The sequence below is a fragment of the Lawsonibacter sp. JLR.KK007 genome (genome assembly GCF_036941135.1).
In the GTDB taxonomy this organism is placed as follows: Bacteria; Bacillota; Clostridia; order Oscillospirales; family Oscillospiraceae; genus Lawsonibacter.
Map to the genome: position 1 here is coordinate 388222 of NZ_JAYWSY010000002.1, position 113047 is coordinate 501268.

Sequence of the window (113047 nt, forward strand, 5' to 3'; positions counted from 1 at the left end):
CGGGTTTAACTGTGCTCTGCGTTGCCAAGAAGTCCAAAACCATGTCTACGTTTACAAAGCTCCGATTTCCCGCTTCAACAACTGGGATTTCACCCGATTTTATCAGGCCCCAGACAAAGTGAATGGTAATTGGTGTCTCTGGATCAATGGTCTGAATCTCAGCCAGAACGCCCTTGGCGTCCCTCATGCGCGGCAAACTTGCCATATTTACACCGCCTCCACCTTCCCACTGGCTGGGGCTTGTCCAACTCCGCTGGTGTCCCCTGGTGCCTTGATAGTGAACAAGTTGTCGAACGGCTTCCCCAGTGCTTCACTGATCTTTGTCGCTGTCTTAGGACTAACAACAAAGCCTTGTTCAACCCGAACAATACTGCTATGCGGAACACTCGCTTTATTTCCTAAGTCAACCTTGGTGAGTCCTTGCAGCACACGGGCACGTGCTATTTCTGCGCTGTTCGGGATGATTCTCGTTCGGTTCTGCATAAAAATTTCCTCCAAATTCAATCGTCGTTGAGCTCCATGGTTCGATTATAGCTCAATTATAATTGAGTGTCAAGGCCTTTTTGAAAATTTTTCAATGCCCGTTGACTTTTTATCACTTTCTGCTATAATGTGTGTATAGGAGGATTTCATTATGATTAAGAGCGAAAAGGAAAAACTGGCCGGAATCCTAAAAGAAGCCCGAAAAAATCATGGCTTTACGCAAGCTGAGGTTGCAAGAAAATTAGGAGTAACTTTCCAGGCTGTCAGCAACTACGAACGTGGCATAAACAATATTGACGATGAAACATTGGCACGACTCTGCAACCTTTACGAAATTCCTTTTCAGAGAACAGTCGATAGTATCAACTATAAAGAAATTGCAGAAAAGCTAAAGCAAGCCCGAACGAAAAAGAAGCTCACACAATCGCAAGTTGCTGAACGATTAGGGATTTCTGTAAAGACAATCAGAGGGTACGAAACCGGAAAAGTGGAGATTCCTGTACACCAAATACAACTTCTTTGTGGGATATATGACATAGAAGTTGGCTCTGTAATAGAGAAAAATGTCCTTTTATTTCGCTTTTCTAATGATGCTGTGTTCACAGATATAAAAGCCTACTTTATTCAGTTTGCAGATGATTTAAGAAAAATTGCAGACGAAGTTGAAGGGATTTTTGAGGGTGAGGATGACCAACTTCGAGAAATATCTGTAAAGTTTAAGTTGGATATAACCGAGCGCTTTTAAAATCCTCATAATAGTAAGGAGGCCCTATCATGGCAACGATCACAAAAAGAGGCGACACCTACCGCATTCGCTCATACTGCGGCTACGATGCCAACGGGAAACAGGTGATCCGCTCCACCACCTGGAAGCCCTCCCCTGGTATGACGCCTAAGCAAATTGAAAAGGAAGTCCAGCGGCAGGGGATTCTGTTTGATGAAAAGTGCTCTGGCCAGGGCTGGGGCGGCTCTGTAAAGTTTGAAACCTTCTGCAAACAATGGTTTGAGGAGTACGCTGTCCCCAGTCTGCGGCCCCGCAGCGTAGCCCGGCTCCATCAGCTGGAGGAACGTACCTATGCGGCCCTGGGCCACATTCGTCTGGACAAGCTGACTCCCAGGCAGATACAGACCTTTATCAACGATCTTGGAAAACCAGGTGTCAGCCAAAGGGAAGGGCGGTCCCGCTCCAAGGTGGACATTAAGACCATCCTGAAGGAGCGGGACATGGATCAGAAGCAGCTTGCTGAATTGATCGGTCTGGGCCGCTCTACCATCTCCACCGCTTGCCGTAATGAGGAGATCACCCAGGCGAACGCAAAAAAGATAGCAAAAGCCTTGGGCCGGGACTACGCTTCTATGTTTGAGACGATCACCCCCAAAACCGCCCTATCCCCTAAGACCATCCGCAATTATCACGGTTTTGTGTCCTCCGTTCTGAGCTATGCCGTTCGTATGGGTATGCTCCAGCACAACCCTGCTCAGAATGTCACTCTTCCTCATGCGGAGCGAAAAGAAAAAGAATGCTATTCTCTTGAGGAAGCACAAGCCTTTCTTGTAAGTCTGGAGAGCGCCCCCGTTAAATACCGGGCTTTTTTCGTCCTTGCAATCTACGGCGGCTTTCGCCGGGGAGAAATCCTGGGGCTGGAATGGCCTGACCTGGACTTTGATCACTGCGTAGTCAGTATCCGCCGCACGAGCCAGTACCTGAAGGAGCGAGGCGTATTTACCGACACAACAAAGACAGTCCAGAGCCAGCGGTCCCTAAAGCTGCCCGTCGAGGTATTCGATGTGCTGAAGCAGCTCCGGGCAGAGCAATCGCTTGCCCGGCTCCAGCTTGGGGATCAGTGGCATGACTCGCAGCGGCTCTTTGTCAATGCGTTCGGCGATCCCATGCACCCCAACACCCCCTATAGCTGGCTGAAAAATTTCTGCAAAGAGACCGGGCAGAGGTTTTTAGGTGTCCACCAGTTTCGCCACCTGAACGCATCGCTGCTAATCAACAGTGGAGCAGACGTTCGTACCGTTTCCGCTTCACTTGGACACTCTCAGGTGACAACTACCTTGAACATCTATGCCCACACTTTTGCAGAAGCACAGGCCAGAGCCGCAGAGTCCATAGCGGCCAAGCTTGATTTTGGACGTCGACCGAAAGTACAGGCCATGGCATAGCCACAGGAAGCATAAAAGGAGCGGGACACTACCGGATACCCCCGGAAAGTCTCCCGCTCCTATCCTGTTTTAACGACCAAATTTCCCATTTTTGAGGGTGTAACGACCAAACAACGACCAAATCAGATGACAGAAGAAAAAGTAAAATCCCGAAGCCCTTGCAAATACCAGGGTTTCGGGATTTTATCATTGGTGCGGCTGACGGGAGTCGAACCCGTACGCCCATCCGGACACAAGCACCTCAAGCTTGCCAGTCTACCAATTCCAGCACAGCCGCAAAGCGCGGTCATTTTTCAGACCGCTTGCTTATTATACTGTCAACGGGAGGATTTGTCAACGGTTTTTTCGAGATTTTATGCCTGCTCCGCTTTTTGAGCCGCGATCGCCTCCCGCTCCTGCAGCAGCTCTGCGTGGAGCTGCTTCGTATCCCAGGCCCGGTTGGTCTCAGTGAGCACAGCCTTCAGCGGAATGGGGGGCAGATTGGCCACCCGGATCACCTCCAGCACCTGATGGAGCAGGGCCTGAGGCATGTAACAGAACACCAGCATAGGCTCCGGCAGGGACTCGGCGGTCTCGCCGGGTTCCCCCTTTCCCTTGGCCAGCTCCTCCAGCGGGACATGGTAACGGTCAGGCCCCACCACCCGCATGCGCAGGCGGAGCATGGCGAAAATCTGCCGCAGCCGGGAAAACTCTTCCCCGGAGCAGTTGTACATCAAAATCGTTCCAGCATTTTTCATCCAAACACCTCATTAGACCTGAGCCAGCGCCTGCTCGATGTCGGCGATCAGATCGGCCGCGTCCTCAATGCCGCAGGAGAGCCGGACCAGATCGGGGGTGATGCCGGCAGCTGCCAGCTCCTGGTCGTTCATCTGGCGGTGGGTAGCGGAGGCCGGGTGCAGGATACAGGTGCGTGCGTCGGCCACATGGGTCTCGATGGCGGCCAGCTTCAGGTGCTTCATGAAGGTCTCCGCAGCGGCCCGCCCGCCCTGGAAGCCGAAGGACACCACGCCGCAGGTGCCGTTGGGCATATACTTTTGGGCCAGCTCGTAATACTTGTCCCCCTCCAGACCGGGGTAGGTGACGAAGCTGATCTTGGGATGGGCCTTCAGGTATTTGGCCACCGCCAGACCGTTCTCACAGTGGCGGGGCATCCGGACATGGAGGCTCTCCAGCCCGAGATTCAGCAAAAAGGCGTTCTGAGGGGACTGGATGGAGCCAAAATCCCGCATGAGCTGAGCGGTGGCCTTGGTGATGAAGGCCCCGCCCTGGCCGAATTTCTCGGCGTAGGTGATGCCGTGGTAGCTGTCGTCGGGGGTACACAGGCCGGGAATTTTTCCTTGTGGGCCATCCAGTCGAACCTGCCGCTGTCCACGATGCAGCCGCCCACACCGGCCCCATGGCCGTCCATATACTTGGTGGTGGAGTGGGTGACGATGTCACAGCCCCACTCGAAGGGCCGGCAGTTCACCGGGGTTGCGAAGGTGTTGTCGATGACCAGGGGCACGCCGTGGGCGTGGGCGGCCTTGGCGAACTTTTCGATGTCCAGCACAGTGAGGGCGGGGTTGGCGATGGTTTCGCCAAACACGGCCTTGGTGTTGGGCTGGAAGGCGGCGTTCAGCTCCTCCTCGGTGCAGTCGGGGGAGACGAAGGTAAAGTCGATGCCCATCTTCCGCATGGTGACGTGGAACAGGTTGTAGGTGCCGCCGTAGATGGTGGAGGAGGCCACCACATGATCGCCGCAGTTGGCGATGTTGAAGATGGCGTAGAAGTTGGCCGCCTGACCGGAGGAGGTGAGCATCGCGGCGGTTCCGCCCTCCATGTCGCAGATTTTTGCGGCTACCATGTCGTTGGTGGGGTTTTGCAGCCGGGTGTAGAAGTAGCCGCTGGCCTCCAGGTCAAAGAGCTTGCCCATGTCCTCGCTGGTGGCATATTTAAAGGTAGTGGATTGAACAATGGGAATCTGCCGGGGCTCGCCGTTGCCGGGGGTGTAGCCCCCCTGAACGCATTTGGTGTTGATGCGGTAATCGCTCATTGGGAACGCCTTCTCTCATTAGAATCAAAGATAAGAGTACCGGGAACCAGGGAAAATGTCAAGTGTTTTCCGCAGCTGTGAGCTTTTAAACAGGTGTTTCATGGCTCCTCCTTCTCCCCGGCCAGCTCGTCCCACAGCACCGCCTCCCCGGCGGACAGCGTCTGGTGGCTGCGGTAGCTGATGGAACGGCCCGAGGACAGGATCTCCACCGACTCCACCCCCTCCACCTGGGACAGGGTCAGCACGATGGAGTAGTCCGCCAGGCTGAGGGATACGTCAGCCAGCGCGCCATACTGCTCAGACAGGTCCACCACCAGGACGCCGGGCCGCTCCCCGTCCCAGCTGCAGCCGCGCACCGTGACGCCCCGCGGAAAGGGAGAGCTGAGCCCCTCCTGGACGGGACCGGCCAGCAGAGCGGACAGCAGCTGCTCGGGGACCAGCTCCCCCTCGTAGGGCTGAGCAGACAGGGCGGGGCCGTGTTCCCCCTCGCCGGTGCAGAACCAGAGGACAGGCCCCTCCGTTTGCTCCCGCTCCCCGACCGAGCAGGCGGTCAGGAGGAGCAGCAGCGCCAGCAGAAGCAGCCGCCGTTTTCGCCTCATTGCGCCTCCCCCCTTTCATTGCCCTCGGAGGCACACCAGGGGAAGCCTACGGTGAAGAGACTCCCCTCCGGGCTCCGGGGCCGGGCGGTGACCCAGCCGCCGTGGCGGCGCACCGTATCCCGGACAATGGACAGCCCCAGTCCGGTGCCCCCCGCCGCCCGGGACCGGGCCTTGTCCACCCGGTAGAAGCGGTTGAACACCTTGGGCAGGTCCTCCTCGGGGATACCCACGCCGGTGTCCCCCACCTCCAGCAGCACCTGGTCCCCATCCCGGTACACAGAGACGAAAACCTTCCCCCCCCGGTAGTTGTATTTGATGGCGTTTTCCACCAGATTGAAGCAGATCTGGGACAGGTCGTCCCCGGTGCACAGAATGGTGCAGCCCGTCTTCAGCGTCTTCTCCACGCTCACCCCGGCGGACTCGGCCACCGGCTGGAGCAGCGTGATGGTCCGCTCGGTCACCTGGGCCGCGTCCACCACGCGCTCCTCCCCCACCGGCAGACTGTCCAGCCGGGTGAGGGCCAGCAGATGCTCGGTGATGCGGGTGAGCCGCTCCGCCTCGGAGCCGATGTCCCCCACAAAGTCCCGCACCATCTCCGGGTCCATCTCGCCGGTCTGCAAAATGGAGTCGGCCAGCAGGCGGATGGAGGCCAGCGGCGTCTTCAGCTCGTGGCTGGCGTCGGAGACAAAGCGGCGGCGGACCTCCTCGGTGGTTTGGAGGCGGTCGGTCAGGTTGTTGAACTCCTCGGCCAGCTGGGCCATCTCATCCCGCCCCACGGGCTGGAGGCGGTGGCCATACTCCCCCTCCCCCACGACGCGGATGGCGCCCAGCAAAGCCGCAATGCGGGCGGTGAGCATTTTGGAAAAGAAGGTCGACATCACCAGGGTGACCAGAGCGATCACCAGGGAGATGGTGCGCAGGTTTTGCTGCAAGCTGTACAGCAGGGCGCCCTGCACCCGGTCCACCTCCAGGATATAGATGGACCCGATCACCATGCCGCGGTAGACGATGGGCATGGCCGCGGTGGAAACAAAGGCCCGGTCCGTGTACCGGGAATAGGTCACGTCGTTCCCCCGCAGGGCGGACACCACCTCCTGATACAGGGCGTAGCGGTACTCCGGTCCGGCCTCCTCCCCGGGGGACGGCTCCTCCTCCGGCTGGCGGGTGCTGTCATAGAGGATCAGCCCCGCCGGGTCGGTGACCAAAATGCGCTTCAGGCCCATGCTGTCCAGCATGTTCATCACCCTGGCCACCTGCTCGGAGGACAGAGACTCCAGCTCCATCAGCGCCGAGGCCATCACCGCCGCCTGACTTTTCAGGGAATCCCGCTTGGAGGCGAAGAGCAGGTCCTGAGAGGCCAGCACCGGGTAGGTGTTCAGCAGCACCAGTACCACGGCGAAGATGACCAGATAGCTCAGGGCGTACTTCACCTGGAGCGAGGAGAAAAAGGGGATCTTGTTCTTGTTGTTCGTGGGGTGGCACCTCCTCTCAAAGGCCCCTTGGGCAAAGGAGCCTTTTACACCTTCGCCAGATAGTAGCCCACGCCCCACTTGGTGCGGATATACTCCGGGTTGGCGGGGTCCAGCTCCAGCTTCTCCCGCAGGCGGCGGACGTGGACGTCCACCGTGCGGTAATCCCCGATATACTCATAGCCCCACACCACATTGAGCAGGTTCTCCCGGCTGTACACCCGGCCCGGATTGCGCAAAAGCAGCTCCATCAGGTCGAACTCCTTGGCGGTGAGCTCCACCGGGACGCCGTCCCGCCAAGCCGCCCGGCCGCTGGGGTCCAGCCGGATGTGTCCCGCCGCCAGCACGCCGTCGCTGCGCATGTGTTCCGCCGCCCCCGACCGGCGCAGCAGCGCCCGCACCCGGGCCTTCAGCTCCAGCAGGTTGAAGGGCTTGGTGATGTAGTCGTCCGCGCCGCACTCAAAGCCCATGATCTTATCGGTGTCCTCCCCCTTAGCGGTCAGCATGATGACCGGGACATTGGAGAACTCCCGGATGCGCATGCAGGCCTGGAGGCCGTCGATCTTGGGCATCATCAGGTCCAGCAGGATCAGGTCAAAGCCCCCCTCCCGGGCCAGCTCCACCGCCTGCTCGCCGTCATAACCCACCTCCACCTGATAGCCTTCGTGCTCCAGGTTGAACTTGATGCCCTTTACCAGCACCTGCTCGTCGTCTACTACTAATATCTTCGCCATGTTGGCACCTCACTCATTTCCCACGGCCGCGTAAGCCCGCAGATTCTCCAAAATCACCGGTCCAATGCCGGACACCTCGGTCAGCTCCTCCAGCGTCTGGAACGGACCGTGCTCCTCCCGCCAGGCGATGATGTCCTGAGCCCGCTTCTCCCCGATGCCGGGCAGGCGCTGAAGGTCATAGGCATCCGCCGTGTTCACGTTGATGGTCTCCCCGGGAAGCAGGCTGTCCGGACGGCTGTCCTCCTCCGCCTCCTCTGGAGCGGAGACGTCCTCCTCCGCCGGGCGCTGGACGGTGTTCACCTGATAGGGCTCCGGCGAGCTGGTCCGGGCCAGGAACCAGGTGCCACAGACCAAAACAAAGACGGTGAACAGGCCCAGCACCGCCGCCGCGAATCTGGATTTGCCTTCCATGCGTTTCTCCCCCTTGCAGATTAGACCGCTCTTTGCTATAATGGAACGTATGTGATCCAGGACGGATTTTTTAAGAAGATCTTAATTGCCTTTTTTCCGTCTTTGCGCTACACTGGTCACGGACCGAATTTCCGGTTGTATTATAGCATACATATGGAGAATTTCCTATGAAAAAATATCGAATTCTTTCCCTGCTCCTTTTGTTCACTCTGGCGCTGTCGCTGACCCCCGCCTCCGCCTCCTCTGTTCCTGATCAGGAGGACCTGGACCTGTTCTGTACCCACGCCGTCCTGCTGGACGCCAACCACGGCGAGGTCCTCTATGATATGAAAGCCTACGAAAAGTCCTACCCCGCCAGCATCACCAAGATCATGACCGCCCTGTTGGTGCTGGAGGCCGTCGAGTACGGTCAGCTGTCCCTGAGCACCCCCGTCACCGCCGGGGAAACCCGTATGCAGGATGTGACCTACTCCTACGTCAATGGCAGCATCAAGCTGGGCGAGGTGCTCACCGTGGAGGAGCTGCTGTACATGACCCTTCTGCCCTCCTATGCCGACGCCTGCAACATCCTGGCCGTGGCGGTGGACGGGTCTATTGAGAACTTTGTGGACCACATGAACCGGAAAGCCTCCGAGCTGGGCTGTCAGGGCACCCGCTTCACCAATCCGGTGGGCATCCACAACGAAAATCACTACTCCACCGCCTACGACCTGGCTCTCATCATGCGGGCCTGCCTGGACTACGACACCTTCCGCACCATCATCAAGACCGCCCAGCACACCGTGCCCGCCACCGACCTGTCCGGGGAGCGCTTCTTCTACAACACCAACGCGCTGATCTCCAACATGTACTATGCCGGTTACGTCTACGACAAGTGCATCGGCGGCAAGACGGGCAACACGGATGAGGCGGGCCGCTGTCTGGCGGCCGCCGCCGAGGACGGGGACGAGCTGCTCATCTCCGTGGTGCTGGGCTCCGGGCCCATGGAGGTCCCCGGCGACACCGAGCTGCGCCAGGGCCAGTTCCGGGAGAGCAAACGGCTGCTGGAGTACGGCTTCAACAACTTCCATCGGGTAACCATCACCAAGGACAGCGAGCCGGTGGCCAAGGTGGCCGTCACCATGTCCCGCCAGGCCGACGAGGTGAACGTGAAGGCCCAGGGCTCCATCACCCGCACCCTACCCAAGTCCATGGACGTGGACGACATTGAGACGGACATCAAGCTCTTCGCTGACGAGGTGGAGGCCCCGGTAGAGGCCGGACAGGTCATGGGCATCATGACGCTGTACTACGGAGACGAGGTGTACGGCACCCTGGACCTGGTGGCCATCACCTCGGTGGAGCGGTCGGAGCTGCTGTATAAGAAGCAGCAGTTCTTCCAGTTCTTCCAGAACGAGGGAGTGCGCATCATCCTGGCGGTGGTGCTGTTCCTGGCCGCCATCGTGGTGCTCAAGCTCACCGTCTTCCGCCGGAAGAAGCGTCCCAAAGCCGGAGCCGCCGCCCGGCGGGGCAACTACAAGGGCACCCGGATGTGAAAGGGGTGGTATGCGTGAAGCGATGCATTGTCCTCAGCGGGATCATGGACAACTAAAACAGTTCAGGAGGTTTTGAAATGATCCCGCAATGGAAGCTATACCCCCGTTCCCAGGGGCACAGCACCGTCTACCTGCAAAACGTAGTGACCGATCCCTCCATCACTGTGGGGGACTACACCATCTATGACGACTTCGTCAACGACCCCCGGGATTTTCAGCGGAACAACGTGCTCTACCACTACCCCATCAACCAGGAGCGGCTGGTCATCGGAAAATTCTGCTCCATCGCCTGCGGAGCGAAATTTCTCTTCAACAGCGCCAATCACACCCAGCGTTCCCTGTCCACCTACATCTTTCCTGTCCTTTTTGAGGAGTGGGGCCTGGACGTGGAGCGCATCCCCGAGGCCTGGGATAACCGGGGCGATATCATCATCGGCAATGACGTGTGGATCGGTTACGAGGCAGTGATCCTGTCCGGCGTCACCATTGGAGACGGGGCCATCGTCGCCGCCCGGGCGGTGGTCACCAGAGACGTTCCGCCCTATGCCATCGTGGGCGGCGTACCCGCCAAGCCCATCCGCCAGCGGTTCTCCAACCCGGACATCGCCCAGCTCCTGGAGCTGCGCTGGTGGGACTGGCCCAAGGAGAAGATCGCCAGGACCATCGACGCCATACAATCCGGCGATTTGGACGGACTGAAACGAGCGGCAGACACAGTATAACAAAACGCGGAGGGAACCTACAGTTCCCTCCGCGTTTTCCTTCCAATCACAGCCTTCATTGATGTTTCAAGAGAGGAACCGCCCATCAAACAGAGCGAGGTTGGAGAAAAGAACAGCCTGCAAACTGATTTCGAGTGTGTCTAAAACCGCTTTTGTCGGAAGTTATTACACATGAAAATACAGAAAAATCAAGGGCTTCAGGCCCTGGAACCCTTGATATGCAAGGCGTCTCTGGTTCCAGTTTTTGCGCTATTCCTAAAAACTCATTCCCACTCGACAAATCCTATTATATGGGACTGTATTTTCTATGTTTTCACGGATAAATTATTCGCAAATTTGTTAATGTTTCACCTGTTATTTTTGGCCGCTCAATTTCTTAGTATCAAAATAGTATCACAAAAGGCGGAGAAATGCAACCACATTCCCCGCCTTTTCCAAATCACTTCTCATTTTTCTTTAATACTATTCCTTGATATGTTCTAAGCGATTCCCCTCTTGGTCAAACAATTCATATACTTCATACTTGCCAGTTCCAGTCCCATAAAACAAGTGATAACCGTTTATATCTAATGGTGTCAACTCTTGATTTTGATAGGTAATAGCGGCTACATCTTCGTCATAAGCGACAGCCATCACAACATATTTATCACTTTTATCATACCAAGAAACCAATACTTGCGTTCTAAGGTCACCACTGTCGAGCTTTTGAGGTATTTCAATATTTAGAGAGCCATTCATTTCAACAACGCTATAAAAAATACTGTTTTTTTGTATGATAGCGTTCTGGAGTTCATTATTATTATTTTTGTTAGTATATATTACTACAATAAGATTTTCATCAATTTGTTGGGAGGTTAAGATTTCGCCTACTTCAAACGGATATTTTATTCTGTTGAGTGCAGTATCAATACTTTTAGGAAAGTATATAAAAGAACCAATTACCACACTTAAAAAGATAAATAGTCCAATAAAAATTAGTTTTCTGTTTTTCATGTGCGGCCTCCAATGGGAATTTATCGTTTACATTATAACAGTAAAATTCCCTGCTGACAAGTATAAATCAGGAGGGTACACCTTGGAGTGCCCTCCTGATGTCCGTTACCTCGCCCCCCGTCTAAACCTCCGCTTTGCTTTCTTCTGCTCCCGCTCTTGTGCCTCCCGGCGCTTTGCGTCCTCCACGGCCCGCTCTACTTCCTCCGGGCCGAAAGCCCGCTTTGCTCGCTCAAAAAAGAAGCCTTGCAACCATTGTAGTACAACAGTTGCAAGGCTTTTGATATGTCGTAGGGCAATGGCGGTTATTCCCACTCGTTGCTGGGCATCATGTTCTAACGGATTTTGCTTTAGAAATATGATGCCCTGTTCTTTTGTTTATTTGATATATCCATATTATCCAGCCTATACGATGGGCTGTTATCAAATTGTTATCAGTCATGATAACGGGAGGGAGTTGCTTACTATTTGCTCTGCTGGTTTACAACTTTGATGATAGCACAAAAGGCGGGGAAATGCAACTACATTCCCCACCTTTCACTGAGGTATCTGTACGAAAAATAATAACCTTTTTATTGCTTTTGTTTTGATGCAGTTCCTATACCCTTTTTTATCATACCAGCTATAATGAACCCAATTATAATTCCAAGGAAATTACAAATCAAGTCGTCAATATCTAAACTTCTGCCGACAAATAATTGGAGAGACTCTACAACAAGCGGAACTACTAAAGATATTATTAAAGCTTTTTTTCTATTTAGCTTTTCAACGACAAATGGGAGGAAAAATCCAAATGGAATAAACATTATAATATTGCCAACAATCATCTCTTTTACCCAACTTCCAAGCGAGTAATCGCCGCTTAGACACTTCACAATGGTAGGAATTAGGTTGATTTCACCAAACTTGAAAAATGTGCCCATGTACTCCCACCAGCCGAAGAAAATACCATCATAAACGTGTAGCCAAAAGTTTGCTGGCAGTATTACAAGACTGCATAATCCCGTCAAATAGCATACAAACAGCAGTCGCATAATCTCCGATAACCATACTATACGTCGGTTCTTTCGCTTCAAAAAAACTAATCTGAGAATCAAATATACAATTCCTACAACAATAGTAATCGGAACAGCTTGCAAAAAATAACCCAGAATTGAACTTGAGTTCATTTCCATTCTTAAAAAATTATAAATTTCAATAAACATATGTTTCCTCCATAAGGTTTGCCTTGTTATTTTTATTATAGCAGTGAAAACACCCGCTGACAAGTATAAATTAGGAGGGCACCCATTGGAGCGCCCTCCCGCTGTCCGTTACCTCGCCCCTCGGCTAAACTTCCGCTTTACATTCCTCTGTTCTCGCTCTTGCGCCTCCCGGCGCTTTGCGTCCTCCACGGCCCGCTCTACTTCCTCCGGGCCGAAAGCCCGCTTTGCTCGCTCAAAAAAGAAGCCTTGCAACCATTGTAGTACAACAGTTGCAAGGCTTTTGATATGTCGTAGGGCAATGGCGGTTATTCCCGCTCGCTCCTGTCAAGCTTATTCTAAACAGTTTTGCTTATGGGATTTGGCTCTGATTATCTACATTGTTTCCATTATCCAGATGGTTTGGGCTATCTGCTTTTTTGTTGCCATTGTGTTGCCATACAAGCTAGCAAAGCCTCACATTCTATAATAGCGAAAACACTTATGTTTTGATATACGAATCTCGTAATTCTTTAAATGTGGAGGGACGCATCAGGTACAAGTCGCCACGGCTGCGGGTCATAGCAACGTATAATTTGTTAAGAGTAGAAACAGGTATTCCTTTAGCTGAGAAACCATCATCGTCAAGCCGATCAAACCTATCTGTCAGAATCACACAAGCCGCATCCACAGTATCTCCTTTGGAATACGACCAGTTCATTGCTTGAAATGAATAACTGGCTGCGTCCTTGAATACTAGCTTTACAATCTGTTGATTTTCAAGGATCTCCGCAGCATTTGCATCTGTCCAGATTACAGATCCTGCATTCTCTCCGCAAGAAGAGATATTTATACCGAGCTTTCTACTCACAAATTCACACACCTCTGTAGAGCAACGTCTGGATTTGTCCAAAGTAGTTGTGTCAACCTCAAAACCAGCGCTTTGTAGTTCAGCAACAAATTCATCATACCCAACATCAGAAGCCCTTTTCTTGAATGGCTTACCAGAGTTGTTGATTGCTGAAACGGAATGTTGATGATAATCTCCGACAAGCACAACATCATTAAATTGTTTTGCTAATGCCATAATCAGTTCATAGTCGTATTCTCGGAAGTCTTGGAATTCATCTATCAATACAACATCATAGAACAAATTCAGCCGTGCTACCGCTCTTTTTACAAGAGATTCTCGATTTTTCTTTACTTGCAATACCAACTCTGACAAAGTTGCACAGTAATACTGGCGTATTCTCGTTACATAGTGTTCCAATCTGTCTTTTTTGAAATAGTATGGGTTTGGAATCATACTTCTACCCCTTCCTGGAATCCTCATCGGCGGCGGATCTTTTATACAGATTCCACTACCGACGAAACCAGGAATTCCAAAGTGTTCAACAATACTCGGCTCATAAGGAAGCACAAAATTATGGTATACAAATGAATCAAACGTCGATACCATAGTCAGTTTTGGTACACCTCCATGTGCGTCACATAGCTCTTTTTGAATATTGTAGATATTCTCATGGGTAAAAGCCAGTATAAGGTTTCGCTTGTTTGGGTCTATCTTATGGCAGATATAATAGGTTTTTCCTGCACCGGCTACAGCAAGGATTACTTTCTTAGCCATCCAATCGCATCCTTTATGTACTGTGGTGCTTCAAATGTAATACCGGAAGTCAGCATTTGATAGGCAACATCCACTTTATTATTCAGCATTTTTCCCGGTACTGCACCGTAGTCCTTTTCATGGAATAGATATTTCGCACCTGTCTGAACTTCTATCATCCCATCTAATACCGTCTTATTGACATTATATACGCAAATTTCCCATGTCCAATCATCGGTCGTTGCACCCATAAAAATATGTTGCAAATCATGGGAGCTATTAAAGCTATCTGCTTCTGTAATCCTTTCAGATTTAGCATCATTATCTGTAACAACAGCAATACGTTTGTCTGTTGCTTTCGCAATCTCAAGGTATCTCTTATAAGAAATACCGTTACAGGAAATCACAGAAATACCATCTTCCTCGATTGTGTGACCCGTAATTTGCTCGTAAAACTTAGGCAAAAGGAGGAACTCTGTTGCTCCCTCAACTAAAAATACCTTCTTGGATAATACCAGTTGCAAAAAAGCATTATCATCGGCACAAACGAAAAAATCCGCTACCTCCTTATCCACACTTGCCAAAGTTTTAACGCCTTCCTCTGTAATCCATAGAACATTGTTCAGATTCAATCTGCTGGCAATCATGTTGTTATGAGTAGCAACAATAATCTGTGAATTGTCCTGCTGAACTGATATTTCTTGAAGCATCTTTTGTAAAGTTGAAAAACTAAGATGGTTTTCTGGCTCTTCCATCAAAATGACGTCTAAGCCGTTTGCTCTATCTAACGCAATCTGTGTCTTAATAAGGCTCTCGATACCACTACCACGATTTTCGAGGGCAACAGAATCCTCATACACAGACAAGATTGCTTCCAAAACAACTTTCTTGCTGTCTACGCCGAACCTCCTGTTTTCGCTTATCGGTGGCAGGTTGGCGGCTTCGAGAGCATCCTCCAATTTGGCGCGAAATTCGTTTTTGGCCTTTGCTCTGGTTGCTTCGTCATATCTACTCGTAAACAGAGTCCTGTTGTAGTAATTAAACGATGGAGCCGAAGCACTATTGGTTGTGTCGATTGACAGAAAGTTTAGTGGTCGCTTAATCATCTGATAAGGACGGTTTGCAAAGGTCATCCAGGTTAGGGAATAGTATTCATAAGGGATTTTGCCCTCCAGAATAGATTGCTCCATACCGGCTCCTAATTCCTCATCATACTTACATTCAAAACGGATGCCAAACTTTTCAACCTGCTGTTTTCTTTGACCATATACTTCTCCGTAGAAGTAATCAGCACTTTTCTGTTGTGGATCAAGCACTAGTTCTATCTCGATGAAGATTTGAGGTAGAGTTTTGACGCTTGGAGCTGCCTGAAACATAGCGACCATCTGTGTGTTGAACAGATCTCGCAACACGGATTTGTCAGCGTTTCGATACTGCTGGTTCAACACAGTTTTGATCGCATCCAAAATCGTACTTTTTCCAACTTCGTTCTCACCGACAAGAATATTCATGTGTTCATTGAATTGCACATACAGGGATGTAAATTTCTTAAAACCTTCAATATATAGCGATTTGATATAATTCAAGCGATTACTTCCTTTGTGGATCATTTGTCAGTAAAAAACTTGTTTGTATTCCTTTTATTCATGTTTAATTTTCTTCATAGTCAGAACAAATCCAGAAGCCATTCTTTTTGCGTAATTCTTCAACCTTCTGTGTAAACAAGCATCCAGATTCTTCCCGCACCTTGTCCAATTGTTTTTTGTCGCGTGCAGGATTTTTAAGTCGTTTCACAATGACATCACAGTCTCCAAGCTCGCATCCAATCCATCGTCTATTTAGCATCTGAGCAACTGCAAAAGTTGTGCCACTTCCTCCAAATGGATCGAATACGATGTCTCCCTCATTCGTTGACATGGAAATTATTCTGTCAAGCAGCTTAACTGAGAGTTCGTTGTACTTCCGGTTTTTACTGTTTTTGTGCCTTACCGGATAAATATCGGACCATACATCTGAAACATTAACCCCCAAGGGATTCATTTTAGCCTTATAGCCGCCATAATCCTTAATCTCCCCACCACAATGTCTACATGTTTGCAAGGGCATACGTTGATTGTGATAAGTTTGAGCCTTTACACCTTTTATAAACGAAACAAGGGCATAATGAGCAGGGTAAAGCCTGTTTTGAATTGGTAAGTTAAACTTCATATCAACGGCAATCCAGTCCCAAAAAGTCAACTGTTCTCCAAGATAAGTAGCGATATAAGTACCCCATTTGGGAAGATTATAAATAAAAATTCTTCCACCTGGTTTCAGTATTCTGATACATTGATCTAACCATTCATATGTCCAATTAATATATTTCGACATTGTCATATTATCATTAATACCGAAATCATATGTTTTTCCCAAGTTAAACGGGGGGTCAGCAAATATTAAGTCCATACAACTGTTGGGTAGTCCTTTCATGATCTCAATGCAATCACCCTTATACAACTTCCCAAGATCAGTCTCAAATAAAGGTTCAAGATCTTTTAATACATTGTCGCCAGTGGATTTTTGCAGCAGTGCTGCTATATGTGAAATATTTTCGTAATATGACTCCCGATACTCTGCAGGGATATGTCCCATTGCTAACTCAATTTCAAGTTCGTTCATTCCCAGAAAGTCTATAACAGCATTTTTGAATGCAGGCTTATCAGGAAGAAAGGATGTTTGTTGCAAGCTGATAAGAGTTGCCTTAGAAATTTTGCGTGCGCTGAAGAAGGAAAGCATTTCATTGATTGTTATATTTTTATCATGAGTTTTGCTAATAATTAAATCATAAATTGAAAAAAAACGCATAGTACCTTGTCACCCCATGTAACTCATCGTCTGTAGACGCATAGTATGCTTTTATTGTATCATGTAAAAATAATTTAGTCAATAGGAGGAAACCGCATATGCCTAATCGACAGAAAAAAGTGTTGCGTCAGATTATGGCGGAGAACCTTCGAGTTTTGAGATTAGCAACACATATTTCACAAGAAGAATTAGCAGAGCTGTGTGGACTCCACCGTACCTATATATCGGATATAGAACGTTGCAACAGGAATGTCTCTATTGACAATATTGAAAGGATTGCAAATGCCCTACATATAACTGCCTCTGATTTATTAAGGGAAAGGAAGAAATTAGATGAAGATAGCTAAGCAATATGTTTCTGCGGTAGCAGAATACCTGATTAAAACTGATGTGTTTGCAGCCCAAGCATTTGAAGAAGTTCGCTCATCCATACTAAATAATATCACGTTCGGCTCTGATCATTTTATTCTTAATTGCACTCGTAAAAACTGTAACGGCGTAGTTCCTGTTAAAGAAAAATGTTATCAAATTCTGGAAGAAGAATTTGGGTGGTATAGAGAGAAACCTCTTACATATTTTCGCGAGGATGCTCAAAAGGGTGGCCCTATAGACGTTTACAAGGAGTTTGTTGCAGAACAATCTGTTTTCAGAGCGGGGTTGGAATTTGAGACAGGTAATATTTCGTCGGCGCATCGTTCTATGAATAAGTTATGTGTAGGCATAGAAAAGGGCGAGTTGGATCTAGCCATGCTAATGATGCCTATAAAAAAGATGTCCTTCTATTTGACTGATAGGGTTTCAAATTATGAGGAATTAGAGCCGTATTTCCTTCTGCTTGACAAAGTACCGTTTGCAGTATTTGGCTTTGATGCAGAGGAGTACAGTACGGATGCTCCGCTTTTGCCTAAGGGTAAAGATGGAATGTCCCCTCGTACGATTCGAAAGTGGCAATATAAATAATGTGGTTATCCCTTTTGCTTAGGTACCTTTACGGCCCCCTTGAAAAGGGGGGCGTAACCGCCGTAGGCGGTAACGGGGGTTTTAAAAGGGGCGTTTACCACTTATAACCCCCCCGGCGCTTCGCGCCCCCCCCTTTTTCGAGGGGGCTTTGGCCGGTATTCGATAACCTGAACTAAAGGGATAACCACGTATAAATAATACCTTTGCCTTCGTTGGCTTTGTTCAGCGAACATCGTGTAAAGTTGTACACAGGGAAGTTCAAATATCTAGCTTAGATCAAAAAGTGTTTCCGTCCACAGGGGAATCAATCCCCCACAGGCGACATATTGTTACTTTTTGACCTGTTGCAAGTTCTTAATGTTCTTCTTCGCCAGTTTACCGGATGCCTTTCGCCGCTCCTCGCTGTACGGAGCTGTCAGCCGGAAACTCAGCCGCCCCTTCGCAATCTCGAACGTCAGCCCGCCCTGCCCATCATCATCGGTCGGCTTACACTGGTCTGGGTACTGCTGAGCATATGCTCCCAACCGCTTTTTCAAGTCTGTGTTGTGGGTCTGCACCTCAATGATACTGCTCTGCTCATCAAAAAAGATGCCCGTTGTCTTTTGCTGCTTTGTAAGCCCTGTTCGCATGAAACCTCCTGATTTTTGAAATATTTCTCCGCTTCTTGAGCCGAAAAAGAAAGATGATTTTTTGATGGAGAGCACCCCAACGAGGCTCCATTCATTTGAAATGCTCCCATTCGATTTTTTCAAACTTTCCTGACTCTTGACTGATTACCGTTCAACGGTACTCTCCCGCTGCCGTTGGACCCCAGGTGCCTCTGCCTGCTCCGTATGGAGAACCTTGGAAATAAACGCTATCACTCGTTCTGGTGCTTTCTTGATGGCAACGAGAAAATCCTTCGCCTGTTCCTTCAATTCCTCATACCGCCGTTTCCATATCTGCGCATCACGCCGGGCGGATTTTAGGTCACGCTGCAAGTCCTTGATAGTGGTATCCGCAGCAATCCCCTTTTTAGCAAGCTGCTTCAAGTCCTCTGTTTCCTGCTGGGAAAACTCCACCTTGCCCATCAGCGTCCTACGGCCCATATTGTCGATCTCTGCAAAGGTTGCCGCTGTTCCTTTTTGGACTTCGATTTTCTGCTCGACCTTCTGGAGAGCCTTCTCTTTTTTCTCAACCTGACGCTCCAAAACCGCCAGGCGCTTCTGTTCACGTTCTGCCTTAAACTGTGTGACCGTTAGATGTTCCTCGGAGCTGCCGCGCTCGCCCCGTTCCACGTTAGTATAACCAGCGGCCCGCATAGCATTGAAGAAATCATCCTGGAGGACACTGTACGACTTCCGTAAAACCGGCTTACCATTCTTCTGGAGAATTGGCTTTCCTTGCTCATCCACTGCCGGGAGGGACTTCCACTTTTTGCTGCTGCTTACCTGCGTGATTGTTTCCTTAACTGTGCCAACCAGGGATTTGTTCTTGCACCGCTTGGACCATAGGATTTGCTTCTCTACCACAGGTATGTAGACAACATGAAGATGGTAGTGGTACACATCCCGCCCTAGGGCTTCCGACATAGCCCGGTTACGTTCATCAGCGTGCATGACCGCTGATAAAATAAACTGCTCCCCGCCCACAATTTCTATTGCACTTCTGTATGCGTCGGTGTAGAATTGTCTTGCGAAATCATAGCCGCCGTGGTTATCGAAGTAGGCCGAGTTCACATCAAAGATCAGTTCGCCATACAAGCAGGCATCAGCTTTCAGCCCTCTGGTGGAGATTACCTTGTCCGCCTCCATCTGAGCGAACATCTCAGCATAATCGCCTGACGGTTTCTTGAAGTGGATATTCAGTGCAGTCCTTTCCGGCACAATGTCTGGATTGGTGTAGGAATCCTTTTCCCGTTCATTGTGCCTCTGTGTATTGCTGATCTGTGTTCTCGTCAGATTTGCGTTTCTGACGCTGGTACGGTCGATCCCGTCGTTTCTTGCCATTGTACTCCTTTCCAGAATTTGCAGTTTGGGTACCCTTTGGGGGACGGGGGACACTTCCTGCGGGAAGTGTAATAACCCACTATGACACTTTCATCCCTCCGGGCTGCAAAGTGCCGTGGGCTCTCCGAGGGGGTGTGGGGGCTTTGCCCCCGCAATCTGCGGATTGCTCCCCCAGCAGGACTGCCCTTTGAAAAGGTCACCCTGCACCCCGCCCAAACTTTGCTGTGGGGCTATGATGATGCACTACCCCATCGCCATAGCCCCACAATCATAGTGGCACCTTACCGCTCAAGCTTAGCAATGTTCTTGACACTGTTGTACTGCATGACCTCTTTCTCCTGTCGGTCATCGGTGTACCAGATAATCTTCTCTGGCTTGATGACACCCTTGTAGATATGCCGTTGCGGCTGCAACCTGGCTACTGCTCGATCATGGAACCATTTCGCAACATCAAGGCTGGTGGTCCATGAGATTCGGTATGCCGCTTTGTCCAGAGGTTCCGCCCCAGCGCGGTATATTTCAATCTCTGGCAATCCGATCATTTCAGCGGGGATACGTTCTTCGATTGAGGCGTATTTCCTCGCCTGCCGGACATATTTTCTGACGATTGGCATACGATCTCCATTGTGCGTATAGCAGCTTGTAGGTATGCTATACTTGTATTGATCGGGCAGACGGCGGTAAACCAGTTCCAGTCCTTCTGCCATAATGTTGGGATTCAGTTTAATCAAGCTGGCAACTTTTTCCCAATCTTCGTATTCAACGGCCTCAAAGTATTCCTCTGCCACCAAGTTAAAACGTTCTTCCTCGGTCAGAAGGCTTTTATATTCTACCATTTTGCATCTCCTTTATTTAATTCTTCGACATGATTGTACCATCACCTTTTGTTGAGAACTGTCGATTATGCGGCTCCGTGACGGTCGTGACGATGGTGACGGTCTTTTGACCGCTGTTCCAATCATCGTCACGACCGTCACCATCGTCACGCCTGGGCTGGAGCCAGTGCCAAATTAATCTTTCGTCCGGAGTGGCTGCGGCCGTTCTCATACTGGATGCCATGCTCATTCAGCAACCGGCCAGCGTTCACATTCAGGCGCATTGCAAGCGTGTTGGGCTTCAAATCTACACCCAGGGCGGTCACCAATTCAGTTGCAGTGCCGCTCCATGACGTATCCCTCGCTACCAATGCTGCTACCGCTTCAAGTACCGGGTCTGAGGGCGGTTTCCACAACTCCGTTTCTGTTCGCTCCAACTGCCATATCAGCCGCTCCATATCCCTGGCCAGATAGAGCCGCTGATCTTGCTGGTCACGCCCGGAAACTTCCAAAATGGCCGTGCTGTCTGTCCGCTTCTCCTTCTGGAGCATGAATGCTCCGTCTGCCGCACCCAGCAGGCCATTTGTGCCGGAGATCATATCAAACTTATCATCGGCCTGCTGCTTTCTGGTGTGATGTACCAGCAGGAGACAAATTTTTTGATTATCCGCAAACCGCTTCAGCCGTCCTACGATCTCATAATCATTGGCGTAGCTGAACTTCTCCCCACCAGCCTCCCGGACTTTCTGAAGGGTGTCAATAATAATCAGCTTTGTATTGGGATGTTCCCGCACAAACTTTTGAAGCTGTTCATCCAGACCGGAGCCAAGCTGTTTGGCGCAGATGGCAAAGTGCAGATGTTCCGTACTGTCCGTCCCGAACATTCGATATAACCGCTCTTGCAACCGCCGGTAGTCATCTTCCAATGCCAGATAGAGAACAGTTCCTTTATGTACTGTGTAGCCCCACAGGGGGACGCCGGTGCTGACATGGTAGGCAAACTGTGCCATGAAGAACGACTTTCCCACCTTCGGTGCTCCTACAAAGAGGTAAGTGCCGGAGTAGAGTAGGCCGTCGATTACGGGCGGCCTGCTCTGGTAAACCGTTTCGTACAACTCGCTCATGGATACGGTATGCAAATACGCCGGGTCACTCATCCGTTGCATCTGACGCAATTTTTCCTCATAAGATTGTTCCAGGGGATTGTTTTCACTCGAATCTTCTGTTATAGTAAGGTCAGTGGTTTTATGAACTGGCTGTTCCCCGTCTGCGCCAACAGGCGGAATTGGAACAGCCGCTTTCGCTTTCAGATCATCCAATCTATCAATCCTCCTTCATGCCATCCATGATGGCTGCGATCATGTTGATGGTATCCAGCAGTTCGTAACTGATATTGGCCCCAGCCTCAATGCGACGCAGATCGTCCAAAACGGCGGCGAGCTGATCGCGCAGGGCCTTATACACTCTGGGATTGCCCTGCACCACCACATCCCGGTTCAGCAACCGCCGGGTGATGTAGTCCTGTTTGGTGAGGCCGGTGAGCCGGACGGCGGTTTCGATCTGCGCGTCCTCCTCCGGTGATACCCGGAATGCCACGGTTTTGTTTCGCCAGCGGTTGTGGCTGTCCAGATTCTTTGCTGACATAGTTAAACACTCCTTTCCATGTTTAATTTATCCGCCATTTCCGCCTGTTTGGACGGAAACAAGTGCGCATAGTTGTAAGTAATATCGATGCTCTCATGGCCTACCCGGTCTGCGATTGCTGTTGCGGAGAAACCCATATCAATCAGGAGCGAAACTGCGCTGTGACGAATATCGTGGATTCTGATACGCTTCACCCCAGCCTCTTTCGCCCCCCTATCCATTTCCCGGTGCAGGTAGCTTTTGGTGACGGTGAACATCCGGTCGTTTTCGCCAATGTCATAGAGCATTTTGAGGTAGTCCTGAATTTCATCCGCCAGGAATTGAGGCATAGTGATGACCCGGTTGCTTTTTTCGGTTTTCGGTGTCGTAATCAGGTCTTGACCGTTCAGCCGCTGGTAAGACTTGCTGATGGAAACGGTACATTTCTCAAAATCGAAGTCCGCTGGAGTGAGGGCCAGCAGTTCCCCCTCCCGGATACCACACCAATAGAGCATCTCGAAAGCATAGTAGGAGAGAGGCTTGTCCATCATGGCCTCGGCAAATTTCAGATACTCGGCTTTTGTCCAGAACAACATCTCCCGGTTTTTCTTCTTCCCCATGCTCCCAGCCTTTTTGCAGGGATTGTCTTGGAGATTGTAATAGCGGACAGCATGGTTAAAAATAGCACTCAGTTGATTGTGGACCGTTTTCAGATAGACCGGAGAGTACGGCTTGCCCTTATCGTCTTTGTAGTTCAACATCTCGTTCTGCCAGGTGATGATCTGCTGGGCGGTAATGTTGCACATCTTCAGCTTGCCGAAGTAGGGCAGCAGCTTGGAACGAATAATGTGTTCCTTGGTAGCCCAGGTGTTTTCTTTGAGACGGGTTTTCATATCCGCCGTGTACTGCTCCACGAAGCTGGCAAAGGTCATATCCAGATTAGAGGTGGCCTTGTTATGCTGCTCCCGCTCCCACGCCTGTGCGTCCCGCTTGGTCTTGAATCCCCGCTTCTGCGTCTGCTTCCGTTCGCCGGTCCAGTCAGTGTAGCGGTAGATCACCCGCCAGGTGCCGGTCTTTTCTTCTTTGTAGACCGCCATTACGACTCCTTCCTTTCCGCCCCACCATAGCAGAGCTTTTCCATAAAGTACCGCCGGTTGACCCGGCCTGAGATTGTCAGGTATCCCTTTTCCCTCAGTTCGGCGTTGAGTTTCTGGACGATCTTGTAGGCGTAGGACTTGGAAATCCCCAATTCCTTTGCCACATCTTCCACCCGCATGAAGCTGTTCTCGTTCAAATAGTGTACCTCCTGTTTTAGATTTTATTAAGCAGAATCGCTTAGTTCTCTCACATTATACTAAACAACTTTGTTAATGTCAAGCGGTTTCCAGAAAAATATTAAGCAAAATTATTTAGCTTCCTCTTGACTATCTTAAACATATCTGCTATATTGAATGCAATGATAGTCGAAATGGAGTTGGCAGCTATGGCAATTGGTGAGAGAATCCACTTTTTCCGCACAATGCGGGGTATGACACAGAAATATCTCGGTATGCTGCTAGGTTTCCCGGAGAAGTCCGCCGATGTTCGGCTGGCACAGTACGAAACCGGGGCGAGGACGCCAAAGGCTGATCTGACCGCTTCACTGGCTAATGCCCTGGGCGTATCGCCACTGGCACTGTCCGTGCCGGACATTGATTCATACTTGGGCCTGATGCACACCCTATTTACTTTGGAAGATAGGTATGGCCTTACCATTGACGAACTGGATGGGGAGGTCTGCCTACGGGTCAATGTGCGCCACAGCAAGGACGCCGCCCGACTGCATGAAATGCTCTGCGCTTGGCGTCAGGCCGCTGACATGCTGAAAGCTGGTGAGATTATCCAGGAGGATTACGACCGCTGGCGCTACCGCTACCCTGAGTTCTCCAACACACCTGGCCGGGTCAAGCCAATCTCCCAGGGCCTGAGCGATATGCTGGTGGATGCCCTCAAAGAGCAGTCCGAAGAATAAAAACAAAAAGAGCTAACTGGCCCAATCAAAACCAGTTAGCTCTTTTCCTATAAATAATGAAAAAATGTTGCCAAATCGTTGCCACAGAGGGGTCTAATCCTTGAAAAATCCAGTCATATCAAGGCTTTCCAGTTCCGTGAAATCATTCCCACTCAATCGTCCCGGTTGGCTTAGGGGTCAGGTCGAAGAGTACGCGGTTGACGCCCTTGACCTCGCTGGTGATTCTCTGGGTGATATGCTGGAGCAATTCGAAGGGGACATTCTCCACGGTAGCGGTCATGGCGTCCACTGTGTTCACCGCCCGGATGATGACGCACCACTCATCGGTACGCCGGTTATCCCGGACGCCCACCGACCGCAGGTCCGGAATAGCGGTAAAGTACTGCCACACTTGGCCCTCCAGACCGTTCCTGGCGAACTCCTCCCGGAGGATGGCGTCGCTTTCCCGGACGGCCTCCAGCCTATCCCGAGTGATGGCGCCCAGGCAGCGCACCCCCAGGCCGGGGCCGGGGAAGGGCTGACGGTAGACCATGGAGTCGGGCAGGCCCAGGGCCTTGCCGCAGGCCCGGACCTCGTCCTTGAAGAGCATCTTCAGCGGCTCCACCAGCTCAAAATCCAGGTCCTCGGGCAGACCGCCCACGTTGTGGTGGCTCTTCACCGCCTTCACCGTCTTGGTGCCGCTCTCGATGATGTCGGGGTAGATGGTGCCCTGGCCCAGGAACTGGATGCCGTCCAGCTTGCGGGCCTCCTCCTCAAACACCCGGATAAACTCCCCGCCGATGATCTTTCGCTTCCGCTCCGGGTCGGCCACCCCGGCCAGCTTGTCCAAAAAGCGGTCCACCGCATCCACATAGACCAGGTTAGCGTCCATCTCGTCCCGGAAGACCTGCACCACCTGCTCGGGCTCCCCCTTGCGCAGCAGGCCGTGGTTGACATGAACACAGGTGAGCTGCTTGCCGATGGCTTTAATCAGCAGGGCGGCCACTACGGAGGAATCCACCCCGCCGGACAGGGCCAGCAGCACCTTCTTATCCCCCACCTGACGGCGGATCAGCTCCACCTGGTCGGCAATGAAGTTGTCCATGTTCCAGTTGGCCTCCGCGCCGCAGATGGTGAAGATGAAGTTTTTCAGGGCGGTCTCCCGCTCCGCGTCACCGGCGGGCCAGGGGTCGTCCCCCCGGTGGTCCACCAGCAGGGCGGGGATGTCGCAGTCGTAAATCTCCTGGCTGACGTCAATCTCCACACCGTCCACCACCCGGTTGGGGCCGCCGTTGAGGATGATGCCCTTTACATTGGGCAGGGCCTTCAGCTCAGCCAGCGTGATATCGTGGGGATGGATCTCGGAATATACCCCCAGGGCGCGGATCTCACGGGCAATTTTGGGATTTTCCTCGCTGCCCAGGTCCAGTACAACGATCATATCCTGTTTCATTGGCGCTTCCTCCTGTACATACAAGTTTCGCCCTATTTTACCACAGGAGGGACTCCAGTGCAAGGATTATCACAGCCGCGGGCCTTCCTCTTCTGATCGAATCAGCTTCCGCAGATGGAAGAGATCCAACATAATCATCAGAGCCACAATACAGGTGATCAGGGCCCCGAATCCGATCATCCCCGCCCACCATTCCCAGGGAAGGACTGGCGTCAGATCGGCCATCAGCCCGAACACGGTAATGAGCAGGGTGAACGCCGTACGGTGTCCGCGGATGCGGCTGGCCAGGTTGTCGTCCTCCGGCTGGCAGCACTCGGACAGCGCCGCCATGTCGGTGAGGAACTGAAAGTGGAAGTACAGCGTCACCACCGTCACCAGCAAATCCAGAAAGAGAATGTGCCCCTCCACATCCCCTCCCAACCAGGACAGCAGCCAGTCCAGTCCGCTCCAGCCGGTCAGCAGGATGCACAGGGGGCGGAGCAGGTTCAGGTTCTGCCGCTCCCCGGACAGCTTTCCGATGGCGGAAAACAGCAGATAAAAGCCCACGAACCGGGGCAGGACGCTGACATTGTTCAGGTTGAAGTCGAAGGTCAGGAACACATACCCCCAGGCCGCATTGGACAGCCCGCTGTACAGCTTCTCCCGGTCAGTCAAGGTCCAGCCCTCCTTTCACAGGGTACAGGATCAGCTCCGCCGCTTTTTTGCCGCCGCAATACAGGTCCGCCGCATAGGCGGCGGGCGGGTCGATGATGCCCTCCCGCATGCTGCCGCCGCCGGTGATTATGGTCTCACCGCTCTCGGACAGATAGGCGCTTCCCCAATCCTCGCCAGTGGAGCTGCTGCCGACGCTGTTCACTGGCTCTGGGTCCTGCAGTGCGGGCCGATGCTCCTCGTCTCCCCACAGCGGCATGCAGGACAGGCCGACAGTACCATACATCCGCTCCTCCGGGCCGCCGGCGCGGCTAACGGACAACTCCTGGTCGAACCAGCTGGTAAACTCACCGTCGGGCTGAGGGGTGGTGCTGAAGGTGGTCGTGGACCGGAAGCCGCTGCTGACCTGCTCATAGCTGTCCACTCTGGAGGTGGTCCGCCACCGCTCCCGGACGAGGAGGTCCTCCCACTGGGCCTCGTAGGTCAGGCAGGGCAGAGTCCGGTTATAGCCGAGCTGCTGCATGTCCCCCTGAACCGCTTCCAGGTCCCCCTGGGGAATCACCACCCAGCGATTTCCCTCCTTCTCCGCCCGGAGGGGCTGGACCGCTATCCAGCGCGTCGCCGCAGTTCCATTCCATTCTACTCCTTCCGGCATATCATGCAACGCCACTGCCAGCAGCCCCTCGTAGGTGTTTTCCCCCACCTGGACCAGGTTACAAATCTGGTAGCCGCAGGAGCGGTCAATCCCGTTTGGCAGCTCATCCAGCTTCTCCTCCATCCAGCCGCCGGAGCCGGGACGGCCATATGTCTCCGCCAGATTATTCTGCTCTGCCAGAGGAGCGCACATGACCAGGTATTTGATGCGCCCGGTGATCACGGCCTTGGCATAGGTATCGAAGGCTCCGGCGCAGGTGGTGCAGTAGACCGTCCGGGCGTAGACAAAGTCGGCGGCGGCAAAGCCGCCCAGCCCCAGGTTACTCACCGGGGCCTTTGCCCCCACCGCCAGCGGCACGGCCAGCAGCAGGAGAACGCACACCGAAACCAGTCCCATCCCCGCCGGGTACTTCTTGAACCGGGCGATGGCCTCAATCCGCCGCCGGATGTTTTTTCCGCCATTGGCCATGGAGGAGGTCCCCGGCGCACGGGCATGCCTCTCGTCCGCCATGCTGAGGAGGATGCGGCCATAGTCCCGCCGGTCCTCCCCCTCCAGCCGCTCCAGCACCCGCTGGTCGCACAGGGACTCCAGGTCGTTTCCCGCCTGATCGGCGCAGTGCCACAGCAGGGGGTTGCACCAGTGGAGGCACCGGAAGAGACAGATCACCAGCCCCCAGGCGGCGTCGTGGTATTTCAGGTGGAGCAGCTCATGGAGCAGGACCTTCTCGTCCGTCTCCGCCCCCGCCGGCAGGGCCAGCACAGGCCGGAACACCCCGCAAATGAAGGCCGACGGCAGGCCGTCCACCTCCACAGCGGGACAGGCGGGCAGATTCCAGGTCTCCGCCACCGCCCGGACCCGCCCGTCCTCCACCGGACGGCCCCTCCGCAGCACCAGCCGCAGGCGGACATAGGAGTACACATACCGAAGCAGGAAAACCGCCGTCCCCAGCGCGTAGACGGCAAACAGCCAGTCCGCCGCGGTCCGGGGCGCGGTCAGCGGTGGAAGCGGGACCGGAACGGTCACATGGGCCAGCGCTCCATACTCCCCGGTGAGGGCGGAGCGGAGCAGCTCCACATAGAAGGGCCAGTTAAACAGAACATACCGCCCCCGCCAGCCCGCCGGGCGCAGCAGGACCATAGCCAGCACACCCCAGGCGGCGAACTGCCACTGGGGGGACAGCTTGTCCCGGAACATGGCCTTGAGCGCCAGCAGCAGCGCCGCCACGCCGGAGGCGGTCAGTGTTTGCAGCAGAACAGACCAGATATCGTTCACCGGCTACACCTCCATCTCATCCAGCAGGCGGCGGAGCTGGTCCCGTTCCTTGGACGAGATGGGCCGCTCCTTCAAAAACGCCGTCACCAGATCCCCTGCGGCGCCCCGGTACACATTCCGCAGAAAGCCATCCCGGGCCTGGGCCTGGCAGTCCTCCCGGCTCAGCGCCGCCCGGTACAGCCTGGGATAGCCCTCCTTCTCAATGAACACCAGTCCCTTGGCCTCCATCCGGGTCAGATAGGTCAGCACCGTGTTCCGGCTCCAGCCGGTGGAGCTTTTCAGGGCCTGCGTCACCTCGCCCAGCGCCGCCCCGTCCAGGTCCCACAGGACCCCCAGGACCGTCCACTCACGGTCGGACAATTTTGTCATGGGAACACCTCCTACAACTGTAGACTTCTATATTATACTACACCTGTAGGAACTGGATGTCAACCCGCAATTCTGCTGCCTCCGCGCCAGTCTGGCCAGTCCAGGGTTTGCCTCCAGCTGCACAGTGGAAAAGAATGACTCTCTGTGGAAGATCGCGCACACGCAGCGGAGCAACGGAACGCGCTGGACCGAGACCGACCAGGCCAACGGCGCCGGGCAGAAAGACGCCGGCAAGGTCATCCTTGCCGGCGTCCTATTTTATTGCAGTCCTGCAGGCGCTCAGCCGGTGAAGGCGGCGATCCGCTCGGGCGTCAGCTCATCCGCGAACGCTGCGCAGCAGGCCGCCTTGGAAATGCGAAACCGTGCAGACGCAGGAGAACCGGGAGGCCGCGCCGGTGATCAGCATGATACCGCTCTGTCAGGCGTGGTAGATGCCTCCGCCGACGAATTCCCGCATAAGGGAGGTCTTGGGCACATTGTCTGCAGGGATGGGCAGGAAGTAGTTCAGGAACTTCAGAAGGCGCTTGGCCTCGATATACTCCTCGCTGTCCCGGGGGACGCCGAAGAGCAGCGGCTGCACATAGGGCTTGAGCAGTGCGGTCTCATAGATCAGAGCCGAATTGAAGATCACGTCCGCACTGTCCTGGAAGGGGAAGATATTCTCCTCCTCCCCACGGCGGACCGAGGGCCACATCTTGATGGTAGCCTGGGCACTGTAGCCCCGGGTGCGGGCGTCCCGCTCGATGCGGCGCAGAAGACGCACGTCGGTGGTGGGGATGCGGTTGTGGCCGTCAATGTTCAGGGTGGTCAGGCAGCTGATGTAGATCCGGTACTTGCTCTCCTTGGGCAGGGAGTGGGTAAACTGGTCGTTGAGGCAGTGGATGCCCTCGATCACCAGCACGTCCCCCTCCTCCAGGGTGAGGTAATTGCCGTTGTACTCCCGGGCGCCCTTCTTGAAGTTGTAGCTGGGGATCTCCACCGTCTCCCCCTTCAGTAGACGGACCATGTCCTGGTTGAACTGCTCCACGTCCATGGCGCCCAGGCCCTCAAAGTCGTAGTTGCCCTTCTCGTCCCGAGGGGTGTCCTCCCGGTTTTTGAAGTAGTTGTCGGTGGCGATGGCGTGGGGCCGCAGGCCGCAGGCCCGCAGCTGGGTGGACAGCCGGTGGGAGAAGGTGGTCTTCCCCGAGGAGGACGGCCCCGCGATCATCACAAAGCGGACCTCCTTCCGCCCGGCGATTTCGGCGGCAATGTCCCCGATCTTCTTCTCCATCATAGCCTCGTGGGCCAGGATCAGCGGCGTGGCTCCCCCCTGGGAGATGGCCGTGTTCAGCTCCGCCACGTTGGAGGCGTTCAGCGCCTGGGAGCGCAGGGTGGACTGGTACAGCTCCCGGAACACCTTGATGGAGGGACGGAACTCGCCCAGCTGGCTGGGGTCCTTCTGGGTGGGCAGGCGCAGGACAAAGCCGTTTTCAAACAGCTCCAGGGCGAAGCAGCGGATGTAGCTGGTATCCGGCGCCATATAGCCGTAAAAATAGTCCACGAAGCCGTCCAGGGAGTAGACGTTGACCCGGGAGTTGATCCGGAAGCTGAGCAGCTGGGCCTTATGGACCAGGCCCGCATTCTGGAACAGCTCCATGGCATCCTCGGTGCTGATGGACCGTTTCTCGATGGGCAGGGCCGCGGCGGACAGCTCCCGCATCCGCGCCTCCACCCGGTCCAGCAGGGCCTGATCCAGGGTGAAGCCGCCCTGGACCAGCAGGAACAGCGCGCTGCTCAGGGAATACTCCACCGAAATCTGCCCTGCGTGCTCCCGGCCCACCACGTCGCAGAACGCCTTCAGCAGCAGGAACACCGCGCTGCGCTCATAAGTCTGGATGCCGGGCTTGTCCTGGGCGGTGACCATCTTCAGGGTACAGTCCCGGTCCACCGTCTTGTGGAGCTCGCAGAGCTTGCCGCCCCGGTTGACCAGCAGGATGTCGCAGGGATAGCGGTCCTGGACCTCTGCCGCAATGGCCCGGTAGGGCGTGCCGCAGGGATAGGTGCGCTCCACACCGTCTACCACAACCGTCGCCATTCTCTTCTCTTCCATTGGATGACCTCCTTTATATATCATGATCCCTCCGCTGGGACGCGGGAGCGCCGGGCCCCCGCACTGCTGCTTCTATCATACGATATTTTGGAGAAAATTACAAGGTCCTATGGCTGAACAGAAAGGGACCGGGCCAAAATGCCCGGTCCCTTACTGCGCGTATTTTGATGGTTCGAATTAGCCCAGCAGCTGCAGAACGCCCTGGGGGATCTGGTTGGCCTGAGCCAGCATGGCCTGAGCGGACTGCACCAGAATGTTGTTCTTGGTGTAGGACATCATCTCCTCCGCGATGTCGGTGTCGCGGATGGTGGACTCGGCGTCCTGGATGTTCTCGGTCATGACGGACAGGTTGTTGCTGGTGTGCTCCAGACGGTTCTGGGTCGCGCCCAGAGTGCCGCGGATGGAGGAAACCTGGTTGATCGCACTCCGGATGGTGTTGATCGCGTTACCGGCGCTCTCCTGGTCGGCAATGCTGAGGCCGGAAACGCCCAGAGCCTCTGCATGGACGTCGCCAATGTTGACCTTCAGCTGGTTGAACTCCTCGGAGGTGTCGCCAATCTGCAGGGTCAGAGCCTTACCGGCCTCCTTCAGCACCTCGGTCTTGGAGGTAGCACTGTCGAAGACCTGAATCTGGTTCTCAAGGCCCCAGTCCGTCTCGGTCAGGTTGGCGTCGCCCTCGTAGGTGGTGCGCTCGTTGATGACCAGCATGGTGCCGCGCTCCTCCACCTGGACGTCGAACATCTCGTTGTCCTTGGCGGCCACAGACAGGCGGTCCAGAGCCTTGCGCAGGTCGTCCTGGAACTCCTGAGTGCCCTTCTTAGCATCGGTCAGGTTGGTCAGGTCACGGATGTCAACCACCTTTACGTTGTCGGCGTACTCCGTGTTGTAGGTGGCATCGCTTCCGGCGAAGATATAATACTCATCGCCCAGCTTGAAGCCCTTGCCATCGGCAATATAGTCGGTGGTCTTGTTCACGCCGTTGGCGCTGGCGGCATTATCCGTATTGAAGCGGATATAAGCCTGAGCGTAGATGGTGTCCATGGGAGTGGTGCCCTCGTTGATTTCGCAGGTAGCGGCGTTGCCCACCAGCTTGTCATTGATGGCGGAACTAAATGCGGCCTGGAGCTTTGCATTATCGGCATCAGCAGCATCCAGATTGGCTCCGCCAGTGCCCTGCTTATAGGCCAGGGAGAAGTTGAAGTTGCCCTGGAAGTAGTTCTCGTTGGTGGCAGGGTTCGCAGCAGTAGCTGTTTGAGCAGCGTTACAGGCAGTGGCATAGCCGTCATCAGTCATCTCAAACTTCAGCTTGTCGCCGTCCTGGGTAACGGTGTACTCAACCCAGGCAGGAGTACCAGCAGTGCCGTCGCCCTTGAGCGTACCAGTCTGGATATAGACCTTGCCGCCATTATTCGCAATCTTCTCCATAATGGCGCTGGCAATGGCTTCAGAGGTAACCTTACCACTGCCATCTGCAACGATGTCATAGGTCAACTCCTTGCCAGCAGCGCCGGCCTTGTCCAAGGACAGATGGTTGCCGGTGCCCATCGCTTTTGCATCGCCACCCTGAAGGGCGAACTGCAGGCCCTTAACAGAGGTACCCGCGGCAGCATCATAGCCCAGACCGTCCAGGTCCACAGTGAAGGAGGTCTTACCGGCGGTAGCAGCGTCTTTGTGATAACGGACGCTGTCGTCGCTCTCGTGGGGCTTGCCAGTAGTGGCAGCGGAATACGCACCGGTAAGCAGAATGCCGCCCTTGTCGTTGTCGCCGCCAATTTTATTAGTGCTGTCATTCTTCGTAGCATCGCCAATTGCAGTACCGTTGACGTTGTTACCAATCTTCATGCCAGCAAACACAGTCTCAGTGACAGCGCGGCGGCCGTTAGCGTCCAGGGAGCCGTCCAGCAGCTTGATGCCGTTGAAGTTGGCGGAGTCCGCGATACGGTCGATTTCGGAGTTCAGCTGATCGACCTCCTGCTGGAGGGCGGCACGGTCGGTCTCGTTGTCGTAGGTGCCGTTGGCGGACTGGGTGGCCAGGGTGACCATGCGGTTGAGCATGTCCTGGACCTCCTGCATCGCGCCCTCAGCGGTCTTAACGAGGGAGATGCCGTCCTTGACGTTCTTGGAAGCGGCTTCCAGACCGGAGATCTGGGCGCGCATCTTCTCGGAGATGGCCAGACCGGCGGCGTCGTCGCCGGCGCGGTTGATCTTGTAGCCGGAGGACAGCTTCTCCAGGTTCTTGGTGACGGCGGAAGTGTTCAGGTTGTAGTTGCGGTAGGCGTTCATCGCCGCGATGTTGTGTTGAATACGCATTTTAAAGCTTCCTTTCAATAAAATGTTTGTCCAAACGGATCAAACTCATGCCGGTACATCCATGCTCCGGCACGTTGGGTGGAGCGCCTCCCTCCGGTATCTGGCCAGACTGCCGTCGGGTGGCGCGGGACTCTATTTCAACCGGTTCGCGAAACCGGGTGAAACCGGGGTGGGGATGGTTCAGCCTGCGCGGTCGCCGGTCTGCTCCCTGCGGACGGCGATGTTGTAGAAGGTCCCCCGCACCAGGCCGCAGGCCTCCGCCGCCTGGGAGAGGGTCATCTCGCCGCTGCGCCAGGCCCGGTGGAGCTGGTCAAAGTTTTCGGGCAGGGGCTTGGCGGTCCGGCCGAAGCGGACGCCCTTGGCTTTGGCGGCGGCGATGCCCTCCGCCTGTTTCTGGCGGCGCTCTTCCCTGCGCCGCTGCTCCGCCAGGGCAACGAACAGATCGGAGACGAAGTCGCCCAGCAGCTCCTTGCTGTGAGCGGCGTCCAGCGCGGACAGGTCGGAGACAATCTCCGCCGTCAGTTCCTTCAGCTTGGCCTGCAGCTCTTCTTCCTTCAGCGCCATATGCGGTCTCCTTTCCGCGCGGCGGACAGGTTGTATAGAACCTGTCCGCGGTTTTTTCTGCTTCATCCATCTTTATTATCGGCTGCGTTTTGCAATACTTTAGCTCCAAACCAGAAAAATTTATCAAAAATTTTCCGGGCGGGAGTTCTCCATCCTGTCTGACCAAATTGCATAGAACTTGTCCGCGGTTTTTCGGCAATTCTGACGAAAACAGCCAGAAAATGGCAAAAACTGATATTTTATCCGGCAAAAGAAAAAAACGGTCCACAGACCGTCTTTTATCTTTATAATAGTGTCATTCTAGAAAGAAAGAGGAATTTTGGAATGGCAACAAACATGTACGGCTACGCCCGAGTGTCCACGCGCAGTCAAAAGGAGGACCGCCAGCTGATCGCTCTGCAGGAGTTCGGCGTTGCGTCCGCGCACATCATCGTGGAAAAGCAATCCGGGAAAAATTTTGCGCGTCCGCTGTACCAGCAGCTGATCCAGGCCCTCCAGCCGGGGGACGTTCTGGTGGTCAAAAGCATCGACCGCCTGGGCCGGAACTACTCCGAGATTCTGGAGCAGTGGACCCGTATCACCAAGACCTGTCAGGCCGCCATCGTCGTGCTGGACATGCCCCTTCTGGACACCCGCGCCGGCCGGGACCTCACCGGCACGCTGGTGGCGGACATCGTCCTCCAGCTGCTGAGCTACGTGGCCCAGATGGAACGGGAGTTCACCCGCCAGCGTCAGGCGGAGGGGATCGCGGCGGCCAAGGCCAGAGGGGTCCGCTTCGGCCCCTCCCGCATCCCGATGCCGGACGAGTTCGACGGCCTGGCGGAGGATTGGCGCAACGGGATCATCACCGCCACAGAGGCGGGCAGCCGGCTGGGCATTTCCCGCAAAACCTTCACCCGCCGCGCCTCCGAATGGTGCCGGACGGCGGGGGCCACCTAGCCCGCCGCTGGCTCTGCCGTACGCAGCAGCCCTTCGTGCATGACCACCATCAGGACCAAAAGCGCCAGCAGATAAACCGGAAGCAGGGATATCGTGAGACGACCGGCAATCAGGCCGAACAGCGGCGGCATGAGACAGTTGCCGAGATAGGCGCTGGCCATCTGAACGCCGATCACCGATTGGGACCGCTCCGCGCCGAAGTGGCTGGGGGCCGCGTGGATCAGGCTGGGGTAGACAGGCGCGCAGCCCAGCCCAATCAAAACCAGCCCCGTCAGGGCGGCATATTCCCCCAGCGGCAGCAGCAGGGCGGCGATGCCGAGGCCAATGATCCCCTGCCCCATGCGCACCAGCTGCGTGTCACTCAGCTTTAAGGTCAAAAATCCGCACAGCGCCCGGCCAATCGCAATACCGGTAAAAAACAGGCTGGCAAAGCTGGCCGCAGTCTCCGGGCCGGCGCCCTTGTGGAGCACCAGGTAACTGCTGGCCCACAGGCCCGCCGTCTGTTCCAGGGCGCAGTAGCAGAAAAACGTGACCATCACCGCCTTTACGCCAGGGATTCTGACGGTCTGCCCCAAGGTAAGTCCCTCGGAAACGGGGGCTGCCTTGTCCCCGGCCTCCGCGCCGGTGTTCCAAAGCGGCTGACTCATGATGATGATGCCCGTCAAAGCCAGCTGCACCACGCTGATGATCCGATATCCAGCCGGCCAGCCCGCTCCATAGGACAGAGCGCCTCCCATGATGTACGGACCGATTGAGGCCCCGAGGCCCCACATGCAGTGGAGCCAGCTCATGTGGCGGCTGGCGAAGTGAAGCGCCACATAGTGATTCAGCGCCGCATCCACGCTTCCCGCCCCAAGGCCGTAGGGGACCGCCCACAGGCACAGGCTCCAAAAAGAGCCGCTGACCGAAAAGCCGAACAATGCCGCCGCCGTCATCCCGACGCTGATGGCCGTCACAGCTCCCGGGCCCAGCCTGCGGGTCACCCGGCCGCTCTGCAGGCTGGAGATCACCGTCCCGGCTGAGATGATGAAGAAAATAATCCCGGAACAGGATACCGGCACGCCAAACTCTTGGTACATTGAGGGCCACGCCGCCCCCAGCAGAGAATCGGGCAGGCCCAGACTGATAAACGACAGATAAATTACGGCCAGAAGTAAATGGATCACCTTGTGTCCCTCCTTGATGGCTGCGAAAACGCTGCGGGATGGGCGGCGGAAGGGCGTTTTGGGCAGAACTGACAAATCCGAACGCTGTCCCCCGCTTGGAGGACAGCGTCCGGATCATCAAAAATTGGTCCGAGTAGTGCGACTCGAACGCACGATCTCCACATCCCAAATGTGGCGCGGTACCAGCTCCGCTATACCCGGATCTATCATGGCGGTCATCTCAGCACGAAGGGAGCTGCAGCGCGCCGCCAGCCGTACCAGCAACGCCTCCCGCTGCGGCCCCTATGGAGCCGCCTTCATGCCGCTTGTGTTAGTATAATATATTTTAAAAACGATTGCAAGTATTCCTTTGAATATGCTAAAATATTTTTGTGACTATGCTGCAGAGGTGACACGACCATGAGAATGAGAAAAAAGCCCAATCTGCCCGCCCGGATGGAGCGGTGCGCAGCCATGCTGATCACGGACCCCGCGTCTATGCGGGGCCGCTGGCGGGAGCTCTTCCCCTCCGCCCGGGAGGTGCGGCTGGAGATCGGCTGCGGCAAGGGCCGTTTTTCCGCCGAGACGGCGGAGCAGAACCCCGACGTGCTGTACATTGCCCTGGAGCGGGTGCCGGACGCCATGATCATCGCGATGGAGCGCTGTCAGGCCAAGGGACTGACCAACACCTTCTTCATCGACGGGGACGCCGCCCTCCTGCGGGACTACTTTGCCCCCGGCGAGACCGACCTGATCTACCTGAATTTCTGCGACCCCTGGCCTGGAGTCAAGCACGCCCGGCGGCGGCTGACCCACGAACAGTTTCTGATCCTCTACCGCGGCATCCTGCGGGACGGCGGACAGATCCAGTTCAAGAGCGACAACCACGACCTGTTTGAGTGGTCCCTGTTCCAGTTCCCAAAGGCCGGCTTCGCCCTGTCGGAGGTGACCCGAGACCTCCACGCAAACGGGGTCCAGGGCGTCATGACCGACTATGAGGAAAAATTCCATCTGCTGGGCACCCCTATTAACCGCTGTGTGGGCACCAAGGAGGCCATGGACCCGGAGCCGGTGTTCAAGCCCATCGCAGGGCCTGCCAGCCGGCCCGAAGCGGGCAGAGACGCCCCATGATCCCCCTCCAAGGACCCTCCCCCATTCCGTGCAATGGGGGAGGGTCCTGCATCATTTTTTTGGAACTGTGAAAAAATTCACCTCCCCTATTGACAAAACACCGGGTCAGAGCTATAATCTCATAAACCTATAGTGTAGGTAGGTATATTGAGGAGGGACCGTTTATGAGCCGTATTTTCACATCCGCAGATGAACTGATCGGGGCGACCCCGCTTCTGGAGCTGACCCACATCCAACAGGAGGAGAAGCTGGAAGCCCGCATCCTGGCCAAGCTGGAGTACCTCAACCCCGCCGGCTCGGTGAAGGACCGGGTGGCCAAGGCCATGATCGACGACGCCGAGGCCAGCGGAACGCTGAAGCCCGGCTCCGTGATGATCGAACCCACCTCCGGCAACACGGGCATCGGTCTGGCCTCGGTCGCGGCGGCCCGGGGATACCGGATCATCATCGTTATGCCGGAGACCATGAGCGTGGAGCGGCGGCAGCTCATGAAGGCCTACGGCGCCGAGCTGGTGCTCAGCGAGGGGGCCAAGGGTATGACGGGCGCCATCGCCAAGGCAGAGGAGCTGGCCAGAGAGATCCCGAACAGCTTCATCCCCGGCCAGTTCGTCAATCCCGCCAACCCCGCCGCCCACCGGGCGTCCACCGGACCCGAGATCTGGGCGGACACCGACGGCAAGGTGGACATCTTTGTGGCCGGCGTGGGCACCGGCGGCACGGTCACCGGTGTAGGCCAGTACCTGAAGGAGCAAAATCCCGCTGTGAAGGTAGTGGCGGTGGAACCCAAGGACTCTCCCGTCCTCAGCGAGGGACACGGCGGCCCCCACAAGATCCAGGGCATCGGCGCGGGTTTCGTCCCCGAGGTGCTGGACCCCGGAATCTACGACGAGGTCTTCCCCGTATCCAACGAGGATGCCTTTGCCACCGGCAGGCGGATCGGCCGCAAGGAGGGCGTTCTGGTGGGCATCTCCTCGGGGGCCGCCGCCTATGCCGCGATCCAGCTGGCCAAACGGCCGGAAAACAAGGGAAAAACCATTGTGGTCCTCCTCCCCGACACCGGAGACCGCTACCTCTCCACCCCCCTCTTCACAGACTGACGCCATACAGGAGGCACGAACATGATTTACGCTGACAACGCGGCCACCACCAAAATGAGCCGCACCGCAATTGACGCCATGCTCCCCTATCTGGAAGAAAGCTTCGGCAATCCCTCCAGCCTGTACGCTCTGGGCCAGCGGGCGGCGGAGGCTCTCCAGACCGCCCGGGAGCGGGTGGCCGCCTGCATCGGGGCCTCCCCCAAGGAGATCACCTTTACCTCCGGAGGCAGCGAGGCGGACAACCAGGCCATCCGCTCCGCCGCCGCCATCGGAGCGCGGCAGGGCCGGCGGCACATCATTTCCACCGCCTTCGAGCACCACGCCGTCCTCCACACCCTGAGCAGGCTGGAGCAGGAAGGCTTCCAGGTGGAGCTTCTTCCAGTCGGCCCGCTAGGGACGGTCACGGCGGACCAGGTGGCCCAAGCCATCCGGGAGGACACCTGTCTGGTCACCATTATGTACGCCAACAACGAAATCGGCTCCATCCTCCCCGTCGGGGAGATCGGGGCGGTGTGCCGGGAGAAAGGCGTCCTCTTTCACACCGACGCCGTCCAGGCGGCCGGCCACCTGCCCATCGACGTGAAGGCCCAGAACATCGACCTGCTCTCCCTGTCCGCCCACAAATTCCACGGTCCCAAGGGTGTCGGGGCGCTCTACGCCCGCCAGGGGGTCCCGCTGGCCAACGTGATCGAAGGCGGCGCTCAGGAGCGGGGCAAACGGGCCGGGACGGAAAACGTCCCCGGCATCGCGGGCCTGGCCGCCGCGTTGGAGGAGTCCTGCGCCCATATGGAGGAAACCGCCGCCCGGGTGGCCGCCCTCCGGGACCGGCTGATCGCCGGACTGTCCCAGATTCCCCACAGTACGCTCAACGGCGACCCGGTCCACCGCCTGCCCGGCAATGTAAACTTCTGCTTTGAGGGGGTGGAAGGGGAGAGCCTCCTTCTGCTCCTGGACGACCGGGAGATCTGCGCCTCCTCCGGCTCGGCCTGCACCTCCGGCTCCCTGGACCCCAGCCATGTGCTGCTGGCCATTGGACGTCCCCACGAGGTAGCTCACGGCTCCCTGCGCCTGTCCCTGTGCGGCCAGAACACAGACGCCGATGTGGACGCCATTCTCCAAGCCGTCCCGGAGGTTGTGGACCGCCTGCGGAGCATGTCCCCCCTGTGGAAGGACAAGGTGAGCGGAAAAAAAGCGTTCGTACTCTGAGAAAGGAGCGTGTCAACGATGGCACTCTACAGCGAAACCGTGATGGACCACTTCCGCAATCCCCGGAACGTGGGGGTGATCGAGGACGCGGACGGCGTTGGTGAGGTGGGCAACGCCGTCTGCGGCGACATTATGAAGATTTATCTGAAAATCCAGGACGGCATGGTGGCCGACGTGAGGTTTGAGACCTTCGGCTGCGGCTCCGCCATCGCCTCCAGCTCCATGGCCACCGAGCTGATCAAGGGCAAGCCCCTGTCCCAGGCCCTGCAGCTGACCAACCAGGCGGTCACCGAGGCCCTGGACGGCCTGCCTGCCCACAAGCTGCACTGCTCGGTCCTGGCCGAGGAGGCCATCCGCGCAGCCGTGAAGGACTACTACGACCGGCACGGCATCGCCTACGACCCCAGCCAGTTCCCCGACTGCGGGGCGTGCGGGGACTGCTGCTCCCACTGAGGGCGGCTCTGTCCCCGCGTCCCTGCTCCAACAAGCGAACAACAGCCCAGGCAGCGCCCCTCCGCCGCCTGGGTTTTGTTTTGTTGAAATCCTCCAAGGGGTATGGTACAATACAGGCGATCAACCACCAGCGGCTGAAAAGGAGTGTATACCCATGGAACTAACCGAACAATTCATCCTTCTCCAGGCTCCCAGCCCCGCCGCCGCGGCGAATGGACGGAAGCTGTCCCAAACGGGGCGCTTCTCCGCCCTCCGCCGGACCGGGGACCGCACCCTGTACTGGGGGGAGTGCGCCGGCAGCGGCAAACAGCCCTACCGGGTGTCGGTGGACTGGACCGTCCCGGACGCGCCGGTGTGCCGGTGCTCCTGCCCCAGCCGGCAGTTTCCCTGCAAACACGCCCTGGGGCTCTTATTCGAGCAGCTGTCCGAAAAGACCTTTGAGGTGGCGGAGCTCCCCCAGGACATTGCGGACAAACGGGCCAGGCAGGCGGCCCGGACGGAGAAAAAGGCTGCGGAGGCCGCCAAACCCAAGCGGACCAATACCGCCGCCCAGAAGAAAAAGCTGGCCCGCCAGCTGGAGGGGCTGGACATGGCCGAGCGGATGGCCGCCGACCTGCTCACCGCCGGAGTGGGCACTCTGGCGGGCAGCTCCGCCCAGTCCTACGACAAGCTGGCCAAGGACCTGGGCAGCTGCTACCTCACCGGCCTGCAGACCGCCTTCACCCGCATCGCCCTGGCGGTGCGCCGCGTCCAAACGGACCCCGCCCAGGCGGACGCCGCTTACAGCGAGGCCCTGCGCCAGCTGATCTTTCTCCGCTCCGCCGTCAAGAAGTCCCGGGATTTTTTGCAGAACAAGCTGGCCGGGGAAAACTACTCCGCCGAGGACACCGTCCTCTTCGAGGCCCTGGGCGGGGTGTGGCGGCTGGAGGACCTGCAGGCCATCGGCTCCGTCCAGGCGAACGCCCGGCTGGTCCAGCTGTCCTTTGACGTCTCCTACGACGAGGCCAAGCGGGAGTATATCGAGCGGGGCTGGTGGATCGACCTGGACACGGGCCGCATCGGCCAGAGCCTGAACCTGCGCCCCGCCAAGGCGCTGAAATACGTCAAGGGGGAGGACAGCCGGTTCGGCCTGCTGGAGGCGCCCATGCTGTGCCTCTACCCTGGCGAGGGCAACCGCCGCATCCGGTGGGACGGGGCCTCCAGCCGCCCCCTGACTCCGGAGGAGCAGGCCGCCCTCCCCAGGCTGGCCCAGCCCGGTCTGGCAGCGGCGGTGAAGGCCGCCAAAAACCAGTTCAAAAACACCCTTCTGCCCAAATATCTGGCGGTCCTGGTCACCATCGGGAGGCTGGGCAGAATCGGGGATATCTTCCTGCTGGAGGACCCCGCCGGGGACCGGATCGTCCTCCGGGACCGGCCCGAGGACGGTCCCAGCCACGCCTCCACCGGACGGCTGGCCTTTCTGCCAGAAGAGGTCCCGGCGGGCAGCGCCCTGTTCGGGCTGATGTTTTACGACGAGGCGGACCACTCCATCTGCCTGCATCCCTACAGCATCGTGACCCAGCCGGAGATCATCCGGCTGCTCTATTAAGGAGGTGTCCGCCATGAAATTACAGCCTCTTTACGACGTGAAGGAGCGCCTGGAGCAGGCCGCCATCGCCGGGACCGGCCTGCTGGGGGAGGACTTCCGCCTCCAGCGGGCGGCAGAGAGCCTAAAGCCGCTGGCCGCCGCCAGCCCGGTGTTCGCCAAAATCGACGCCGGCCTCCAGGCCCTGCTGTCCGCCCCCGCCGCCCAGCAGGGCGGGCTCCTGCTGGATCTGCTGGCCCTGGCAGACGCCGTGGCCTACACCCAGGGCCGCTCCGGAATGGAGGGCGAGCTGGAGCCCCTCCCCGCCGGAGGCGGCGCCTACTGCCCGATCTCCTACGGACAGCTCCAGCCCCTCCTCTCGGCCCTCACCAGCACCGGCGGCGGACGGCAGGAGATCATCCGCTCCGTCTGGGAGGACCACCCGGACTGGTTCTCCGATTTCCGGGTCCTGCCCGCCCTGGCGGCCGGACTGGGGGACAGCTACGGCGAGATTGCGGAACTGAACGCAGAGATCGCCAAGAAGCTGGGGCCCCCTCTCCTGCCCCTGCTGAAGGAGGGCTTCGACCCCGCCGGTAAGAAGGAGATGGCTCGCCGGGTGGAGGTCATCGCCGCCATTGAGGGGGCGGGAGCCTCGCTCTGGCTGCGGGAGATACTGCCCAGCGCCAAAAAGGACGTGCGGGCGGCGGTCATCACCGCCTTGGGCAGGGATGCGGACAGCGTCCCGCTCCTGCTGGAGCTGGCCCAGACCGAGCGGGGGGCCAACCGGGACGCCGTCCTGAAAGCCCTGGCGAAACAGGATGGAGCAGAGATCGCTACCTTCTGGAGGGGGGAGCTGGCGGAGCACAGCCAGTCGATCAAGTTTCTGGAACCCACCAACATGGACTGGGCCATCGAGCTGGTGACCACTGGCCTGCGGGAGCGGCTGGAGAAACTTCTGGACGGTGAGAAGCGCCCCACCTATGAGGAGGGCACGGATATCACGTCCTGGTGCTGGACCCTGGGGAAAAAGGATTCCCCCGTGATGCTGGACTTCTGGCGCTGGGCAGACAGTCATATGGAGGAAATCGACCGGATCAAGGATGAGAAGAACCGCTCGTTTTTCTTTGGGGTAAAGCTCACCGACCACCTGCTGGACATCATGCGCCTCACCGGCCCCGGCCCGCTGCGGGACTTCTGCCTAAAACTGTTCGACCGCCGGCCCGAGATGACCCGGTATCTGTACATCAGCGTTCTGGCCGCGCTTCTCTCCCTGCCGGCGGCGGAGGTCTATGAGAAATTCGCCCCCTATCTTCTGACGGAAGCGCCCGCTGTGGACGCGGAGCGCAAAAAGACCCTCAATACCGTTTTGCTCCGGGCCTTGGGTGACGTGTGGTGGCACCACCATGAGAAGAAGTATGTCGTCTTCGGCGGCCAGCCTACTGCGGAGCCGCTGGACGTCCGGTGGATTGAGCGGCTCACCCAGGCGGTTTACACCGACGTGCCAAAAAGAGGAAGCGGCGCTTCTCCCTTTGCCTGCTACTGGGAAACGATCGCGGAATTTGACCTGACCCTGATGCGGCTGGTCAACCCGGAGGACGAGACGAGCCGGAGACTGCTGATCCCCTACCTCCGGAGGCGGCTGGAGGAGACCAGCCAGCCCTACACCTACAGCCGCTGGCTGTTTCAGCTGGGGGGCAGTCCCAGGGGGATGCTGGGGCGGGCTTTGGCAAAGAGGCCCAACAATAACCGCGGCTACGCGGTGTGGCAGTTGATGTATGATGCCTGGCAGGCCCTGAGCGTGGAGGAAACCATCGCCCTGTTGGAGGAGGTCCTGGCCGAGGGGGCGTTCCAGAAGCAGGCCACGCCCCATATCCAAAAAGCCATCCCCTGGACCATCGAGCAGCTCCGGGCGGGACAGGAGTTCCCGTCCAACATCAGCTGGTCGAAACTGTGAGCAACGGAGGAACTTGACATGTCTGACAAAAACGTACAGCGCCTCCCGGCGGAGGAGCTCTATCAGCGGGAGATCGACGCCCTGATCGCCACCGACCACGATCCCGTCCCACCCGGCTGGAGGATGTCCCCCAAGGCGGTGCTCCGCTACATCACCGGGGAGTGTACCGCCGAAGGGGTCCCCATCACCGCCAAGTACATCGGCGACCGGCGGCTGGTGGAAATTTCCATCGCCACCCTGCTCACCGACCGGGCCCTGCTGCTCATCGGTGAGCCGGGCACCGCCAAGAGCTGGCTGTCCGAGCACCTGGCCGCCGCCATCACCGGCGACTCCACCAAGGTGGTCCAGGGCACGGCGGGCACCACCGAGGAGCAGATCCGCTACTCCTGGAACTACGCCATGCTCATCGCCAAGGGTCCCTGCCCCGAGGCCATGGTGAAAAGCCCGGTGTACCGGGCTATGGAGACCGGTTCCATCGCCCGGGTGGAGGAGATCTCCCGCTGCGCCAGCGAGGTGCAGGACGCCCTGATCTCCATCCTGTCGGAGAAGCGGCTCTCCGTCCCCGAGCTGGGGCTGGAGGTCCCAGCCCAAAAGGGCTTTTCCCTCATCGCCACCGCCAACACCCGGGACAAGGGGGTCAACGACATGTCTGCCGCCCTGAAGCGACGGTTCAACATGATCGTCCTGCCCACCCCCGCCGACATCGCCACCGAGATGGAGATCGTCCAGACTCGGGTGGCCGAGCTGTCCGCCGGGCTGGACCTGAACGCCAGCCAGCCCGGCGGGGACACGGTGGAGCAGATCGTCACCATCTTCCGGGAGCTGCGCGCCGGAGCCACTCTGGATGGCAAGCAGAAGCTGAAGCCCACCTCCGGGGTGCTGTCCACGGCGGAGGCCATCTCCCTGCTGGCCAACTCCATGGCCCTGGCCGTCAGCTTCGGGGATGGTTCCATCTCGGCGTCCGACCTGGCCGCCGCCCTCCAGGGCGCGGTGGTAAAGGACGAGGACAAGGATAAGCTCTCCTGGAAGGAGTATCTGGAAAACGTCATGAAGAAGCGGGGCAGCGCCTGGCTCCCCCTGTACCGGGCCTGCCGGGAGCTGAACGGGTGATGGGCGGCCCGATCCTCTTCGGGGTACGCCATCTGTCCCCGGCGGCGGCCTTCCACCTGCGGCGGGCGCTGGACCAGGCCCAGCCCCAGCTGGTGCTGGTGGAGGGCCCCAGCGATCTGAACGATCAGATGCAGTGGTTCTGCCATCCCAAGACCCAATTCCCCGCCGCCATCCTGGCCTACACCAGAACTCCGCCGGTGCGGACCATCCTGTACCCCTTTGCCGTCTACTCCCCAGAAATCCAGGCCATCCAATGGGCCCGCGAACACGGGGTGGAGTGCCGCTTTATGGACCTGCCCTCCTCCGTCTTTCTTGCCCTCGGCCCGGATGCGCCCGATCCCAATGCCCCGGAGGAGGAGCTGGAGCACGCCACCGAGTCGGTTTACCGCCAGCTGGAGCTGCTCACCGGGGAGGACCACGACGCCTTCTGGGAGCGGCACTTTGAGCAGCTGGAACACGGAGAGGAATACCGGCTGGCCTGCAATACATTTGGTAGTCAGCTGCGGGAGGCGTCTCAGGAGGGCCGCCGCCGCGCCGCCGAGACCCTGGTCCGGGAGGCGTACATGAAGCGGGTCATTCAGCAGGCCATTGCCAGCGGCGTCCCGCAGGAGCGGATCTTTTGTGTCTGCGGCGCGTTCCACGTGGATGGCCTGATGGAGACCGCCCAGATGACCGATGAGGAAGCCGCCGCGCTCCCCTGCGCGGACAGCGCCGCCACCCTCATGCCCTATTCCTACTACCGGCTGTCCTCCCGGTCCGGCTATGGGGCGGGGAATAAGGCCCCCGCCTACTTTGAACTGCTGTGGAACGCCCTCAACGGCCCCGGTCTGGAACAGGTCCCTTACCGCTACCTCACCGCCCTGGCCGGCGCGCACCGGGGGGCAGGCAATCTGGTGTCCTCCGCCGAGGTCATCGAGGCGGTCCGGTTGGCTCAGGCCCTCTGCGGCATGCGGGGGAGCAAGGTCCCTACCTTGTCAGACCTGCGGGACGCCTCTGTCGCCGTCATGGGCCACGGGAATTTTTCGGAGCTGGCTCTGGCGGCGGCGGAGACGGAGATCGGCAAACAAATCGGCTTTCTTCCCGAGGGGGTGAGCCGCACCAGCGTGCAGGAGGACTTTTACCGTCAGCTCAAGGAGCTGCGCCTGGAGAAATACCGCACCGCCGGTTTGAGCCAGCTGGACCTGGACCTGCGGGAGCGGCTGAACGTGAAGTCCCAGCAGGCGGCCCTGACCGACCTGCACCGGTCCTTCTTTCTCCACCGGCTGAGGGTGCTGAACATCCACTTCTGCCAGGCGCTTCCCTCCCGGCAGGAGGGGGCCAGCTGGGGCGAATACTGGCAGCTGCGCTGGACCCCGGAGGTAGAGATCGAGGTGGCCGAGTCCGCCCTGCTGGGCGACACCATCGAGGGCGCCGCCGCCTACGCCCTGAAGGAGCGGGCGGAGGAGGCCGGCTCCATCGCCCAAGCCGCCGCCATCTTTGAGGACGCCTTCCTGTGCGGCATGCCCGCCGCTGCCCAGCACGCTTTGACCGTCCTGCAGGGGCTGAGTGTGGACGCTGCCGCCCTGGCCGATGTGGCGGAGACCGCCATGCGGCTCAGCCTGGTGGTGCGGTACGGCGGCCTGCGGCGGTTTGACCCCCAGCCGGTGATCCCCCTCGTAAAGCAGTTATACTTGCGGGCCTGTCTGACGCTGGAGCAGTCCTGCGTCTGTGACGCGAAGTCCGCATCCGATGTGACACTGGCTATGGACAGGTTAAACACTTTACAGCTCAGCCATGATTTTCTGGAGGAGGACCGCTGGCTCACCCTGCTGGCCGGGGTCTCCGACCGGGACGATCTGAACACCCGCTGCTCCGGCTTCGCCATGGCCATCCTGCTGGAGCGGGGCAAGGCGGACGAGGAGCTGCTGGCCCGGGAGGTGGCCCGGCGGCTGTCCCCCGGCATCCCTGCGGACCTGGGGGCGGGCTGGTTTGAGGGGCTGGCGGCTAAAAACCGCCGGGCGCTTATCGTCCGGCTCTCCCTGTGGCGGCACCTGGACTGCTACCTCGCCAGCCTGGAGGAGGACGCCTTCCGCCGGGCGCTGGTCTTCCTCCGCCGGGCCTTTGCGGACTTTTCCCCGTCGGAAAAGAACGACATTGCGGAAAATCTGGGGGAGATCTGGGGGGTCAGCCCTCAGCAGACGGCCGAGGCGCTGATGAACGAGACAACCGAAGCCGAGCAGGCGATGCTGGACAGCCTGTCCGACTTCGACTTCGACGACCTTTAGGGGGTGCAGTTATGGCACAGCAAGAACAGCTCGCCCGCTGGCGGCTGATCCTGGGCTCGGAGACCCAGGAGTCCTTCTCCGGTATGGGGGGAGGAGCCCTCTCACAGGAGGAGCTCCTCATGGACGCCGCTTTGGGAGCCATCTATGGCGGGCCGGAGGAAGCCTTTGGCGACTCTGGCAAGGGGGCCGGAAAGGGCCCCTCCTCCCCTCTGCTCTCCAAGTGGCTGGGGGACCTGCGCTCCCTTTTTGACCCGGAAACGGTGGCCGTGGTGCAGAACGACGCCATCGAGCGCAAGGGCCTTAAGCAGCTTCTCCTGGAGCCTGAGCTGCTGGACAGCCTGGAGCCTGACCTGAATCTGGCCTCCACCCTGCTGATGCTCAAGGACCAGATCCCCCAAAAGTCCAAGGAGTCCGCCCGCCGGTTCATCCAAAGGATCGTGGAGGAAATCAACAAAATGCTGGAGAACGACCTCCGCCGGGCGGTGACGGCGGCGCTGAACCGGCGGGCCCACTCCCCTCTGCCCTCCGCTGCGGCGCTGGACTTTCCCTATACCATCCGGCGCAATCTGCGCAACTATAACCCGGAGTTGAAGGCCGTCATCCCCGAGCGAGTGTGGTTTTTCGATCGCTCCAGCCGAATGAACCGGTGGCACGTGATCCTGGACATTGACCAGAGCGGCTCCATGGGCCAGTCTATCCTCTACTCCTCGGTAATGGCCTGCATCCTGGCCTCCATGTCCGCTGTGCGGACCAGCGTGGTGGCCTTCGACACCCAGATCATGGACCTGACTCCCCTGTGCGCCGATCCGGTGGACCTGCTCTTCGGCTTTCAGATGGGCGGCGGCACCGACATCGCCAAGTCCATCGCCTACTGCCAGGGGCTGGTGGAGGCTCCGGCCAGAACCCTGCTCTTCCTGATCTCCGATCTGGAGGAGGGGGGCAACCGGGCGGCCCTCCTCCGGCGGCTGGAGGAGCTGAAGGGCTCCGGGGTTACGGTGGTGGTCCTGCTGGCCATCGCGGACGGGGGCAAGCCCTACTACGACGCGCAGACCGCCCAGCGGGTCGCCGCCCTGGACATCCCCTGCTTCGCCTGCGCCCCGGAACGGCTGCCCGAGCTGCTGGAGCAGGCCCTGACCGGCCGCCTGCAGCCAAAAACACTCTCCTGACGCGGCTGCCCGCGTCAGGAGAGTGTTACTTCTTGTTATTCCTTCACATAATTCACATGGAACAGCGCATGGCGTTCCTCCTCGGTGAGGCGCTCCAAGAAGGCGCTCACCACCGGATTGCGCTCGGCCCGCTTGAACGGAGCGGAGCGGTCCAGATTGTACAGGCCCTCGGCCCGGGCGGCCTTGTCCTGCCGCACGCCGTGGGGCTGGCCCGCGCCGCCCACACAGCCGCCCTGGCAGGTCATGACCTCCACCAGGTCGAAGTAGGCATTGCCCGCCTCGATCTCCTTGAGGAGCTTCTGAGCGTTGGCCAGGCCGTGGACGATGGCCAGATGCACGTCCCGCTCCCCCACCTTGATGACGGCCACACGGATGGCCTTGTTGTCCCGGAGGGGGGAGAAGCGCAGCTCCCGCAGCACGTTCTTCGACTTGTCCGGCAGGCAGAACCGGACCACCGCCTCGGCCACGCCGCCGGTGGTACCGTAGATCACGCCCGCGCCGGAGCCCAGGCCGAAGGGCAGCTCGGGGGACTCCAGCTCGATCTGGGGCAGCTGGATGCCCGACTCCTTGATCATGTTGACCACCTCCTGGGTGGTCAGCACCAGGTCCACATCCCGCTTGCCGTCATGGGTGAACTCCTCCCGGGCGGCCTCCATCTTTTTTGCAGTGCAGGGCATGATGGCGATGTGGTAGGTGGTGCGGCCGTCCTCCGCGTCCTTTTTGGCGTAGCGGGTCTTCAGAATCGAGGCAAACATCTCCATGGGGGACTTGCAGGTGGAGATGTGCTTCAGGTACTTGGGGTTCTCCTTCTCCAGGTACTTCACCCAGGCGGGGCAGCAGCTGGTGAACATAGGGAAGGGCCCCCCCTTCTCCAGCCGCTGGAGGAACTCGGTGCCCTCCTCAATGGTGGTGAAGTCGGCGCCGAAGGTGGTGTCGTAGACCTCGTCCACCCCCATCAGCTTCAGGGCGGTGACCAGCTGGTCCAGGGCGTTCTGGCCCGGAGCCAGGCCGAAGGCCTCACCGATGGCCACCCGGACGGCGGGGGCGATCTGGACCACCACCCGCTTGTTGGGGTTGTGAATGGCCCGCCAGGCCCGGCCGATCTCGTTGTAGATGGTGATGGCGCCGGTGGGGCAGACGGCGGAGCACTGGCCGCAGCTGATGCAGTTGGTTTCGGACAGCTTCCGGTCGAAGGCGGGGGACACCCGCATGTTGTAGCCCCGGTTGACGAAGTCGATGATGCCCATACCGATGCCCTCGCCGCACACCCGGACGCAGTCGCCGCACAGGATGCACTTGCTGGGGTCCCGGACAATGGCGGGGCTGGAATCGTCCAGCTGCGACTCCTCCCGGCTGTCGCCAAAGCGGACCTTCCGCACGCCGAAGCGCATGGCCAGCTCCTGAAGGTGGCAGTCGCCGCTCTTTTCGCAGGTGGTGCAGGAGCAGTTGTGGGAGGCCAGCATCAGTTCCAGAATCATCCGCCGGTGCTTGAGCAGACGGGCGGTGTTGGTTTTGATGGACATGCCGTCCCGGGGCTGCATGGAGCAGGAGGTCTCAAGCTTCCCCCGGTCGTCCTCCACCACGCACATGCGGCAGGCGCCGTAGACCGACAGGTCGGAGTAGTAGCAGAAGGTGGGCATCTCGATGCCGGCCTTCCGGATGACGGACAGAACGTTGGGTTCCCCATCGAAGGGGACCCGCTGGCCGTCGATATACATAATTCCCTTTGCCATACCGCTCACTCCTCCCGAATGGCGCCGAAGGGACAGCAGCCCCAGCACGCGCCGCACTTGATACATTTTTCCGTGTCGATGACATGGGGCATCCGGATCTGGCCGGTGATGGCCTCCATGGGACACTGCTTCATGCACTTGCCGCAGCCCTTACACAGCTCCGGATCGATCTGGAGCACCTTCTTGCGGCCGTTGCAGTGGGGACAGTGCTTGTCCACCACGTGGGCCAGATACTCGTCCCTGAAGTATTTCAGGGTGCTCTGCACCGGCTTGCAGGCCGACTGGCCCAGGCCGCACAGGGCCGTCTCGCTGATGGTGGCGGACAGCTCCTCCAGCAGGTCCAGGTCCTCCAGAGAGCCCTCGTTGTTGACGATGCGGGTCAAAATCTCCAGCATCCGGCGGGTGCCCTCCCGGCAGGGGACGCACTTGCCGCAGGATTCGTTCTGGGTAAAGTTCATGAAGAACCGGGCCACCTCCACCATGCAGGTGTCCTCGTCCATGACCACCAGGCCGCCGGAGCCGATCATAGCTCCCAGCTTTTTCAGGGAGTCGAAGTCCAGGGGCATATCCAGGTGCTCCTCGGTGAGACAGCCGCCGGAGGGGCCGCCGATCTGAACGGCCTTGAACTTTTTGCCATCCTTGATGCCGCCGCCGATGTCGAAGATGATCTCCCGCAGAGTGGCCCCCATGGGCACCTCGATGAGGCCGGTGTTCACCACGTTGCCCGTCAGGGCAAAGGCCTTGGTGCCGGGGGACTTCTCGGTGCCGATGGACTTAAACCACGGGGCCCCCTTCCGGATGATCAGGGGGATGGCAGAGAAGGTCTCCACGTTGTTGAGCACCGTGGGACTGGCCCACAGGCCCTTTTCCACGGTACGGGGCGGCTTCACACGGGGCATGCCCCGGTTGCCCTCGATGGAGGCGGTGAGGGCGGAGCCCTCGCCGCAGACAAAGGCCCCCGCGCCCCGGTTCACGTTCAGGTGGAAGGAGAACTCGGTACCCAGGATGTGGTCGCCCAGCAGATTCATCTCCTCCGCCTTGGCGATGGCGGTCTTCAGCCGGTTCACCGCCAGGGGGTACTCGGCACGGACGTAGATGTAGCCCTCGTCGCTCCCCGCCCCCAGGGCGGCGATGAGCATCCCCTCAATAATGGAGTGGGGATTGCCCTCCATGATGGAGCGGTCCATAAAGGCGCCGGGGTCGCCCTCGTCGCCGTTGCAGACCACGTACTTCTTCCCCTTGGGCTGCCTGCGGACGCTGTCCCACTTCCGCCCGGCGGGGAAGCCGCCGCCCCCCCGGCCCCGCAGGCCGGAGTCCAGAATCTCCTTGCAGATGGCCTCGCCGGTCATCTCAAAAAGGGCCTTCTCAAAGGCCACATAGCCGTCCTTGGCCAGGTACTCGTCAATGTCCTCGGCGTCGGTAGTGCCGCAGTTCTCCAGCACGATGCGGTGCTGCTTGTGGTAGAAGGGGATCTCGTCGTGCCGGCTGTACTTCACCCCGTCCAGCTCGTAGAGCAGGCGCTCCACCACCTCCCCCTTCAGGATGGTCTTTTCGATGATCTCGTCGCAGTCCTCCAGCTGGACATGGGTATAGAGGATGCCCTCCGGCTCGATCTGGACCAGGGGACCCATCTCGCAGAAGCCGTGGCAGCCGCTCTTTTTCAGATAGACGCCGTCCCCCTTGGGCTCGGTGACGTCCTCGGTCTCGCCCTCCTGGGTCAGGCCCACGTAGACGTCCAGTCCCCGGCGGGCGCACTCCTCCTTGATGTAGTCATACAGCTTCAGCGAGCCGCCGGCGATACAGCCGGTGCCGGCGCACAGCAGGATCTGCCGCTTCTGATAGGACAGCGCCCGCTTGGCCTTCACCCGGCGGACCTCCAGCCGTTCTCGATTCATATCAGCCATGGGCGGCATCCTCCTTTCGCAGCTCCTCCAGCAGGCCGATGGCCAGCTCGGGACTCATCTTGGAGTGGACCTGGTCGTTCACCGTCACCACAGGGGCCAGTCCGCAGGCCCCCAGGCAGGCTACCGTCTCCAGGGTAAACAGTCCGTCGGCGGAGGTCTTCTGCTTGCCCTCCAGCTCCAGGTACTCCCGGATCGCGTTGTAGATGGGTTGGGACTTGCGCACATGGCAGGCGGTGCCGTCACACACCTTGATGATGTACTTGCCCTTGGCCTCCAGGGAGAAGTTCTCGTAGAAGGTGGCCACGCTGTATACCTTGGCCACTCCCACGTCCAGCTTCTCCGCAATGCGCTCCAGCACCGCGGGGCTGAGGTACTTGTACTCCGCCTGGATATCCTGCATGATCGCGATGAGGTGGTGCATCTCGCAGCCGTAACCGTCGATGATCCCATCCACCCGCTCCATGGAAATTCCATTGGACATGGCTTGTGTTCTCCTCTCTTTCTCGAAAATTTCCCTAAAGTCATGCTGGACACGATTCTATCATAAGGCCCGTCAATTTGCAAGGGAATTTTGCAGGAAATACGTCATTTTTTGACAAAACGACGGCGCAGATTCCTCCGCGCCGCCGCACTGTCACAGGTTCAGCTTTTTCGGGTCCGGCCAAGCCTCCGGGCCGTCGGTCTTTGCAACCTCCTTGAACTCTCCGCTCTCCTGCGCGAAGGCATACATGGCCTGGGCGATGGCGTACATCTGGGGGTACCCCTCCAGGCACCGGGCCTTGGACTCCTTCTCAAAGGCGTAGACCCAGTCGCTGCCCGCCTTCCGCCGGGCCTTCAGATAGTTGGTCACCGCGTAGCCAAAGCCGTCCGACTCCGCATGCTTCACCTCCCGGCCGGCGTACTCGATATAGGACAGCAGAGCGTACTCCGCCTTGGACAGGCACTCGTTCACCCGGTAGGCCAGATAGGCCACGATCTCCTCCCCCACGTAGGCCAGCATCCCGTCCGTCCGCAGGTACATGCGGACAAACTCGTCCCCGTGGCGCTTGGCAAAGGCGGCGGGGTCAAAGTTCAGAGCTTTGCATACCTCCGCCATCAGCTCCGGACTCAGCCGGGCCTCTGTGGTCTGTTGTTCCGCCATGATCTCACTCCCTTTTCAGCAATTCGACCCTTTTTCCCAGCAATCATTTTACCACAAGGAAAAACCGGTTGCAAGGCAAATCCTGATTTTCCAGCCTTGCCAAAGGGGCCCTTCTCCGCTATAATAGGGACAATTCTCCCAATCCGGAGGTGATCCCATGACACAGCAGGGAATCGAGGTTTTTCTGGCGGTGGCCCGGCTGGGCAGCATCTCTGCCGCGGCCCAGGCGCTGTACATCACCCAGCCAGCGGTGAGCCGCCACCTGAAGTCCCTGGAGGACGCGCTGGGCTGTTCTCTGGTGGTCCGGGGCCGGGGCCAGCGGCGGGTGGAGCTGACCGACCAGGGCCGGGACTTTGTCCAGGTGGCGGAGAAGTGGCGGCTGCTGTGGCAGGAGACCCGGGAGGTAGCCGGCCAGGACCGCGCCCAGACCCTGCGGGTGGCCTCGGTGGGCAGTCTGGTATCCTACCTGCTGGGCCCCCGGCGGAAGGAGGCGCTGACCCGCGCCTTCCTCGCCTGCCTGGACCGGGAGCTGAACAGACGGCCCGAGATCGAATCCCTGCTCTCCCTTCCGGACGAACCGATTGAAGGAGGATGGTTATGTACCTGACGTCCCAATATGCCTCCCCCGTGGGGGAACTGACCCTGTGCAGTCAGGAGGACAGGCTGGCCGGCCTGTGGCTGAAGGATCAGAAGTATTTCGGCGCCTCCATTGCCGGGGAAATGGTCCCCGGCGAGTCCCCCGTCCTGGCCCAGGCCCGGGAGTGGCTGGACCGCTATTTTGCCGGAAAGCAGCCCGATCCGGACGAACTCCCCCTGGCCCCTGCGGGCACCCCCTTCCGGCAGACGGTGTGGCGTCTCCTGCTGCAGATCCCCTCCGGCCAGGTCATGACCTATGGCCAGCTGGCCTGGCGGACGGCGGAGGCCCTGGGGCGGCCCTCCATGTCCGCCCAGGCGGTGGGCAGTGCGGCGGGACACAACCCCATCTCCATCATCATCCCCTGCCACCGGCTGCTGGGGGCGGACGGCTCCCTCACCGGCTACGCCGGAGGGCTGGAGCGGAAGCTCTGGCTGCTCCGCCACGAGGGCGCGGACCTGTGACCCAACGTCCCCACAGCGCAAAACACGGAGAGGAACCGGTTTCCTCTCCGTGTTTCTGGTTTCAAAGGCCGTTATGGGCAAATCTGGAAAAGACAAACTGTCCGGACGGGCTCAGGTCCTCCCCGCTCCAAGGGCCGCCGGCAGGCGCGCCGGGACGCAGAACCGCAGAGGTCTCGTCCTTGTCGCACAGCGACCAGGCGCACCAGCTGATCCCCCGGGCGTCCAGAAAGTCCAGCCACACGGCGGACTCCTCTAAAAACACACCGCCGCTGCCATCCGCCCGGCTGGTCCCCCACTCGGACACAAACACCGCCAGCCCCTGGGACAAGGCGCTGTCAATCCGGCTGCGCAGCTCCGCTCCGTGAGTCCCCGCATAAAAGTGGAGGGTGTACATCAGATTTTCCCCCTCCAGCGGATCGCCGGCGGCCAGATGGAGGTCCTGACTCCAGGTGCTGCTCCCCACCAGGATCACCGCCTTGGGGGAGCGGGCCCGGATCACCGGAATGATCCGCTGGGCATAGGGCTTCACGTCGCCGGACCAGCTGGCGGAGCCGTGGCAAAGCCTGCCCGGACCGGCAGAAGGGCCAGCAGCAGACAGACCGCTGCCGCCGCCCAGCCGCCGCCCAGCCGTCTCATGCCTCACCCATCGCCTTCGCAAAGACCTCCAGCAGGCGCTCCTTCTCAAAGGGCTTGTCGATGAACCCCTTGGCGCCGATCGCCTTGGCCTCCTCAAAGGTGTCGTCATAGGCCAGAGAGGACACCATCACGATCCTGGCCTCCGGGTGCTCCTCCAGAATGGCCTGAGCCGTCTCCAGCCCGTCCATCCCCGGCATAATGATGTCCATGGTGACCAAATCGGGCATGACCTCTCCGTACTGCTCGATGGCCTCCTCGCCGTCCCGGCAGCAGGCCGCCACCTCGTATTCGGTGCCCTCCAGCAGGTTCTTCATCTGCACCCAGATCATCCGTGAATCGTCTACCACCATAATCCGTTTTGCCATTTTTCACGCCTCTTTCTGTCAAATTTCATTTCGATCCGCCCCGTCCTCCCCAGACCGGGGCACGTGATGGGTCAGCTGAGCGCCCTCCTGATGCTCGTTGGCATAGGTGAGCATAAACTGCGCCTGATGGTTCTCCGGCGCGTAGCGCCCCCGGTAAAAGGCGGGCACGCTGAACCGGGCAGGCACCTTGGTATTCTGGAACAGGACGGCGGCGATTTTTCCGCACAGGATGTTGAAATATTCCTTACCAAAGTCCTCCAGATCCTGGTCGGTCAGGGCCTCCTCCCCCAGGGCGTTCCGGGCCATACGAGCCAGCAGGGCGGTGTCCGCGCACAGGGTCAGGCTGGTACGGAACCCCCGCCGAAAGGAGATGTGCACGGTACACAGGTCCTTGCCCAGCAGCTCCCCGCCGGGCTGGAGCCGGACCCCTGCGGTCTGCTCCGTCACCTCCCGGACGGCCCGGTCCAGCATCTCCTCCAGCTCCTCCTGCGTCATTGCAGTATCCATAACAGTCCTCCTAAATCAGCTGTATCTCCCCGTCCACCAGCGAGGCCGAGCAGGGGCGCAGCACGTCGTCGATGTGGCACACCGCCTCATCAATGGTCAGCACGGTCCCGGGGAACACTGTGTCGCACTTCATGCGCCGCACACCCGGATCCTGGGGCTCCAGGACCAGGGCCTCCTGCTCCTTCTGGATCGCGTCCAGCTTGCCCCGGCTGACCACAAGCTGCACCCGCAGCCTGCCCAGGCGGCTGGCCTTACTGGGGCTTTCCGGCTGACGGCTGGTGCGTTCCATGGTCTCCTCCAGCTCCCGGATCTCCTTGGTCAGCAGCTGGCAGTCAAACTCCTCACAGGGCTGCCCCCCCAGCACCACATCGGTCCGGTTGCCCACTCGGGAGCCCACGATGCCTGCGCTGACCTCGTGGGCGGCATGGACCTTTCCGCCGATGATCTTGCTGTGGCCCGACCGCACGGTCACATTGCCGCCGCAGTAGACGTCGCAGTTGATGATGCACTCGGTCTCCAGGTCCTGCTTGGCGTAGACGCAGCTGTTCTCCAGATATTTTGCAAAAATGCTCCGCTGGGCCCGGATCACCGCCTGGCTGTCCCCCTGGACTCCGCGGGCCACCACCAGGTCCCGGCCCGCCTCCAGCGTGCACGCCTCCACCACGCCCTCCACGGTGATGTTCCCCGTGGCCCGGACCGTAAAGCCGCCGCACACGTCTCCGTGGATGCAAACGTCCCCCAAAAAGTTGATGTCCCCGACGGAGAAGTCCACATTCCCCGGCACATCCAGTACAGGCTTCACCTGAAAGCTGCGGCCGCTGAACTCCACATGGCCGGTGATGGAGGCCACCAGCGCCTGCCCGTCCTCGGACAGCTCTGTGTTCCGCCCCTTGGGCGCGGACGCCGGCTTGCCGTTTGTCGCAGAAATCTCCTGATCTCGGACCGTCCGGCCCGGTCTCCCATCGGTGGGCGGGACGATGCGGCAGATCACGCCGCCCTTCTCCACGCTGTGGATAAAGCCCAGGTTGGTGTAATCCACCCGGTTGTATTCGTCCACCGTCAGCTTATGCTCCTGGGTCCGAGGGAACATGTCTACGATGCAGCCGTCCACACCGGCCACCGTATCGGCCCCTCTGGCCACAGGGACCAGCTTGAAATACCGCTCCCGGTCCTGCACCAGGGCGTCCAGCCGGGCCGTATCCACGCCGAAGGAGACCTGCTGCTCCTCCAAAGCCCGGTCCAGGTCCTTCCGCTCCAGTTCCCGGCCCCCGCTCACCGGCGGATAGACCAGCACCCAAGCGGTCAGGCAGTCCTTGGACAGGAAAACGGTCACCTGGGCGTCCAGATCGGGCAGGACGGGGAGCTCCTCCCCCTTCGCCTGCTTCGTTCCGGAGCGGACCCGCTCCATGCGCCCGTTGGCCGTGGAGTTGACCGCCATCTGCAGCCGCACCAGCTCCGCTTTCCCGGTGCTGTCCGGCAACAGCGGGTCCATCGGCCCCTCCAGAGCCAGCTCCGGCAGGGGCGGCGGCTCCTCCATCTGTCCGCTGTAGATGGTCCACAGCTTATAGATGGCGTGGCTCTCCGGCAGCTCCAGCCTGTGCCGGAGCTGCTCCGGAGGTAGGGCCGCCTCCGGCGGCGGAGCGAGGGCCTCCTCCATCTCCTCCGTCTCCTCCTGCCCGGCCCCAAACAGCCGGGATAAAAACGAACGCTTCCATTCCATACCATGTCCCTCCCTGCGCGCCGCCCTCTGGCGGCGTTATGCTGCTGCGTCCATTTTAGCAGAGTGCCCGGCGAATCGCAAGAAAAAAGAGATGCGCCCGAGGGCGGATCTCTTTTCTCATTGGTTCAGTCTCGGGCCAGGGTAAAGCGACCCACCAGCTGCTTCAGGCTGGAGGCCTCTGCGGAGAGCTCCTCGCTGGCGGCGGCACTCTCCTGGGCGGTGGCGCTGTTGGTCTGCACCACGGCGGAGATCTGGTCCACCCCCTCGGTCACCTGGGCGATGGCGGCGGTCTGGCTCTCCACCGCCTCCACCATCTCGGACATCTTCGAGGTCACATGGCCGGCGCTGATACTGGTCTGCTCCAGCGCCTCGGTGACCTGCGCGGCGGCCTGAGTGCCCTCGTTGACGGCGGCGATTGAGTTCTCGATCAGCCCCTTGGTGGCCTTGGCCGCCTCATCCGACTTGGAGGCCAGATTGCGCACCTCGTCGGCCACCACCGCAAAGCCCTTGCCCGCGGCTCCCACCCGGGCGGCCTCCACTGCGGCGTTCAGGGCCAGGATGTTGGTCTGGAACGCGATGTCCTCAATGGCGGCAATGATCTTCGAAATTTCCTGGGAGGATACGGAGATCTTCTCCATGGCAGTGTTCAGGTCCTTCACATACTCCATGCTGACCCCCAGCTGGCCCCCGGCCTGGTTGACATACTGCCCCGCCTCCTCCACGGCGGTCACCGTCTTCTGGGCACTGGCGGAGATGTCCGTAATGGTGGCCGCCAGCTCCTCCACGGCGCTGGCCTGCTCCATGGAACCCTGGCTCAGGGTCTGCGCCCCCACGGAGACCTGGCTGCTGGCGGAGGACACCTGTCCGGCGGAGGAGTCGATCTGCCGGATGGTATTGCTCAGCGACACCTTCAGGGTACGCATGGACTGCAGGATCTTCTGATACCGGCCCACATAGGCATCCCGGTGGGGGGACTGGATGTCAAAGTTCTGGTTGGCCATCTCGCTGAGGAGATAGCCGATATCGTTGATGATCAGGTTTAGGCCCTTCACCATCTCCGCGGTGGAACGGGTCAGCTCCGCCGTCTCGTCCTCACCGGTAGCCTGGGGCACGGGGGACTCCAGGTCTCCCTCCACCAGCAGCTTCATCCGCTCCGCGCAGGCCCGCATGGGGATGCTGATGTTGCCGGACAGCTTAACCGCCACCACGATGGAGGCCAGGATGGAGGCGACGATCACCGCGATGTTGATGGCGATGCCCACATATGTATCCGCCAAAAAGTTGATCTTCGGCGAGGCGACGGCCACGCTCCAGCCGTCGGTGCCGCCCACCGGGGCATAGGCCAAGAAACGGGGGCCGTCCTCCGCCTGGATCGTGCCGAAGCCGTTCTCCCCTCTGCGCATGGCCTCATGCAGGGCGGCCCGGCTCTTCAGGGACTTGTCGCTCTGGGCCTCCTGCTCAATGTTCTGGGTCGTGATGGTATCCAGGGTGATATCGGCAATGGTATCGCCGTTTTTGTTGATCATGTAGGCCCGGCTGTTCTCCCCCAGCTTGATGGAGGAGACGATATTGTTGAGGAAGGTCTCCGGCGGCACAAAGTAGACCACCCCTGCGATCTTGCCCTGGCCGGAATAGAGGGGGGCGGCCACCATGATGGACAGCTCGCCGGTAATCTTGCTGACCAGCGGCTCGGAGACATAGACATTCCCCTGCATCGCCTGCTGGACATACTCCCGGTCGGAGTAGTCATTGCCGTCGAAGATGCTGATGCCGTCCGCGCCGATGACGTTCCCCCGCTGGAAGCCGTGGAGCTGGATGCGCTCGTCGATAATGGCCCGCTTGTCCTCCAGCGGCGTAAAGGTGTTCGCCAGCTGGGTGATCCGGCCGGTGTCCATGGCCACATTCTTGTAGGCGGTCAGCTCCTGCTCGATGCGCTCCGCCGCCAAAACCGCAGTTTCGCTCATCAGCTGATCCACTGTAGCGATGGTGCTTCTGTAATTCAGGGTGATGCTGACGCTCCCTACCAGGACCAGCGCGATCAGCACTGTCGCCATTAAACAGACTGTGATCTTTTTCCGGATGCTCTTCATCTCTTCCACCTCAATCGATAACTCAACCACAGCGCTCGCCCTCTGCGGTTAAGTACCATTATATGAGGGAAGCACCCCAGTTGTCAACGGTTTCCGGCCATTTCGTTCCAGGAGAAAATGCAGGGCTTGCGCGGTGAGCTGCACCCCATTGGTTGACAGCAGGGTATGCTGAATCAAACGTGAGCTGATTTTTACGCCGAACGGGGGTTCAAACAAGAAATACACGCCAGAATTCAAGAAACTGGTGGCAGAAACAATGCAAAACGAAACGCTCGGCTATTGCGAACCAGCCCAGCGTTTTGGAGTCCGCCGCGCATCCTTGACCTTGTCGATTGCCGCTTACATAGATTGTCATCCCCCCTGCAGGTGTATTTCACACATGCAGGGGGATTTTTGTTGCCTCAGAGGCTTACTTTTCAATGCCCTTTTTCTTCATCCATGCAGGCAGTTCTTTGCCGTTGTACTTGCAGCCGGGGTAGCGGCAGTTGGCGCCCTTGATGATGACGGTGTCGGCGTGGTAGTCCTGGAGGGCCTCGTCGATCTTCTTGTCCACCGGCTGGCCCTTGTAGAACACATTGGGGAAGCTCTTGCGGCTGGAGGGCTCGGTGACGCACAGCAGGCCGTCGGTGCTGCTGCCCACGGTACACAGGCCGGGCTCCACCTCATAGCCCAGCTCCTGGGCGATGAAGGCGTTGGTAGTGCCGCCGGCCAGCAGCACGTAGGCGTCCTTCCAGGCCCTTTGGAACTCAGGGGTCTGAATGACCGCCTTGGCGATCAGGCGGCGGGCCTCAGCGGGGTCAAAACAAAGGTAGCTTTCATGATAATCGCTCCATTCTAAACTTTTTTGTCATTCCCGCCCCGCTGGGGCGGGAATCTGTGTTACTCCTTCTCAGGGTGCTTCTTCAAGTCAACCACGGGGTTGAGCAGAGGCCGCATCTCAAAGCCGTCGGGGCCGACAATGCGGCACTCGGCCATGTCGCAGTCCTGGATGTGGAAGGCCCGGGGGGTGCCGGTGGACAGGATATCCCCTGCGTACCAGCCCTGGATGCTGCTGTGGAGGGAGACCAGCCGGGCGGGACGGTGGGTCATGTTGGCCACCACGTTCCTGGCATAGATCTGGCCGTTGTGAACCGACTGGACCTCCAGCTTCAGCACGTCGGGCACCTCGTCGGGGGTGACCAGCTCAGGGCCGAAGGAGAAGAATGTTGGGAAGTTTTTCACGATACACAGATACCGGGGGTTGCCGCTTACGAAGTCGTTGCCCTTGAGGATGGACTCCTCGGTCATATCCAGAATGGTGGTGTAGCCCACAATGGCGTCCTGCCAGTTCTCCTCAGACACGTCCCGGCAGTCCTTGCCCATAATGACGCCCAGCTCCGCCTCGGCGGTGGTCTTCTGGGCCTCCTTCAGGGCGGGCAGCTTAATCTCATCGCCGGGACCGATGAGGGTATCGGCCATTTTAAAGAAGCTGCCGGGGAAACCGGTGGGAGCGGCAGAACCGATGTCCCCGGCGTGGTCCACGTAGTTCAGGCCGATTCCGAAGATGCGCTTGGGATTGCGATAGAGGGGGGCGTAGACCACCTCCTCCTGGGGAACCAGGCCAGGCAGATTGTCCAGCTCAGCCTTGCCGCCGTTGTTGTACCAGGCGGTGAGGCCGGGGACCTCACCGGCCTGGATGAGGGACAGCATATCGGTGCTCCAGGCGGCGCCCTTGGCGGCGTTGAGGGCGGCGATGGGGAACACTCCTTTGGGCGTGACGATTCCGGCGATTTCCCCGCCGTTCTTTTTTATGGTAGCCAGACGCATAATAAAACCTCCTAAAATTTATGAGTTCAGTGCTTCTACTGCTTTGCGGAGCTGTTCACAGCCCGCGGCCACATTTTCATAGCTGTTGGCAAAGGACATCCGCAGATAGCCCTCGCCGCCGGGGCCAAACACGTCGCCGGGCACCAGGGCGATTTTGGCCTTCTCCAACAGGAAAGCGGACAGATCAGAGGATTTCATATTCAAGGACTTGCAGTTGATGAAGATATAGAACGCGCCCTTGGGGCATTCACAGTGCAGGCCGGGGATCTCATTGATGGCCTTGACGGCGTAGTCCCGGCGGCGCTGGTACTCCTTCACCATCTCCTTCACCTCGTCCCCCTCCTCGTTGAGGGCGGCGATGGCCGCCGCCTGAACGAAGCTGGGGGCGCAGGTGGTGTTGTGCTGATGGAACTTGTTCATGGCCAAGATATATTCCTCAGGAGCGGCCACATAGCCCAGCCGCCAGCCGTCCATGGCGTAGGCCTTAGACATGCCGTTCATGGTGAAGGTGCGCTCCTTCATCCCAGGCAGAGAGGCGATGCTGATGTGCTTGGCCCCGTCGTAGACCAGCCGCTCGTAGACCTCGTCGGAGATGACCATCAGGTCGTTTTGCACCGCAATCTCAGACAGCTCCCTGAGTACGTCCTCAGACAGCACGCCCCCGGTAGGGTTATTGGGGGTGATGATGACAATGGCCCGGGTTTTCGGGGTGATCTTGGCCTTGACCTCCTCCAGGTCCATCTGGAAGCCGGTCTCCTCAGTCAGCCCGTACGCAACGGCCTTGGCTCCAAGCAGGTTGGGAACATTGATGTAGTTGAGCCACACCGGGTCCGGGACCAGGATCTCGTCCCCCTCCTCCAGAATGGTGGCCAGGACGGCGAACACCGCCTCGGACAGACCTACAGTGACCAGCACCTCGGACGCCTTATAGTCAACATGGTTCTCCCGCTTCAGCTTGTCCGCAATGGCCTGGCGCAGCTCCATCAGGCCGAAGTTGGAGGTGTAGTGGACCTTCCCCTCGGCCAGGGCCCGCTCCGCCGCCCGTTTGATGTACTCCGGGGTGTCGAAGTCGGGCCGTCCGATCTCAAAGTGGAGGACCTTCTCCCCTGCCCGCTCCATTTCCAACGCCTTCTCGTTGACCTTGCGGATGCCGGACGGCGCCATCCGGTTCATCCGCGCCGCAATTTTTGCCATCGTTCTGTCTCCTCTCATTTGGCACATTTTCTATAAACTCAATAGGCCCCGGTCATCGCGCCGTCCACCAGAATGGTCTGGCCGGAAATATAGGTGTTGGCCTCGGAGCACAGGAAGGCGGCCATACGGCCATATTCGTCCACAGTCCCATACCGGCCCATGGGGAAGGACTTCAAGTCCTCCTTTTCATATTCCGCCGCGGAAATTCCAGCCTTCTCGGCCCGCATGGCGTTCAGACTGGCAATACGGTTGGTACCGATTCGGCCGGGGCCAATCACATTGACCAGGATGTTGTCCTTGCCCACTTCCTTGGCCAGCGTCTTGCTCATGCCCACCACGCCCATCCGCATGGTGTTGGACAGGATCAGGTTGTCCAGGCAGTCCCGGACCGAGGAGCTGGTGGAGTTGACAATCCGGCCCCCGCCCAGGCGGCGCATGGAGGGCAGCACGGCCCGGATCGCGCGGATGTAGGACAGCAGACACATCTCGAAGGCGCTTGTCCAGTCCGCATCGTCAAAACTGTCAAAGGGACCGGGCTTGGGGCCGGGGCCCATGTTGACCAGGGCGTAGATATCCCCCAGTATCTGAACGGTGTGGTCCACCAACGCCTGGATATCCTCCGCCTTGTTCACGTCGCACACAAATGTCTCGGGACGATTGCCCGTCTCCCGCTCAATGTCCGCCTGGGCGGCGGCCAGCCGCTCCGCGTTGTGGCCGCTGAGCATAACTCTGGCGCCCTCCCGGGCCAGCTCCGCGGCGATCCCCTTGCCCAGACCGGCGGCGGACGCCATGCACAAAACTACCTTACCACTCAAGCCGAGATCCATAATAATACCTCCTCAATCGGTTGATGGAATTGCTTACATCGGAAGAATGTTCAATCGGTCAATCTTCCCGTCCTCTGTCACCGAGGAGAGATATGCCACCACCGGCACCACTCTTTCGTGGTACACGATAAAATACCAGGCCACATTCTCCTCCATAAATTTCACCCCGCTGATGGGGAAGGGACCGCCGTTGTACCCGAATTTGTGGTGGAACATCATCTCCACCGCCATCTTCCCCGACAGGTGCAGGGTGTCCTCTCCCACCTGCGTCCAGGAGGAATCGTGAAGGATACCATCCTTGGAAAACAGGTCAGCCAGAGCGCATTCGTCACCTTTGCGCATACAATCAATATACTGTTCCAATAACGTCATGCCGGCGCCTCCTTAAAACCGCTCGGAGTGCATCAGCGCGTCGATGCCTCCGTCTACGAGTGGTGCCTCCGGTAATCACATAGACTCCCATTTGGGTTGCACTCCTTTCAAAATGTCTTGCGTTTTGGTTTTCCCTCTGATATTATTTAGCCACAAAGCTGCGAAAAAGTAAAATACGAAAAACTTAAAGACGTTATATCTGTTTTCGTATAGGAGGACAGCAAAATGACGAATTATAGAGAATACATTTATGCAGTCTATCAGGAAAAAAGTTTCTCCAAGGCAGCGAAAAAACTATATGTCTCCCAGCCCTGGCTGAGCGCCACCATCAAAAAGGCGGAGCAGGAGCTGGGCCTGGCCCTGTTTGACCGCAGCACCAATCCGATTTCACCGACCGAAGCGGGACGGTATTACATCGAGAAATTGGAAGAAATTGCGGCAATTGAGGCGGAGATGAGCGAGCATTTCAAGCAAATGAGGGATGTGGGGCGCACAGAGCTTCACATCGGCAGCTCCATGTTTTTCTGCACCTACGTCCTGCCTGCTTTGATGGAGGATTTTCGTTTGCAATACCCTCAAGTGACATTGACTTTTACTGAGGGTGGAAACAAGACGCTTTTGGAAAAGCTTCTGAACGGACGTCTGGATTTTCTCCTGGAGGCAGAACGGCCTGCCAATAGCCGGATTCACTCCATCCCCTGGGCCTCGGAAGAAATTGTGCTGGCTGTCCCCGCCAGGAACCCCGTCAACAAAGAATTGGATCCATATCGCTATTCCTTTGAAGCGTTTCTGGATCGCATACAGACCGGCCGCCGCCGTCCGCCAGTCCCCCTGGAGGCATTTGCGCAGGAAGACTTTCTCCTTTTGAAAGAAGGAAACGATATTCATCAGCGCAGCCTTCAGCTGTGCAAAAATGCCGGGTTTACTCCTCATGTATCACTGTATCTGGCTCAAATGATGACAGCCTACTATCTGGTGCTGGAAGGGCAGGGGATCACATTTCTCCGCTCCACCATTCCGGCGCATGTAATCCCAACCGACAAGGTGGTTTTTTATCAGCTGAACGATTCTTTGGCCGTGCGAAGCATCTATCTTTCCTACACCCAACGCGATGCAAATCCAGTGAAACAGCACTTAATTGATTTTATGAAAGACAATATTGTTTGATTGGAACCCGTTGTGCCAAACAGATCAATCGGTTTGGCGCAGCGGGTTTTGTGGAGTTTCTATAAAGATTATACGAAAATAGATATAACCTTATTAAGTGATTCGTCTTTGATGTTTTGGCCAAAGCGTCTTAATATGATCAACAGCAGCCACAATAAGGAGGGACATCGTGTGAAGAACATTTTAATTGCTGGTCCTGCAGAGGACCCATTCCATATACCGCAAATTACAAAAGCTGCTGTTGAGAACAGCGGGGGACAGACATTTTTCAGCTTGGACCCATCCGATCTTACGGCTTGTGACGGATTGATTCTTCCCGGCGGATTGCCCGATATTGCCCCCGCCAACTACGGGGAACGAAATGTTTCCTGTCATACGATAGAACCGGAGCTTGACATTGCACAATTCAGAATGCTGGATACTGCAGTGGCCTTAAACAAGCCCATTCTTGGAATATGCCGGGGGCATCAGCTCATCAACGTCTATTTTGGAGGCACGTTGATTCAGGATATAGCGGAGCTGGAAGTACACCGCTTTGTTCCGGATGCAGAGACGCTGCACGATTCCGTCTGCGTTCCAGGCACACCGCTTTACCAGCTCTACGGAGCCGGAGGAGTCATTAATACCAAGCATCACCAGGCGGTTAAAAAAGTGGCAAAACCCTTCCAAATTGCCCAACTTTGGTTTGCTCTCGGTATTTCCAAACAGAAAGCGAAGCGCTTTTTATCTCACATCCAAAACAACAAACATGCAGATGGCACGGATCAGTGTATGGTGGAGGCCATTGTACATCGGAACAAACCGATCCTCGGCCTTCAGTGGCACCCGGAATATATGATAGCTTCCCCCAGTCCTGGTACAGTGGACGCTAAGAAGATATTCGATTACTTTATCTCACTATTATGATCGAAATCACGTATCACAAAAAGACGCTGATTTTAGGCGTGCTTCTGCTTCTGTATGCGCTCTTATGTCCGTTGTTTTTGACCGAACACACGCTCAGGATTTACAGCACCTTTCGACAGGCGCTGGATGAAGACAAAATCCATCTTCTGTTCCTCTGTGTGCTTAAAGTAGTTGTTCTGAATTGTCTGCGGTCGATCCCCAATTATTTGGGGAGCTTCCTCCTGACAGAGTCCCTTGATCTCTTTTATAACGGAAAAAAACGTTCCTTCCTCTCCAATTTGATCCCGTTATGCATCATACCCTCCATCTATTTTCTGGTTGAACCGCTGTACGGTATTCAATACAGCTGAACACGATCCAGGGCTTAACAGATTTGTCCCAAATGATGGAAGCTAATCCACAGATTTCGGAGTATCTCTCCCGCATTTCCCATGCGTCGGAGCACATATCCACCATGGTTTCCGACATTCTGAACGAGGACAACCGGAGTCATGTTTCTATGGAGGACCTGTTTCACTCCATTTTGATGAACAGCAGCAGCTTTTTGCCCGATGATATTCTGAACGTCCATTTAAACTGCCCTAATGCAGTGATTGCGGTCAATCAGATACGGATGGTCCGGGCGGTGGTCAATCTATTGGGAAACGCACAGAAAGCTGTAGACGCAAAGACCGGAGTCATCCGCCTCAGCGCGGAATCCTCCGAGGGACATGTCCAAATCTGCGTAGAAGACAACGGGATTGGTATGGAACCGGAACAGCTAACATGTGCGTTTGAGATCGGTTGGTCCGGTACTGGCTCTACAGGAATGGGGCTGGGCTATGTCAGGCAGGAAGTGGAACGGCAAAACGGGACAATCCGCCTGGAAAGCACGCCAGGCCAAGGAACCCGCGCAGTGATTCGTTTAAAGGAGGCAATGTGTGATGCCCCATAATATCTCAATTCTGGCAATTGACGATGATCCAGGCACCTTATACACACTGGGCCAGATATGCCAATATCAGAACTGGAAGCCTCTCTTAGCTCGTTCTTATCCAGAGGCGGATGCAGTCCTGAGCGACACTGTGCCTTTTTTAATCCTGGTGGACTACCACATGCCCAGTGTAGATGGACTTTCTGCCGTTGCCAGGATACGCAAGAAACTGCCGAAAACACCCATCCTTGTGTTGACTGGCGATGAAAAGGCATCCGTTATGGAACGTTTTATTGCCGCTGGCGCTAACGACTATGCGCTCAAACCCATTCGGGCGCTGGACCTGATTTCCAGAATCAATGTATATCTCCAGTTTCATCAGAAGTCCAGGTTCTATACCGACTATGAGAAAAACATAGCCCCCAATACCTTGAACATTATTGAGGACTACTTAAAGGCACAATCTGATTTTGTGTCCATTGACCAGATCGTAGACGGGACACAGTTGAAAAAGAAAACCGCATATCGTTATCTGCAGTACCTGATTGACAAAAATCTGGTGGAAACACGGGCGATTTACGGCGGAAAAGGAAGACCCAGCGTCCAACACAAGTGGCGGACATAGCAGCGGCGCTCAGACAGTCTCCGGTCTGAGCGTCGTTTATTCCTGTTCAAAGCGGCATCCGCTTTACGGTTCCCTTAACTGCCCATACGAGCACAAACGTCCCTGCCGCAAGTGTCATCCATACCAGCGGAAGGGATACGGTCTGGTCATAGTACACCATTCCCTCTCCAGGCTGCGGCATTGGAATCGGGTCTACCGGCAGACCATATTGTGGAAACAGCTTTTTCAAGTTCAACAAATGAATCACAGGAATACCCTGATCCAGATACCGGCCAATCAGTCCCTGTCCATCAGAGCCGCTCCTAAGCAGCCCGCTGCCGCCATCATAAGCGGTGCTGCCCCCTGTGGAGACCAAATTACCACCCACATTAACAAAGCAGGCAACCGTTCCATAACAATCCAAACGAGCTTGTATATTTTCCTCCAGATCGTCCATTTCCCAACATGAATAGCCCATCCTGGCCAAGCGGGTGCGAATCGCCGTCTTCACTTCCTCCGAAAATTCCAGCCCCTGGTCGTTAGCGCCTCCGAAGGAAATAAAATCGCTTCTGCGGTGGATATACCCCTCTGCAAAGAGGACAGATTCCATATCGGAATAGGTGAACTCCTCCAAATTTGCCCCATAGGCAGACGCACCTACGCTGCTGAACACCGTGCCCTCCAGCTCCATGGCGTCCATAGCACATAAAACCGCCAGGTTCAGAGCAGGAAAGGAAGCGGAACAGTTTACTGCGATCCGATCTCCCGGCCTGACCCCGGCATCATACAGCAGGCGCACAACCAAGGCCGCTGCATTCGGGTTGACTGAGGTGCGCTTTGCCTCCAAATCACCCAATGTAGTGGTGATGGAGGTAAGGTAATCGCCAATCAGTCCCGTTTCGTTAGGATCATCCGCATTGTGGATGGACAGACCCCGGCTTATTTTTTCCGCCTTGACTGCTGCAAAGGCAGCCTGTGCCCGATCAGCGGCGGCCAGCATGTTGTCATACTCAGTCCTAGGCCGCCAGCTCCGGGAACATAATATCAGGACGAGTCCTAAAACCATCACCACTGCCGCAGCAATCAGCCCCGTGCTTCGTCTGTACTCGTTCACAGCCATGCCACCCCCAAGGCCATGCCAGCCAGTACGATAAACACGGTAACAATAACAGCGGCGGCCAACGTTTTTAAAACGCCTTGCCGCTCCATATCCCGGCCAAGCAGACCCGGTACCAAGTATCCAATCGTTCCAATCATTCCAACGCCTGACATACCCAGCGCCATTTTTGCAAGCATACCTGTGGCTATAAATACAAAGTACCGCCGGCGTCCATACAGGATCATCCATCGGGAGCACAGACGTACAATACCCATACAGAAAAACGCCAGAAGGACGGTAGCCGCGATCCGTTCCGGATCGTAGATGTAAAGAGCCAGGTATGCTGGAACGATCAGACCTCCCGGAGACAGATCGGTCAGCTCTGTAAACAGGACTGCGGCAATAATTCCGCCAAAAACAATTTCGTTCATCGAACAGCCCTCCCCTTCTCCAGCGCCTGGATCATTTGATAGCCCTCTCCTTTGATGCTGCCCACTCCAACCAGCAATGAATTGGATGGTACCTTCTCAATACATTCCCGCCAGGACCGCAGGGAGATAATGGGCGCTGTTCTTCCTTTTAGAAACCTTCGAAGCAAATGCGCTCCCTTTCCAGTACAGTAAATGGCTGCGTTTGGGTATAGCGGGAAAAAGTGACGGCAAAACAGCAGAAGACGGTCCGGCCGGTCATAGCGGTGATGAAACAGGAAGGCCAAAGGACGGTCTGAGTTCCATTCTTCCAAAATCAAACGTGTGGAGTCTGGGTCATTCACACTGAACAGATTCAGAAAATGGCCGCCCCCTGGCAGGCAATAGCTCCACTGTGAGCCAAAGTCCTGCTTATAGTACGTTTGAATTCCCCGCTCAGCCTGTTCTTTGGATACACCCAATTGTTCTGCGACCAAAAGGGCGGTTTGAACATTTTCCCGGGCTGTTCCATTTGTCCCGCACAGAATCAGCCGGGCTCCATTCGCCTCACAATATGGCTGCATAAGTTGGGCGGTTCTTTCGTCCGCTGTATAGACGGTCCCATTTCGCGGAACTGTGACCGAGAAGGATTGCGCAACCTCCTCAAGTGTTTCTCCCAGTTCAAACATATGATCCCGGCGAACATTGGTGATCACGGTAATTTCGCTTTGAACAATTTGCTCCTGGCAGATCCGTTGAAGCTCCGGTTGAACCGCCATACACTCTAAAATCACGATTTGCGCCCGTTGTTGATGCGCTTTCCGCAGCATCTTCAGCTGCTCATGGACATTGGCAGGCCCCCACCGGCGGATTGGGTGTTCTGTACCGTCAATTCCAATCCAAACCGGGTCTGTCCCAGTTGTTTTGGTAAAAACCTGGTACTTTGTCCGCAGGGCAGCATCCAGCAAACGGCAGGTGGAGGTCTTGCCTCGAATCCCGTTGACATGAATCACAGCCAGAAAATCCTTTTGCTGTCGGTCATGAATTACTTTTTCTAACATCCATGCTGTCATCATCAAACTTGTCGTGATCAGCAGCGGCCAAAACATAGAAACACCTCCGATTCTTGTTCAGTATAGCACAGCTTTTTTCTTCCGCATATAAAAAGTCAGACAAAAATGCTGAGAAAAATGAGATTAACTATCTTTCCCGCTTTGTACCCATATATAATCAGACCGTCGTACAACAAAATGGTTTGATGAGGTGGACGTATGAAACTGAAGCGAATGCTATCCAGCGGTCTTTGCTGTTTGCTGTGCGGATGTGCAGCGGCTCCTTCTGCGGTTGATACCGCAGCGGCAGGAGCATACATCGAAGTCCCGGCACAATATCGGGCCTGGAATGAAGACGGGGCGAATCAGGATCACCTGCGCACTGCTCAGGGCGAAGGCGGCGCAGTTGTCGCCCTGAAATACGAAGGGGCGCGTATTGGACTTGACATTCTGACCCAAGGCGGCAACGCAGTCGATGCAGCTGTGGCGGTGTCCTTTGCGCTGGGTGTCTGTGAGCCTTATGATTCCGGTCTGGGCGGTGGAGGTATGGCGACCTACTATTGTGCAGAAACCGGACAGAGCAGCTTTCTGAACTTCCGTGAAACGACCCCAGCGGCCCAAACGTCTCTTGTGGACGGTGATGGTCTGGAACATCAATCACTCCAGATCGGAGTACCCGGTCAAGTGGCCGGCATCTATACGCTGTGGGAGCAGTATGGCTCCATGCCTTGGGAACAGCTGCTCCAGCCTGCAATTCAACTTGCGCGGCAGGGTTATGAAGTAACGCCTAATATGTTGGGTGCGATTGAACTGATCTATGGAGACATCGCGGACCAACCAGAGCTGTCAGAAATTTATCTGAGAGATGGACTTCCGCCCCAGGTCGGGGATGTAATTCAAAATGAACCATTGGCCCAAACTCTGGAGGCGATTGCACACAGCGGCCCTTCCGCTTTTTATCAGGACATTGCCCCGGATATGGAAACAGCGGTCCGGTTATCCGGCGGATATTTAACCGCTGATGATTTATTGAGCTACCAACCCTTTGCGGAGGAACCAGCCAAGGGAACGTATCGCGGCTATCAAATCATATCGTCTCCTTACGGAGGAAGCTGCCTGATTGAGGCGTTAAACTTACTGGAAATACTTCCGGTCCAGCCAGCAGGCAGTTTGGAGCAGCTGGACCAAATGGCCAACGTGCAGATGCAGGTATTTACCGACCGGGGCCAGTACATGGCGGACACCCGGTTTGTGGAGGTTCCCATCTCCGGCATTACCAACAAGGACTACGCCGCCAAGCTGGCAGGCAAGCTGGATATGAGCCAGGCGCAGACCTTCCTGTATGACGATCCCTGGCCCTATGTGGACGACCACTACAACACCACTGGCTACGAGGTGGCGGACAAGGAGGGCAATATGGTGGCCGTCACCAAGACTCTGAATTACTGGTGGGGCTCCGAGGTCTATGTGGAGGACTATGGCTTCTTTATGAATGATCAGATGGACGACTTTGTCACCGGCAAACAGTCCGCTAACTCTGTGGAACCTGGCAAAGCCCCCCTGTCCTCCATCTCCCCCACTGTAGTTCTGGACGCTGAAGGCAAGCCTTTCGCTGTGCTGGCCTCCCCTGGCGGCTCTGCCATCTACCCCTGCATCGCGCAGCTCATCCTGAACATGACCGATTACGATATGTCTCTGGAGGAGGCGTTCCTGGCTCCCCGTGTCATCTGCAATGGCTTTGAGTTTACTTACGACAAGCTGAGCAAGGAAACCGTGGAGGAGCTGAAGGCCCTGGGCCATGAGAACATTCTGGAAAACACCTTCCCGTCCCCCAGCGGCATCCGCTATGCAGACGGCAAGCTGGAGGGCATTGTAAACGAGGCCAATCCTGACGGCGCTGCTGTCGGTTTCTAATGACAATATGTTGAAAGGAGAACAAATCCCATGAAAAACCTGATTACTGCTCTGCTTTGCGCTGTGCTGACGCTTTCCCTGCTCGCCTCCTGTGGAGGCGGCGGCAACGCCGGCAGCAGCAAGGCCAACAATTCCGCGAATCCGTCCAGCGGCAGCACAGTTGACGCGGAGCTGCCCGAGCTGACCGGCGGCTTTGAGACTCCTATCCTGCTCACCTCCGCTGGCCAGAGTGCCGATTCCGATATTATCAAGACCCTTTGCACCAAGGCTAATATCACGGTAGATCTGGAAAACCAAGCCACCGCTGATCATCTGGACGGCGTGAAAACCCTGTTGATCTCGGTTGGCGGTTCCTCCAAAGGGCTGGGTGCAGCCGGAATCGACGCTGACCAGGAAATTGCCCGGGTCCAAGACCTGATTCAGGCTGCTCAGGACGCTGACATTAAAATCATTGCCATGCACGTAGGCGGTGCTCCCCGCCGGGGCGACCTGTCCGACAAGTTCCTGCCTGACCCCTTCAATGCGGCTGATGCTGCGGTGGTAGTTTCTGGCGGCGATACTGACTGTGTGATTCGCAGTCTGCTTGCCGCCAACCGCGTCCCCACCGCCTATGTGGACAGTCAAGCCGACTGTATCGGCTGCTTGACCACCCTGTTCAGCTGACCTTAGCCCGCTCTTCCGGCAAAAAGGCCCCGCAGCCATTTGAAATGCTAGAATGGCGATTCCGATGGCTGCGGGGCCCTTCTATGCCGGAGGACATAGAATGAGTGTTGTCCGCTCCAAAAGACGCCAACGAAAATAACACGAAAGCGAGGTCGTTCCATGAACCTTCAACTGATTACTTTTCTGGTTATGGTGGCCATATTCATGCTGGGATGTTTCTTGTTCAAGCTGCCGGTCAGCGTATCTCTGATGCTGTCCTCCATAGGTGGAGCTTTGGCAGCCAGCGAGGGGGGCCCCATCCGCCACTTTGTAGAGGGCACGTTCTCTTACATCGATACCATCCTTATCATTTGCAGCGCCATGATCTTTATGAAAGTCATTGAGGACTCCGGCGCACTGGATGCCCTTTGTTCTTTGATTATTCGGAAATTTCACAAATACCCAGCCTTGTTGCTGATCTTCATTATGTTTGTCATTATGTTTCCTGGCATGATTACCGGCTCATCGACCGCCGCAGTTCTCTCTGGCGGCTCCATCATGGCGCCTGTTCTGCTCACTATGGGAATTGATCCTGTCAGCACCGCCGCAATTATCGCCGTGGGTGGACTGATGGGCATGGTAGCCCCGCCGGTCAATCTGCCCGCCATGATCATCGGCGGCGGGATCGACACCCCCTTTGCCGGCTTTGGTCTTCCGCTGGTACTGCTGGCTTTCCCGGTCGCTATCTTTTCTGTTCTGTTCCTGGGCCTGAAATCAGTACGCCAGATGGACTATGAAAAAGTGGCCCCGACCTTGAACCAGGAGTTGTCCAGCCAGTACGGCTTCCGCATCTATCTTCCCATCTTGCTGCTGGTCATTTTGATGTGCCTGACCAAAATTGCAAAGGTCATCCCTGACGTAGGTATGCCTGTCATGTTCCTGGTCAGCGCCGCCTTAGGCTTGTTTACCGGAAAGAAGGTCAAGGTGCTGGATGCAGTGCAGGAGGCCGTCCATACCGCTCTGCCTGTCATGGGTATTTTGATGGGGGTAGGTATGTTTATCCAGATCATGACACTGACCGGCGTACGCGGATTCATTGTTTCGGTCTGCCTGGGGCTGCCAGCCCAGCTGCTGTATCTGGCGGCTGCCGTCTCCATCCCTCTCTTTGGCGCAGTTTCCTCCTTCGGTGCAGCAAGTGTGTTGGGGGTGCCGTTCACCCTCGCGTTCCTGAATGGCAATACCATTGTGACCATTGCCGGTCTGTCCCTGATTGCCTCGCTGGGCGACATGATGCCTCCCACCGCCCTGGCTGGTATCTTTGCGGCCAAGGTTACACCCGGAGTGGACAATTATACCTCCGTATTGAAACGCTGCATGGTTCCAATGGCCGCTGTTATGGTATGGGGCCTGGTTTTTGTAATATTCTCCAGCCGAATCGCTGGTCTGATTGGATAGGAGGACGACAACGATGATGACACTACTATACCGGCTGATTGCCCTGCTCCTATTGATTTTTGTGGGCCGCGACTTTATGAAAGAGGAGGCGCCGTCGCGGAAAATCAACGCATGTATGGTGATGGCTCCTTTGGTACTGCGTGTGCTGATGATCAAATGAAAGGAGACCCATTATGCTGGAAAAAATCAGAGCGCAAAAGACGCTGATTACCGCTTTATGTCTCATTGTGACGCTTGCGGTTACCATAGCAGCTGGCATGGACTTTTACCAGTTCCGCAACTATCAGGAACTCATTCTCCCGGGGGAGGGCGTGACCGGCAGCTTTATGCTCAGTGAATACCTCCCCGCCTTAGAGGGCACCTATGGCGACACCACGGTCTATGTGATGGAGGGCAAGACAGATGGCCCTAGTATGCTGGTGCTGGGTGGAACTCACCCAAACGAACCCGCTGGACACATGGCCGCGATTGCCTTGGTGGAGCACTGCACGGTGGATGCAGGGACTCTCTATGTAATTCCTCGCGCCAACAACAGCGCGTTTACTCACAATGACGCACAGGAAGCGTCCCCCCACTTCTACCATATCCAGACGGCCAGCGGCAACCGGGCCTTCGTGTTTGGGTCCCGCGCCACCAACCCTCTGGATCAGTGGCCTGACCCCGATGTCTATACTCATCAGCCCTCGGGACAGAGTCTTTCCGGCAGCGAGACCCGAAACTTGAACCGAGGCTATCCCGGCGTGGCGGACGGAAACATGACTGAGCGGGCCTGCTACGCCATTACCGAGTTGATTCAGGACAAGGGGATTGACATTACTGTGGACCTGCATGAATCCTCCCCGGAATACCCCACCATCAACGCCATGGTGGCCCATGAAAGCGCCATGGAGCTGGCCTCCAACGCGCTGCTGGATATGATGCTGGACGGCGTGCTGATCAGCCTGGAACCCTCGCCCCCTACCCTCCACGGCTTGACCCACCGGGAACTGGGTGATTTTACCGATACCCTCCCCGTCCTGATGGAGACCGCAAATCCTTCCCACGGACGTCTGCGCGGCGCAACCAATGAGGAACTGGTCCTGACCGGAAAGGACCCCTACTATCTGAAGGCGGCGGCAAATGGATACGTTTGGGTGCCATATGATGAGAGCGGTGTGTCCATTGAAGAACGTGTTGCACGCCATTTGACTGGCATTCATTACCTCTGCGAGGAATATGGTACGCTCTATGGCGAGACGTTGTCCATTGTTGGTATTCCCAGCTATGATGAGCTACTCAATGGCAGTTTGAGTGACTACCTGAACTAATTGGATCCATATACACTGTGCCCAACCAGAATCAATTTCCGGTTGGGCAAGGTATTTTGCACGCAGACGCGAGTTGATCCTTGATCTGCAAACCGCCTTTCAGGAGGGGGCCTTCTTCTTATATGAAAAACGATATAATGTTATTAAGTAATTCGTATTTGCTTTAGAACGGCGCCTGCTCATATAATAGTACCATAAAAACGCCGCAGCCTGCGGCAAAAATTGAGGAGGCAATCTATATGAGCAAGAACATCGTAGTCATTACAGGAAGTCCCCGGAAAAACGGCAACAGCTTTGCCATGACTGACGCATTTATCCAGGCAGCCCAGGCCAAGGGACATACCGTCACCCGGTTTGACGCCGCCATGATGAAGATCGGGGGCTGCCGCGCCTGCGAGACCTGCTACAAAACCGGCAAGGCCTGCTCCTTCGACGACGATTTCAACACCATCGCCCCCGCCATTCTGGAGGCCGACGCCGTAGTTTTCACTATGCCCGTCTACTGGTACTCCATTCCCGCTCAGATCAAAGGCGTCATCGACCGGCTGTTCGCCTTTGTAGTGGGCGGCAAGGACATTGCGGGCAAGGAGTGCGCCATGATCGTCTGTTGTGAGGAGGAGGCGATGGATGTGATGGACGGAGTCCGGATTCCCCTGGAACGCTCCGCCGCGCTGATGAAGTGGAAGATGGTGGGCGAAGTGCTGGTACCCGGGGTCCTCAACACCGGCGATATCGAAAAGACAGACGGCTGCGCCCAAGCAGCTGCTCTGGCAGAGAAATTTTAATTCCAGACCTGCTAAACCTGCTGGGGCCGCAAACACTACGCGGGTCCCGCTAGCTAATGCAAAAAAATCAATGCCGGGGCCGCTCTATGAGGGGGGAGAACTGGCCGAACGCAAAGAAAAACCGGGTCCCTCAAAGTTGAGGAATCCAGTCATTCCAAGTGGTGCCGGTGGGGGGACTCGAACCCCCACGATGTCGCCATCGGCGGATTTTGAATCCGCTACGTCTACCAATTCCATCACACCGGCAGGTACGTATGACATTATACACGATATCCTTCCGCTTGGCAAGGATAACTTTTTTCAATCTCAGTCAAATCCCAAGGAGAGGAAGCGCCATGCCAGCGGCATGGCGCTTCCTCACGCTCAGGGCTGTTTTCCGATATAAGCCAAAATACCGCCATCGACATAGAGGATATGTCCGTTGACAAAGTTGGAGGCATCCGAGGCCAGGAACACCGCCGGCCCCATCAGATCCTCAGGGTCGCCCCAGCGGCCGGCCGGGGTCTTGGACACGATAAATTGGTCAAAGGGATGGCGGCTGCCGTCCGGCTGGCGCTCCCGGAGGGGAGCGGTCTGCGAGGTGGCGATATAGCCCGGACCAATGCCGTTGCACTGGATATTAGCCCCGCCATACTCCGAGCAGATGTTCCGGGTCAGCATCTTCAGCCCGCCCTTTGCGGCGGCGTAGGCGGAAACGGTCTCCCGGCCCAGCTCGCTCATCATGGAGCAGATGTTGATGATCTTGCCATGGCCCTTTTCCAGCATGCCGGGAATCACCGCCTTAGCGCAGATAAAGGGTCCCACGAGGTCAATATCCACCACCTGGCGAAAATCCTCCGCGGACATCTCTGTCATGGGAATGCGCTTGATGATCCCGGCGTTATTGACTAAAATATCCACCCCACCCAGATCGGTCCCGATCTTGGCCACCAGCTCCGTGACCTGTTCCTCGTCCGTCACGTCCGCGATGTAGCCGCGGGCGTCGATGCCCTTGGCCTGATAGTCCGCCATAGCCCGATCCAGATTGGACTGGCTGCGGCAGTTGAAGGCCACCCTCGCACCGGCGCCGGCCAGCGCCTCAGCAATGGCAAAGCCGATGCCATAGGCCCCGCCGGTCACAAGAGCCGTCCTGCCCTCCAGGGAAAACTGCTTCCGCATATCCATACATTCTACCTCATTTCAGTTGTGTTGTGGGGATGGTATCCATATCATCAAATGCCTGATTCTCGCCGCCCATGGCCCAGATAAACGTGTAGCTGGCCGTGCCCGCTCCGGCATGGATGGACCAGGAGGGAGAGATCACCGCCTGCTCATTTTTCATGACCAGATGTCTGGTCTCCTGAGGCTGGCCCATCATGTGGAAGACCACCTCGTTCTCCGGGACCTCAAAGTACATATACACCTCCATCCGCCGCTCGTGGGTGTGGGCGGGCATGGTGTTCCACACGCTGCCCTGCTCCAGCACCGTCATGCCCATGGACAGCTGGCAGGTTTTCAGCACGTCGGGATGGATAAACTGATTGATGACGCGCTGATTGGCCGCCGCCGGATCGCCGCAGGGGCGCTTGGCCGCGTCCTCCAGCCGGAGCAGCTTCGTCTCATAGCTGCGGTGGGCGGGAGCGGATACCATATAGAACTTGGCGGGAGCGGCGGCGAGGCTGGAAAAGAGCACCTCCCGGGCTCCCCGGGTAATATAGAGGCAGTCCTTGTACCCCAGGGTATAGTCCGTTCCGTCCACCGTGATGTTCCCGACTCCGCCGATGTTAAAAATCCCGATCTCCCGGCGCTCCAGAAAATACTGTGTGCCAAAGCTGGCCCACACATCGATCCCCTTGTCGATGGACACGGTCTCCTTGACCGGCATGCAGCCCAGGGTGACCATCCGGTCCACGTGGCTGTATACAGCCGTTACCTCATCGGGCCGGTACAGGTTTTCGATGAGAAACTCCTCCCGGAGCTCCTGGGTCGTGAAGCGTTTAACGTCCTTGGGATTGGCAGAATAACGGATCTCCATACAAAACACCTTTCATTTAAAATATTGCGGATAGGTCTCCCGGATCTCAGCGGCGTCGATCTTATACCGGTTCAGGTGGACCTCCATCAGCTCCCGGGCGGCTTTGGCGTCCCTCTGGCGGATGAACTCCACCAGCTCCTGGTGGTCCTGAACCACCTTCAGGTCCTTCACCGAGGACAGCGCCATCCCCCGCACCCGGTCGAAGTGGATGGCAATATTCTGGATCAGCTCAAAGATCCTGGATTTTTTTGCGATCTCAAAGAGCATCCCGTGAAACTGATTGTCCAGGGCCATCAGCTCATTGGTGTAGGTCCCGTCCAGGTAAAAACTCTGGAGGCGGATGTTGGCGTTGAGCCGCTCCACATCCATGGGACCGGCCATCTCACACACCAGCTCCACCACGGCGCACTCCAGCAGATTGCGCATGAAGCGGGACTCCTCCACCAGGTCGTAGTCAATGAGGGAGACGGTGCTTTTGCGCTGGGGATGGCTCTCAATGATCTCCACCTTCGACAGCTCGATGAGGGCCTCCCGCACCGGCGTGCGGGACAGGCCCATTTCAACGGCCAGCTCATTTTCACTGATCTGACTGCCGGGGACCAGCTCCAGGTTGACGATATTCGCTTTGATATTGCGCAGGGCATAATCCCGGCCGCTCTCCCGGGGCATACGTTCCGACAGCCTCATCCGTTCTCCTGCCTTTCCAGACCGTTTGATGACATGCAGTGTTTTTTACTTTAACATAGCAGCGTCATTTTGTCCACTAGTATACCAGAGAAAATCTCCTTCATTTTTTGGTTATTTTAGCGAGGAGACAGGTTCCCGCCCCTTTCTTTGACGGTTTGCACAAAATTAATTTCCTTTTTTCTGCTATTCCACCGATTGTATTCTAGTATGCAAGTTGTATAATAGTACCCGTAATCACCCCAGAGCAAACCCAAACTATATTTGGAGGAAAAATGTCATGAACGAAGTTCTGCAGACCCTTTCCAATATCGGCATCGTTCCGGTCATCGCCATTGACGATGCTGCCAAGGCGGTTCCTCTGGCCAAGGCGCTGGCCGCCGGTGGTCTGCCTGCCGCCGAGGTCACCTTCCGCACCGCCGCCGCCGAGGACGCCATCCGCGCCATCGCCAAGGAGGTCCCGGATATGGTGCTGGGCGCCGGCACCGTCCTCACTGTGGAACAGGCCGACCGGGCGATGGCCGCCGGAGCCACCTTCATCGTGGCCCCTGGTTACGACCCCAACGTCACCCAGCACGTCATCAGCAAGGGGGGCATCATGGTGCCCGGTACCTCCACCGCCGGCGAGATGCAGCAGGCCATGAACCAGGGCTGCGAGGTGGTGAAGTTCTTCCCTGCCGAGGCCAACGGGGGGGTAGCCATGCTGAAGAACATCGGCGCAGCCCTGAAGGGCTGCAGGTGGATGTGCACCGGCGGCGTCAACTCCAAGAACGTGAACGACTACCTGGGCTACAGCCAGATTGTGGCCGTGGGCGGCACCTGGATGTGCAAAAAGGACCTGATCGAGGAGGAAAAGTGGGAGGAGATCACCGCCATCAGCAAGGAGGCTGTGAAGACCATGCTGGGCTTCTCCCTGGCCCACGTGGGCATCAACTGTGAGAACGAGGTTGAGGCCCAGCGGGCCGCCAAGACCTTGTGCGCCTTTTTCGGCTTTGAGTACAAGCCGGGCAACAGCTCCATCTTCGCCGGCAGCGCCGTGGAGTGCATGAAGACCCCCTACCTGGGTGCCAACGGCCACATCGCCATCGCCACCAACAGCATCGACCGGGCCGTCTATCATCTGAGCCGCCAGGGGGTGGAATTCGACGCGTCCACCCGCAAGCCCAAGGCCATCTACCTCAAGGGCGAGGTTGGGGGCTTTGCCCTGCATCTGGTGCAGAAATAATCTAATTTATCACGCAGGAGGAAGGAAATTATGGCTAAAATCGTAACCTTTGGCGAACTGATGATTCGCCTCCAGCCCTACAACTACGAGCGCTTCATCCAGGCCGACCACCTGGAATTCACCTTCGGCGGCGGCGAGGCCAACGTGGCCGTCTCCCTGGCCAATTACGGCATGGATGTGGCCTACGTCACCAAGCTGCCCGCCCACGCCATCGGCCAGGCCGCTGTCAACTCCCTGCGCCGCTACGGCGTGGATACCAGCAAAATCGTCCGGGGCGGCGACCGCGTTGGCATCTACTTCAATGAGAAGGGCGCCTCCCAGCGGGGTTCCGTCTGCATCTACGACCGGGCCCACTCCGCCATCCAGGAGGCTTCCACCGCCGACTTCGACTGGGACAAGATTTTCGAGGGCGTGGAGTGGTTCCACTTCACCGGCATCACCCCGGCCCTGGGGCCCAATGTGGTGGACATCTGCCGGGATGCCTGCAAGGCCGCCAAGGCCAAGGGCATCAAGATCAGCTGCGACCTGAACTACCGGGGCAAGCTGTGGACCCGGGACCAAGCCCGGGAGGCTATGACCGACCTGTGCCAGTATGTGGACGTGTGCATCTCCAACGAGGAGGACGCCAAGGACGTGTTCGGCATCGAGGCCGAGGCCACCGACATCTACGCCGGTTCCCTGAACCACGAGGGCTACAAGTCTGTGGCCAAGCAGCTGGCCGGCAAATTCGGCTTCGAGAAGGTGGCCATCACCCTGCGGGAGAGCCACTCCGCCTCGGACAACGGCTGGTCCGCCATGCTGTATGACGCGGCCTCCGGCGAGTATTGCTTCTCCAAGAAGTATGAGCTGCGCATCATCGACCGCGTGGGCGGCGGCGACAGCTTCGGCGGCGGCCTGATCTACTCCCTGATGAACGGCAAGTCCACCCAGGAGGCGGTGGAGTTCGCCGTGGCGGCCTCCGCCCTGAAGCACACCATCGAGGGCGACTACAATATGGTCACCCTGGCCGAGGTGGAGAAGCTGGCCGGCGGCGACGGCTCCGGCCGCATCCAGCGGTAAGGATGGCGGCGGGACCGGTAAAAACAACCAAAAGCTTTCCTGCGGCAGTTGACTATTTTGGTCAATCGTAGTATTATAGCACAGGAATCACCATGAACAGGGAACCCCCTCCCCTCGGGGGAGGCAGCACGGTTTGATCATCCGGCGGATGTTCAAATAGATCCCAAACTGAATTGAAAAGAGGTAATCGTATGAAGAAGATCACTGCACTTGCTCTGGCGCTGGCTATGGCCCTGTCTCTGACGGCCTGCGGCGGCGGCGGCAGCAGCACCCCCAGCACCAGCAATCCCACTCCCAGCAGCAGCGGCGGCGGCTCCACCGGCGGCGCGGACCTGTCCAACCTGAGCGTCACCTGCGTGGTGCCCTACGACGCGGGCGGCGGCACCGACGCCGTCATGCGCGGCCTGGCCGACGCGGCCAAGGGCAGCTTTAAGAATATCTCCGTCGAGAACCGCTCCGGCGCGGGCGGCGCCACCGGCATGCTGTACGGCGCTCAGGCCGCCAACGACGGCTCCATCGTCACCATGATCACCGTGGAGCTGGCCACCCTGGAGGCCATGGGCAACAACGCCGGCCTGACCTACACCATGTTCAAACCCATCCTCATGGTCAACTCCGCCGCCTCCGCCATCACCGTGAAGGCGGACGACGACCGGTTCAACTCCCTGGAGGACTTCATCGAGTACTCCAAGTCCAACAAGGTCCAGGTGGGCAACTCCGGCATCGGCGCCATCTGGCATCTGGCCGCCGCCGGTCTGGCCAAGACCGCCGGCACCGAGTTCAACCACGTGGGCTATGACGGCGCCAACGGCGCCATCACCGACCTGCTGGGCGGCCACATCGACGCCGTGGCCGTGTCCTACGCCGAGGTCAACAGCTTCGTTCAGTCCGGCGACCTGAAGGTCCTGGCCGTGATGTCCAACGACCGTCTGGAAGCCATCCCCGACGTCCCCACCTGCAAGGAGTGCGGCTATGACTGCGTGCTGGGCACCTGGCGCGGCCTGGGCGTCCCCGCTAGCACCCCCGACGAGGTGGTGGACGAGCTGTACCGCATCTTCTCTGAGGCCGCCGACTCCGACGCCTTCAAGGAGTTCATGGCCAACACCAACAACGTGATCGAGATCATGGACGGCGACTCCTTTAACACCATGATCGGTGAGCAGCTGGAACTGTACACCGGCCTGGTGGAGGATCTGGGCCTGAAGATCGGCTAAAATCTGAGTCCATAGCGCCATTGGCACGGAACGGCCGGGGAGCGGGCTAAGGCTTCCGCTCCCCGGCCTGCTATTTTGATGATTTAGAGGGAGAAAACGTATGAAAAAAGGCAACCTGGTCTTAGCCGCCATCTGCGCGGTTCTGGGCGTAGGCGTGATCGTCATGGCCTCCGGGTATCCCAAAGCGGCCGACTACGGCACCGGCGTTCCCGGTCCGGGTCTGTGGCCCATCGTCATTTCCATCGTTCTGCTGGCCTGTACGGCCATCCTGCTCTTCCGCACCCTGAAAATGGACCCGGAAAAGAACACCAAAATCGAGCTGTGGACCACCGGCACCCGCCGGGTGTACCTCACCATGGCGATCCTGGCGGTCTATCTGTTCCTGCTGCCCATTCTGGGCTTTATCATCGCTACCTTTGTTCTGGAAGTCATCTTCATTCAGTGGTTCGCCAAAAAGAACCCCATCATCACTGTGGTCATCTCCGCCGCCATCACCATGGTGATATACTGCGCCTTCCGTTTCCTGCTGAATGTGCCGGTGCATACCTTCGGCATCTTCACCATTTAAAAAGGAGGGACAGAAATGAGTTTATTCGTTGAGATTTTTACGACCAGTCTGACCCCTATGGTCTTTCTGTATATGGCTGTCGGCGTGCTGGCCGGTATCTGCATCGGCGCGCTGCCCGGTCTGACCGCCACCATGGGCGTGGCTCTGCTGCTGCCCATGACCTTCGGCATGGACGCCGCTCAGGGCATCCTGATGCTGCTGGGCATCTACTGCGGCGCCATCTACGGCGGCTCCATCTCCGCCGTGCTGCTGCACACCCCCGGCACTCCCGCCTCCGCCGCCACCGCCATTGACGGCTACACCCTGGCCCAGAAGGGCGAGGCCGGACGGGCTCTTGGCGCCGCCACCCTGTCCAGCTATCTGGGCGGCCTGGTGTCTGTGGCCTGCCTGTGGCTCATCAGCCCCCTGCTGGCCAAGCTGGCCCTGAAATTCAGCTCCGCCGAGTTCTTCCTGCTGGCTGTCTTCGGCCTGTGCATCATCGGCAACATCTCCGGCGACGACATCGAAAAGGGCCTGATCTGCGGCTGTCTGGGCATTCTGGTGGCCTGCATCGGTATCGACAGCGTGACCAGCTACATCCGCTTCGCCCCCGAGGGCAACTTCAACTTCATGGGCGGCATCAACTATATTCCCATCATGATCGGTCTGTTTGCCATGAGCCAGGCCTTCGAAAATGTGGAGGACATTTTCAGCGAGGAGGAGGTCCAGGCAAAGCTGACCAACATCCTCCCCAAGAAGGAGGACCTGAAAAAGATCGTCCGCATCGCCCCCCTCACCGGCCTGATCGGCACCTTTATCGGCATCATCCCCGGCGCGGGGGCGGACATCGGCTCCTTTGTGGGCTACAACGTGGCCCGCTCCATCGCCAAGGAGCCTGAGCTCTTCGGCAAGGGTTCGGTGGAGGCCATCTCCGGCCCCGAGGGCGGCAACAACGGCGTCACCGGCGGCGCCATGATCCCCATGCTCACTCTGGGCGTCCCCGGCGACGCGGTCACCGCCATCATGATCGGCGCGCTGACCATCCAGGGCCTCACCCCCGGCCCTATGCTGTTCAGCACCAACAAGGTGCTGGTGTACACCATCTTCCTGGGCATGTTCATCGCCAACACCCTAATGTGCCTGTTCGGCTTCGCCGGCATCCGCCTGTTCACCAAGGTGCTCAGCGTGCCCAAGGTGATCCTCACCCCCGCCATTTTTGTGCTGTGCGTCATCGGCTCCTACGCCATGAAAAACAGCCTCTTCGACGTGTGGGTCATGCTCATCGCCGGTATCGTGGGCTACTTCCTGGCCAAGGTCAAGGTGCCCACCAGCCCCGCCATCCTGGGCCTGATCCTGGGTCCCATGGCCGAGAAGAATTTCCGCACCGCCCTGCTGAAGTCCGGCGGCGACCCCTCCGTGTTCTTCAACTCCGTAATCTGCTGGTTCTTCATCTTCCTGATCATCGTCAGTCTCTTCGGCGGCAAGATCAAGGCTCTGCTCTTCAAGAAGAAGGCGGCTTGATCCCCCGATCCCCCATACTGCGGCGGAGCGCCTCCAAACGCGCTCCGCCCATCGTTTAATAAGGAGGAATCTACCATGGCGCAGTCCGTTCTGGAACGCATCTATGAGGAAAAAATCATCGCCATTGTCCGGGGCATCCCCAGCGGCAAAATCGCCGCCCTGGCCCAGGCTCTGGCGGAGGGCGGCGTAAGCTGCATTGAGGTCACCTTCGACCAGACCAACCCGGAGGAGACACTGACCTCCCTCCGGACCATCAAGTCGGAGCTGGGTGACCGGATCTGTCTGGGGGCCGGTACCGTTATGACGGTGGAGCAGGTGGAACAGGCCGCCCAGGCGGGAGCGGAGTATATGATCTCCCCCAACGTGGACGAGGCGGTCATCCGGGCCACCAAGGCCCTGGGCAAGGTGTCCATCCCTGGGGCCATGACCCCCACCGAGACCGCCTTCGCCTATCAGTGCGGGGCGGATATCGTCAAGCTCTTCCCCGCTGGATTGCTGGGACCCGCCTACATCAAGGCGGTCAAAGCCCCCCTGAAGCACATCCCGGTCAGCGCGGTGGGCAACATCACCATTGAGAACTGCGCCGACTTCATCCAAGCCGGAGCCGTCGGCGTGGGAGTGGGCGGCAATCTGGTCAGCGCCCTGCTGGTAAATGAGGGCTGCTTCAGCCAGATCACCGCCACCGCCCGGGCCTACAGGGAGAAGCTGAAATGAGCGGCTATATTCTGTATTATGACTCTGGCACCTCCAATACCCGGGCCTACCTGCTGGACCGGGACTTTCAGGTCCAATACACCGCGAAAACGGCGGTGGGTTCCAAGGACTCCGCCATCAGCGGGAGCAATGCTGTCCTGATTCAGGGCATGCGGGCGCTGTACGACCGCGTTCTGTCCGCCAACGGTCTGAAGGAGGAGGACATCACCGCCCTCTACGCCTCGGGGATGATCACCTCTCCCTACGGCCTGAAGGAGGTCCCCCATCTGGTCCTGCCCCTCACGGTGAAGGAGCTGGCGGACAGCCTGGTCCCCTTTTTCGAGGACACCCTCTTCCATCGGGAGATCGCGCTGGTTCCAGGGCTGAAGACCGTCAGCGGCGACTTCACCTATGTCAACAATATGCGGGGGGAGGAGATCGAAATCGTCGGCGCGCTGGACGAGCTGCAGGCGGCCAACGCCCCCCACGATCTGGCCATGATCCTGCCCGGCTCCCACACTCACGTCACCTACCTGCAGGGGGAGCAGATCACCGGCATCATCTCCAACTTCACCGGCGAGCTGTTCCACGCCATTCAGAAGGACACCATCCTCTCCCCTGTCCTCCAGTGGGACGGCGCCCCGCCCGACCGGGACATGGTGCTGAAGGGGTACGAGAATCTGGAACGCTTTGGCTTCAACCGGGCACTGTATATCTGCCACGCCATGCGCACCTTCGGTGAGGGCACCCCGGCCCAGCGCTTCTCCTACGGCGAAGGGGTGATCTTGGGCGGTGTGCGCCAGTCGCTGGAATACTACTGCAAGCATTTCTGGCCCACCTGCCGCACGGCGGCGCTGGTGTCCGACGAATTTATGTACCAGCTCTTCTCCATCCTCTTGGAGGACAGCCCCTTCATTGACAAGGTGCTGTGGCTGCCCATCTCGGAGCACAAGAGCTTCGGCGTCAGCGGACTGAAAAAGATCCTGTCCCACCGGGGATAAACAGATCCCGGAACCATACGGTTCCGGGATCTCGGTTTACTTTCCTGGTTTAAAGCTGTCCTTCAGACTGACGGCCCGGTTAAAGACCAAGGCTCCAGGCTTGGAATCTTTGCTGTCGGCGCAGAAGTAGCCCAGGCGGAGGAACTGGAACCGGTCCGCCGGCTGGGCGGAGGCCAAGGACGCCTCCAGCTTGCAGCCCTCCAGCACCTCCAGGGAGGCGGGGTTCAGGCAGTCCAAAAAGTCCTTGTCGCCGCCGTCGGGGTTCTCGTCGGCAAAGAGGTTATCGTACAGCCGCACCTGGGCGTCCACGGCGGTGGCCGCATCCACCCAGTGGATGGTGGCCCCCTTCACCTTCCGGCCGTCGGCGGGATTACCCCCCTTGGAGTCGGGGTCGTAGGTGGCCAAGATTTCCACCACATTGCCCGCCTCGTCCTTGACGCAGCCGGTACATTGAATGAGATAGGCCCCCTTCAGGCGGCACTCGGGGCCGTTGGGATACAGCCGCTTGTACTTTGGAATGGGGGTCTCCAGAAAATCCTCCCCCTCCACGTACAGGCTCCGGGAGAAGGTGACCGGGCGGGTGCCGGCAGCGGGGTCGTTGGGGTTGTTCTCCACCTGGAAGGTCTCGGACTGCCCCTCGGGGTAGTTGGTGATGGTCAGCTTGATGGGCCGCAGAACAGCCATCACCCGCTGTGCGTGGTCGTTCAGGTCCTCCCGGAGGCAGTGCTCCAAAAAGCCGTACTCCACGGTGGAGGTGTTTTTTGCCACCCCGATGCGGTCGCAGAAGTTCCGGATGGAGGCGGGGGTGTAGCCCCGGCGGCGCAGGCCGCACAGAGTGGGCATGCGGGGGTCGTCCCAGCCAGAGACATAGCTCTCCTCCACCAGCTTGCGCAGCTTCCGCTTGGACATGACGGTATAGTTGATGCCCAGCCGGGCAAACTCGATCTGCCGGGGTTTGGAGGGCACGTCGGTGTGATGGATGACCCAGTCGTAAAGGGGACGGTGGTCCTCATACTCCAGGGAGCAGAGGGAGTGGGTGATGCCCTCCAGGGCGTCCTGAATGGGGTGGGCAAAGTCGTACATGGGGAAGATGCACCACTTGGTGCCCTGGCGGTGGTGCTCGATATAGCGGATGCGGTAGAGAACCGGGTCCCGCATATTGAAGTTGCCGCTGGCCAGGTCGATCTTGGCCCGGAGGGTATATTTTCCCTCGGGGAACTCCCCGTTTCTCATGCGCTGGAACAGGTCCAGGCTCTCCTCCACAGGCCGGTCCCGCCAGGGGGAGCGGGCGGGGGTGTTCACGTCCCCCCGGTACTCCCGGAACTGGTCCGGGGTCAACTCACAGACGTAGGCCAGCCCCTTTTTGATCAGGCCCACGGCCAGCTCGTAGGTTTTTTCAAAGTAGTCGCTGCCGTAGAAGAACCGGTCCCCCCAGTCGAAGCCCAGCCAGTGGATGTCCTCCTTGATGGCGTCCACAAACTCGGTGTCCTCCTTGGCGGGGTTGGTGTCGTCCATGCGCAGGTTGCAGATGCCGCCGAACTTCTCTGCGGAGCCGAAGTCGATGATCAGGGCCTTGCAGTGGCCGATATGCAGATAGCCGTTGGGCTCGGGCGGGAACCGGGTATGGACCTGCATCCCGGCGCAGCGGCCTCCTTCGGCGATATCCTCGGTGATAAACTGATGAATAAAGTTCTGGCTCTCCGGGGTCTCCTCCCCGGCGGCGGTTTTGATCTCGTCAGACATGGGCTTCTCTCCTCCTTTGTCAATGGGGCTATTTTACACCAGAATACCCGTCCTTGCAAGTATTTCCTGAAAACCCTTGTTCCAACATGAAAAACAGAGTATAATACTATGATGCAGGGGGGAACGATATGGTCTATGATATCATCGTGTTAGGCTCCGGTCCTGCGGGACTGGCGGCGGCGGTGGCCGCCCGGAGCCGGGACAAGAGCGTGCTGGTCATCGGCAGGCGCTGGCAGGACAGTCCGCTGGCCAAGGCGGAGCGGGTGGACAACTACCCTGGCCTCCCCGGCCGGACCGGTCTGGAGCTGCTGGAGGAGCTTTTCCGCCACGCCTCCAGCTTGGGGGCAGAATTTGTAACCGGCAAGGCACTGTCTCTGCTGGCCTGGAACGGCTTTTCCGTCACCGTGGGCAGTCAGGTTTTTTCCGGGAAGGCGCTGATCCTGGCCCCCGGAGTGGTCCGGGCGGCCAAATACCCCGGCGAAGCGGAGTATTTAGGCCGGGGAGTCAGCTACTGCGCCACCTGCGACGGGATGCTCTACCGGAACAAGGCCGTCGTGGTGGCGGGCCTGGCCCCCGATGCGCCCGCAGAGGCCAAATACCTGAAAAGCCTGGGCTGTCAGGTGGTTTACGTCTCCCCCCGCCAGCCGGAGGGCTTGGACCAGGACATCCCCTATGTGAAGGCCAGCAGGCTGGCCGTCAAGGGGGAGCAGACCGTCACCGGACTGGAGGCGGACGGAGCCCTCCTCCCCTGTGCCGGGATCTTTATCCTCCGCCGGACGGTGGCACCCACCGATCTGCTTCCCGAGCTGGAAACCGAGGAGGGTGTCATCCGGGTCGACCGGAGCATGGCCACCAACCTGCCCGGCGTATTCGCCGCCGGAGACTGCACCGGCGGGCCGCTTCAGGTTTCCAAGGCGGTGGGAGAGGGCCATGTGGCCGCGCTGTCCGCCTGCGAATACGCAGACGCGCAAAATAACAAAAGAAAGGAACCGCAATTATGATCCATTTTGACCAAAAGACCTTTGACGAGGCCCTGAACGAGGGCGGGCTGATGCTGGTGGACTTCTGGGCCGAGTGGTGCGGCCCCTGTCAGATGCTGGGTCCCGTCATTGAGAGCCTGGCGGAAGAGTACGAGGGCAGAGCCGTCATCGGCAAGGTGAACACCGACCAGGAGGGCGAGCTGGCCATGCGGTACTCTGTGACCAGCATCCCCACCGTTATTTTCTTCAAGGACGGCCAGGAAATCGACCGCAAGGTGGGCGTCATGCCGCCCAACGCCTTTGTCCAGACTTTGGAGCAGAATCTGTAAAAAAATCACCCCCATCCGGGGGTGATTTTTTCTTATCGCAGGATAAACCCGCCCTTTCCGCTGTGCTTCACCTGGTACATCGCTTCATCAGCAGCCAAACTGAGCGCCTCGTAGCTCCGGCCCAGGGCGGGAGCGCTGGCCGCGCCGACGCTGACCGTGACTCTCCGGTCCACGCCGTCCACCCGCAGCGCCCGCACCCGCTCCAGCAGCTCCTGGCCCTTCTGCTCCGCCGTGACCCGGCTGTCCGAGCCGGACATGAAGGCCACAAACTCGTCGCCGCCCACCCGGGCCACGATGTCGTCGGTGCGGAAGGTCTCCCGCAACACCCCGCCAATGGCGGTCAGCAGCCGGTCGCCGGCCATGTGGCCGTAGGTATCGTTGACCGATTTAAAATCATCCAGATCCAGCATGAACAGGATTCCTCGGGAAATCTGCTCCAGCCGGGCGTTGATCAGCTTGACTCCCGCCCGGTTATACACCCCGGTAAGGGGGTCTTGCTGGGCCTGATTGCGCAGCTCGATCTCCCGGTCGATCTGGGCGCTGATGTCGGTCAGGGTGCCGATCAGACGGATCACCTTGCCATCAGAGCCGAAGACCGCCTTATACTGGCTGCGGTACCAGCTGTACCCTCCGTCCCGCCGCTTCAGGCGGAGGCGGTCGTGCTCCACCTGCTCCTGGGCCATGGTCTCCGCATTCCACAGGACCCGCCGCACCGTCTCCAGGTCGTCCGGGTGAAAGACCGGGAAGGTGTTCTTCATATCGGTGACGTCCTCCAGGCGGACGTTTTCCAGGTCCAGAGTCTCCAGCGCGTTGGATGTAAATTCCATACTGTCCTTCTGGCAGTCATACTCAAAGATCAGCGTATCCTTGAACTCAGACAGAGCGCTGTAGCGCAGCTTATCCGCCGCCATTCTGGCCCGCTGCCACCAGATCAGGGCGGCCATCGCCGCGCACACCAGCAGGCTAATCGCCATAACCACCGTCTGCACCATAGTGGACCGCTCCACGCGCAGGTCGGGGGACTGGGAGAACTGCACAATACGCCACCCGTTGTAGGAGATCGGGGCCCAGGCGGCATAGCCCTCCCCCAGCTCCGTCTCATAGCGGTAGGAGCCGCTCTCGCTGGACAGATAGGCCGCGGTAAAGCCCTCCACGTCCTTCTCCTCCAGTCCGTCCTGCCGGCCCATCTCCGCCATGCTGAGTCCGCTGGTCTCCGCCTGGCTGCCGCAGACCACGCGGCCATCGTCTCCGGCGATCACCCTCTGCACATTGTGGAACAGCACCGAGTCGTGTCCCTGCTGAGACAGCAGATCCGCACTCACCTTGGCCTGCACCGCTCCCACCATCTCACGGTTCCGCTCCACCGGCTGCACCACCAGGAAGTAGAACTCATCCTGCGCGGAAATCAGGCTGCCCACAACGCTGGTCCCCGCATGGAGCTGCTGAAACACCCGCTGCTCCTCGCTCCCCAGCTCGGCGGAAACCAGGTCCTCCCAATCCAGATAGCTGACCTCCAGCCGGCGCCCGCCCAGGTTTACCGACCGCAGCAGCGGGTCCACCCACTGCTTCTCCAGCGGACGGCCATCTGTCTCCAGAAGCTGGACCGTGTCCTCCAGCAGGATCTGGGTGTCGTCAATGAGCTGCTGAGCGTCCTTTCCGCTCTCCTCGGTGTGGGACATCATGCTCTCCATAAAGATCTCGTCCAACCGGTGTTCCAGGGTGCGGCAGCGGACGATCAGTCCCCCCACCGCCAGGATCAAAAGAAGCACGCCGCACAGAGTAAACAAAACGGCCAACCGGGTCATATTTTTCTTTTCAGGGGCGGCCATGCGCACTCCTCCTCTCGGCCTATACAGGCTGTTTATTTATTGTATCTCCAGATGAGCCCTGTTGTAAGGGCAAGCGGCAGAACAAGGAAATGTCCCAGGTCACCCGGCTCCCACCAGGGCTTCCCCCGCCAGATAGATATCCCCTGCGCCTACGGTGAGGATCAGGTCGCCAGGCCGGGCCAGTTCTGCCAGACGGTCTGTCGTCTCCTGCAGGCTGGCACAATACACCGCGCCTGGGATCTGATCCGCCAGCTTCTGGGAGGACACCCCCAGATCGTCAGTCTCACGGGCGGCATAGATGGGGGCCAGAACAACCAGACCGGCCAGCTTCAGCTCCGCCGCAAACCGGTCGAAGAAGGCGGCGGTGCGGGAATAGGTGTGGGGTTGAAAGGCACAGATCACCCGCTGATAGCCCAGGGAAGCGGCCATGGTCAGCAGAGCGTGCAGCTCGTCCGGGTGGTGGGCGTAGTCGTCGTAGACGTCCGCCCCGTGGTATACGCCCTTCCTCTCAAAGCGCCGCCCCGCGCCGGTGAACTGCGCCAGACCGCGGGCCATATCCGCCGGGTCCACCCCCAGGCAATAGGCGGCGGCGCAGGCGGCCAGCGCGTTGGACACATTATGCATCCCCGGAACGGCCAGGGTGATGCGGACAGGGCTCTCCGCCTTGATGCACAGATGGAAGGAGGCGCACCCCGCGTTCCAGGTGAGACCAGCCGCATGGACATCCCCCTGCTCCACACCGAAGGTGAGGAGGGGGCGTTCCAGCCCAGCCAGAGCGTCCACAGCCCCCGGATCATCCTGGTTGACCACCACCCAGCCGTCCTCCGGGACCAGTCCGGCAAAGCGTCGGAAGGAGCGTTTGATATCGTCCAGGTCCTTGAAAAAGTCCAGGTGATCGGCCTCCACGTTGAGGATCACCGCCACCGTGGGGGCAAAGGACAGGAAGGAGTTGCAGTATTCGCAGGACTCCGCAATAATGGTATCCCCATGGCCCACCCGATGGCCGCAGCCCAGCACCGGCAGGGCGCCCCCCAGCATCACGGAGGGGTCCCGGCCAGCGGCCAGGAAGATGTGGGTACACATGGAGGTCGTCGTCGTCTTTCCGTGGGTGCCCGCCACGCACAGGGCGTTTTGATAGCGCCTCATGAGGGCGCCCCAAGCCTGCGCCCGCTCGAAGACGGGGATGCCCGCTTTCAGCGCGGCGGCAATCTCCGGGTTATCGTCATGGACCGCGGCGGTGCGGATCACGCATTCCGCCCCCCTTACGCTCTCAGGCAGATGGCCGATGGTCACCGGGATGCCAAGGGAGCGCAGATGATCCACAACGGCGCTCTCCTTCATGTCGGAGCCGGTAATCTCCATTCCCTTTCCCTTCAGCACCTCGGCCAGGGGGGCCATCGACACCCCGCCCACCCCAACCAGATGGGCGCGGCCGCCCGGCCGGATATAGTCCTCGATCTTCCAGTTCACTGGACAGCACCTCTTTTCATGATCTATCTCTCTATTCTATCCATTTTTCAGAAAATGGGTGCAGATGCTATCATTTTTCCACCGCCAGGCTGTAAAGCTGGTTTCGGGACAGCCCCAGCTCCCTGGCCGCGCGCTTCACCGCGTCCCGCAGGGAGATGCCCTCCCCCTGCAGCCTGGCCACCAGGAGCAGGCCGTCCTCCAAGGTGGCCTCCTGCTCCTCCTGATGTTCCGCGCCCCGGACCACCAGCACAAACTCCCCCTTGGGGACGTTCTCCCGATAGTATCCGGCGGCCTCCCCCAGGGTGGTGCGGCGGACCTCCTCGTGGAGCTTGGTCAGCTCCCGGCACAGGGTCACCGGCCGGTCCGGTCCGAAGGCGTCCGACAGGTCCTGGAGGGTGGCGGCCAGCTTGTGGGGGGCCTCGTAGAAGAGCATGGTCCGCTCCTCCCCCCGGAGGGACTCCAGATGGGCCCGGCGGTTCTTCTTGTTCATGGCCAAAAAGCCCTCAAAGGTGAAGCGGCCGGTGGGCTGGCCGGAGACGGCCAGCGCGGTCACCAGGGCGCAGGGTCCGGGGATGGCGCAGACGGGGATGCCTAGGGCGGCGCACTGGGCCACCAGCTCCTCCCCCGGATCAGAGATGGCGGGCGTGCCCGCGTCGGTGACCAGGGCGCAGCTCTCGCCATCCTGCAGGCGGTTCAGAATGGCCCGGCCCCCGGTCTCGGTGTTGTGCCGGTGGTAGATAGCCATGGGCTTTTTGATCCCCAGGTGGTTGAGCAGTTTCACCGTCACCCGGGTGTCCTCGGCGGCAATAAAGTCCGCCTGCTCCAGGGTGTCCGCCATGCGCCGGGAGATATCCCCCAGGTTCCCGATGGGGGTGGGGACCAGATACAGGGTGCCGGACATATCGCATCTCTCCAATCGTTCTGTATTTTATTATACCACAGATGGAGAAAATGTGGTATCCTTTTCTTAACGATTTCTTTCACCAAGCTAACACATAGGAGAGGTGGCGCAATATGGTCAAACGGGAGCGGCTCGGCCCTTACACCCTGTCCTGGCCCGAGGGGGTCTTCCCTCTGGGGGGCGACGCCCTGGCGCTGGGGGCGTTTTCCAGTGTCAAGCCGGGCTGGCGGGTGTGTGATCTGGGGACGGGCAGCGGGGCGCTGCTCCTGCTGCTCGCCCGGCGGGCGGAGGGGCTGGACCTGACCGGCATTGACCTCCACCCGCCGTCCGCCGCCATTGCCCGGGAAAACCTGGACGCAAACGGGCTGGCCGGAACCGTGATCTGCGGCGATCTGCGCACCGCCCCTCTGCCCGCCGGAGGCTTTGATCTGGCCGTCTCCAACCCGCCCTACTTTCCGGTGGGCAGCGGCAGGAGCGGCGGCCCCGCCCGCAGTGAGGAGCACTGCACTCTGGACGAGCTGTGCTCCGCCGCCGGACGGCTGGTGAAAAACGGGGGCCGCTTCGCCCTATGCCACCGTCCGGAACGGCTGGCCGATGTGATCTGCTCCCTCCGGGCCCACGGACTGGAGCCCAAACGCCTCAAGCTGGCCGCCCACGGGCCGGGGCGTCCTCCCTCCCTCCTGCTGGTGGAGGCGGTAAAGCAGGGAGGGCCGGGCCTGACCATCGAACCATAAAAAAAAGAGGGCCGCCGGCCCTCTTTTACCTCTGATATTCAAACTCCAAATCGTACAGGGAGACGATATCCCCGTCCTTGATGCCCATAGCCTCCAGCTTGTCGAACAGCCCCGACTGGCGCAGCTTCTGGTCAAACCAGTTCCGGGACTCGTAGTCGCCAAAATTGACGTTGGCGATGAGCCGCTGGAGCCAGGGAGCGTCGATGACCCAGGTGCCGTCGAACTCCTCAATCTGGACCTCCCCGCTGGTGTCCACCTCGGGGGGACGCTCCACATAGGTGGGCTCGTAGACCGCCACCGGAGGCAGCTGGGCCAGCTCAGCCGCGGCCCTCTGCACCAGCTCCCGGGTGCCCTGGTGGGCGGCGGCGGACAGCTCAAACAGCTCCAGCCCCAGGCCCTCCACATGGGCCCGCAGCTTGTCCAGCAGAGCGGGGTCCTCCATGATGTCCACCTTGTTGGCCGCCACGATCATCCTCCGGGAGGCCAGCTCCGGGGAGTACTGGGCCAGCTCGGCGTTGATGGCCTCAAAATCGGCCACCGGGTCCCGCCCCTCCGAGCCGGACACGTCCACCACATGGATGAGCAGGCGGCAGCGGTCGATGTGCCGCAGAAAGTCGTGGCCCAGACCGGCCCCTTCCGCCGCCCCTTCGATGATGCCGGGGATGTCCGCCATGACGAAGGAGACGCCCTCGTCTACATAGACGACCCCCAGGTTGGGGAAAAGGGTGGTAAAGTGGTAGTTGGCAATCTTGGGCTGGGCCCGGCTGACCACGGAGAGCAGGGTGGACTTGCCCACGTTGGGGAAGCCCACCAGCCCCACATCGGCCAGCAGCTTCAGCTCCAGGACCACGTCCCGGCTCTCGCCCGGCAGGCCCGCCTTGGCGAACCGGGGCACCTGACGGGTAGGGGTGGCGAAGTGCTGGTTGCCCCAGCCTCCCCGGCCCCCCCGGCACAGCACAAACCGGTCGGTCTGGGACATGTCCTGGATGATCTCTCCGGTTTCCGCGTCCCGGATGACGGTGCCCCGGGGCACCCGGATGACCAGGTCCTCCCCGTCCCGGCCGGTGCACTTCTTGCCCGCGCCGTCGGCTCCGCTGCCCGCCGTGTACTTGCGCTTGTAGCGAAAATCCATCAGGGTGGACAGGTGGTCGTTGATCTCCACCACGATGTCCCCGCCCCGGCCTCCGTCGCCTCCGTCGGGGCCGCCGTTGGCCACATACTTCTCCCGGTGGAAGGACACCACGCCGTTTCCCCCGTTCCCGGAGCGGACGGTGATTTTCGCGGTATCTACAAAGGGCGCTGCCATCCCGGGCACCTCCTTTCCTCTTTGTTCCTTTTCTTTGAAAAGAAAAGGAACCGAAAAGAAACTTTTCCTGTTAGAGCAGATAGTTATTTTCCTTATTTGCAGGCTGGAGGGCTTTCAGTTTGTAGGTGGCAAAGCCCTCTGTAACCAGAGGTTCCTGTTTGCACAACTCCTCCGCCGCCTCGTAACTCTCCGCCTTGAGGATATACATTCCGGCCACACCGGGGTAGCCCTTGAACACGCCGGCCAGCTCGATATGCCCCTGCTCGTCCAGACGCTTCAGGTTGGCCACATGCCGCTCCACAGCGGCCTTGGTCAGCTTGTTGTAGGATTTGGTTTTCTCAATGAACATGACATACAGCCAGTTTTCCATTTGCTCCTCCCTTTTATTGCAGTCCATCAAAAAAGTCACAGGCATTTTTCAGGTCGGCCTCGTCCGGGCGGCCCTTGGCGATGCCGCCCACCAGCTTGAAGGGGCCGAAGGTGTCGTAGCCCTTACAGCCGAACCGGCCCACAATCTGGGCCGATTTGGCCTTGACTGCCTCCTCAATGGCCCTGGTATTGCTGCTCCCGCCGTAGGTGGACAGGAAAAACACCTTTTTGTCCTCCGGCAGGTTGTTTTTGGCGAACTCCAGCACGCTCTGGTGGAACTTGCCGAAATAGATGCCCGAAGCGAAGCCGATCAGCTCATAGCCGCTCAGGTCAGCCGTTTTGACGGCTAGGGCGTCGATGAGGGTGACATCCCGTCCCTGGGCGACGGCCTCCACCAGCTTTTTGGTGTTGCCATGGTGGGCGGAGTAGTAAACAATGGCCGTTTTCATAGCTCGCAGTCCTCGATTCTCTGGTTCTTGAAGTAGTATGCCCGGTCGTGGTCGTTTACCTCCCGCAAGATCCGGCAGGGGTTGCCCACAGCCACCACATTGTCGGGCAAGTCGCGGGTGACCACGCTCCCCGCGCCCACCACCACGTTATCCCCGATGGTCACGCCAGGGACCACCACTACGTTGGCCCCCAGCCAGCAGTTGCGTCCGATGCGGATGGGGGCGTTGTACTGGTACATCTGCTCCCGCAGCTCCGGGTCGATGGGGTGGCCCGCTGTGGCCAGCACCACGTTGGGACCAAACTGGGTGTAATCCCCCACATAGATGTGGGTGTCGTCCACCAGGGTGAGGTTGAAGTTGGCGTAGATATTCTTCCCGAAATGGACGTGCTTTCCGCCCCAATTGGCGTGGAAGGGAAGCTCGATGCAGCAGTTCTCCCCCACCTCGGCGAACATCTCCTTGAGCAGGGCGGCTTTCCGCTCCAGCTCCGACGGCTTGACCTGATTGTATTCAAACAACCTGTCCAGACACTGGAGCTGCTCCCGCTGGAGTTCCGGGTCCCCGGGAAGATAGAGCATCCCGCTGTGCTGCTTTTCACGGATATCCACAGAAACACCTTCCTCCTCAGTCCTCTGTAAATGCAAACAGCTCCTCCACCGTCACATGAAACACCTTGGCAATATCCATGGCCAGCTTCAGCGACGGGTTATACCTTCCGTTTTCCAAATGAACTATGGTTTCACGCCTTGCGTGCACCAATTCTGCCAATTCGCTTTGTTTTAAGCCCGCTTTCTCCCGATATTCCTTGACCTTCGTTTTCAGGGCCATGTCAGACTCCCTTACTGTCCGGCACGCAGAACAGGATGCATCGGATCACGGCCCGGGGATCACATCAAACTCCCCTGCTGTCCATCACACAAAATATGATAAACCGTACCACAGCCAATACCAATATCATCCCAACCAGCGCATAGCCCGCCGCCGGCCCATCTATGGCTCTGACGGCGCAGGCAAAGGCAATGACAACGGCGGCGGCTATCATGATCTTCAGTCCGACCGCGTCCGTTCTGCGCAAATTTTGAATTGCCAGCTCGTCCTTTTCTTCCTTGCTGTACTTATAAATACGGTTAGCCCGCAGCGCAAAAAATACAATGGTAAATATGACAACTGTATTTTGAATGGTCTCATAGTAATGATGCCAGTCCCGCCTGGCCCACATCCAGTAGTAGCAGACCAGAAGCGTTGCGTAAATGATTTTTGTTCCTACCATTTCCTTTAAGGTAACTTTGGACTTCATGTCTCATTCCTCCATGTGACATATTTTTAACTTCGCGGGCGTTATAAATATATCACTTCATATATGGCTTGTCAATTACAGAGTGTTAAATATTTATAACCTTCCATGCCGCTGTTTTTATGCCATTTACAGAGAGAACAATGACGCCAAAGTAAACCGGAACTTTAAGAAAAAGCCGCAAACGGCACCCGTTTGCGGCTTTTAGCTGTTACTCCGCGGCGGCCTCTTCCACAATGGAGACCTGCTTGCGGTCCTTGCCCAGGCGCTCGAACTTCACGCGGCCGGACTTCATAGCGAACAGAGTATCGTCGCTGCCCTTGCCCACGTTGACGCCGGGGTGGATATGGGTGCCCCGCTGGCGGACCAGGATGTTGCCGGCCAGCACGAACTGACCGTCGCCCCGCTTCACGCCCAGCCGCTTGGCCTTGGAATCGCGGCCGTTGCGGGTGGAGCCCACGCCCTTTTTATGGGCGAAAAACTGTAAACCGATATTCAGCATCTCTTACACCTCCAAGACGGTAATATTTTCAGGGTACTCCTCGGCCAGCTGAACGCAGTGGACCAGCAGGGCGGCCAGAAGGGTCTGGCAGACGCTCTCGCTGTCCGGGTCCAGGGCCTTGGGGAGCTTTAGGGAGATGGACGTGTCCTTGTCCCGCACCTTCACCGAAGCCTCCAGCCCCAGCACGTCGTTGACGGCGCACTCGGTGAGCCGAACGGCGCTGGTGAGGGCGGCGCAGACGATGTCCTCCCCCTGGGGGGCGTAGCCGCTGTGGCCCTGTATGTCAAAGCCGGTAAGGCGGCTGCCCTCGGAATGAAAGGTCACGGTAGTCATCAGGCTTTGATGGCGCCGATCTCCACCTTGGTGTAGGGCTGACGGTGGCCCTGGCGCTTGCGATAGCCCTTCTTGGGGGTGTACTTGAAGATGCGGATCTTCTTGCCCTTGCCGTTCTTGACCACGGTGGCGGCCACAGAAGCGCCCTCCACGGTGGGAGCGCCGAAGGTGGCCTTGTCGCCGTCCAGCACAGCCAGAACCTGGTCGAAGGTGATAGCCTGACCAGCCTCGGCCTCCAGCTTCTCGATGAACAGAGTGTCGCCCTCCGCCACCTTGTACTGCTTACCGCCGGTCACGATGATTGCCTGCATAGTATTCAACTCCTTTATGACGGACTCGCTCTTGTGGGCGGGGCTGCCCCGCTTGTGTACCCACTCAATGCGGCCCTAGTAGTATATCAGCCCTTCCCGGCTTTGTCAAGGGGGCTGTCCGCTTTTTTCCGGCCCTTTTCTTAACAGGAATTGCTTGCATCAGCGCTCCCTTCGTGCTACAATGGGGAACACAGAGGAGGCGGTCCCCATGAAATTCAAGCCGGAAGTTTTTGACGCTTTGCTGTCCGACGAGGAGCTGGAGCAGGACTGCGCCCAGGCGCAAGCCCTCGGCCAGGTGCGGCTGGGGGAGCAGTGCGTCTTCTATCGCAAATTCTCCGGGACTGCCTATCTTCCCTACCGCCAGATTGTCCGGGCCTGGCTGCGGCAGGAGGAGGTCAAGGCCCGAATGTGCTGCGGCGCCGCCAACTTTGACCAGTTTTACCTGGTGATGGACTGCACCGACGGCCGGGAGCGCCGGTGGCATATCCCTGACAAGGCCGAAGGCCAGACCTGTCTGGACCACATTGCCGCCCGAAATCCGGAGGTCAAACTCGGCTATGTGAAGCCGCAGGAATAAGGAAACGCGGCCGTCCCATCCGGGACGGCCGCGTTGTTTGATTCAGGCAGCCTTCCGGCCCTTTGCCACAAACAGGAACACAAGCATCAGCACAATACCGATGGGCAGAGAGACGATGCCGGGCAGGCCCGCCGTCACCAGCAGACCGGCGGTCAGGTAGGTGATCCCCGAGATTACCGCACAGGAGATGGCGTAGGGCAGCTGGGTGGACACGTGGTTCACGTGGTCGCACTGGGCTCCGGCGGAGGCCATGATGGTGGTGTCGGAAATGGGGGAGCAGTGGTCGCCGCAGACGGCGCCGGCCATACAGGCAGAGATGCAGATGATGGCCATGGGGTTGCTCATGTCGAACACGCTCTGGACAATGGGAATCAGGATGCCGAAGGTGCCCCAGCTGGTGCCGGTGGCGAAGGCCAGCAGGCAGCCCACCACAAACACGATGACCGGCAGCAGCACCTGAATGCCGGAGGCGGAGCGGACGAAGTCCCGGACAAAGAACTTGGCGCCCAGGGAATCGGTCATGCCCTTCAGGGACCAGGCAAAGGTGAGGATCAGGATGGCAGGGACCATAGCCTTAAAGCCCTCGGGGATACAGCCCATCATCTCCTTGAAGGTCATGGCCCGGCGGATGAAGTAGTAGACAAAGGCGAACAGCAGGCCGAAGGCGGAGCCCAGCATCAGGCCCACCGAGGCGTCGGAGTCGGAGAAAGCGGTGACGAAGTCGGCCCCGTCGAAGAAGCCGCCGGAGTAAATCATGCCGATGACGCAGGCCACCACCAGCACAAGGATGGGCAGCACCAGATCCAGCACGGTGCCCTTAGACTCGTCCACCTCGTCGTCCAGCATAGCGTAGGGGTTGGAGCCGGAGAAGAGATCGCCGTTCTCGATGGCGTTCTTCTCGTAGCGGGCCATGGGGCCGAACTCCACGTTCAGCACCACCATGCCCACCATCATAACAACGGTGAGAAGGGCGTAGAAGTTGTAGGGGATGGCCCGAATGAACAGGTTCAGGCCCTGGCCGTCCTCAGCGAAGGAGGCCACGGCGGCAGCCCAGGAGGAGATGGGAGCGATGATGCAGATGGGAGCGGCAGTGGCGTCGATGAGGTAGGCCAGCTTAGCCCGGGACACATTCTGCTTGTCCGTAACGGGGCGCATAACGCTGCCCACGGTGAGACAGTTGAAATAGTCATCAATAAAGATCAGGCAGCCCAGCAGAACGGTGGCCAGCTGGACCCCGGCCCGAGACTTGATGTTCTGCTTGGCCCAACGGCCGAAGGCGGCGGAGCCTCCCGCCTTGTTCATCAGGCAGACCATGGTGCCCAGGATGACCAGGAAGATCAGGATGCCCACGTTGTATGCGTCGGACAGGGAAGCCACGATGCCGTCGTTAAAGGCGTGGAGCACAGTGCCCTCAAAGGAGAAGTTGGAGTAGAGCAGGCCGCCCATCAGGATGCCGATGAACAGGGAGGAGTAGACCTCCTTGGTGATCAGGGCCAGGGCGATGGCGATGATGGGGGGCAGCAGGGAGACGGGGGTGTTATAAAACTTGCTGGGGGACTGGATATAGCCCACATACCCGCTGTCGGCGCAGGCGCCGCAGGGGACGGCCTCGCCGTCCTCGGACAGGACGATGCCCAGGGTCCCGCAGTCGGGGCACTCAATGTATTTGGTGCCGGCCAGCTCGGTGGGGTCCTCCGACGCCGCGAAGGCGGTGCAGACCATGGTCAGGAGCAGCATCACAAGCACGACGCTCCGCATAGCCCAGTTTCTTCTGGTTCTCATAAAAAATTCCCTCCTGATTTGATTTGGGGGCACACATTCCCCCGTCCGCGCAAAACAAAACCGCGGGTGCGCAGAACGCGCCCCACGGCAAAACCGGACGTCCCCGGCATGAGCCAAGGGACCTCTGGATAGCGCTCCACTCTCGTGACAGTCCGCAAGATATTCTCCCGCGGCCCAGGAAAAACAGCTCAGGCAGGCCGTTTGACCTTCGGCGGCGCACCCTCTCCCCTGGGACGGCTGCCTGGCCTTGTCCCCCGGTACGCATGAGCGCCGCGCCTCTATCCGCTATGAAATTGCAATTATCCTACCATGGACTTGCAGGGATGTCAAGCCCAAATCGCCGGAAAAACGACGGAAAATCAATTCTTTCCCTCTCCCGCTCCCGGACATTGCGCCATATTTTTCCGCCCCGTCAAGGCCAAACCGGCTCCGGCGGCATAGGATGGGACGGTTCCCCATTTTCTCAAGCAAAGGAGTTTTGACCATGGAACTGAAAGTTGACCAGCCCGCCCTGGCCGGACAGAACATCGACCCTGCCGCCTTTCAGCGGGTGTGGGACCGGGTGATGCCGGAGCAGGCCGCCGCCCGGGAAAATACATCCATCCCTGATACCGCCGTCCCCGCCGAGCCCACCCAGCCGCCGGAGGAAATCCCCCCGGTCACCGAACAGCCTCCCGCGGAGGAACAGCCTCCCGCTCCCGATCTGTCCCCGGTGCCCGACTGCCCCCAGGAGAGCCAATGTCCCGAGTGCCCGGAGTGCCCCTCCTGTCCCGAGTGTCCCAGCGTCCCCGGCACGCCGTCCACCCCTGAAGCCCCCGCCTTCTGTCTGGGGGAGGCCTCCCAGGGGGACAGCCAGCGGCTGCAGGAGCTGATGGTCCTGGCCCGGTCCGGGGCCGCCGCCGGACGGGCCATGGCCCGCCGGGCCAGCGGGACCTGCGCCAAGACCCTGTCCGCCCTGGCCTGCGACCACCGCTCCGCCTTCAAGCGCCTGTCCGCCGCCTACTTCCTCATCACCGGCCAGCGGTATACCCCCAAATGCGAGGCGGTCAAGCAGCCCGCCTCCCTGCCCCTGGCCCTGCGCCAGCAGTTCCTCTGGGAGCAGCGGTGGGAGCAGGCCAACCGCCAGGCCGCCCAGTCCACCGCCGACCCCTGCCTGAAGGAGCTCTACCAGGAGCTGGCCCAGGAGGGGGCGTTCCACGCCGGGACCATCCGCTCCCTGCTGGAGCAGATGGCTTGACTTTCCCCTACCACACGGGGTAAACTGTACTTGTACAGGGCACGCATCATGCAGGGACGCATCACGATGCGTCCCTACCCAAACTCACACAAGAAAACGAGGTGCGCTATGATCCAGACCTTCGACCTTTCCTATCCTTCCTCCGACGGAATCCATTCCGTCCACGCCCGGGAGTGGGTGCCCGAGGGCGCCCCCCGCGGGGTGGTGCAGCTTGTCCACGGCGTAGCGGAACACATCGGCCGCTACGACCAGGCGGCCCGCTTCCTGGCCGCCCACGGCTACGTGGTGTGCGGCGAGGACCACCTCGGCCACGGTCTCACCGCCGGGGGCAAGTTCGGCTATTTCGGCCCCAAAAACGGCTGGGACCTGGTGGCCCGGGATGTCCGCCGCCTGCGGGAGCTGGAGGGGGAAAAACACCCCTCCCTGCCCTATGTGATCCTGGGCCACTCCATGGGCTCCTTCCTCACCCGCACCTATCTGATCCGCTGGCCGGGCACGGTGGACGCCGCCGTCCTGTCGGGCACGGGCCAGGAGTTCGCCGCCGCCGTGGCCTCCGGCAAGGCCCTGGCCGAAGTCCTCTGCAAGCTCCGGGGCCCCGACCATGTGAGCAAGCGGTTAAACGACCTGCCCTTTGGCAGCTACAACCGGGCCTTCAAGCCCAACCGCACCACCTCCGACTGGCTCAGCCGGGACGAGGCGGCGGTGGACGCCTACCTGGCTGACCCGCTGTGCGGCTTTCTGATCACAGCGGCCATGTTCCGGGACATGATGGGCGGCCTGCAATTCATCGCCGACCGGAACAACCTGTCCAAAATGGCAAAGGGGACCCCGGTCTATTTCCTCTCCGGCGACCACGACCCGGTGGGCTCCATGGGCAGGGGAGTGCGGAAGGTGGCGGGGATGTTCCGTGCCGCGGGGTGCAGGGACGTCACCGTAAAGCTCTACCCCGGCGGCCGCCACGAAATGTTCAACGAGACCAACCGCCAGGAGGTCTTCCAGGACCTGCTGGCCTGGCTGGAAAGCAAACTGACATGATACAAGGAGAGGGTCGCCCCCTCTCCTTGTTCTTCCCTGAATAGCTCTCCCGCCCTCCCCCACAGGGTAAGCCCTCCCCCGCAGGGTAAGCCCTCCCCCGCAAGGTAAGCCCTCCCCCGCAAGGTAAGCCCTCCCCCGCAGGGCAAGCCCTCCCCCACAGGGTAAGCCCTCCCCCGCAGGGTAAGCCCTCCCCCGCAGGGCAAGCCTTCCCCTTCAGGGGAAGGTGGCAGCGGCGAAGCCGCTGACGGATGAGGCCGTGCCAGATCAACCCACAGCGGTTGAATGCTGCCACAGCCGCCTGTAGGGCAAGGGTTCTACCCTTGCCTATCCCCTTCGGGGATAAAACAGAACCGGGATAAAACGGGACCGGCAAAACCGGAACCCCTTCCATCACACATACCCATACATCCCCCGCACCGACACCTCCCCGGCGGAGACGGTCTCCCGCTTCCCGTTGTACAGCTCCACCACCAGGTTGAAGTCGCTGTCGATCTCCAGGGCAAAGGCCTGACGGCGGGCGGTGGGGGTGATGAGCTGGACCTGATGGCCGGTGGTGACGCAGTCCGCCCGGTATTTTTCCAAATACTCCGCCCGGTCCTCCGGGTAGGCGGCATACATCCGGTCCAGAGCCAGAATGATCTGAGCGGCCAGCTCCGCCCGGCGCACCGGCCGGCCCAGGATCTGTGACAGGGAGACGGCCATATCCTGAATCTCAGGCAGAAAGTCCTCCCGCTCCTGGTTGACGTTGACGCCAATGCCGGTCACCAGATAGTCCAGGGCGTTTGTCTCGCTCTCGATGCCCAGCTCGGTCAGGATACCCACCAGCTTTTTGCCGCCCATCACGATATCGTTGGTCCACTTGATCTGGGGGCGGACGCCGCAGCAAGCCTCAATGCCGTCGCACACCGCCACCGCCACCCAGGCGGTGAAATCGGTGACCCGGGCGGGCTCCAGGTCCGGGCGGAACAGGGCGGACAGATACAGCCCCTTCCCCCGGGGGGACTGGAACCTCCGGCCCCGGCGGCCCCGGCCCCCGGTCTGCTCCTCTGCGGTGACCACAAGGCCCTCGGGGGCCCCGTCCATGGCCCGGCGCTTGCACTCGGTGTTGGTGGAATCGATCTCGTCCAGGCAGGCCAGCTGGGAGCCGATCTTCGCATCAGACAGCAGGCCGAACAGCTCCCCTACCCGCAGGCGGTCGGGGGCGTCCTCCAGACAGTAGCCCCGGTTGGGGGCGGAGGCGATGGTGTAACCCTCCTGCCGCAGGCCCTCGATGGCCTTCCACACCCCGGCCCGGCTGATGCCCAGGGTCCTGCTCATGGCCTCCCCGGACAGATACTCCCCCTGCCGCTCCCGCAGCAGGGATAACACGCGTTCCCGACTCATCGCGTCCGCCTCCTTGTTTTCCTGAAAAATGGCCCGCCCAGGGGGCGGGCCAATCATGTCATTTACTGCTCATCCTCGATCAGACCGTAGTCCCCGTCGTTGCGGCGGTAGACCACAGCGAAGGCTCCGCCGGCCTCCTCATCCCGGAAGGCGAAGAAGCCGTGGCCCACCAGGTTCATCTGCAAAATGGCCTCGTCCCTGGTCATGGGCTTGAGGGGGAAGGTCTTGCTGCGGACGATGCGGTACTCGCCCTCCTCCGGCTCCTCGGGGGCGAAGGTGGACACCTCGGCCTCCACCGCCCGCTCGAAGGCGCCCTGGCGCAGCCGCTTCTCCAGGCGGGTCTTGTTTTTCCGGATCTGCCGCTCCAGGGTGGTGACGGCGGCGTCGATGGAGGCGTGCATATCAGAGGTGCTCTCCGACACCCGGAAGATGGTGCCGCTGGAGCGGATGGTGATCTCCACCTTGTTGTTCCGCTCCTTCTCCACACTGAATGTGATGGCGGCGGTGGCGTCCTCCTTAAAGAAACGGTCCAGCTTGCCCACCTTTTTCTCCGCGTACTTATGCACGGAGTCGGGCAGGGTCACCTTTTTGTCCGTAAATACAAATTTCATTGCAGTCGCTCCTTTCGCCCAGAGGGCTGGTATACGCCGGCTGGAGGCTCCCTCCCTCCGGTTGGCCTTATTATACCACAGAACGGCAGAAAGTCCAATGGTTTTTGTTAAATTTTTCTAAACTCTTCCCCCGCCGATGAAGACCGCCTTCACCCGGCCCAGCAGCTCCAGGGGATGGCGGCTGGTGACCACCAGGTCGGCCTCTTTGCCGGGGGTGAGGGAGCCCAGCGCCCCGTCCAGCCCGGCGATCCGGGCGGCGTTGATGGTGATGGCGGCCAGGGCGGTCTCCCCGTCCAGTCCGCCCTTCACGGCCAGGGCGGCGCACAGGGGCAAATACTGGACGGGCACCTCCGGGTGGTCGGTGCAGATGGCGAAGGGCACCCCCGTCCGGCAGAGGACGGCGGGGGTTTCCAGGCTCATGTTGGCCAGCTCCGGCTTGCAGCGATCCCCCAGGGCGGGACCAGTGATGACCGGGATGTCTTCCTGCGCCAGCAGCTCCGGGATGAGATGGCTCTCGGTGCCGTGGACGATGACGCACTTCAAGTCAAATTCCTTCGCGATGCGCACCCCAGTGGCAATATCGTCCGCCCGGTGGGCGTGGATGTGGACAGGCAGCTCCCCGCGGACCACGGGAAGGAGCGCCTCCAGCTTGGCGTCGTAATCGGGCGGATCGGTCTCCTCGTCCCGGGCAGCCTTGTCCAGCTTTTCGCCGTACTCCACCGCCTTGCGCAGGTTCTCCCGGATGATGGCGGCGGTGGCCATGCGGGTGACCGGGGTCTCGTCCCGGTGATGGTAGACCTGCTTGGGGTTCTCCCCCAGGGCCAGCTTCATGGACACGGGAGCGCAGACGATCATGCCGTCCACCCAGCGGCCGTCGGTTTTGACGGCGGCGAACTGCCCGGCAATGGGGTTGGCCGAGCCGGGGCCGGTGAGGACGGTGGTCACCCCTGCCGCACGGGCCTCGGAAAAGCAGCGGTCCAGGGGATTGATGGCGTCGATGGCCCTCAGCTGAGGCGTACAGGGGTCGGTTTCCTCGTTGCCGTCGTCGCTCTCAAAGCCGACCGCGTCGCCAAACATCCCCAGGTGGCAGTGGGCGTCGATGAAGCCGGGACAAATATGCCCCCCTTCCGCATCGATGACCTCCCCTTCCCAATTTGCGGGGCGCTCCGACATGGGGCCAACCCCCGCAATTTTGCTTCCCGCAACCGCTACGTAGCCGTGTTCCATAACCGGGCCGTCCATGGTGTGGACGGTGCCGTTGATAATCAGCATACCTCTTTCTCCTTCTGCAAGTTCAGCCCCTCCGCCTCTATGCGCAGGAGGTAGAAGGGGCGCACCCAGTCCAGCTCGTTCTCCATGGTCTCTTCCAGGGCGGCCAGACGCCGTTTGCCCAGCCGGCGGTCCAGCAGGGCAAAGATTCGGACGATGGGGTTTTCACTGGATAGGCTGGTCTCCATGCTCTGGTTGTCGAACTCCTGAAAGGCGGCGTAGAAGTCCCGCTGGTCGAACAGACCATCCTCCAAGATGGTCTGGCCGGCCTTGAAAGCGGCCTCCCGCCAGTCGGTCTCTTCCAACTTTCTCAGCTCGCTCTGGAGCTTCCAATAGGCGGGGGCAAATTCGTAGTAGCTGCTCTTCAGCACCTCCACCCCGTCCACCAGGATAGCCGCCCGGCCCTCATGGTCGGGGCACTTGCTGTAGGTGGTAGCGAAGTACCGCACCCTCCCCCGCAGGGCGGGACAGAGATAGTCCGTTTCCAGCTTTTTTCTTGTACCGCTCCAAGTTGGCATGCTTTGCTCCTTCCCAAAAAACGACAAAACTTCCCATTGACTTGTCTGGTAAATTATGGTAGACTCGTCCCAGCTCGACCAATATGCTTTGTGCGAGTCTCTCCCCGCACATGGGCGCCCCGAACGGGGCGTCTTTTTTATTCCCGCACCAGGGCGTACATGGTCATGTCCAGCACCGTCCCATGTTTCACCGCATTGCTGCGCAGGGTCCCCTCCAGCTGAAAGCCCGCCTTCTCCAGCACCCGGCGGGAAGCTGCGTTATAAGCGAAGGGCTCGGCAAAGATCCGGAGGATGTCGGTATTCGCAAACACATACTGACAGACCTGCTTCACCGCGCTGGCAGCGTATCCCTTCCCCCAGTAGGGCTCGCCGATGTAGTAGCCCAGCTCGGCAGTACGGGAGTGGATATTTTCCCCTCGGAACACGCCGATGCTGCCGATCACCGCGTCGTCCACGGTGATGGCGAAGGCGAAGGTCTTTGTTTCGTCCGCCGCCAGCATGGAGCGGATGTACTCCTCCCCGTCCGCTGGGGTGTAGGGATAGGGCAGGCCGTCCCGCAGGTTGTCCAGCACCTTGGGGTTGTTGAGCATCTCGGCCAGACGCTCCCGGTCCGAAATCCTCCACTTGCGAATCATGCAATCCATGTCGGTCACCTCACACAAAAAATCAAACAGGGGCCGTCCGCAGACGGCCCCCCTTATCAATGCTTACCGGCGCCCGCCGCCCCGGCGGTTGCCGCCCTTCTTCTCGATATAGCGCAATTCGGACAGCTTGCTGTCGGAGGACTGCATAAACTGCTTCAGCCGGTCCTCAAAGTCGGTGGGCTCCTTGGGGGCCTGGTGAACAAAGCCCATGGGACGGGAACCCCCTCCGCCTTGACGGGGGGGACGGCCTCCGCCGCCCTGCCGGGACCCGCCGCCCTGCCGGGGAGCGCGCTGGGGCGGGGGCTCCACCTGCTTGATGGACAGATTGATCCGTTTGACCTGGTCGATGCCAATGATCTTCACCTTGACCTCCTGCCCCTCGTGCAGGTGGTCGCTCACCTCATTCACATAGGAATAGGCAATCTCCGAAATATGGACCAGACCGGATTTCCCCTCCGGCAGAGCCACAAAGGCTCCGAACTTTGTGATGCCTGTCACCTTGCCATCCACGATGGCCCCTACCGCTAACTCCATTGAAGGCCAGATCCTCCCTTGTAAAATTTACAACACACGCGCTGGGTATGGCGCGGCCAGTCAGTTGGCCACGTCGATAAACAGAGTTTCGTTCTCCTCCACATAGCCCCGGTCCCGGGCCACCTGCTCCAGCATCTCAGGGTCGTCGCTGTTTGCGATGGCGTCTTCCAGCTTTTTGTTTTCCAAACGCTGGTCGGTCACCTGCCGGGACAGATCGTCCCGCAGAAGCTGAACGTCCTGGATCTTTTTCCTCAGATCCAGCAGAGAGATGGCCATGTAGATCAGCAGTGCCAGCACGACGATCTTGGTCAGAAAACCGGCTCGTTTGAAGGTCATGGACGTTCTCTCCTCTCTCCCGAAGGGTGCGGCGGCGGGCCGCAGCATCCAACCGCTCTGTTGTGGCCCTTATTCTATACCATTTCGTCCAGGAAAGGAAGACATTTTTTACAATTTTTCTGATTTTTTTCAGAAGCGCCTCTGCCGCCCCCAGCGGAAAGGTCAAAATGCCCAAAAGAGCGGCCGCCAAATCGGCTCCCAGGTACCCCAGCCGCAGGAAAAACGGGCTCAGCGCCCAGAAATAGAGGGCTCCGCCCGCCAGGCAGAAGGCCGCGCCGTACAGCCGGACCTGCCCGCCCCAGGCGCTCTGGGACCAGACGAACAGAGCGGCGGTGGCCGCCAGCCAGAACAGCAGGTCCAGCAGCGGCCCCAGAAGCCTGACCTTCACCCGCACCCGCAGGATGCGGAACAGGTCGTACACCACCCCCATGGCGCCCCCCAGCAACAGAGCCTGGCACAGCGCCCGGCCCTGCTGGGCCACATCAACGGTCATCCGCCCAGCAGCCGGGCGAGCAGCCCGCCGCCCCGGCGGCCGCCGTCCATCTCATAGAGCAGAGCGTTCACCCGGCCCTCCACCCGCAGGTCGCCCCCGTCCAGCGAAAGCTTTTCGATGTGCAGCCCCTCCCCCTGGATCTCCAGCGCCCCCTGGGCGGTGATGAGAAGGATGGTGTTCTCGTCAAAGCTCTCCACCTCCTCCACGCCGGAGATAGACAGCTGCTCCCGCTCCTCCAGGATGATGTGGTGGGCCATCTCGGGACGGGCCCGGTCGTCCACAAATGCCATAGCGCTTCCCCCTTTCCCTCTATCCTATGGGACGGGGGATGGGCTTTATGACTATTTTGTAAAAAATCACAATTTCCTATAGCATTTCCCGGGATGATGGTGTACAATAGAGACAAGAAAAACAAGGTGTCCACATACATAAGGAGGCTGTTTCATGAAACTGACATTTTTCGGCGCCGCCCACGCGGTCACCGGCAGCTGCCACTGCCTGGAGGTCAACGGCAAAAAGATCCTCGTCGACTGCGGCCTGCAGCAGGGCAAGGACGAGCACGACGGCAACATTCTGGACTTCTCCCCCAATTACATCGACTATGTCCTGGTCACCCACGCCCATATCGACCACTCGGGCCGTCTGCCCCTTCTGGTCAAGGAGGGCTTCAACGGCCGCATCCTCACCACTGGCCTGACGGCTCAGCTGCTGTCCGTCATGCTGCGGGACTCCGCCCACATTCAGGAGGGGGACGCCAACTGGCAGAACCAGAAGGGCAAGCGCGCCGGCCTGCCCCCGGTGGAGCCGCTGTACACCCTGATGGACGCCGAGGAGGCCATCCACATGCTGGAGACGGTGGAGTACGGCTGGCTGTTCGACCTGTGCGAAGGGGTTAAGGTCCGCTTCAGCGACGCGGGCCACCTGCTGGGTTCCTCCATTCTGGAGGTCTGGGCCACCGAGAACGGCGTCACCAAAAAGATCGTCTTCTCCGGCGACCTGGGCAACGAGGCCCAGCCCATCATTCGAGACCCCTCCTTCGTGGACAGCGCCGACTACGTGATTATGGAGTCCACCTACGGCGACCGGAACCACGAGCCGCCGGAGAGCTACACCGGCGCGCTGGCCGCGCTGATCGACGAGGTCTTCTCCAAGGGGGGCAACATCGTCATCCCCTCCTTCGCCGTGGGCCGCACCCAGGAGCTCCTGTACTACCTCCGAGAAATCAAGCGGGACGGCCTGGTCCAGTCTCTGCCCTCCTTCAAGGTCTATGTGGACTCCCCTCTGGCCACTGAGGCCACCAAAATCTACTCCGGCAATCTGAACGGCTACCTGGACGACGACGCCATCGCCGTGGTCCAGGGGGGCGAGAACCTGTTCACCTTCCCCGGCCTGACCCTCACCCATTCCACCGAGGAGTCCCGGGCGCTGAACGACGACAAGACTCCAAAAATCATCATCTCCGCCTCCGGCATGTGCGACGCGGGCCGCATCCGCCACCACCTGAAGCACAACCTGTGGCGGCCTGAGTGCGCCGTGGTCTTCGTGGGCTATCAGGGGGAGGGCACCCTGGGCCGCCATCTGCTGGAGGGCGCCCGCTCGGTAAAGCTCTTCGGTGAGGACATCTCCGTCCGGGCCAAGATCGTCAACTTCAAGGGCCTGTCCTCCCACGCCGACCGGGACCACCTTTTGGAATGGGTGGAGCACTTCTCCCCCCGGCCCCAGCAGGTCTTCGTGGTCCACGGGGACCGGGAGGTCACCGAGCTGTTCGCCAACGACCTGAACCAGCGGGGCATCCCCGCCCACGCCCCCCTCTACGAGGAGGTCTACGACCTGACCACAAACTGCATGCTGGCCAAGGGCGTGGTTCTGGAGGTCAAGAAGACGGTGGGCTCCGCCGCCGCCCCCTCCTCCGCCTATCTGCGGCTGCAGAACGTGTCCCACGACCTGGCCGAGCTGGTCAGCCGCAGCCGGGGCCGGTCCAACAAGGACCTGGCCAAGCTGGCCGACCAGATCCGGCAGCTTATGGAGAAATGGGAGTAATTTCGTATTTTCCGCGGCGGGGGCTTGCCCCCGCCGTTTTTTTAGCATATAATGGTTCCATCCCCTGACATCACCAAGATTGGAGACACTTCTATGGGAATAGACCGCGTTGAACTCAAGCGCCAGTCCCGGGAGCGCATCGCCCTCACCGACCCCAAATTCTGGATCGTGGCCCTGGCCTATCTGGCCATGACGACCGGCGTGTCCTGGCTGGTCAGCCTCATCCCTGTCCCCAGCGGAGGAGCGGGGCTGGTCTTTGACCTCAGCCTCTTCTTCCAGCTGCTGCTCACCTTTTACACCACCGTGGTGCGCTTTGGCCTGTGCTTGTGGGCGCTGTGGACCTACCGCCAGCTGGACCCTGACGTCAACTCCCTGATGCAGGGCTTTTCCGTCGCCGGACGGGTCATCCTGATGGAGCTGGGCATCTACGTCCGGGTGCTGGGCTGGTACTTTGTGGTGGCCTTTGTCCTATCTATCCCGGTATTTTTTCTGCTCCTGATGGACGCCGGGTCCGGGATCGGAATGCTGAGCCTCCTGATCCTGGCCGTGGGGCTGATCGCCACCATCATCTTCTTCAACCTGCGCTTTGCCCTGGCCCCTTACCTGCTGGCCGACCGCCCGGACGACGGCCCCACCGCCCCCATCTTTCGCAGCTCCTCTCTGATGCGGGGCTGGAAGTGGGAGCTGTTCAAGCTGGAGTTCTCCTTCCTGGGCTGGGAAGCCATCAACTTCGTGCTGTCCAAGGGCGTCATCCTCCTCTTCCTCAGCCAGGCCGGACTGCTCACCACCAACCTGTTCCTGGACGACGCCCTGCTGAACCAGGCCATCGACCTCATCTACTCCGCGCCCGTGGTCATTTTAAGCACCCTGGTGACGGTCCCGGTGTCTCTGTGGCTGATTCCCTACCGGGAGACCGCCCGGGCCGGCTTTTACGACGCCCGGCTCCTGGCCGCCTCCGACGCGATGGACCAGCCCGATATGCCGCCGCTGTAAGGAGGAACGCCTATGGAATCGAGACCGCAGTGGCTGGACTGGGCGGTGGAGCTTCAGGCCCTGGCCCAGGCCGGACTGGAATACGGCCATGACAAATTCGACCTGGAGCGTTACGCACGCATCCGGGAGATTTCTGCGGAAATTATGGCACAGCACACCGGCCTCCCCCTGGAGGAGGTGAAGGACCTGTTCTGCGGCGAGTCCGGCTACCAGACTCCCAAGCTGGATACCAGGGCCGCCGTCTTCCAGGGGGAGAAGATCCTCCTGGTCCAGGAGAGCGACGGCCTCTGGGCCCTCCCCGGAGGGTGGTCGGATGTGGATATCACCGTGGGGGAGAACGCCGTGAAGGAGGTCAAGGAGGAGGCCGGACTGGACGTCACGGTCAGGCGGGTGATCGCCCTCCAGGACCAGCACAGGCGCAACCGGCCTATGAGTCCCTATGGAGTCTGCAAGGTACTGGTGCTGTGCGACCGGACCGGCGGCTCCTTCCAGCCCAACCTGGAAACGCTGGACAGCCGCTACTTTTCCCTGGACGAGCTGCCTCCTCTGGCCACCGGAAAAACCACCGAGGAACAGATCCGGCTGTGCTTCGAGGCCCACCACGCCGAACACTGGACCACGCTGCTGGACTGACGGCCGGAATGCTCCGCGATGGAGTGTTGTTTGTCCAAAATTCTATGAAACATTTGTTTGACAGGCCGGAAAATTTGTGCTATAATCACATTATCCTCTTTATGGTCTTCAATGGGGGACGCCCCAACCGAAAGGAGCCGTTATTATGGCCAAATTGACCCGGAAGCAGCAGGAGATCTACGATTTTATCCTCTCCTTCACCAACGAACACGGCTACCCCCCCTCCGTGCGGGAGATCGGAGCCGCTGTGAGCTTAAAATCCCCCTCCACCGTCCACTTTCACATGAAGGGGCTGGAGGAGGCCGGCGTCATCATCAAGGCGGAGGGCAAGACCAGGGCCATCTCTCTGCCCGGCGTCTCCGTGGGCCTGGTCCCGGAGGAGACCGATCCCCGCGCCAACCAGGTGCCCATCGTGGGCAATGTGGCCGCCGGCTCCCCCATCCTGGCCCAGGAGTGCGTGGAGGACTACCTCACCTTTGACACCCAGGGCCTGTCCGGCGAGCACTTCGCCTTGAAGGTCCGGGGGGAGTCCATGCTCAACGCCGGCATCCTGCCCGGCGATCTGGTGGTAGTCCACCGCCAGCAGGAGGCCCGCAACGGCGAGATCGTGGTGGCCCTTTTTGAGGACGAGGCCACCGTTAAGACCTACCAGCGCAGGGACGGCCAGGTCTGGCTGCTCCCGGAAAACCCGGACTACGAACCCATCGACGGCACCTACGCCGAGATCATCGGCAGGGTGGTGGCCGTGGTACGGCGGTACTGAACCAAAACGCGCGCCCCATATGGGGCGCGCGTTTCATGTTCAGGGAGACAGGTCCGCCTTTCTTCTCAGCAGGGACAGAGGCGGAACCTGACAGGGCAGCTTCATGCAAAAGACCATCTGGGGGCGGCGGACCTCCTCCAGGGGGAGGCCGTCCCCGTCCCACAGGGCCTCCACGGTCAGGGCCTGGGGCCGGACGTCAGGCCCTACCAGCTCCAGCTCATCGCCCACTGAAAATTTGTTGTTCAAGGTGAGAATGGCATTGCCCTCCCCGTCGCAGGACGTCACCTTGGCCACAATCTGCCAGTCCCGGACGTACCGGGCGTTTTCGGTAAACTGCCCCGGCGGGCCGTAGAAGAAGCCGGTGGAGTAGTGCCGGTGGCTGATGTGCTCCACCTCGTCCCGCCAGACCGGGTCCAGGGGCGCCCCAGCCGCCGCCGCGTCGATGGCGTGGCGGTAGGCCCCGGTGACAATGGCGGCGTAGTAGGCCGATTTGGCCCGCCCCTC

Annotated in this window: 115 protein-coding genes, 3 tRNA genes, 2 pseudogenes and 1 riboswitch (1 of these 121 cut by a window edge); of the genes and pseudogenes, 46 read left to right on the plus strand and 74 right to left on the minus strand. The window is 59.0% G+C overall.

Going from position 1 to position 113047, the window contains the following annotated elements:
* Positions 1–207: 207 nt before the first annotated feature.
* Positions 208–483 (minus strand): helix-turn-helix transcriptional regulator, encoded by a 276-nt coding sequence (locus VV088_RS11690; RefSeq protein ID WP_334600884.1) that lies wholly within the window; start codon positions 481–483, stop codon positions 208–210.
* 151 nt (positions 484–634) lie between these two features.
* Here VV088_RS11690 and VV088_RS11695 point away from each other — a divergent pair, with 151 nt between their 5' ends.
* Together VV088_RS11695 and VV088_RS11700 are read left to right on the plus strand one after the other, a co-directional pair.
* On the plus strand, positions 635–1228 hold the full coding sequence (locus tag VV088_RS11695; protein WP_334600885.1) for a helix-turn-helix domain-containing protein: 594 nt from the start codon (positions 635–637) through the stop codon (positions 1226–1228).
* Positions 1229–1257: 29 nt separating this feature from the next.
* The gene (locus tag VV088_RS11700; protein ID WP_334600886.1) at positions 1258–2652 is read left to right on the plus strand and encodes a tyrosine-type recombinase/integrase; all 1395 of its coding nucleotides are present in this window, start codon (positions 1258–1260) and stop codon (positions 2650–2652) included.
* Between the two features lie 190 nt (positions 2653–2842).
* Here VV088_RS11700 and VV088_RS11705 read toward each other — a convergent pair.
* From VV088_RS11705 to VV088_RS11735, 7 genes and pseudogenes are all read right to left on the minus strand, one after another.
* Positions 2843–2929, minus strand: a tRNA-Leu gene (locus VV088_RS11705).
* Positions 2930–3005: 76 nt separating this feature from the next.
* Positions 3006–3389 carry a DUF3783 domain-containing protein gene (locus tag VV088_RS11710; protein ID WP_334600887.1) on the minus strand — a complete coding sequence of 128 codons (384 nt, stop codon included), beginning with the start codon at positions 3387–3389 and terminating at the stop codon, positions 3006–3008.
* 12 nt (positions 3390–3401) lie between these two features.
* Positions 3402–4684, minus strand: a pseudogene (locus tag VV088_RS11715) (O-acetylhomoserine aminocarboxypropyltransferase/cysteine synthase family protein).
* A gap of 98 nt (positions 4685–4782) precedes the next feature.
* On the minus strand, positions 4783–5283 hold the full coding sequence (locus tag VV088_RS11720; protein ID WP_334600888.1) for a GerMN domain-containing protein: 501 nt from the start codon (positions 5281–5283) through the stop codon (positions 4783–4785).
* Positions 5280–6833 (minus strand): sensor histidine kinase, encoded by a 1554-nt coding sequence (locus VV088_RS11725; RefSeq protein ID WP_334600889.1) that lies wholly within the window; start codon positions 6831–6833, stop codon positions 5280–5282. Before VV088_RS11725 ends, VV088_RS11720 begins: the two co-directional genes overlap by 4 nt.
* The gene (locus VV088_RS11730) at positions 6800–7486 is read right to left on the minus strand and encodes a response regulator transcription factor (RefSeq protein ID WP_334600890.1); all 687 of its coding nucleotides are present in this window, start codon (positions 7484–7486) and stop codon (positions 6800–6802) included. Before VV088_RS11730 ends, VV088_RS11725 begins: the two co-directional genes overlap by 34 nt.
* 9 nt (positions 7487–7495) lie before the next feature.
* Positions 7496–7897, minus strand: a complete 402-nt coding sequence (locus VV088_RS11735; protein ID WP_334600891.1) for a ComEA family DNA-binding protein — start codon at positions 7895–7897, stop codon at positions 7496–7498.
* Positions 7898–8064: 167 nt separating this feature from the next.
* Between VV088_RS11735 and VV088_RS11740 the strand changes: the two genes are divergently transcribed.
* Together VV088_RS11740 and VV088_RS11745 are read left to right on the plus strand one after the other, a co-directional pair.
* Complete coding sequence (locus tag VV088_RS11740; RefSeq protein ID WP_334600893.1) at positions 8065–9432, plus strand: D-alanyl-D-alanine carboxypeptidase family protein; 1368 nt, start codon at positions 8065–8067, stop codon at positions 9430–9432.
* Positions 9433–9509: 77 nt separating this feature from the next.
* Positions 9510–10154, plus strand: a complete 645-nt coding sequence (locus VV088_RS11745) for a CatB-related O-acetyltransferase (RefSeq protein ID WP_334600895.1) — start codon at positions 9510–9512, stop codon at positions 10152–10154.
* A 462-nt stretch (positions 10155–10616) separates the two neighbouring features.
* On the opposite strand, the gene VV088_RS11750 is transcribed toward VV088_RS11745, so the two are convergent.
* The 5 genes from VV088_RS11750 to VV088_RS11770 all read right to left on the minus strand — a co-directional run bounded on the left by VV088_RS11750 (position 10617) and on the right by VV088_RS11770 (position 16775).
* Positions 10617–11147, minus strand: coding sequence for a hypothetical protein (locus VV088_RS11750; RefSeq protein WP_021972498.1), 531 nt, complete (start codon positions 11145–11147; stop codon positions 10617–10619).
* Positions 11148–11716: 569 nt separating this feature from the next.
* A complete protein-coding gene (locus tag VV088_RS11755; RefSeq protein WP_334600904.1) occupies positions 11717–12349 on the minus strand; it encodes a VanZ family protein in 633 nt (210 codons plus the stop codon).
* Between the two features lie 478 nt (positions 12350–12827).
* Positions 12828–13952: a UvrD-helicase domain-containing protein gene (locus VV088_RS11760; RefSeq protein ID WP_334600905.1), complete on the minus strand. Its 1125-nt coding sequence runs from the start codon at positions 13950–13952 to the stop codon at positions 12828–12830.
* Positions 13937–15517 (minus strand): ATP-dependent nuclease, encoded by a 1581-nt coding sequence (locus VV088_RS11765; RefSeq protein ID WP_334600906.1) that lies wholly within the window; start codon positions 15515–15517, stop codon positions 13937–13939. The genes VV088_RS11760 and VV088_RS11765 overlap by 16 nt, the downstream gene beginning before the upstream one ends.
* Before the next feature lie 64 nt (positions 15518–15581).
* Complete coding sequence (locus VV088_RS11770) at positions 15582–16775, minus strand: DNA-methyltransferase (protein WP_334600908.1); 1194 nt, start codon at positions 16773–16775, stop codon at positions 15582–15584.
* A 98-nt stretch (positions 16776–16873) separates the two neighbouring features.
* On the opposite strand from VV088_RS11770, the gene VV088_RS11775 reads away from it, so the two are divergent.
* Both VV088_RS11775 and VV088_RS11780 read left to right on the plus strand, forming a co-directional pair.
* Positions 16874–17122: a helix-turn-helix domain-containing protein gene (locus VV088_RS11775; protein WP_334600909.1), complete on the plus strand. Its 249-nt coding sequence runs from the start codon at positions 16874–16876 to the stop codon at positions 17120–17122.
* The gene (locus VV088_RS11780; RefSeq protein ID WP_334600910.1) at positions 17109–17735 is read left to right on the plus strand and encodes a restriction endonuclease; all 627 of its coding nucleotides are present in this window, start codon (positions 17109–17111) and stop codon (positions 17733–17735) included. Before VV088_RS11775 ends, VV088_RS11780 begins: the two co-directional genes overlap by 14 nt.
* Before the next feature lie 329 nt (positions 17736–18064).
* Here the strand turns inward: VV088_RS11780 and VV088_RS11785 are convergent, their stop codons facing one another.
* From VV088_RS11785 to VV088_RS11815, 7 genes are all read right to left on the minus strand, one after another.
* A complete protein-coding gene (locus VV088_RS11785; RefSeq protein WP_334602066.1) occupies positions 18065–18364 on the minus strand; it encodes a hypothetical protein in 300 nt (99 codons plus the stop codon).
* A gap of 144 nt (positions 18365–18508) precedes the next feature.
* On the minus strand, positions 18509–19723 hold the full coding sequence (locus VV088_RS11790) for a plasmid recombination protein (protein ID WP_334600911.1): 1215 nt from the start codon (positions 19721–19723) through the stop codon (positions 18509–18511).
* A gap of 281 nt (positions 19724–20004) precedes the next feature.
* Complete coding sequence (locus tag VV088_RS11795) at positions 20005–20559, minus strand: hypothetical protein (protein WP_334600912.1); 555 nt, start codon at positions 20557–20559, stop codon at positions 20005–20007.
* 146 nt (positions 20560–20705) lie between these two features.
* Positions 20706–21857, minus strand: coding sequence for a helicase RepA family protein (locus VV088_RS11800; RefSeq protein WP_442913151.1), 1152 nt, complete (start codon positions 21855–21857; stop codon positions 20706–20708).
* A gap of 4 nt (positions 21858–21861) precedes the next feature.
* Positions 21862–22182, minus strand: a complete 321-nt coding sequence (locus tag VV088_RS11805) for a plasmid mobilization protein (protein WP_334600914.1) — start codon at positions 22180–22182, stop codon at positions 21862–21864.
* A 2-nt stretch (positions 22183–22184) separates the two neighbouring features.
* Positions 22185–23258 carry a site-specific integrase gene (locus VV088_RS11810; protein ID WP_334600915.1) on the minus strand — a complete coding sequence of 358 codons (1074 nt, stop codon included), beginning with the start codon at positions 23256–23258 and terminating at the stop codon, positions 22185–22187.
* Positions 23258–23455, minus strand: coding sequence for a DNA-binding protein (locus tag VV088_RS11815; protein WP_334600916.1), 198 nt, complete (start codon positions 23453–23455; stop codon positions 23258–23260). The genes VV088_RS11810 and VV088_RS11815 overlap by 1 nt, the downstream gene beginning before the upstream one ends.
* A gap of 189 nt (positions 23456–23644) precedes the next feature.
* On the opposite strand from VV088_RS11815, the gene VV088_RS11820 reads away from it, so the two are divergent.
* On the plus strand, positions 23645–24172 hold the full coding sequence (locus VV088_RS11820; protein WP_334600917.1) for a helix-turn-helix domain-containing protein: 528 nt from the start codon (positions 23645–23647) through the stop codon (positions 24170–24172).
* Positions 24173–24314: 142 nt separating this feature from the next.
* Here VV088_RS11820 and guaA read toward each other — a convergent pair whose 3' ends face one another.
* The 7 genes from guaA to VV088_RS11855 all read right to left on the minus strand — a co-directional run bounded on the left by guaA (position 24315) and on the right by VV088_RS11855 (position 33514).
* Positions 24315–25604, minus strand: a complete 1290-nt coding sequence (guaA, locus tag VV088_RS11825; RefSeq protein ID WP_334600918.1) for a glutamine-hydrolyzing GMP synthase — start codon at positions 25602–25604, stop codon at positions 24315–24317.
* 69 nt (positions 25605–25673) lie between these two features.
* Positions 25674–26258, minus strand: a complete 585-nt coding sequence (locus tag VV088_RS11830) for a hypothetical protein (RefSeq protein WP_334600919.1) — start codon at positions 26256–26258, stop codon at positions 25674–25676.
* Complete coding sequence (locus VV088_RS11835) at positions 26251–28182, minus strand: M56 family metallopeptidase (RefSeq protein WP_334600920.1); 1932 nt, start codon at positions 28180–28182, stop codon at positions 26251–26253. The genes VV088_RS11830 and VV088_RS11835 overlap by 8 nt, the downstream gene beginning before the upstream one ends.
* Before the next feature lie 3 nt (positions 28183–28185).
* Positions 28186–28551 carry a BlaI/MecI/CopY family transcriptional regulator gene (locus VV088_RS11840; RefSeq protein WP_334600921.1) on the minus strand — a complete coding sequence of 122 codons (366 nt, stop codon included), beginning with the start codon at positions 28549–28551 and terminating at the stop codon, positions 28186–28188.
* A gap of 418 nt (positions 28552–28969) precedes the next feature.
* A complete protein-coding gene (locus VV088_RS11845; protein ID WP_334600922.1) occupies positions 28970–30640 on the minus strand; it encodes a nucleoside kinase in 1671 nt (556 codons plus the stop codon).
* A 177-nt stretch (positions 30641–30817) separates the two neighbouring features.
* The gene (locus VV088_RS11850; protein ID WP_334600923.1) at positions 30818–32950 is read right to left on the minus strand and encodes a flagellin N-terminal helical domain-containing protein; all 2133 of its coding nucleotides are present in this window, start codon (positions 32948–32950) and stop codon (positions 30818–30820) included.
* Positions 32951–33130: 180 nt separating this feature from the next.
* Entirely contained in the window at positions 33131–33514 is a 384-nt protein-coding gene (locus VV088_RS11855) for a hypothetical protein (protein ID WP_334600924.1), read from the minus strand.
* A gap of 324 nt (positions 33515–33838) precedes the next feature.
* Between VV088_RS11855 and VV088_RS11860 the strand changes: the two genes are divergently transcribed.
* On the plus strand, positions 33839–34453 hold the full coding sequence (locus VV088_RS11860) for a recombinase family protein (protein ID WP_334600925.1): 615 nt from the start codon (positions 33839–33841) through the stop codon (positions 34451–34453).
* On the opposite strand, the gene VV088_RS11865 is transcribed toward VV088_RS11860, so the two are convergent.
* Positions 34450–35619 (minus strand): MFS transporter, encoded by a 1170-nt coding sequence (locus VV088_RS11865; RefSeq protein WP_334600926.1) that lies wholly within the window; start codon positions 35617–35619, stop codon positions 34450–34452. The two genes, VV088_RS11860 and VV088_RS11865, sit on opposite strands and share 4 nt — an antisense overlap.
* Before the next feature lie 125 nt (positions 35620–35744).
* Positions 35745–35820 (minus strand) — tRNA-Pro (locus VV088_RS11870).
* Between the two features lie 198 nt (positions 35821–36018).
* Between VV088_RS11870 and trmB the strand changes: the two genes are divergently transcribed.
* From trmB to VV088_RS11915, 9 genes are all read left to right on the plus strand, one after another.
* The gene (gene trmB / locus VV088_RS11875) at positions 36019–36729 is read left to right on the plus strand and encodes a tRNA (guanosine(46)-N7)-methyltransferase TrmB (RefSeq protein WP_334600927.1); all 711 of its coding nucleotides are present in this window, start codon (positions 36019–36021) and stop codon (positions 36727–36729) included.
* A gap of 164 nt (positions 36730–36893) precedes the next feature.
* Positions 36894–37826 (plus strand): cysteine synthase A, encoded by a 933-nt coding sequence (cysK, locus tag VV088_RS11880; protein WP_334600928.1) that lies wholly within the window; start codon positions 36894–36896, stop codon positions 37824–37826.
* A gap of 21 nt (positions 37827–37847) precedes the next feature.
* A complete protein-coding gene (nifS, locus tag VV088_RS11885; RefSeq protein WP_334600929.1) occupies positions 37848–39032 on the plus strand; it encodes a cysteine desulfurase NifS in 1185 nt (394 codons plus the stop codon).
* 18 nt (positions 39033–39050) lie between these two features.
* Positions 39051–39485, plus strand: coding sequence for a Fe-S cluster assembly scaffold protein NifU (gene nifU, locus VV088_RS11890; protein ID WP_334600930.1), 435 nt, complete (start codon positions 39051–39053; stop codon positions 39483–39485).
* A 154-nt stretch (positions 39486–39639) separates the two neighbouring features.
* Positions 39640–41073, plus strand: coding sequence for an SWIM zinc finger family protein (locus VV088_RS11895; RefSeq protein ID WP_334600931.1), 1434 nt, complete (start codon positions 39640–39642; stop codon positions 41071–41073).
* A 13-nt stretch (positions 41074–41086) separates the two neighbouring features.
* A complete protein-coding gene (locus VV088_RS11900) occupies positions 41087–43003 on the plus strand; it encodes a HEAT repeat domain-containing protein (RefSeq protein ID WP_334600932.1) in 1917 nt (638 codons plus the stop codon).
* An 18-nt stretch (positions 43004–43021) separates the two neighbouring features.
* Positions 43022–44113: an AAA family ATPase gene (locus VV088_RS11905; protein ID WP_334600933.1), complete on the plus strand. Its 1092-nt coding sequence runs from the start codon at positions 43022–43024 to the stop codon at positions 44111–44113.
* Entirely contained in the window at positions 44113–46377 is a 2265-nt protein-coding gene (locus tag VV088_RS11910; RefSeq protein ID WP_334600934.1) for a DUF5682 family protein, read from the plus strand. The genes VV088_RS11905 and VV088_RS11910 overlap by 1 nt, the downstream gene beginning before the upstream one ends.
* Positions 46378–46388: 11 nt before the next feature.
* On the plus strand, positions 46389–47543 hold the full coding sequence (locus tag VV088_RS11915) for a VWA domain-containing protein (RefSeq protein WP_334600935.1): 1155 nt from the start codon (positions 46389–46391) through the stop codon (positions 47541–47543).
* Positions 47544–47578: 35 nt separating this feature from the next.
* Here VV088_RS11915 and VV088_RS11920 read toward each other — a convergent pair whose 3' ends face one another.
* The 4 genes from VV088_RS11920 to VV088_RS11935 all read right to left on the minus strand — a co-directional run bounded on the left by VV088_RS11920 (position 47579) and on the right by VV088_RS11935 (position 52321).
* On the minus strand, positions 47579–49276 hold the full coding sequence (locus tag VV088_RS11920) for a [FeFe] hydrogenase, group A (protein ID WP_334600936.1): 1698 nt from the start codon (positions 49274–49276) through the stop codon (positions 47579–47581).
* Between the two features lie 5 nt (positions 49277–49281).
* On the minus strand, positions 49282–51180 hold the full coding sequence (locus tag VV088_RS11925; protein ID WP_442913152.1) for an NADH-ubiquinone oxidoreductase-F iron-sulfur binding region domain-containing protein: 1899 nt from the start codon (positions 51178–51180) through the stop codon (positions 49282–49284).
* Positions 51173–51661, minus strand: coding sequence for an NADH-quinone oxidoreductase subunit NuoE family protein (locus VV088_RS11930; RefSeq protein WP_334600937.1), 489 nt, complete (start codon positions 51659–51661; stop codon positions 51173–51175). The genes VV088_RS11925 and VV088_RS11930 overlap by 8 nt, the downstream gene beginning before the upstream one ends.
* A 153-nt stretch (positions 51662–51814) precedes the next feature.
* Positions 51815–52321: a hypothetical protein gene (locus tag VV088_RS11935; RefSeq protein ID WP_334600938.1), complete on the minus strand. Its 507-nt coding sequence runs from the start codon at positions 52319–52321 to the stop codon at positions 51815–51817.
* A 157-nt stretch (positions 52322–52478) separates the two neighbouring features.
* Here VV088_RS11935 and VV088_RS11940 point away from each other — a divergent pair, with 157 nt between their 5' ends.
* Together VV088_RS11940 and VV088_RS11945 are read left to right on the plus strand one after the other, a co-directional pair.
* Complete coding sequence (locus tag VV088_RS11940) at positions 52479–52928, plus strand: LysR family transcriptional regulator (protein ID WP_334600939.1); 450 nt, start codon at positions 52479–52481, stop codon at positions 52926–52928.
* Complete coding sequence (locus tag VV088_RS11945) at positions 52919–53419, plus strand: methylated-DNA--[protein]-cysteine S-methyltransferase (RefSeq protein ID WP_334600940.1); 501 nt, start codon at positions 52919–52921, stop codon at positions 53417–53419. Before VV088_RS11940 ends, VV088_RS11945 begins: the two co-directional genes overlap by 10 nt.
* A 61-nt stretch (positions 53420–53480) precedes the next feature.
* Here VV088_RS11945 and VV088_RS11950 read toward each other — a convergent pair whose 3' ends face one another.
* The 10 genes from VV088_RS11950 to VV088_RS11995 form a co-directional block, all read right to left on the minus strand.
* Complete coding sequence (locus tag VV088_RS11950) at positions 53481–54062, minus strand: glycoside hydrolase family 5 protein (protein ID WP_334600941.1); 582 nt, start codon at positions 54060–54062, stop codon at positions 53481–53483.
* On the minus strand, positions 54052–54420 hold the full coding sequence (locus VV088_RS11955) for a response regulator (protein ID WP_334600942.1): 369 nt from the start codon (positions 54418–54420) through the stop codon (positions 54052–54054). The genes VV088_RS11950 and VV088_RS11955 overlap by 11 nt, the downstream gene beginning before the upstream one ends.
* An 18-nt stretch (positions 54421–54438) precedes the next feature.
* The gene (locus VV088_RS11960) at positions 54439–54927 is read right to left on the minus strand and encodes a chemotaxis protein CheX (RefSeq protein WP_334600943.1); all 489 of its coding nucleotides are present in this window, start codon (positions 54925–54927) and stop codon (positions 54439–54441) included.
* Between the two features lie 10 nt (positions 54928–54937).
* The gene (locus VV088_RS11965; RefSeq protein WP_334600944.1) at positions 54938–56647 is read right to left on the minus strand and encodes a DUF342 domain-containing protein; all 1710 of its coding nucleotides are present in this window, start codon (positions 56645–56647) and stop codon (positions 54938–54940) included.
* Between the two features lie 125 nt (positions 56648–56772).
* A complete protein-coding gene (locus tag VV088_RS11970; protein WP_334600945.1) occupies positions 56773–58767 on the minus strand; it encodes a methyl-accepting chemotaxis protein in 1995 nt (664 codons plus the stop codon).
* 379 nt (positions 58768–59146) lie between these two features.
* On the minus strand, positions 59147–59455 hold the full coding sequence (locus tag VV088_RS11975; protein ID WP_334600946.1) for a hypothetical protein: 309 nt from the start codon (positions 59453–59455) through the stop codon (positions 59147–59149).
* Between the two features lie 161 nt (positions 59456–59616).
* A complete protein-coding gene (locus VV088_RS11980; protein WP_334600947.1) occupies positions 59617–60543 on the minus strand; it encodes a fumarylacetoacetate hydrolase family protein in 927 nt (308 codons plus the stop codon).
* Positions 60544–60561: 18 nt separating this feature from the next.
* Positions 60562–61737 carry a pyridoxal phosphate-dependent aminotransferase gene (locus VV088_RS11985; protein ID WP_334600948.1) on the minus strand — a complete coding sequence of 392 codons (1176 nt, stop codon included), beginning with the start codon at positions 61735–61737 and terminating at the stop codon, positions 60562–60564.
* A gap of 38 nt (positions 61738–61775) precedes the next feature.
* A complete protein-coding gene (locus tag VV088_RS11990) occupies positions 61776–62564 on the minus strand; it encodes an SDR family oxidoreductase (RefSeq protein ID WP_334600949.1) in 789 nt (262 codons plus the stop codon).
* A 33-nt stretch (positions 62565–62597) separates the two neighbouring features.
* Positions 62598–62936, minus strand: coding sequence for a hypothetical protein (locus VV088_RS11995; protein WP_334600950.1), 339 nt, complete (start codon positions 62934–62936; stop codon positions 62598–62600).
* A gap of 225 nt (positions 62937–63161) precedes the next feature.
* Between VV088_RS11995 and VV088_RS12000 the strand changes: the two genes are divergently transcribed.
* The 4 genes from VV088_RS12000 to VV088_RS12015 all read left to right on the plus strand — a co-directional run bounded on the left by VV088_RS12000 (position 63162) and on the right by VV088_RS12015 (position 66547).
* Complete coding sequence (locus tag VV088_RS12000) at positions 63162–64103, plus strand: LysR family transcriptional regulator (protein ID WP_334600951.1); 942 nt, start codon at positions 63162–63164, stop codon at positions 64101–64103.
* Positions 64104–64274: 171 nt separating this feature from the next.
* The gene (locus VV088_RS12005) at positions 64275–65009 is read left to right on the plus strand and encodes a gamma-glutamyl-gamma-aminobutyrate hydrolase family protein (protein WP_334600952.1); all 735 of its coding nucleotides are present in this window, start codon (positions 64275–64277) and stop codon (positions 65007–65009) included.
* Between the two features lie 499 nt (positions 65010–65508).
* Positions 65509–65943 carry a sensor histidine kinase gene (locus VV088_RS12010; protein WP_334600953.1) on the plus strand — a complete coding sequence of 145 codons (435 nt, stop codon included), beginning with the start codon at positions 65509–65511 and terminating at the stop codon, positions 65941–65943.
* Positions 65933–66547, plus strand: coding sequence for a response regulator (locus VV088_RS12015; RefSeq protein WP_334600954.1), 615 nt, complete (start codon positions 65933–65935; stop codon positions 66545–66547). Before VV088_RS12010 ends, VV088_RS12015 begins: the two co-directional genes overlap by 11 nt.
* 46 nt (positions 66548–66593) lie before the next feature.
* On the opposite strand, the gene pgsW is transcribed toward VV088_RS12015, so the two are convergent.
* The 3 genes from pgsW to pgsB are packed head-to-tail and all read right to left on the minus strand — an operon-like array spanning position 66594 to position 69141.
* A complete protein-coding gene (gene pgsW, locus VV088_RS12020) occupies positions 66594–67640 on the minus strand; it encodes a poly-gamma-glutamate system protein (RefSeq protein ID WP_334600955.1) in 1047 nt (348 codons plus the stop codon).
* Positions 67637–68056 carry a poly-gamma-glutamate biosynthesis protein PgsC gene (pgsC, locus tag VV088_RS12025; protein WP_334600956.1) on the minus strand — a complete coding sequence of 140 codons (420 nt, stop codon included), beginning with the start codon at positions 68054–68056 and terminating at the stop codon, positions 67637–67639. The genes pgsW and pgsC overlap by 4 nt, the downstream gene beginning before the upstream one ends.
* A complete protein-coding gene (gene pgsB / locus VV088_RS12030; RefSeq protein ID WP_334600957.1) occupies positions 68053–69141 on the minus strand; it encodes a poly-gamma-glutamate synthase PgsB in 1089 nt (362 codons plus the stop codon). Before pgsB ends, pgsC begins: the two co-directional genes overlap by 4 nt.
* Before the next feature lie 162 nt (positions 69142–69303).
* On the opposite strand from pgsB, the gene ggt reads away from it, so the two are divergent.
* The 6 genes from ggt (at position 69304) to VV088_RS12060 (ending at position 75187) form a co-directional block, all read left to right on the plus strand.
* Complete coding sequence (gene ggt / locus VV088_RS12035) at positions 69304–70998, plus strand: gamma-glutamyltransferase (RefSeq protein WP_334600958.1); 1695 nt, start codon at positions 69304–69306, stop codon at positions 70996–70998.
* Positions 70999–71028: 30 nt separating this feature from the next.
* Positions 71029–71661 (plus strand): DUF6305 family protein, encoded by a 633-nt coding sequence (locus tag VV088_RS12040; RefSeq protein ID WP_334600959.1) that lies wholly within the window; start codon positions 71029–71031, stop codon positions 71659–71661.
* 159 nt (positions 71662–71820) lie between these two features.
* Positions 71821–73095: a TRAP transporter large permease subunit gene (locus VV088_RS12045; protein ID WP_334600960.1), complete on the plus strand. Its 1275-nt coding sequence runs from the start codon at positions 71821–71823 to the stop codon at positions 73093–73095.
* 13 nt (positions 73096–73108) lie between these two features.
* A complete protein-coding gene (locus VV088_RS12050) occupies positions 73109–73255 on the plus strand; it encodes a hypothetical protein (protein WP_334600961.1) in 147 nt (48 codons plus the stop codon).
* A 13-nt stretch (positions 73256–73268) separates the two neighbouring features.
* Entirely contained in the window at positions 73269–74402 is a 1134-nt protein-coding gene (locus VV088_RS12055) for a succinylglutamate desuccinylase (protein ID WP_334600962.1), read from the plus strand.
* Positions 74403–74641: 239 nt separating this feature from the next.
* A complete protein-coding gene (locus VV088_RS12060) occupies positions 74642–75187 on the plus strand; it encodes a flavodoxin family protein (protein WP_334600963.1) in 546 nt (181 codons plus the stop codon).
* Positions 75188–75346: 159 nt separating this feature from the next.
* On the opposite strand, the gene VV088_RS12065 is transcribed toward VV088_RS12060, so the two are convergent.
* The 4 genes from VV088_RS12065 to VV088_RS12080 form a co-directional block, all read right to left on the minus strand.
* Positions 75347–75433 (minus strand) — tRNA-Leu (locus VV088_RS12065).
* Between the two features lie 117 nt (positions 75434–75550).
* On the minus strand, positions 75551–76351 hold the full coding sequence (locus VV088_RS12070) for a gluconate 5-dehydrogenase (RefSeq protein WP_334600964.1): 801 nt from the start codon (positions 76349–76351) through the stop codon (positions 75551–75553).
* A gap of 10 nt (positions 76352–76361) precedes the next feature.
* Complete coding sequence (gene kduI / locus VV088_RS12075) at positions 76362–77201, minus strand: 5-dehydro-4-deoxy-D-glucuronate isomerase (protein ID WP_334600965.1); 840 nt, start codon at positions 77199–77201, stop codon at positions 76362–76364.
* Between the two features lie 12 nt (positions 77202–77213).
* Complete coding sequence (locus VV088_RS12080) at positions 77214–77888, minus strand: GntR family transcriptional regulator (protein ID WP_334600966.1); 675 nt, start codon at positions 77886–77888, stop codon at positions 77214–77216.
* 277 nt (positions 77889–78165) lie between these two features.
* Between VV088_RS12080 and eda the strand changes: the two genes are divergently transcribed.
* From eda to VV088_RS12115, 7 genes are all read left to right on the plus strand, one after another.
* Entirely contained in the window at positions 78166–79110 is a 945-nt protein-coding gene (gene eda, locus VV088_RS12085; RefSeq protein WP_334600967.1) for a bifunctional 4-hydroxy-2-oxoglutarate aldolase/2-dehydro-3-deoxy-phosphogluconate aldolase, read from the plus strand.
* 30 nt (positions 79111–79140) lie between these two features.
* A complete protein-coding gene (locus VV088_RS12090; protein WP_334600968.1) occupies positions 79141–80169 on the plus strand; it encodes a sugar kinase in 1029 nt (342 codons plus the stop codon).
* Between the two features lie 191 nt (positions 80170–80360).
* Entirely contained in the window at positions 80361–81383 is a 1023-nt protein-coding gene (locus VV088_RS12095) for a Bug family tripartite tricarboxylate transporter substrate binding protein (protein ID WP_334600969.1), read from the plus strand.
* 100 nt (positions 81384–81483) lie between these two features.
* Positions 81484–81951: a tripartite tricarboxylate transporter TctB family protein gene (locus VV088_RS12100; protein WP_334600970.1), complete on the plus strand. Its 468-nt coding sequence runs from the start codon at positions 81484–81486 to the stop codon at positions 81949–81951.
* A gap of 15 nt (positions 81952–81966) precedes the next feature.
* A complete protein-coding gene (locus VV088_RS12105) occupies positions 81967–83451 on the plus strand; it encodes a tripartite tricarboxylate transporter permease (RefSeq protein WP_334600971.1) in 1485 nt (494 codons plus the stop codon).
* A 75-nt stretch (positions 83452–83526) separates the two neighbouring features.
* Positions 83527–84165, plus strand: a complete 639-nt coding sequence (locus VV088_RS12110; RefSeq protein ID WP_334600972.1) for a bifunctional 4-hydroxy-2-oxoglutarate aldolase/2-dehydro-3-deoxy-phosphogluconate aldolase — start codon at positions 83527–83529, stop codon at positions 84163–84165.
* Positions 84162–85145: a 2-dehydro-3-deoxygalactonokinase gene (locus VV088_RS12115; protein WP_334600973.1), complete on the plus strand. Its 984-nt coding sequence runs from the start codon at positions 84162–84164 to the stop codon at positions 85143–85145. Before VV088_RS12110 ends, VV088_RS12115 begins: the two co-directional genes overlap by 4 nt.
* A 36-nt stretch (positions 85146–85181) precedes the next feature.
* Here the strand turns inward: VV088_RS12115 and VV088_RS12120 are convergent, their stop codons facing one another.
* Positions 85182–86888, minus strand: coding sequence for a glutamine--tRNA ligase/YqeY domain fusion protein (locus VV088_RS12120; RefSeq protein WP_334600974.1), 1707 nt, complete (start codon positions 86886–86888; stop codon positions 85182–85184).
* Between the two features lie 128 nt (positions 86889–87016).
* Between VV088_RS12120 and VV088_RS12125 the strand changes: the two genes are divergently transcribed.
* Together VV088_RS12125 and trxA are read left to right on the plus strand one after the other, a co-directional pair.
* Positions 87017–87889 carry an NAD(P)/FAD-dependent oxidoreductase gene (locus VV088_RS12125; protein ID WP_334600975.1) on the plus strand — a complete coding sequence of 291 codons (873 nt, stop codon included), beginning with the start codon at positions 87017–87019 and terminating at the stop codon, positions 87887–87889.
* The gene (gene trxA / locus VV088_RS12130) at positions 87886–88197 is read left to right on the plus strand and encodes a thioredoxin (protein ID WP_334600976.1); all 312 of its coding nucleotides are present in this window, start codon (positions 87886–87888) and stop codon (positions 88195–88197) included. The genes VV088_RS12125 and trxA overlap by 4 nt, the downstream gene beginning before the upstream one ends.
* Positions 88198–88229: 32 nt before the next feature.
* Here the strand turns inward: trxA and VV088_RS12135 are convergent, their stop codons facing one another.
* From VV088_RS12135 to rsmI, 3 genes are all read right to left on the minus strand, one after another.
* Positions 88230–90026, minus strand: a complete 1797-nt coding sequence (locus VV088_RS12135) for a GGDEF domain-containing protein (RefSeq protein ID WP_334600977.1) — start codon at positions 90024–90026, stop codon at positions 88230–88232.
* A gap of 99 nt (positions 90027–90125) precedes the next feature.
* Positions 90126–91496 carry a UDP-N-acetylmuramate--L-alanine ligase gene (murC, locus tag VV088_RS12140; protein WP_334600978.1) on the minus strand — a complete coding sequence of 457 codons (1371 nt, stop codon included), beginning with the start codon at positions 91494–91496 and terminating at the stop codon, positions 90126–90128.
* Positions 91497–91566: 70 nt separating this feature from the next.
* Positions 91567–92397, minus strand: coding sequence for a 16S rRNA (cytidine(1402)-2'-O)-methyltransferase (gene rsmI / locus VV088_RS12145; RefSeq protein ID WP_334600979.1), 831 nt, complete (start codon positions 92395–92397; stop codon positions 91567–91569).
* A 113-nt stretch (positions 92398–92510) separates the two neighbouring features.
* On the opposite strand from rsmI, the gene VV088_RS12150 reads away from it, so the two are divergent.
* Complete coding sequence (locus VV088_RS12150) at positions 92511–93131, plus strand: tRNA1(Val) (adenine(37)-N6)-methyltransferase (protein ID WP_334600980.1); 621 nt, start codon at positions 92511–92513, stop codon at positions 93129–93131.
* A 25-nt stretch (positions 93132–93156) separates the two neighbouring features.
* Here VV088_RS12150 and obgE read toward each other — a convergent pair whose 3' ends face one another.
* The 9 genes from obgE to rplU form a co-directional block, all read right to left on the minus strand.
* Entirely contained in the window at positions 93157–94437 is a 1281-nt protein-coding gene (gene obgE, locus VV088_RS12155) for a GTPase ObgE (protein ID WP_334600981.1), read from the minus strand.
* Between the two features lie 70 nt (positions 94438–94507).
* Positions 94508–94807, minus strand: coding sequence for a YciI family protein (locus tag VV088_RS12160; protein WP_334600982.1), 300 nt, complete (start codon positions 94805–94807; stop codon positions 94508–94510).
* 13 nt (positions 94808–94820) lie between these two features.
* The gene (locus VV088_RS12165) at positions 94821–95255 is read right to left on the minus strand and encodes a flavodoxin family protein (protein WP_334600983.1); all 435 of its coding nucleotides are present in this window, start codon (positions 95253–95255) and stop codon (positions 94821–94823) included.
* The gene (locus VV088_RS12170; protein WP_334600984.1) at positions 95252–95863 is read right to left on the minus strand and encodes a sugar O-acetyltransferase; all 612 of its coding nucleotides are present in this window, start codon (positions 95861–95863) and stop codon (positions 95252–95254) included. Before VV088_RS12170 ends, VV088_RS12165 begins: the two co-directional genes overlap by 4 nt.
* A 16-nt stretch (positions 95864–95879) precedes the next feature.
* Positions 95880–96083: a helix-turn-helix transcriptional regulator gene (locus VV088_RS12175; protein WP_334600985.1), complete on the minus strand. Its 204-nt coding sequence runs from the start codon at positions 96081–96083 to the stop codon at positions 95880–95882.
* A 64-nt stretch (positions 96084–96147) separates the two neighbouring features.
* A complete protein-coding gene (locus VV088_RS12180; RefSeq protein ID WP_334600986.1) occupies positions 96148–96552 on the minus strand; it encodes a hypothetical protein in 405 nt (134 codons plus the stop codon).
* A 208-nt stretch (positions 96553–96760) separates the two neighbouring features.
* A complete protein-coding gene (gene rpmA, locus VV088_RS12185) occupies positions 96761–97051 on the minus strand; it encodes a 50S ribosomal protein L27 (RefSeq protein WP_023347861.1) in 291 nt (96 codons plus the stop codon).
* 3 nt (positions 97052–97054) lie between these two features.
* A complete protein-coding gene (locus tag VV088_RS12190) occupies positions 97055–97384 on the minus strand; it encodes a ribosomal-processing cysteine protease Prp (RefSeq protein WP_334600987.1) in 330 nt (109 codons plus the stop codon).
* Positions 97384–97695: a 50S ribosomal protein L21 gene (rplU, locus tag VV088_RS12195; RefSeq protein ID WP_251318293.1), complete on the minus strand. Its 312-nt coding sequence runs from the start codon at positions 97693–97695 to the stop codon at positions 97384–97386. Before rplU ends, VV088_RS12190 begins: the two co-directional genes overlap by 1 nt.
* A 208-nt stretch (positions 97696–97903) precedes the next feature.
* Here rplU and VV088_RS12200 point away from each other — a divergent pair, with 208 nt between their 5' ends.
* Entirely contained in the window at positions 97904–98272 is a 369-nt protein-coding gene (locus VV088_RS12200; RefSeq protein ID WP_334600988.1) for a DUF6709 family protein, read from the plus strand.
* Between the two features lie 42 nt (positions 98273–98314).
* Here VV088_RS12200 and VV088_RS12205 read toward each other — a convergent pair whose 3' ends face one another.
* Complete coding sequence (locus VV088_RS12205; RefSeq protein ID WP_334600989.1) at positions 98315–100054, minus strand: Na+/H+ antiporter NhaC family protein; 1740 nt, start codon at positions 100052–100054, stop codon at positions 98315–98317.
* A 121-nt stretch (positions 100055–100175) separates the two neighbouring features.
* Positions 100176–100343: riboswitch (Lysine riboswitch) on the minus strand.
* Between the two features lie 195 nt (positions 100344–100538).
* On the opposite strand from VV088_RS12205, the gene VV088_RS12210 reads away from it, so the two are divergent.
* Positions 100539–101291 (plus strand): hypothetical protein, encoded by a 753-nt coding sequence (locus VV088_RS12210; protein ID WP_334600990.1) that lies wholly within the window; start codon positions 100539–100541, stop codon positions 101289–101291.
* Positions 101292–101399: 108 nt separating this feature from the next.
* Positions 101400–102326, plus strand: coding sequence for an alpha/beta hydrolase (locus tag VV088_RS12215; RefSeq protein ID WP_334600991.1), 927 nt, complete (start codon positions 101400–101402; stop codon positions 102324–102326).
* A gap of 390 nt (positions 102327–102716) precedes the next feature.
* Here the strand turns inward: VV088_RS12215 and VV088_RS12220 are convergent, their stop codons facing one another.
* The 9 genes and pseudogenes from VV088_RS12220 to yabP form a co-directional block, all read right to left on the minus strand.
* Entirely contained in the window at positions 102717–103709 is a 993-nt protein-coding gene (locus VV088_RS12220; protein ID WP_334600992.1) for a biotin--[acetyl-CoA-carboxylase] ligase, read from the minus strand.
* A 62-nt stretch (positions 103710–103771) separates the two neighbouring features.
* Positions 103772–104320, minus strand: coding sequence for a ribosome hibernation-promoting factor, HPF/YfiA family (hpf, locus tag VV088_RS12225; protein ID WP_334600993.1), 549 nt, complete (start codon positions 104318–104320; stop codon positions 103772–103774).
* 117 nt (positions 104321–104437) lie between these two features.
* Positions 104438–105592: an amidohydrolase gene (locus tag VV088_RS12230; protein ID WP_334600994.1), complete on the minus strand. Its 1155-nt coding sequence runs from the start codon at positions 105590–105592 to the stop codon at positions 104438–104440.
* Positions 105586–106107: an SF0329 family protein gene (locus VV088_RS12235; protein ID WP_334600995.1), complete on the minus strand. Its 522-nt coding sequence runs from the start codon at positions 106105–106107 to the stop codon at positions 105586–105588. Before VV088_RS12235 ends, VV088_RS12230 begins: the two co-directional genes overlap by 7 nt.
* Before the next feature lie 137 nt (positions 106108–106244).
* On the minus strand, positions 106245–106751 hold the full coding sequence (locus VV088_RS12240; protein WP_334600996.1) for a GNAT family N-acetyltransferase: 507 nt from the start codon (positions 106749–106751) through the stop codon (positions 106245–106247).
* 63 nt (positions 106752–106814) lie between these two features.
* Positions 106815–107285 carry a S1 RNA-binding domain-containing protein gene (locus VV088_RS12245; protein ID WP_334600997.1) on the minus strand — a complete coding sequence of 157 codons (471 nt, stop codon included), beginning with the start codon at positions 107283–107285 and terminating at the stop codon, positions 106815–106817.
* Between the two features lie 60 nt (positions 107286–107345).
* Positions 107346–107621, minus strand: a complete 276-nt coding sequence (locus tag VV088_RS12250; protein ID WP_334600998.1) for an FtsB family cell division protein — start codon at positions 107619–107621, stop codon at positions 107346–107348.
* A 232-nt stretch (positions 107622–107853) separates the two neighbouring features.
* Positions 107854–108114 (minus strand): annotated as a pseudogene (yabQ, locus tag VV088_RS22795) (spore cortex biosynthesis protein YabQ); the annotation flags it as partial.
* Positions 108111–108404, minus strand: coding sequence for a sporulation protein YabP (gene yabP, locus VV088_RS12255; RefSeq protein WP_334600999.1), 294 nt, complete (start codon positions 108402–108404; stop codon positions 108111–108113). The pseudogene yabQ and the gene yabP, both read right to left, overlap by 4 nt.
* Positions 108405–108558: 154 nt before the next feature.
* Between yabP and VV088_RS12260 the strand changes: the two genes are divergently transcribed.
* The 4 genes from VV088_RS12260 (at position 108559) to lexA (ending at position 112543) form a co-directional block, all read left to right on the plus strand.
* A complete protein-coding gene (locus VV088_RS12260; protein ID WP_334601000.1) occupies positions 108559–110154 on the plus strand; it encodes an MBL fold metallo-hydrolase in 1596 nt (531 codons plus the stop codon).
* A 93-nt stretch (positions 110155–110247) separates the two neighbouring features.
* Positions 110248–111147: a DUF975 family protein gene (locus tag VV088_RS12265; RefSeq protein WP_334601001.1), complete on the plus strand. Its 900-nt coding sequence runs from the start codon at positions 110248–110250 to the stop codon at positions 111145–111147.
* A 12-nt stretch (positions 111148–111159) separates the two neighbouring features.
* The gene (locus VV088_RS12270; RefSeq protein WP_334601002.1) at positions 111160–111780 is read left to right on the plus strand and encodes an NUDIX hydrolase; all 621 of its coding nucleotides are present in this window, start codon (positions 111160–111162) and stop codon (positions 111778–111780) included.
* Between the two features lie 145 nt (positions 111781–111925).
* Entirely contained in the window at positions 111926–112543 is a 618-nt protein-coding gene (gene lexA / locus VV088_RS12275; protein WP_334601003.1) for a transcriptional repressor LexA, read from the plus strand.
* Positions 112544–112582: 39 nt separating this feature from the next.
* Here the strand turns inward: lexA and VV088_RS12280 are convergent, their stop codons facing one another.
* On the minus strand, positions 112583–113047 hold the 3' end of the coding sequence (locus VV088_RS12280) for a peptidase U32 family protein (RefSeq protein WP_334601004.1). Its footprint extends 750 nt past the window's final position; 465 of the gene's 1215 nt are visible here — the last part of the coding sequence; the start codon falls outside the window, past its right edge; its stop codon occupies positions 112583–112585.

Coding starts and splice junctions, on each gene's coding strand:
- VV088_RS11690 (WP_334600884.1), bottom strand. CDS start 483: ATGCAGAACCGAACGAGAATCATCCCGAACAGCGCAGAAATAGCACGT.
- VV088_RS11695 (WP_334600885.1), top strand. CDS start 635: ATGATTAAGAGCGAAAAGGAAAAACTGGCCGGAATCCTAAAAGAAGCC.
- VV088_RS11700 (WP_334600886.1), top strand. CDS start 1,258: ATGGCAACGATCACAAAAAGAGGCGACACCTACCGCATTCGCTCATAC.
- VV088_RS11710 (WP_334600887.1), bottom strand. CDS start 3,389: ATGAAAAATGCTGGAACGATTTTGATGTACAACTGCTCCGGGGAAGAG.
- VV088_RS11720 (WP_334600888.1), bottom strand. CDS start 5,283: ATGAGGCGAAAACGGCGGCTGCTTCTGCTGGCGCTGCTGCTCCTCCTG.
- VV088_RS11730 (WP_334600890.1), bottom strand. CDS start 7,486: ATGGCGAAGATATTAGTAGTAGACGACGAGCAGGTGCTGGTAAAGGGC.
- VV088_RS11735 (WP_334600891.1), bottom strand. CDS start 7,897: ATGGAAGGCAAATCCAGATTCGCGGCGGCGGTGCTGGGCCTGTTCACC.
- VV088_RS11740 (WP_334600893.1), top strand. CDS start 8,065: ATGAAAAAATATCGAATTCTTTCCCTGCTCCTTTTGTTCACTCTGGCG.
- VV088_RS11745 (WP_334600895.1), top strand. CDS start 9,510: ATGATCCCGCAATGGAAGCTATACCCCCGTTCCCAGGGGCACAGCACC.
- VV088_RS11750 (WP_021972498.1), bottom strand. CDS start 11,147: ATGAAAAACAGAAAACTAATTTTTATTGGACTATTTATCTTTTTAAGT.
- VV088_RS11755 (WP_334600904.1), bottom strand. CDS start 12,349: ATGTTTATTGAAATTTATAATTTTTTAAGAATGGAAATGAACTCAAGT.
- VV088_RS11760 (WP_334600905.1), bottom strand. CDS start 13,952: ATGGCTAAGAAAGTAATCCTTGCTGTAGCCGGTGCAGGAAAAACCTAT.
- VV088_RS11770 (WP_334600908.1), bottom strand. CDS start 16,775: ATGCGTTTTTTTTCAATTTATGATTTAATTATTAGCAAAACTCATGAT.
- VV088_RS11775 (WP_334600909.1), top strand. CDS start 16,874: ATGCCTAATCGACAGAAAAAAGTGTTGCGTCAGATTATGGCGGAGAAC.
- VV088_RS11780 (WP_334600910.1), top strand. CDS start 17,109: ATGAAGATAGCTAAGCAATATGTTTCTGCGGTAGCAGAATACCTGATT.
- VV088_RS11785 (WP_334602066.1), bottom strand. CDS start 18,364: ATGCGAACAGGGCTTACAAAGCAGCAAAAGACAACGGGCATCTTTTTT.
- VV088_RS11790 (WP_334600911.1), bottom strand. CDS start 19,723: ATGGCAAGAAACGACGGGATCGACCGTACCAGCGTCAGAAACGCAAAT.
- VV088_RS11795 (WP_334600912.1), bottom strand. CDS start 20,559: ATGGTAGAATATAAAAGCCTTCTGACCGAGGAAGAACGTTTTAACTTG.
- VV088_RS11805 (WP_334600914.1), bottom strand. CDS start 22,182: ATGTCAGCAAAGAATCTGGACAGCCACAACCGCTGGCGAAACAAAACC.
- VV088_RS11810 (WP_334600915.1), bottom strand. CDS start 23,258: ATGGCGGTCTACAAAGAAGAAAAGACCGGCACCTGGCGGGTGATCTAC.
- VV088_RS11820 (WP_334600917.1), top strand. CDS start 23,645: ATGGCAATTGGTGAGAGAATCCACTTTTTCCGCACAATGCGGGGTATG.
- guaA (WP_334600918.1), bottom strand. CDS start 25,604: ATGAAACAGGATATGATCGTTGTACTGGACCTGGGCAGCGAGGAAAAT.
- VV088_RS11840 (WP_334600921.1), bottom strand. CDS start 28,551: ATGACAAAATTGTCCGACCGTGAGTGGACGGTCCTGGGGGTCCTGTGG.
- VV088_RS11845 (WP_334600922.1), bottom strand. CDS start 30,640: ATGGAAGAGAAGAGAATGGCGACGGTTGTGGTAGACGGTGTGGAGCGC.
- VV088_RS11850 (WP_334600923.1), bottom strand. CDS start 32,950: ATGCGTATTCAACACAACATCGCGGCGATGAACGCCTACCGCAACTAC.
- VV088_RS11855 (WP_334600924.1), bottom strand. CDS start 33,514: ATGGCGCTGAAGGAAGAAGAGCTGCAGGCCAAGCTGAAGGAACTGACG.
- VV088_RS11860 (WP_334600925.1), top strand. CDS start 33,839: ATGGCAACAAACATGTACGGCTACGCCCGAGTGTCCACGCGCAGTCAA.
- trmB (WP_334600927.1), top strand. CDS start 36,019: ATGAGAATGAGAAAAAAGCCCAATCTGCCCGCCCGGATGGAGCGGTGC.
- cysK (WP_334600928.1), top strand. CDS start 36,894: ATGAGCCGTATTTTCACATCCGCAGATGAACTGATCGGGGCGACCCCG.
- nifS (WP_334600929.1), top strand. CDS start 37,848: ATGATTTACGCTGACAACGCGGCCACCACCAAAATGAGCCGCACCGCA.
- nifU (WP_334600930.1), top strand. CDS start 39,051: ATGGCACTCTACAGCGAAACCGTGATGGACCACTTCCGCAATCCCCGG.
- VV088_RS11895 (WP_334600931.1), top strand. CDS start 39,640: ATGGAACTAACCGAACAATTCATCCTTCTCCAGGCTCCCAGCCCCGCC.
- VV088_RS11900 (WP_334600932.1), top strand. CDS start 41,087: ATGAAATTACAGCCTCTTTACGACGTGAAGGAGCGCCTGGAGCAGGCC.
- VV088_RS11905 (WP_334600933.1), top strand. CDS start 43,022: ATGTCTGACAAAAACGTACAGCGCCTCCCGGCGGAGGAGCTCTATCAG.
- VV088_RS11910 (WP_334600934.1), top strand. CDS start 44,113: ATGGGCGGCCCGATCCTCTTCGGGGTACGCCATCTGTCCCCGGCGGCG.
- VV088_RS11915 (WP_334600935.1), top strand. CDS start 46,389: ATGGCACAGCAAGAACAGCTCGCCCGCTGGCGGCTGATCCTGGGCTCG.
- VV088_RS11920 (WP_334600936.1), bottom strand. CDS start 49,276: ATGGCAAAGGGAATTATGTATATCGACGGCCAGCGGGTCCCCTTCGAT.
- VV088_RS11925 (WP_442913152.1), bottom strand. CDS start 51,180: ATGGCTGATATGAATCGAGAACGGCTGGAGGTCCGCCGGGTGAAGGCC.
- VV088_RS11930 (WP_334600937.1), bottom strand. CDS start 51,661: ATGTCCAATGGAATTTCCATGGAGCGGGTGGATGGGATCATCGACGGT.
- VV088_RS11935 (WP_334600938.1), bottom strand. CDS start 52,321: ATGGCGGAACAACAGACCACAGAGGCCCGGCTGAGTCCGGAGCTGATG.
- VV088_RS11940 (WP_334600939.1), top strand. CDS start 52,479: ATGACACAGCAGGGAATCGAGGTTTTTCTGGCGGTGGCCCGGCTGGGC.
- VV088_RS11945 (WP_334600940.1), top strand. CDS start 52,919: ATGTACCTGACGTCCCAATATGCCTCCCCCGTGGGGGAACTGACCCTG.
- VV088_RS11955 (WP_334600942.1), bottom strand. CDS start 54,420: ATGGCAAAACGGATTATGGTGGTAGACGATTCACGGATGATCTGGGTG.
- VV088_RS11960 (WP_334600943.1), bottom strand. CDS start 54,927: ATGGATACTGCAATGACGCAGGAGGAGCTGGAGGAGATGCTGGACCGG.
- VV088_RS11965 (WP_334600944.1), bottom strand. CDS start 56,647: ATGGAATGGAAGCGTTCGTTTTTATCCCGGCTGTTTGGGGCCGGGCAG.
- VV088_RS11980 (WP_334600947.1), bottom strand. CDS start 60,543: ATGCGTCTGGCTACCATAAAAAAGAACGGCGGGGAAATCGCCGGAATC.
- VV088_RS11985 (WP_334600948.1), bottom strand. CDS start 61,737: ATGGCAAAAATTGCGGCGCGGATGAACCGGATGGCGCCGTCCGGCATC.
- VV088_RS11990 (WP_334600949.1), bottom strand. CDS start 62,564: ATGGATCTCGGCTTGAGTGGTAAGGTAGTTTTGTGCATGGCGTCCGCC.
- VV088_RS11995 (WP_334600950.1), bottom strand. CDS start 62,936: ATGACGTTATTGGAACAGTATATTGATTGTATGCGCAAAGGTGACGAA.
- VV088_RS12000 (WP_334600951.1), top strand. CDS start 63,162: ATGACGAATTATAGAGAATACATTTATGCAGTCTATCAGGAAAAAAGT.
- VV088_RS12010 (WP_334600953.1), top strand. CDS start 65,509: ATGGAGGACCTGTTTCACTCCATTTTGATGAACAGCAGCAGCTTTTTG.
- VV088_RS12015 (WP_334600954.1), top strand. CDS start 65,933: ATGCCCCATAATATCTCAATTCTGGCAATTGACGATGATCCAGGCACC.
- pgsC (WP_334600956.1), bottom strand. CDS start 68,056: ATGAACGAAATTGTTTTTGGCGGAATTATTGCCGCAGTCCTGTTTACA.
- pgsB (WP_334600957.1), bottom strand. CDS start 69,141: ATGTTTTGGCCGCTGCTGATCACGACAAGTTTGATGATGACAGCATGG.
- ggt (WP_334600958.1), top strand. CDS start 69,304: ATGAAACTGAAGCGAATGCTATCCAGCGGTCTTTGCTGTTTGCTGTGC.
- VV088_RS12040 (WP_334600959.1), top strand. CDS start 71,029: ATGAAAAACCTGATTACTGCTCTGCTTTGCGCTGTGCTGACGCTTTCC.
- VV088_RS12045 (WP_334600960.1), top strand. CDS start 71,821: ATGAACCTTCAACTGATTACTTTTCTGGTTATGGTGGCCATATTCATG.
- VV088_RS12050 (WP_334600961.1), top strand. CDS start 73,109: ATGATGACACTACTATACCGGCTGATTGCCCTGCTCCTATTGATTTTT.
- VV088_RS12055 (WP_334600962.1), top strand. CDS start 73,269: ATGCTGGAAAAAATCAGAGCGCAAAAGACGCTGATTACCGCTTTATGT.
- VV088_RS12060 (WP_334600963.1), top strand. CDS start 74,642: ATGAGCAAGAACATCGTAGTCATTACAGGAAGTCCCCGGAAAAACGGC.
- VV088_RS12070 (WP_334600964.1), bottom strand. CDS start 76,351: ATGGATATGCGGAAGCAGTTTTCCCTGGAGGGCAGGACGGCTCTTGTG.
- kduI (WP_334600965.1), bottom strand. CDS start 77,201: ATGGAGATCCGTTATTCTGCCAATCCCAAGGACGTTAAACGCTTCACG.
- VV088_RS12080 (WP_334600966.1), bottom strand. CDS start 77,888: ATGAGGCTGTCGGAACGTATGCCCCGGGAGAGCGGCCGGGATTATGCC.
- eda (WP_334600967.1), top strand. CDS start 78,166: ATGAACGAAGTTCTGCAGACCCTTTCCAATATCGGCATCGTTCCGGTC.
- VV088_RS12090 (WP_334600968.1), top strand. CDS start 79,141: ATGGCTAAAATCGTAACCTTTGGCGAACTGATGATTCGCCTCCAGCCC.
- VV088_RS12095 (WP_334600969.1), top strand. CDS start 80,361: ATGAAGAAGATCACTGCACTTGCTCTGGCGCTGGCTATGGCCCTGTCT.
- VV088_RS12100 (WP_334600970.1), top strand. CDS start 81,484: ATGAAAAAAGGCAACCTGGTCTTAGCCGCCATCTGCGCGGTTCTGGGC.
- VV088_RS12105 (WP_334600971.1), top strand. CDS start 81,967: ATGAGTTTATTCGTTGAGATTTTTACGACCAGTCTGACCCCTATGGTC.
- VV088_RS12110 (WP_334600972.1), top strand. CDS start 83,527: ATGGCGCAGTCCGTTCTGGAACGCATCTATGAGGAAAAAATCATCGCC.
- VV088_RS12115 (WP_334600973.1), top strand. CDS start 84,162: ATGAGCGGCTATATTCTGTATTATGACTCTGGCACCTCCAATACCCGG.
- VV088_RS12120 (WP_334600974.1), bottom strand. CDS start 86,888: ATGTCTGACGAGATCAAAACCGCCGCCGGGGAGGAGACCCCGGAGAGC.
- VV088_RS12125 (WP_334600975.1), top strand. CDS start 87,017: ATGGTCTATGATATCATCGTGTTAGGCTCCGGTCCTGCGGGACTGGCG.
- trxA (WP_334600976.1), top strand. CDS start 87,886: ATGATCCATTTTGACCAAAAGACCTTTGACGAGGCCCTGAACGAGGGC.
- VV088_RS12135 (WP_334600977.1), bottom strand. CDS start 90,026: ATGGCCGCCCCTGAAAAGAAAAATATGACCCGGTTGGCCGTTTTGTTT.
- rsmI (WP_334600979.1), bottom strand. CDS start 92,397: ATGTCCGGCACCCTGTATCTGGTCCCCACCCCCATCGGGAACCTGGGG.
- VV088_RS12150 (WP_334600980.1), top strand. CDS start 92,511: ATGGTCAAACGGGAGCGGCTCGGCCCTTACACCCTGTCCTGGCCCGAG.
- obgE (WP_334600981.1), bottom strand. CDS start 94,437: ATGGCAGCGCCCTTTGTAGATACCGCGAAAATCACCGTCCGCTCCGGG.
- VV088_RS12160 (WP_334600982.1), bottom strand. CDS start 94,807: ATGGAAAACTGGCTGTATGTCATGTTCATTGAGAAAACCAAATCCTAC.
- VV088_RS12165 (WP_334600983.1), bottom strand. CDS start 95,255: ATGAAAACGGCCATTGTTTACTACTCCGCCCACCATGGCAACACCAAA.
- VV088_RS12175 (WP_334600985.1), bottom strand. CDS start 96,083: ATGGCCCTGAAAACGAAGGTCAAGGAATATCGGGAGAAAGCGGGCTTA.
- VV088_RS12180 (WP_334600986.1), bottom strand. CDS start 96,552: ATGAAGTCCAAAGTTACCTTAAAGGAAATGGTAGGAACAAAAATCATT.
- rpmA (WP_023347861.1), bottom strand. CDS start 97,051: ATGCTGAATATCGGTTTACAGTTTTTCGCCCATAAAAAGGGCGTGGGC.
- VV088_RS12190 (WP_334600987.1), bottom strand. CDS start 97,384: ATGACTACCGTGACCTTTCATTCCGAGGGCAGCCGCCTTACCGGCTTT.
- rplU (WP_251318293.1), bottom strand. CDS start 97,695: ATGCAGGCAATCATCGTGACCGGCGGTAAGCAGTACAAGGTGGCGGAG.
- VV088_RS12200 (WP_334600988.1), top strand. CDS start 97,904: ATGAAATTCAAGCCGGAAGTTTTTGACGCTTTGCTGTCCGACGAGGAG.
- VV088_RS12205 (WP_334600989.1), bottom strand. CDS start 100,054: ATGAGAACCAGAAGAAACTGGGCTATGCGGAGCGTCGTGCTTGTGATG.
- VV088_RS12210 (WP_334600990.1), top strand. CDS start 100,539: ATGGAACTGAAAGTTGACCAGCCCGCCCTGGCCGGACAGAACATCGAC.
- VV088_RS12215 (WP_334600991.1), top strand. CDS start 101,400: ATGATCCAGACCTTCGACCTTTCCTATCCTTCCTCCGACGGAATCCAT.
- VV088_RS12220 (WP_334600992.1), bottom strand. CDS start 103,709: ATGAGTCGGGAACGCGTGTTATCCCTGCTGCGGGAGCGGCAGGGGGAG.
- hpf (WP_334600993.1), bottom strand. CDS start 104,320: ATGAAATTTGTATTTACGGACAAAAAGGTGACCCTGCCCGACTCCGTG.
- VV088_RS12230 (WP_334600994.1), bottom strand. CDS start 105,592: ATGCTGATTATCAACGGCACCGTCCACACCATGGACGGCCCGGTTATG.
- VV088_RS12235 (WP_334600995.1), bottom strand. CDS start 106,107: ATGCCAACTTGGAGCGGTACAAGAAAAAAGCTGGAAACGGACTATCTC.
- VV088_RS12240 (WP_334600996.1), bottom strand. CDS start 106,751: ATGGATTGCATGATTCGCAAGTGGAGGATTTCGGACCGGGAGCGTCTG.
- VV088_RS12245 (WP_334600997.1), bottom strand. CDS start 107,285: ATGGAGTTAGCGGTAGGGGCCATCGTGGATGGCAAGGTGACAGGCATC.
- VV088_RS12250 (WP_334600998.1), bottom strand. CDS start 107,621: ATGACCTTCAAACGAGCCGGTTTTCTGACCAAGATCGTCGTGCTGGCA.
- yabP (WP_334600999.1), bottom strand. CDS start 108,404: ATGGCATTTGTGGACGACCGGGCCCGTCCCGAGATGGCCCACCACATC.
- VV088_RS12260 (WP_334601000.1), top strand. CDS start 108,559: ATGAAACTGACATTTTTCGGCGCCGCCCACGCGGTCACCGGCAGCTGC.
- VV088_RS12265 (WP_334601001.1), top strand. CDS start 110,248: ATGGGAATAGACCGCGTTGAACTCAAGCGCCAGTCCCGGGAGCGCATC.
- VV088_RS12270 (WP_334601002.1), top strand. CDS start 111,160: ATGGAATCGAGACCGCAGTGGCTGGACTGGGCGGTGGAGCTTCAGGCC.
- lexA (WP_334601003.1), top strand. CDS start 111,926: ATGGCCAAATTGACCCGGAAGCAGCAGGAGATCTACGATTTTATCCTC.